This window comes from Devosia sp. 2618, from assembly GCF_040546815.1.
Taxonomy (GTDB): domain Bacteria; phylum Pseudomonadota; class Alphaproteobacteria; order Rhizobiales; family Devosiaceae; genus Devosia.
Window position 1 is genome coordinate 785,216 of the sequence record NZ_JBEPOO010000001.1, and the last position, 113,474, is coordinate 898,689.

Consider the following 113,474-nt stretch of genomic DNA (forward strand, 5'->3'; position numbering starts at 1 on the left):
GCGCCAGTGCTGCAAGGCCGCCAGCAATGAGTTTATTCCTCAAGGCCATCGTTGTTTCTCCTTCATTTGTTGGGCATTGAATGCCTATGAACGCAGAAAACAACATTCCGGATGAACTGAACCTGAATGGTCCTTTCAGGTTCGCATCACAGGCGCAGCAAGGCAACGAAACGCTTCAGGCTTTCGCTCAACTTCCTGCGATGCTTGGGCTTGAGTTCGCCCATCAGAGCTTCTTCCAACTGGGTCCAGTGATCGGCCAGTCCATTGCGGATGCGCACACCGCGTTCGGTTAGTGCAACGCCGGGCGCCAGTTCCGGTCCAACGGCTTGCCGCGTCACCAGTTCTCGACCGATCAACCGGACGAGGCGGGCATCGAGCGAAGCCTCGGTCATACCCAGTGCCGCGGCCAGTTCCAGCTCGGTTGTGCCCGAGCGGCCCAGCTCAAACAGGATGGCATCGTCCCCCGGCTCAAGACCACGTTCGACCAGCGGCAGCAGCAGCGCCTTGTGCGCAAGCTGACCGGCTTCGATGAGCCTATAGAGTGTCGAGCGGGATGAAGGTCTGGCCATAGGCGGGAAAATAGTCTGAACTCCTTGGCATAGTCGATTGGCCATCCCATCCTATCGTTAATCGTGGAACGACCAAGGCCGTTATTGTTCACCCAATGCAGATGAGTTATGCGTCCATTACGTTGCTAACGTGAACGGACCCCCATGACGCAGGACCTCGCGCGCATTCGTGCTTTCGTTCAAGTATTCGACTCCGGCGGCTTTTCGTCGGCGGCGCGCCAGCATGGTCGCTCCAAAGCGCTGCTCAGCAAATATGTGACCGACCTCGAGGATTATCTCGGCGTTCGGCTGATGAACCGTACAACGCGCAAGTTGAGCCTGACTGAAGCGGGCGAGGCCTATTATCGCGAAGCCAGCGCGTTGCTGCAGCAGCTCGATGATCTGGACGCGACGATCACCGACCAGACGGCTGAGCCGCGCGGCATGTTGCGGGTGTCGGCGCCGCGCAATTTTGGTGAGACCACGCTGGCGCCGGCGATTTACGACTATCTCAAGAAGTACCACAAGGTGACGCTCGATCTGCGGCTGGAGGATCGTTATGTCGATCTGGTCGATGAGGGGATCGATGTTGCGCTGCGCATCTCGACAATGGGCGACTCCTCGCTGATCGCGCGCAAGATTGCCGATATGCATGTGGTGGTCGGCGCAGCGCCGGAACTGCTCAAGCAGCATGGCACGCCAAAGCATCCAGAAGATCTGCGCCATCTGCCATGCATTATCGACGTCAATCTGCAGGGGCAGTCGAACTGGCGCTTTATCGAAGAGGGCAAAACCATTTCGGTGCCGGTCAACGGGCCTTTGCGTGTCAATTCGCCATTGGCGGCGCGCAAGGCCGCCGTGATGGGTCTCGGTTTTGTCGTATTGCCGTCCTATCTGGCCGACCCGGCAGTGGCGAGCGGGGAACTGGTTCCCGTACTGGCCGAATTCCTGCCAACCGGGCAGACGCTGCAGGCGGTTTATCCGCATCGGCGGCATCTGGCGGGCAAGGTGCGGGCGCTGATCGACCATCTGGTTGACTGGTTCCAGCACCATCCGATCAGCTAGGGGCGCGACGTGAATTTTGGGCTTTTTGGACGTCGGTTGATCGGCGCGGCAGCTGTCGTTCTGGCTTTGGCAGCGCCGGCAGTGGCACATCCGCATATTCTGATCGATGCCAAGGTCGACATTCTGTTCGACGGCAATGGCGCTGTGTCCGGACTGCGACATGCCTGGACCTTCGACAGCGCGTTTTCGGCCTGGATGATTCAGGGGCTCGATACCAATGGCGATGGGCGCACCAGCCCCGAAGAATTGCAGTCGCTGGCCGACGAGAACATGGACGGCCTGGCCGACTATGAGTTTTACACCTATGCCGGCGAGGGCGACGCGCTGATGCATTTCACCCCCGTGGGTGACCAGCGCATGGTGTTTGAAAACGGCAGGACGACGCTGACCTATACGGCCAATGCGGTGACACCGCTGCCGATTACGGGCGCGTTCGAACTGGCCGTCTATGACCCCGAATATTACGTCGCCATTGGCTTTACCGATGTGAGCGACGTGACGCTGGAAAATGCGCCAGACAGTTGCAGCGCCGAACTCGAACCACCAACGCCAATGGCGCCCGATGTCGAGGAGCGGCTGTATGCGCTGGGACCCGAGGTGCTTGAGCTGCCACCCGATCTGGCTGCGGCGATGCGCGGTACGCAGGGGCTGATCCGGGTAACCTGCGGCGATGTTCCAGTCGTGCCAGCGGCGACTGCCATCGAGGCGGTCAATCAGGTGGCCGAGGCGCGGCCTGCAACGCCATTTGGTGGTCCGCCGCCCGAGCGTGGTTTGAACTTGCCACGCACCGGCTTCTTCGGCTGGGTGCAGGATCAGCAGCGCGAATTCTATCGCGCGATGACTGTGTCGCTCGATGCGCTGCGCACCGACTGGACGGCGTTCTGGGTGTTGGGCGGGCTGAGCTTTCTCTATGGCGTGTTCCATGCCGCCGGGCCGGGACATGGCAAGGTGGTCATCTCCTCCTATGTGCTGGCCAATGAAACGCAGCTGCGGCGCGGCGTGACGCTGAGCGTGTTGTCGGCGATGCTGCAATCGGCGGTGGCGATCGTTTTTGTGTTGATCGCGGCTGGCCTGCTCGGCATGACCAGTCTGGCGATGAGCGACGCGGCCTATTGGATCGAGGTCACATCCTACGCACTGGTGGTGCTGCTTGGCCTGTGGCTTGTGGCGCGGAAAGTGTTCGGCTGGGGCCATAGCCATCAGCATGACGACATGGCGCACAAGGCACATGACCATCTGCATGGTCACGATCACCACCACGGGCACGAGCATCATCACGGCCATGATCATGCTCACGACGAGCATCACGACCACATCCACGTCGTGACGCCACAGGCAACGACCGGCAGCTTGCGCGAGCAGTTGAGCGTCGTGCTGGCCGTGGGGCTGCGGCCGTGTTCGGGCGCGCTCGTGGTGCTGGTGTTTGCACTGTCGCAGGGCGTATTGCTGGCTGGCATTGCGGCGGTGATCCTGATGGGGATTGGCACGGCGATCACTGTCGCCGTGTTGGCGACGATTGCGGTGACGGCCAAGGGGCTGGCGCAGCGGGTGGGTGGTGTCGACAACCCCGTGACGGCCAAAGTGGTGTGGTGGCTCGAACTTTTGGGCGCTGTGGCGGTACTGGCGTTCGGCGTGCTGTTCCTGATTGCCAGCCTTTGACCACAAAAATGAGCGCGACCCATCGCCGCCTTGCGATTGACGCGTGAGTGGTTATGGTGCGCGCAGCCTAGAATCCTTCCAAACCGGCGAATTATGTCCGACCATCTTCCTGCTGATCATCCTCCCGTCAATAAACCGAAGATCGGTGTGGTGCTGCTCAATCTGGGCACGCCGGACGCGACGGACTATTGGAGCGTGCGACGCTACCTCAAGGAATTCCTCAGCGACCCTCGCGTTATCGAGACGCCGAAGTGGTTGTGGTGGCCAATCCTCAATCTGGTGATCCTGACGTTCCGTCCGCAAAAGAGCGGGCATGCCTATGCGCAGATCTGGGACAAGCGCACCAATGAGAGCCCGCTGCGGGTGATCACCCGTGCTCAGGCCAATAGTCTGGCAGACCGGCTGAGTGGCGAGGATATCGTGGTCGACTACGCCATGCGCTACGGCAATCCATCGACCAAAAGCGTGCTCGAGAAAATGCAGGCTGCCGGCTGCCAGAAGATTTTGCTGGTGCCGCTTTATCCGCAGTATTCGGCGACGACGACCGCAACGGCAAATGACAAGGCGTTTGATGCGCTGCGCGATATGCGCTGGCAGCCCGCCGTGCGTACCGCGCCTGCCTATTTCGAGGACCCGAAATATATCGAGACGCTCGGCAATTCGATCCGCGATGGCGTGGCCAAGCTGGACTTCGACCCGGACCTGGTGATCACCAGCTATCACGGCATGCCGGTGGAGTATCTCGAGCGCGGCGACCCTTACCACTGCCAGTGCTTCAAGACGACACGGCTGGTGCGCGAGTATCTTGGCTGGGACAAGTCCAAGTTGATGGTGACGTTCCAGTCGCGCTTTGGGCCAACCAAATGGCTTGAGCCCTATACCGACGTGACTTTAGAGGCTTTGCCGGGCAAGGGCATAAAGAAGGTCGCGATCCTGGCGCCGGCGTTTTCGGCCGATTGCATCGAAACGCTCGAAGAAATCGACATGCAGGGTCGCGAGACCTTCATGGAGGCCGGGGGCGAAAAGTTCGCCTATATCCCGTGCCTCAATGACAGCCCGTCCGGCATGGACATGATCGAAGCCATGGTGCGCCGCGAACTGGGCGGCTGGCTCTAGCGGTCGTAGTTCCAGTTGCGATCGCGGCGGCCGAACAGGCCGTCGCCGATTGACTGCGGCGTGGTCACATCCATCTTGGCGGCCCAGCCGACGAGATAGCTGCCATTGACCCAGCCCTGGCCGGTGACGAAGCACCATTTGTCATCGCGCGTACAATAATCCAGCGAGACTTCCGTGCCGTCGGCCAAGCGCCCGATGGCCTTGTAGCTGCTGCCGGGGCCGGTGCGAACGGCTATCTCGCCGCCGGTGACGCGGGCCGTGGGCTGCGCGAAGGCTGGGGTGGCGACAAGCAGCGCCGCAACGGCGGCAAGTGTCAAAGCGCGCATCGATCTGGCTCCTTTGAAATCATCAGGAGAGAAATGCGCATTGCGATGTTCCGTTGCAAGGGAACCGCGCACGATGCTGCGACTGGACATGCCAAAGCGCCGCGCGGCCCGGGGGCGGCGCGGTGACACGGTAACGGGCGGCCTTTGGCTCTATCAGTTATACTAAGGGAGCCAAGGGCCGCCCGTCACGATCCGGTTTTGCGCAGGGTCCGGTTCAGGCGGTACCATTCTTGCAGGTCCGGCTGCCGAGTTTCCAACCCCACTGGAGAGGCGCCCCTCTCCCCCAGTCATCCCGCCCGGCTCTGCGTGAAGCCGGTGACTGGCGGGACGGGGCAATCATGGCATGGGCTTTGGCGCTGGGGATAAGTTTTTGTCTGGGCTCAGGCTTGTGGCCACCGGTTGGTCTCATAGGCATAGCGGCCTGCCTCGGTGAGGTGGGCATAACGCTCCTCAAAGGCGATGCAGGCGGTGCTGAGGCGCGCGACCAAGAGGACCAGATCGGCATTGGTCAGCGGCGCCTCGGGATCGACGAGGCCGATAAAGGGCAGGCCGGGCTCGCGGCGATAGAGCCGATTGGCGATCCGCAGCACCCGGTTGAGACAGAGGCGGCCTTCCAGCCCCAAAGTGCCCGAGGGTTTTGCAATGCGGGTCAGATAATTGAGCGCCGCAAGTTCGCGGCATAGCCGATTATAGGCGGTGATGGCGCGCGGGCTGAGATGAGGTCTTTCGGACATGGTTCGGCTCCGGTGTGAAACCGGCAAGGATAGCAAGGCGGGGCAGGCCGGGGATAAGCGGTGCGGATTAAGCCGGGTCGTCGTTCTGCGCTTCGGTAATCGCATCGCAGTGTCATTCCGGCCCCCGGCTCACTTTGCGCCGGGAGTGTTTAGATTTGGCGCTTTGTGCCCATTCCCACCACGTCATTCCCGCGACAGCGGGAACCTCTGTTGCTTTGAAAACGGGGGTCCCCGCTGTCGCGGGGATGACCCCGTGGAGTGTCGAGACGCTGTCACAAGCACCCAAAGTGAAATTTCCCCTTTGCGCCGGAGGGCAGGCTGCTGCCAGACCATGCGCGATAGGGCCTGCAATCTGGTGGCTGTGGATCGCCACGGACATGGCTTCCGGCCTTCGCCGGAATGACATCGTGGCCCGCGGCGCTACTGGCGGATGGTCAGGGTATTGGTGTCGCGGATGATCACCAGTTCAAAGGGGCGGCTCAACCGGTAGCGGCCATATTCCGGCTCAAACTCGGCAAATTTGAACCCCGCCTCAGCCATCTGACTGGCTTCGGCAAGGGTCAGTGGCAGTTCGCGCGTGTTGCGATTGGCGAGTTCGGTGGTGAAGGTGGGCATGATGGACTCTATAGGTTTTGTTCTTTCTTTGTTCTACCTTGTATCGGGTTGGGGAGTCGAGGGGGCGAGCACAAGGTGCGTCGGTGGTTAAATTGACGACTGGCGCAGGGCGTCGTCGCGAACTGGATGGCGTGGGGATGGTGTGCCGTGTGAGGCGATTGCGCGCGGAGGAAGCAGACGTCTAACATCTCGCTCTTAGCTATCATTCCGACGTTTGTGGCGTACGTCGCCAGACTAGTGAAGTATACCCAAAACGATTCGAGGGGTAATCCATGGCATTTAAGAAACCTGCGCACGAAGAGGCGGTTCCGGAGACGCCGGATCTGCTGTTTTTGCAATTGCCGAGAAGAAAAATACCTAACGTACTTCCGCATCAGCAGGAGATTATGCGTGCGTATGCCGCGGAGGCTCTCAATCGCCCCGATGTAGCTCTTCAATTGCCTACAGGTAGCGGAAAAACGTTGGTTGGTCTGCTTATCGGCGAGTGGCGACGTAGAAAATTTGGAGAACGGGTGGTCTACCTTTGCCCCACGGTGCAGCTTGTAAACCAGACGGTGGAACAGTCTGAGGAGAAGTATGGCATCAACGCAATTGGCTTTACGGGTAGCGTTAAAAATTATGACGTCCAGAAGAAAACTTCGTACCGGAACTCGGAGAAAATTGCTGTAACCACATACAGTTCGTTATTTAATACAAATCCATATTTTTCAGACGCTGACATAATAATAGTCGACGATGCGCACGCAGCAGAAAATTACATTGCTGGCATGTGGTCGATGAAAGTAGACTTCAAAGAGGCGGATCATAAGCCGCTTCAAGCTGCACTAGCTGGTATATTTCGGCCCCATATCAGTCGTATCAACTATTCTAGGTTGATTGGAAACTGGAAAGATAGCACGGACGCAAACTGGGTCGATAAGGTTCCAACGCCACTTCTGCATGAAATTCACGACCAGTTGTTTGAGATACTCGACGAGCACGCGGAACCCTCCGGGCTAAAGTACCAGTGGTCCGCAGTTCGTGACCATCTTTCATCTTGCCATATCTATCTCTCTTCGCGTGACATACTAATAAGGCCTCTAATACCGCCCACGTGGGACCACTTGCCGTTCGCGTCAGCTAAGCAACGACTCTTCATGTCCGCCACGCTTGGTGATGGCGGCGACCTCGAACGGCTAACCGGCCGCGATAAGATTCAACGTGTTGCCATTCCTAAGGGATGGGAGCAGCAAGGCGTGGGCCGCCGCTTCTTCATGTTTCCTGGGATGTCCCTTGATGCCAAGGAGACAGACGTGCTGCGGCTTGGACTGATGCAGGAGGCGGGTAGGTCGCTGGTGTTGACCCCTTCCCAACCCGCTTGCGACGCGATTTCAGAGCAAGTCCGTGTGCGGCTGCGTTATCCCGTTTTTTCAGCGGCCGACATAGAAGCCTCTAAGCAGCCGTTCATTGCCGCCCCCCGTGCCGTGGCAGCGATGGCAAGCCGCTATGATGGGATTGATTTTCCCAAGGATGAATGCCGTTTTCTGTGCGTTGACGGCCTACCAAAGGCAACAAACAGTCAGGAAAAATTTCTAATGGCCCGAATGGGTGCAAACGTTCTGTTCAACGAGAGGATTCAGACGCGAGTCATACAGGCAATTGGACGGTGCACGAGGTCACTCGAGGACTACTCCGCCGTCTTCATTACGGGCCAAGAGCTTGAGGACTACGTAGCCGATCCGAAACGTCGAAGATATTTCCATCCGGAATTACAAGCGGAGCTTTGGTTCGGCGTGGATCAGTCAACCGAACGATCGGCGGAAGACTTTCTCGAGAATTTTCGAACTTTCATCGAAAATTCCGATGATTGGGAACAGGTTAACAAACTGATTGTGTCGGAGCGGGCGAAGTTTAAGAGGGAACCCTTTCCTGCCATGGCGGAGCTCGGTGACGCAGTCGGGTCAGAAATAGCCTACCAAAAGAGCATGTGGTCAGGAGATTTTGAGGCCGCAATGGCGGCTGCCGAAACGGTTTTGGCGAAAATAGGTAACCCCGAACTCCGTGGCTATCGAGCCTTGTGGCATTATTTGGCAGGTAGCGCCGCTTGGCTCGCATCCAAAGAAGGAGCGCCAGGCACTGCGGATAAAGCGCGTCTACATTTCTCTGGAGCAAAGAAGGCGGCCAATGCCATTCCGTGGCTCATTAGCCTAGCGCGGTATCAGGCAGTTGCCCTCACATCCGAGGAAAGTGAGGAGGCTGAGCTTTCAGTCCAACTGGAGCGCGTTGAAGAGGTGTTAGAGAAATTTGGTGTGCTACATGACCGAGCTTTCGCTCGCCGCGAGAAGGAAATTCTGTCTGGTCTGGAAAAGCCAGAAACATTCGAGAATGCCCACAAGCTTCTAGGTGAGTTGCTCGGCTTTGGCGCTGGCAAGGTTGAAGTAGATGCGTCCCCTGACCCATGGTGGCTTTCGCCTAGTACTTGCTTCGTTTTCGAAGATCACGCGAATGCAGATCCCTCATCGGTGCTTGGAGCAAACAAGGCAAGGCAAGCCGCAAGCCATCCCAAGTGGATGGAGGCAAACGTCGAACCCTCCAAAGGCCTAGATATGTTGCCAGTTCTTGTCACACCGGTGAAGGCCGCTACTAAAGGAGCTATCCCGCATTTGGGGACGGTTTGGCTTTGGCCCCTAGACGAGTTTGTAGCGTGGGCCAAAAATGCTGTGTCCGTTGTTCGGGAACAACGACGTAACTTCGTGGAGTCTGGCGACCTAGTTTGGAGAGCGAACGCGGCAAAGGCTTTCGCGGAAAACACCATGGATGCAGCGGGACTATCCAAAATGCTGAAGCAACGCCCCGCCGATCAACTTCTATCTGAGAGTGACGAAGTCGTGGAGTAGACAGCTTTATCAAGTGCGTTGAACTTGAGAAGGACGCTACGACACTTCCCCACTTAACGTATCCAACTCCATTTCCCGCAACCGCTTGACTTCGTCGCGCAGCCTCGCTGCCTTTTCGAACTCCAGGTTCGTGGCGGCTTCGCGCATTTGGGCTTCCATGTCCTTGATAACCGCTGCGAGGTTGGCGCCGACCTGGGTCTGTTCTTTGCCGTCGCGGCCTTTGCCGATCGAGACGGTGACGTGGTCGCGTTCGTACACACTGTCCACGATGTCGTGGATGTTGGAGCGGACGGAGGCGGGGGTGATGCCGTGTTCGGTGTTGTAGGCGATCTGCTTTTCGCGGCGGCGGCTGGTTTCGGCCAGGGCGCGCTGCATGGAGCCCGTCTCCTTGTCGGCATAGAGCACGACCTTGCCGTCGACGTTACGCGCGGCGCGGCCGATGGTCTGGATCAGTGACGTTTCCGACCGCAGGAAGCCTTCCTTGTCGGCGTCGAGAATGGCCACGAGGCCGCATTCGGGAATGTCGAGGCCTTCGCGCAGCAGGTTGATGCCCACCAGTACGTCGAATGCCCCAAGACGCAGATCGCGGATGATTTCGATGCGCTCGATGGTGTCGACGTCCGAGTGCATGTAGCGCACGCGAATGCCCTGTTCGTGGAGATATTCGGTCAGGTCCTCGGCCATTTTCTTGGTGAGGACGGTGAGCAGGGTCCGGTAGCCCTTCTTGTTGGTCTGGCGGATTTCGTCGACCACATCATCGACCTGCGCCTTGGCGGGGCGGATTTCGACCGGGGGATCGATCAGCCCGGTGGGGCGAATGACCTGTTCGGCAAAGACGCCGCCGGTCTGGTCCATTTCCCAGGCGCCGGGCGTGGCCGACACATAGACCGATTGCGGGCGCATGGCGTTCCATTCCTCGAACCGCAGCGGGCGATTGTCCATGCAGGAGGGGAGGCGGAAGCCGTATTCGGCAAGGGTCGCCTTGCGGCGCAGGTCGCCACGATACATGGCGCCGAGCTGGCCGATGGTGACGTGGCTTTCGTCGACGAAAACCAGCGCGTTATCGGGCAGATATTCGAACAGGGTTGGCGGTGGCTCGCCGGGCTTGCGGCCGGAGAAGTAGCGCGAATAGTTCTCGATGCCGGCGCAGGAGCCGGTGGCTTCCATCATTTCGAGATCAAACAGCGTGCGCTGTTCCAGCCGCTGGGCTTCGAGGAACCGGGCGGCGCCGTTGAGCTCCTGCAGGCGGGCATTGAGCTCGGCGCGGATCAGCTTGATCGCCTGGTTCATCGTGGTGCGCGGCGTCACGTGGTGGGAATTGGCGAAAACGCGGATGAAGGTGAGATCGGCGGATTTCTTGCCGGTCAGCGGGTCGAACTCGGTGATGGATTCGATTTCGTTGCCGAACAGCGTCACGCGCCAGGCCGCCGCGTCATAGTGGGCGGGGAAGATTTCGACGGTATCGCCGCGCACCCGGAACGTGCCGCGCACGAAGCCGGTATCGCCGCGCTTGTATTGCAGGGCAACGAGCTTGGCGAGCAGCTCGCGCTGGTCGATCTTTTGGCCCTTCTGCACGTCGATGGTCATGGCCGTGTAGTCTTCGACCGAACCGATACCGTAGATGCAGGACACCGAGGCGACGATGATCACGTCATCGCGCTCCAGGATCGCGCGCGTCGCCGAGTGGCGCATGCGGTCGATCTGCTCGTTGATGGTGGATTCCTTCTCGATGTACGTATCGGTCCGCGGCACATAGGCCTCGGGCTGGTAGTAGTCGTAGTAGGAGACGAAATATTCCACCGCGTTGTCGGGGAAGAAGGTCTTGAACTCGCCATAGAGCTGGGCGGCGAGGGTTTTGTTGGGAGCCAGGATCAGCGCGGGGCGATTGGTGCGGGCGATGACCTGGGCGGCGGTGAAGGTCTTGCCCGAACCGGTTACGCCGAGCAGGACCTGGTCGCTTTCGCCATTGTTGACGCCTTCGACCAGCTCGGCAATGGCGGTGGGCTGGTCGCCGGCAGGCTGGTAGGGCGTGACCATGCGGAAAGGCTGGCCGGCGAGGCGCTTGAGGTTGGACTGGGCCTTGTGCGGCACCCAGGGGGAGGAGCCTTCCACCTCCTTGCGGCCATGCAGGATGATCTGTTCGAGCGCCTTGACGGTGGCGGTGATGCCGACGGTCTGGGCGTTTTCGAAGCTCTCGCCCTTGCGGGCCTTGTTCTTTTTGACCGACGCGTCGAGCGCTTCGCGCAGCTTGGCCTGCGCCTCCGGATCGGCGGCGGCATCGCGGGCGTTGAGCGCGGCGGCGGACGGCATGTGGCCGAAACCGGCCTGCGGGCTTTCGCCCATGCCGGAGAAATCGACGCGCTCGACGGAATTGGCCTTGGACTTGGGCGCCTTGGCACTCATGCCGGTGACGCTGTCGTGGCTGGACTTCGTGGTGCGGCGCTTTTCGAGGGCGGTCTTTTTCTTCTCAGCCTGCGCGGCGGCCTTGGCAGCGGCTTCTTCGGCGGCAGCAGCGTCGGCGGCGACCTTCTGGTCGGCACGGTCCAGCGCGCGCTTGTTGCGCATGCGCTCGGCGTAAAGCGGCTTGCTTGCAGCCATATCCTCGGCCTTCTCGATCTCGCCGAGGAAGTCGTCGATGGAGAACTCGGCTTTGCCGGGGCGTGCTGACTTATCGGCCATGAGAATACCAATGTGCTTGGAGAGGCGACTCAAATGGGGAACGAGCCGCGCTTATGCAATGTTCCGCAGAACTTAACCGTTATCGAACGGAGAGGGAACAGGCGCTGCTGACAGGCGGTGTCAGGAACCGGCGCGCGGGCCGGGCATCGAGGGCCACCTAGTGATGGCCCCCGGAATTCGGTTTTAGGCAAGCAGGGTGGCAGGCACGGTGCCGCCATTGGCAGCGAGCTTGGTCAGGACCTGCTTGTGCAGCCAGACATTCATGGTGGCGGAATCGGACTTGTCGCCGGTGTAGCCGAGTTCGTCGGCCAGCGTCTTGCGTGCGGTGATCGAGCTGTCGAGATCGAGCGCCTTGAGCAGATCGACGATGGAGTGCTTCCAGTCGAGCTTCTGGCCGGACTTGGCGACGGCAGCGTCGAGCACAGCAGCAACGTCGACGGACTTGGCAGAAGCGGCGGCGGCGGCATTGGCGGCGACGGCGTCGGCGATCACCTTGTTGGCGGCGGCGATGCCCGCATCAATGGCAGCTTGCTGAGCGACGTTGACCGTTGGGGCCGGAGCCGGTGCTGGCGTGGCCGTGGTTGCAGCTGGTGCGCCGAGAACCTTGTTCTTGATGTCGTCGAAGAAACCCATGATGTCACTCGCGAAAAAATTGCAGAGTGTTCTTCGTAATCCAGTTCGCGGGTGAATGCCAACTGCCCGAGCGGGCTGGCAGACTTTGCAAATCGTGCGCTATGCTGTGTTCGCTGCACGCATCTGCTGCGCAGCGAGGAAGAGGCGGCGGTGATGCCGCCTCTCGATTGGGATCAGAACTGGCCCGATATTTTCGCCGAAACCGTGTGGGTCGAAGCGCCGGCGCGGTAGTCGCCCTGATAGGCGAATTTGGCGTCGAGCGGACCGGTGAGGCTGGTGAGGGTCAGGGCAGCGCCCAGATGCAGCACATCGGGGCCGGGCGTGTCGGTGGCGGTCTGGAAGGACGTGCCGAGAAGCGCGAAATCGCGGGCATAGTCATCGCCGATGACGCGGCCATAGGCCAGATCGAGCGATGGGGTCAGCGAGTAGGCTTCGAGCGCGATGGGCGCTGCCGCGATTTCAAAGCCGATACCGACTTCGAGGCGACGATGGGTTGCCGAGACGACGTCGAGCACCAGCGCATTGTTGCCGGTTTCGACGACGCCGGAAAGGTTCTGGCTGACGGCGCGGGCGAAGGCGTAGGGCGACAGGGAGACGCTGTTGAGATCGACATGGGCGCCGCCGCGTAGATCGCCCCAGAGGGCGAAATCGGAGTGGTCGCCGACATTGCCCAAGCTGCCGCCCAGCACGGTGCCGGTGAGGCCCGGAGCGGTGTTGCGGGTGGTCTGGCCCCAGAAGCCGCTGCCGCCGATGACCAGATCGGCAAAGACCTGACTGTTGTCATAGGAGAGGTAGCCGCCGCCATGGAGGCCGAAATCGGACGCGCTATTGCCGGTGTCGGAACTGAAGCCGTGGCCGCTGGTGCCGAGGGTGATACCGGCGCGCCATTGCTTGTCGCTGTAGAGATCGAGACCTGCGACCACGCCGGTGGTCGTGTAGGTGCCTGCGAAATCTGGATTGCCGGAGGAGAGGCCGCCAAAGGCGCCGAATGGGGTGACCCAGAACGGGGTGCCGTCCTTCTCGGTGACGGCGCGGCGGCCGCTGACCTGATCGATGACGCGATCAAGGGTGGCGGACTGGGCCCAACCAGCCTGCGCGTAGATCGAGCCAGCTTCGGCTGACTGGGTGGCGACCATATTGGTGATGTTCAGCAGACCCCAGCCAAAGGTCGGGTCGATGCCCTTTTCCCCGATGTCGGTGGCGGTGTTGAGGACCAGTTGGGAGAGGTCCTGCATCCGGGCATTGGGATACATCTGGCGGGCGATGGCGAGCGCACCGGTGACGTGCGGGGCGGCCATCGAAGTGCCCTGTTCATGGAGGTAGGTCTTCCCCTTCCATGCAGAATAGATACCGTCCTCAGGTCGGTCGGTGGTGTCGCCACCTGGGGCTGCTACGCACCAAAGGGCCGCAACGCCGCAACCCTGCGCGTACCAGGCCTGATCGCCCGCGCGGTTTACAGACGTCACTGCCAGCCAGGCTGGTTGCAGTTCGGGAAAGTAGTAGGGCAGAGCGGCATTGATGCTTGGTTCGGTAAAGCCCTTGTCCAGGTCGTTTCCAGTAGCAAAGACAATTACCGAGTCAGAGCTTACCAGCCGACGGAATGCGCGGCTCTCGGGCGTATCATCGTCAGTCAGCCGCGGGCCTATATCCGTGTGGTCGCCATCTGCGCCCCACGATGCGTTGAAAATACGAACGCCGTTGTCGATCCCAAAGTTGAGAATGTCTTCGGTTGGAGCTGTTGGGTCGCCTGCGGTTCCAGTCAGAAACCGAATGGGAACAATCTTGGAGTCATAGGCGACACCCACCATGCCGATGCCGTCGCGTGCCGCTGCAATAATGCCGGCGACATGCGTGCCGTGGCCGTGGAGGTCTGTCATGCCAACGCCGAATCCGTCGAATGATATGCCGCTGTAACTATTGACCAGATCTGGATGCAGACCTGCGCCGATTTCGAGGCCGGTATCGGTTACGCCGACAAGGACGCCTTTGCCGGTGAAGCCTTTGTCCCACGCGGCTTTGACGCCAATCATTTCAAGGCCGTGCTGGCTTTCGTATTCCGCCTTGTAATCAGGGGCGACAGGTGGCGCGGCCAGAACCGGCGCGGCCAGCGTTAGCGTCAGCACGCTGCTTGCGACAGCGCGTTTGAAAGAAAGAGAACTCACCATTTATGCCCCCAGAACGGCGATGCGGTGGGTTTGCGTCGCCGAGTAGATGTTCAACCTTGCCTTGGCTGATAGCCGCGCCGTTTTTGCGTGTCGCGGTTAGAAACGTACCCGATTTTTTTCCTAGGCGACGTGGTCGGGCGGACACATATGCGGGTCGAGAAAGGCAAGGCACAGGGCGGTCCATTCGGCGTGGTCGTCGTGCAGTGTCTGGGTGGCGCGGACGACGCCGTCGCTGATCTGTAGCATGCCGGCAGCCTGGCCCTGGGCGATCAACTGGGTGACCTGGCTTTTGGACAGGCCAAAGCGGCGCGATATTTCGGCACGATTGGGCGGGGGCAGGTTTTCCATATCGGCAAGCAAGAGCGCCATCACCATGGCGCTGCCGCCTTCCTTGTTGCCGTAAAAGGCCATGAATTCGGGCTGAATGGTCATCGGCTGGACGCCGGCGCCAAATTCGCGGCCGGAACTGCGGAAGAAATGGACCAGCAGGTCAGGATCGTCGCGCAGACGCCGGACGCGGTCGGCGCCGGGCAGCAGCAGGTCGTTGGCGGCAGCGGCTGGCGTGATCCAGTAATCGGGGAAGGCGATCATGCGCGCGGTGGGAATGTAGAGCTTGCTGCGGCGGTCGGTGGGGTGGGGACGCCGTTCGGCAAAGCCGGTGAAAATGGCCAGAGCCAGCATGGTCTTGAGGGTGCGCGTGGTGACCTCGCCGCGACGGCAGACTTCAAACAGCGCGCTATAGGTGACGGCGCCGCCTTCGCCTTTGGCGACGCTTTCGGCCCAGAGGTAGAAGAAGAAATTGAGTGCCCGGTAGCGGTCTTCGTTGGCGGTCAGCTTGCCGATGCCGTGATTGGCTTCGCGATAGTCGGAGACGCCGCGCGTGTAGAGGTGGAGGGCTTGATCGAATTTGGGGTGGGCTTGAAGCGCGGCAGCCTGGATGCGCAGCAGGGCTTCGGTTCGGACGGGCGCCAGGGGGTAGGCTGGGGGCATACGCGCATCGCTCTGGAGGACCAAAATCAGCCATAAGCTATTTGGTGTGAGCGGCTTAGCGTCAAGTCAAATGTCGGCAGATTTTCCTAAAGTGAAACGGCGCCGCCCGGATGGAGCAGCGCCGTTCAAGGCAGAAAACGCGCTGAAAGCGTCGTTGAAATCAGTAGACCTGAATGGAAGACAGCGCGCCGCGCAGGTACTGGTCGAGCACTGGCTGGGGCGTGATGACGCGTTCGCAATAGCTCTGGAAGAAGCGGTCGCGGCAGACGGCAACATTGGCGCCGCCGCTCAGTTTGACCGAGGAGAAGGCGTTGTCGAGGCCGAGCAGGGCCAGATCCTTCACCACCACGCCGGCGCCGAAGCAGTATTCTTTGCCGGTGTAATTGGCGCCCTGGTAGAAGCAGACCTGACGCGGGCCAGGCGTGCGATAAACGGCGGTGTTGGGGCCAAGGCCGAAATCGATGGCGTGCTTTGCGGTCCAGCCGCGGCCGCCGGGGCCTTCAACATTGCACCAGATGGTCTGGCAGCGCAGCACCTTGATGGCGACATCGGCCTGGATGTGATTGCCGGTCGGCTGATATTCGCGGCCGGGGCCAGCGCGCAGGACGAGGGTCTTGGTGCTCCAGGCGTGCGTGCCTGCTTCGGCAGCCATGACAGGCGCTGAAAAGAGCAGGATGAATGCCACAAAACTGGCAACAAGTGCGGTCGAGAGGCGGCCGATTTGGCGCATTTATGGATTCCGGTACTGATTTGCTGCCGCACCATAGCTTGGCGGCGGGTTCGCTCCAAGTGCGCAAAAGCAAAGGGCGCAGCAAAAGCTGCGCCCTTTCATGATTAGCCGTCGCTGCTTCTAGCGGACGCGGACCGAGACGATGTAGTCGTCATAGTCGCCCAGCTGCGAGCTGGATGTGGTGTAGGTGCGGCAGCCGCGATAATTGCTCTGTGTGCAGACCTGAACTTCAAGACCCGAACGGTTCTCGATGGACGAGATACGGTCAGCCCAGTTGTTCAGATTGGCAACATTGTCGCCGGACTCAAGGCAGAAGCTTGGGCCACGGAAACCGCGCTGGTCGTAGAAGCACACTTCGGCGGCCACTGGCACTGGATCAATGATCGGTGGGCGTGGCGGACGTGGTGGCTGCGTTGGCCCTGGGCCTGGACGCGGTGGCTGAACCACGATCGGAGGCTGAACCGGCGGCCGCACGACTGGCGGCTGCACGATGATCGGGGGTTGAACCTGTGGCTGGCCGACGCCGAAGTTGAAAGTCGGGCCGCCGGGGCCGGTCGAGAAGCCGAAGGACAGGCCGGGCTGGGTTGGATTGACTGGCGTTGCGCCTGACTGGCCAGCGCTCAGATAGGTCGCCGAGACCCAGCCTGGGCGGCCGTTATTGGTGACATAGCACCACGAACCCTGGCACTGCTGCACATCAACACGGGTACCGGTGCGCGCTGTATCGATGACCGGGTAATTGGTGCCGGGGCCGGAACGCACATTGACGTTGGCCGTAACAACTCCTGGCGCTGCATAAGCGGCGGGCAGGAATACCACTGCGGCTGTGGCCGCGACGGCGATACCGGTAGCGAAATTCAGCAACATCTTACGGGTAGTACGCTTCATATGTGGCGCTCCTCATGCTCTCCGACCAGCCCCGTTGTGGGATGACGCTCTGGCGGTCGGTGAGTCTTGGCCCTTGTTGTCTCATGAACGGGAGGACACTGAAAAGAGTTCCCGAACGTGATATTTGTTGAGTGTCTACGGAGCCTTGTCCCAACTCGACGAACTGGGGCACCGCGACGTGTAGGGCGTATTTATCGGCGCCATTCTGAACGCTGGCTGAACGATCAGGGATCGATGCGGCGCTTCTGGCCGTCTTCGCCGATCGACACGTAAACAAAGCGCCCTTCGGTGACCTTGACGCGGTCGGCCAGCCGGTTGCGGCGGGCCCACGCTTCCATGGCGACGGTGATGGAGGTGTTACCGACGCGCTCGACGGTGCAATAGATGCACAGCACATCGCCGACCTTGACCGGAGCGATGAAGGTCATGGCTTCGACGGCAACCGTGACGGTGCGGCCCTGTACGCGCTCATGGGCGGCGATGGAGCCGGCAATATCCATCTGGCTGAGCACCCAGCCGCCGAAAATGTCGCCGGCCGGATTGGTATCGGCTGGCATGGCCAGGGTGCGGATGGTGAGGGCACCCTTGGGTTCGGTAGCGTCGCTATTCATGGGTCATGGTCCTTTTACCGGCCAGCGGCCAACAGCCTCTTCCCAGTGCTTGCGGCAGAGGGAAATGTAGACTGACTTTTCAATCGACACCTGTTCACCATCGGTCAGCACGCGGCCTTCGGCGCTTTGACGCACGACCATGGTGGCCTTGGCGCCACATTCGCAGATGGTGCGAATTTCCCGCAGCACATCGGCAATGGCAAGCAGTTGCTGCGAGCCGGGGAAGAGTTTGCCCTGAAAATCGGTGCGCAGGCCAAAGCACATGACCGGAATTTTGAGGCGGTCGCTGACGCGGGCGAGTTGCCAGACCTGTTCGGGGGTGAGGAACTGGGCCTCATCGACGAAGACGCAGTCGACCTTGCCGACTTCAAGCTCTTCGTGGATGGAGTGAAACAGGTCGTCCTCAGTGGAATAGAGCTGCGCGGGTTCGGAAATACCGATGCGCGAGGAGATGAGGCCGATGCCGTTTTCGACATAAAGCGAGGATGTGTAGAGCAGGGGCCGCATGCCGCGCTCGCGATAGTTATAGGCGGCCTGCAGCAGCAAGGTGGACTTGCCGGCATTCATGGCTGCGTAGGAGAAGTATAGCTTGGCCATGTCGGCGCCGATCTCGCGGGTTGCGGCAATGCGTGTGGTTAGGCAATAGACCCTGCGCGACGTGGCATGAAGCTATGGCGCGCAACGATCAACAGTTCATTGCGAGGGCGCAAGGTGGAAATCACGGTTCGTCCGGCTCGGCCGGAAGATGCTGAGGCGCTCAAGGCGCTGCTCGATCGGTCGTGGCGGGCGCATTGGGCGCCGCATGTGAGCGCGGCGAGTGTGGCGCGCTATGATGCCGAGCGGCCGGCAAACGGTTATGTCGATATGTATCTGGGCGCCTTCAAGGTCGCGGAGCGCGGCGGCGTGGTGGTGGGCATGTATCATCTTGATGTTGGCCACCTGCACGCCATTCATGTCGATAGCTGGGCGATCCGCACCGGGATCGGTGGCGTGTTGATGGACGCGGCAGAAGGTGAAGGTGCGCGGCTGCTGGATGTGCGGGCGTTCAATGTGCGGGCGCGGGACTTTTACCTGTCGCGGGGCTGGGTGGAAGTGGACGAGCATCCAGACACCGAAATGGGCACGCCGGTGCGGACTATCGTGATGGAGCGGCTGTAGCAGCGCCAAAAAAGAGGCCGCCCGGCGGGGGCGGCCAAATGCCGACAGGTTCGGCGGGAGAGAACCGGGGTTGGCGGCCGGGCTCTCCAATAGGCCGGGCGCAACGTGGGGACGCGGGGCGCGGCGATCCGAGCCGGGGTAGGCCGGGATGATCGCAACCTAATGGGCCTGCATGACGCGAGGATGACGGCGTTTTGTAATTCGTTCAGTTGCAGTTCAGGTTGGCTGTGGCAGAGTAATGCTGCTGAAAATGGAGTTCTTCTATGCGTAAATTTGCCCTGTTGCTTGGCGCCCTTTTTACGATGGCACAGCCGGCAATGGCTGCCTCTCCTGAGGGCACCTGGGAAATCGAGATGCAGGACTCGCGGTACAGCGTCGAGCTCTGCGGCGCGGACAAGACCGAGCTGTGCGGTACGCTGATCTGGCTTGGGCGCGGCGCCGACAATGACGAGAACATGCCATATCTCAACACCCTGCTGATCGATCACGCCAAGAAGGTGTCGGACAACCAGTGGAAGGGCGACCTGCACATTTTCGGTCAGTCGGCCGGCGGCACGATCACCATGGTCGGCGAGGACGAGATCAAGTTGCAGGGCTGTGTGGCCTTTATCATCTGCAAGACCTATCGGCTGTTCCGCTACGACTAATTGGTCGTTCGCGGCACGTGAATGCGCCGTCTCGCCCATAGCGGCGGGATGGCTTCGACCGCCAGCACCGCAAAGAAAATCAGGGCAGCCCCGGCATAGCCGATGGGCGGCAGACGCTCGCCCAGCAGCAGGGCGCCGCCAATGGCCGCGAACAGGCTTTCCGCCGACAGAATGATCGCGGCATTGGCGGGCGGCACATATTGCTGGCCGATGGCCTGGAAGGTGAAAGCCACGGCGGTCGACAGAATGCCGACATAGGCAATCTCGATCCAGCCGGCGCTGATGCCTTCCATGGTCGGGGTTTCAAAGGCGAAGGCCAGACCCGAGGCGACGACGCCAGCGAGCAGGAAGCTGACGGCGGACACAAAGATCGGCAGGCCGGTTTCGCGCGCCACTTTACCCAGTAGAATAACGTGCATGGCCCAGAAGGCGGCGCTGATGACCAGCATGCCGTCGCCGCTGTTGAAGCTGTGGAGGCCGCCTCCGTTCAGATAGTAAATGCCAACAAGAGCGAGCGGCACGCAGACCAGAATGATCGGGTGTGGGCGGGTGCGAAACAGCACGTAGCCGAGCAGGGGCACGAAGAACACGTAGAGGCCGGTGAGGAAGCCCGCATTGGTGGCGGTGGTCGAGGAGAGAGCGGCCTGCTGCAGGTAGGAGCCGATAAAGAACATCGCGCTCATGGCAAGGATCAGAAGCCAATTGCCCATGGTCAGCGGCGTGGCACGACGGCGGCGTTCCCAAAGCGCGATCGGCAGGACGAGAAGACCGCCGAGCAGGTAGCGCACACCCGCAAAGGTCAGCGGGTCCATGTTATCCATCGCGGTTTTCTGCGCGATGAACGCGAAGCCCCAAAGCATGGTGCAGATGAGAAGCAGCAGGGCGGCGACGGGGCGGGACATGGGGTGAGACTCGGGGGTGGTTGGAGCGCGGTGGGGCTTATTCTTCGGTGTGTCAGTCGACGCCCTCCCCCTTGCGGGGAGGGATCTAGGGTGGGGGACACGCGAGCATTGTGCTCTCGGAGAGATACCCCTTCCTGCTCGATCACGGAGTTAGCAAGCTAACTCCTATCTCGCTTCCTCGCCATTCGAGCGCAGCTCTCATGGCCTTCTCTCCTCAAATCGCTCCACTGGAGCGATTTGCCCTGCGGGACCGATCGAAGCCCGCAAGGGGGAGGGTGGCCGACTGAGGGATCAGCTCATTAGACATGTCTTCCACTTTCATCGCGGGAACTACTCCGCGGTAGGGAACTGTTCGCCTATTTCAATTCCGCATCCAATGCTGCGATCAGTTGCTGGATTTCTTGGGGGCTGGTGTAGTGGACGAAGGAGAGGCGGAGGACGCCGTGGGTGGGGGCAATGCCGACGGCTTCGAGGAGGCGGTAGGCGTAGAAGTGGCCGCCGCCGGCCATGATGCCGTGTTTGGCAAGGCGTGAGGCGACGACGGCGCCGGGTTCGTTGAGGGCCAGCGCGATGGTGGGCGCGCGGCTGGCGGGATCGTCGGGGCCGATGAGGCGGACGGAGTTTTTCTGGCGCAGATAGTCGAGCAGGGGAGTCGCCAGGGCGATTTCCTGGGCGCGCATGGCTGAGTGGGCGCGGCGGAAGGGATCGGCGCCTTCGACGCTATCGCCTGCGATGGCCGCGACGGTTTCGAGATAGTCGACAATGCCGGACGAGGCGGCGATCTGGGCGTGGTCGGGGCCGGCCGGGGTCAGGCGATAGCGTGGCTTACTGTCGTTGAAGAAGTGACCCTGATTGGGGAGGGCCATGGCCAGTTCGGGGCGCACGGCCATGACGCCTTGATGCGGGCCAAAGACCTTATAGGCCGAGAAGAAATAGATGTCGGCGCCAAGCGCTTCAAGATCAGGCAGGCCGTGTGGTGCGTAGCTGACGCCGTCGATGGCGGTGACTGCGCCAACAGCGTGGGCCTTGGCGGCGATCTGGGCGATGGGATTGATTTCGCCCGCGACATTGGAGCAATGCGGCGCGGCGACGAGCTTGACCTTGGCGTCGAGCAGACGGTCGAGATCGGCCAGCGACAGGCGGCCGGTCTGCGGATCGACTTTCCACTCGCGGATTTCGGCGCCCATTTTGGCCAGCCGCCGCCAATTACCGGAATTGGCTTCGTGATCCTGATTGGTGACGATGATGGCATCGCCGGGCTGCAAATACTCGCCGAAGGCTTTGGCCAGCACATAGGTATTGGCCGAGGCCGAGGGGCCGAAATGAATCCAGTCGGCGGTAACATTGAGCGCCTGCGCCATGCGGGTGAAGCTGAGGTCCATCGCCTCGCCAGCTTCGATTGATGTCGGGTAATAGCCATAGGGCTGCACTTTTGTGGCGCGGTAATAATGGTCGAGCTTGGCGAGCACCGCGCGCGACGTGTAGGAGCCGCCGGCATTTTCGAAGAAGGCCTGACCCTGCAGGGACGGTTCGGCAAAGGCGGGGAACTCGGCGCGGATGCGAGCCGGATCGAGGGGCAGGGCGGTCATGGTGCGTGTCCAGTCGGTGGGACCTCGATTGGTAGAGGATGGTTGGACAAAAGCAAACCCCGACCGGTTGAGGGGCGGGGTTCGCGCAGCGCCATCTCGGGGGCGGAGATGGTGCCGGGTAGCGTCGCCGGGTGAGGGTTTGCGGGGCGACGCTACGGAGACGGTTTAGCCGTTCGTTGCGGGCGCTGGTGGTGCGGGTGGAGCACCGGGGCCGCCCTGTGGGCCGTGGCCATGGCCACCGGGCTGACCCATATTGCCTGGGCCGCGATTGAGGCCGGGACCACCATTGCGATCTGGGCGCTGGGGAGCGAGGGCCATCTGCTGTTCGGCGGTCAGGCTATCAAAGAAGGCCTTGGCCGATGGCTGGATGGCTTCGAGAGCGTCCAGACGAGCGGCCTGCAGCTTGATGCTGTTGTCGAGGCGCTCGGAGAAGGCTGGTGGGGTTGGCGTCTGGCCTTCGACTGGCGCGGCGGGGCGCAGGGCGTCAGTCACCTTGGTGAAGTCGGTGGCGGCGGTGAGGGCGGCGGTCTTGAATGCGTCGAACAGCGGCTGCTGGGTGGCGGTCAGCTCGATGCGGTGGCTGAGGCGCACCAGGGCAATTTCCACGGCTTCGGAGCCGCGGTCGAAATTGAGGAAGTCGCCGCCGCCGCGTGGGCCGCCGTGACGTGGGCCCTGATTGTCAGGGCGGAAGGACTTTTGCTGTTCGGCCTGGACTGGCGCGGTTGGCGTCTGTGCAAACCCTGGGGCAACTGCGGACAGGCCGATAGTGGCTGTCATCAGGGCCACAATGGCGGTCGAGGTGATCGTCTTCATGGGTAGATCCTTTGCATGGGAGCCGGGTGATCCGGTATCGTCAACATAGGATGGGTCGCCTGTTCCTGACCTTGCGGTGGGATGAACACTTGGTCAGGTTGGTAATGAACGCCGACTGGTTATGGAGTCGGGTCCACCCTTTGGGCGATAAAAGCCAGCATTTGCTGGAGGGATTGCTGGCCTTCGGGCGTGTCGAGATTGAACTGATATTCGTGCGGCAGCGCAGGTTGGTGATCGGCGGCGAAGAAGAGGCTTTCGACCGGAACGTCGAGCGCTGTGAGGCGGTCGACGAGGGCGACGGCCTGCGGGGCGAGCGGGTCGCCATTGCCGCTGGTGACATAGGCGGGCGGAAAGCTGGCAGTGACGTAGCGGCCGACCGAGGCGAGCTCGAACTGGTCGTCGTCGAAGAAGTCGCTGACGCCGGAATAGGCCCAGAGTACCGCATTGATGAACCATGACATGTCGCCGCTGTCGCGAACCTGCTGCATGTCATAGGCGCCAGAAACCAGCAGGACGCCAGCCAGTTGGTCGGCGGTGATGGTTGGTTCGATGTCGACGGCGCGGGCATAGTCGGCGTCGGTGGTGAGATTGGCGACCTGGGCGGCAAGCTGGGCACCGGCGGAATCGCCGGCAAGAATGATGCGGCTGGGGTCGATACCGAGATCGGCGGCGTGGGTCTCGATGTGGCCCAGGGCGGCGTTCACCTGCCGGACGGGCGTTGGATAGGTGGTGCCGAAGCCGGTAGAATATTCCAGGCCGACGGTGGCGTAGCCATAGCCGGTCAGCACCTTGAGATAGTTGGAGACGCCTTCTTTGCTACCGGCGATCCAGGCGCCGCCATGGACCCAGACGATGACCGGGAGTGGGCCACTGGCATTGGGGGGCAGGTTGATGTCGAAGATTTCGGAGGTGCCGCCGCCATAGGGCAGGCTGGTGCGGCTGACGAGGCCGGGCGGGACGTGCTTTTCAAGCCGCGCTTCGGAGGCGGCGTCGCCCTGGGCGAAGACGTATTGGATCAGCGCCACCGCAGGCCATGGGCTGAAGCGAATGGCGAGGAACAACACAATGGCAAGCGCGGCGAGGATGCCGAGCGCCCAGTACACAAACCGTTTCATGCCGGCCCCCTAGCTGGCGCGATGCTAGCCGGGGAGCGGGCATGGGGCAACTGCGGCCTAGCTGGCGATGTACTCCTTGAGCACTTCGGCTTCGCGCTCGATCTCCTCGATCTTGTGCTTGACCACGTCGCCAATCGACACAATGCCGAGCAGGTGACCGTGATCGGCAACAGGCATATGGCGAATGCGCTGGCGAGTCATGCGCTCCATGACCTCATCGAGGTCGGTATTGCGAGTGCAGGTCACGACGCTGCGCGTCATGCAATCGCCGATGCGCAGGCTCAGGGCGCCGGCAGGATCTTTGCCGAGGCGACGCACGATGTCGCGTTCGGACAGGATGCCGATGATATCGCCACCGACATCGGTGATGACGACGGCACCAATATTGTGGCTGTTGAGCGCGGCGACGACGTCGCCCAGTGTGCCCGTTTCGGGCAGGGTGTGAACGACGACACCCTTGGTTTGCAGGATGGTCTCGACAAGCATGTTGATTTCCTCCTCACCACGAGTTTGGACCAGCATGCTGCTGGCGGCAATAAGTCGATGGTCTGAACGGCCAAAGAAAAAGGGCTGGCACAAGGCCAGCCCAGTTGGTCAGGAGAGCTTTGGAGGCTCAGCCCTCTGCGCGGTCGGTGGACCACTGCAGGCGGGCCGAACGGGAAGCCCGGGCTTGCACCGGGATATTGCCGCGCAAGGCAATGCGCGCGACTTCGAACAACATCGCAAGAACAAGAATGGTCAGCGGCAGCATGAACGCCACGATCTGGGCGTCGGGCTGGTGCGCAAGATTTGCGGCAGTTGCCGGTGTGACGCCGGCGATCAGGGCCGTGGCCACCCCGCCGACCAGAACGGCCGTTGAGGAGATGGCGTAAACCTTGAAACTTTTCCGCTTGGGGGACGTAGATTTGTGCATGGGATCGACGTCGTGCCTTGTCGTTGTGATGCGCTAAACTAAGCCTGATGAATGCGTTTCCAATTTGAGGCGAATTGGGTGGGTCGCGTACCATTTGAGGGCGGAACTGTGGCATGGTTAACACCCCGTTAATGCAGCCACCCAACGGGAGACGACCATGCGCGGGATTTTCGCAGTCGCATTAATGGTGATGGCTCTGGTCGTTCCGGCGCTGGCGCAAAGTGAATCGACGCCCTGGCATGCGACGGTAACCGGGCAGATCGAGGCGTTCCGCGCCAAGGATGGCGCGGCGGCGCTGGCACTGGCGGGGGAGGGGTTTCGGACCCGTTTCGAGGGCCAGCCGGAGGCGTTTTACGCGGTGATCGCGGCGTCGGGATATGCGGCAATCGTGGAGTCCCGCTCACACAGTTTTGGCGAATTCAGCAAGGCCGGTGACACGGCGGTGGTGCAGGTCGTCAAGTTCGTCGGGGCAAACCAGTCGCTCTATGAAGCGCTGTATGAACTTGCCGACGAGCCGGGCCAGGGCTGGCGCGTGCAGGGCGTGATGCTGCGTCGGGAGCCCGGCATCGGGATCTAGCGCCGATACCGGGATGTTTCCCAAGGTTGACTAGTCATAGGCGGGGCTGCTGATCTGGTAGCCGGTTGCTGATTTGCGACGGGTCGTGATGGCGCGAAGCAAGTGTGCGAGCGGGGTCAGCAGGCCGCCTTTTGGGGCGTGGTTTTGTTCGGCAGACGCCGGGGCGTCGGGCTGTTCCCAGTGTTGGTGATAGATGTCCTTGAACATGTAGCTTGCGGGTATCATTTGGAAAGTCCTTTTGAATCGGTTCAATATCCAGATGTGAGGTTTCTTGAATCGGTTCAAAAATGCGCCTTGACATGGACGGAGTCAAGGCAAATTTGAACCGATACAAGAACCGTGTTAGTTCAATGCCCAAGCAGGGAGCAGGCGGACGTGAACAACAAGGCCGAGACCAGCATCAAGCTCAAGGACGTGGCGAAGGCGGCGGGTGTATCGCAGGGCACCGCGTCCAACGTGTTCAGCAAGCCCGACGTGGTGCGCGAGGAAGTGCGCGAGCATGTGCTGGCGGTGGCCAAGGAGCTTGGCTATGCGGGGCCTAGCTTGACCGGGCGGCTGCTGCGGGCGGGCAAGATCAATGCCATTGGCGTCGCGACAGTAGAGCCGATGAAGTACTTCTTCGAAGACCCCTATGCGCGGGCGTTGATGGCGGGCATTTCCGACGCCTGCGACGCCAATGGGGCGGGGCTGTCGCTGGTATCGGCGGGCAACCCCGAAAAGCTGGCGTGGAATATTCAGAGCGCGCTGGTCGATGGCTTTGTGCTGCTGTGTGTCGATGGGGGCGACCGGCTGGTGGAGCTGACACGCGAACGGCAATTGCCGTTCATGGCGCTGTCGCTGGGCACCGACGATGGCAGCGTTCCGGCCATTGTGGTCGACAATATTGGTGGGGCGGCGTCGGCGGCGCGGCATCTGGTGGACCTGGGACACCGCAAGTTCGCCGTGCTCAGCACGGAGTATAGCGAGCGCCATTTTGGTCGGGTGACGGCAGCCGAGGCGGATGCATCGCTCTATACGACCTCCCATGATCGCATCACCGGCTATTGGCAGGTGCTTGAGGCGGCGGGGATCGCGCGCGACGAGATCACCGTGTTTGAGACGCGAAACAACGAGGAGAGCGTTGTGGCGTGCCTCGAGGATCTGTTCGCCAATGGCCCGCGCCCAACGGCCATTCTGGCCATGTCGGACCGGATTGCGCTGATCGCCATGGACTGGCTGAAGCGGCGTGGCATTGCGGTGCCAGGCGATGTGTCGATTGTCGGTTTCGACGGGGTGCCAGAAGCCGCCGAGTCGGTGCCGCCGCTGACGACGGTGTCGCAGCCGATTGCCGAATTGGGGCGTCGGGCGGTGTTGGCAATCCTTGACGGTGATGGCCCGGAAGGGCGGCAGATGCTGGATGTGCAATTGGTGGTGCGAGCCAGTACAGCCGCGCCGTCATAGGCCTTGCCCGACGCGTGGGGGCGCTCTATCACACCTGCGAATTAACAGGAGGCGGTGATGGGGTTCTTGTCTGAGGCTTTGGGGCGTGTGGCGCCGTCGGCGACGGTTGCGATTACCCAGAAGGCCCGCGTGATGGCGCAGGAGGGGCGCGATATCATTGCGCTGTCGGCCGGCGAGCCTGACTTCAATACCCCGGAAAATGTGCGCAACGCTGCCAAGGCCGCGATGGACGCGGGCAAAACCCGTTACACCAATGTCGATGGCATTGCCGAGCTCAAGGAAGCCGTGGCGGCCAAGTTCCGGCGCGACAACGGGCTCGATGTCACGGCTGCCGACTGCTTTGTGTCCTCGGGTGGCAAGCAAATCATTTTCAATGCGCTGATGGCGACGCTGAACCCCGGCGACGAAGTCGTGGTGCCGGTGCCCTATTGGGTGAGCTATCCCGAAATCGTGCGGCTGTGCGGCGCTGACCCGGTGTTTGCGGTGGCTGATGCTACGACGGGCTTCAAGCTGAGCCCCGAGGTTCTGGAAGCGGCGATCACGCCCAAGACCAAGTGGCTGCTGCTCAACACGCCATCCAACCCCACGGGCGCGGCCTATTCGGCTGAGGAACTGCGCGGGTTGGCCGACGTGTTGCTGCGCCATCCGCATGTGCACATCCTGACAGACGATATCTATGAAGTGCTGGTCTATGACGGCGGCACGTTTGCCACCATCGCGCAGGTCGAACCAAAGCTGCAGCCGCGCACGCTGACGATGAATGGCGTGTCCAAGTCGCACGCCATGACCGGCTGGCGCATCGGCTATTGCACGGGCCCGCGTCCGCTGCTGGCGGCGATGACCAAGCTGCAGGGGCAGTCGACGACCAATCCAAGCTCGATCTCGCAATGGGCTGCGGTGGAAGCGCTCAACGGGCCGCAGGAGTTTTTGGCCGAGTGGCGCGCGGTGTTCCAGCAGCGCCGCGATCTGGTGGTGGCCGGGCTCAATGCCAATACGGGACTCGATTGTCTGACGCCGGAGGGGGCGTTTTATGTGTTCCCGTCATGCCAGCGGCTACTGGGCAAGACCAGCGCGGGTGGCACCAAGCTGGTGACCGACGAGGATTTCGTGCTGGCGCTGCTGGAAGAGACCGGCGTGGCGCTGGTGCATGGCGCGGCGTTTGGGCTGCCGGGGCATTTTCGGTTGAGCTATGCGGCGAGCAATGCGGAACTGGAAGAGGCTGTGAAGCGGATCCAGGCGTTTTGTGCGGGGATTGTCTGAGGCTGGGTTTCTGCCATCGCGTATGCTGAGAGATACCCCCTTCCTGCTCGATCACGGACTTAGCAAGGGCTAAGTCCTATCTCGCTTCCCTCCCCGCAAGGGGGAGGGTGGGTATCGCGTTTGTGACGCGTCTGGGCCATTCGGCCATAGGCCTCATGGCCTCCAAATCTAAAATCACGCCACAGGCGTGATTTTGCCTGCGGCCTATTTGGAGCCCATCCAGCTCAAAAAGCCGGTATCCGATCCACCGGCGTCGGCGAACATTTGCAGGAGTTTGGTGGTGGACTGGTAGCTGTCGAGCGCGGTTTGGTAGAACTGGTTGCTCCAGCCGGCGGCTTGGCGTTCTTCGGTGCTCATGGACGAAAAGATCGACATGATGTTCTGGCTGAAGGCGGTGGGGTCGCTGGATTTGGCGGCGTTCTGGAAGCCGGCCAGCAGCGCCGCGCCGCTCTTGGTGCGGATGGCGGACTGGGCGGCGCTGACTTCAAGGGTCGAGAACTGATTGGTCTTGTCGAGCACGATGGACGAGAGCGTGCGGCTATCGAATTTTGACATGTCGATGAAGGTGCCGCTGGTGGTCGCCTTGTTGAAGGTCGCGGCTTTGCCAGCCTTGGTGGCCTCGGCATAGAGGCTGTCGAGGGTCTTGCGGGCGCTGGTGGCCACATCGGCAATGTCGACGGGCTGGGTGGTGTTGCCGGCCTCGGCCAGGGCCAGGTAGAGGGCGACCGGATCGTCCTTGCCCGCGTCGGGCAGTTTTTTGGCATCGGCCTGCAATTGCTTGAGGCCATCGGTGACCGCGGCGCGGCCGGCGATCCAGTCTGGTGCGGCCTTTTCTTCGGCGCCTAGGCTATCGAGATACTCGGCGGCAGCTTTGTAGAGGCCGGTAAAGTTGCCGGTGACCTTGGCGAGCGCGGCGGGACCGGCGAGAGCGGCCTCAAAGCGGCGCTGCATTTCGAGGCCGGCCGCCTTCTGATCGTCGCTGGTGAAGCTGGCATCGCTGGTCATGGCGTAGAGTTCGCGCGGATCAAGGCTGGAGAGATCAAGCGCCAGCTTGCCGCCTTGGAGCGGCGAGGTGCGGTCGGCGTCCTTGAGCAGGGCGACAAGCTTGGTGTGGGTGTCGGCGAGAACTGCGGCGAAGTCCTTGGCAGCGAGCGCGGCACGCGCTTCGTCGGAGAGGGTGACCGAGGTCGCGGACTTGGCGGTGTCGGATGTGTCGGTGGTGCTGGTCGACTTGGCCGTCGACGCGGCGGCAGGGGGCACGGTCTTGTAGTAGCTGCTGGTCACATAGCTGGTGTTGATGGCTACCATCGGGCGCTCCTGCGAAAGATCGTGGAGTGCCATGCAATCGGCGTGCCGGGAAAAAACACTGTTAAATCAATGTTAACTTAGTGGCCTGTTCGCGCAGGGCGGCAGAACTTGCCGGGATGGGGGAAGATTTGACCGCCAGAGAAAAAGAAAGGCCCCGCCCGAGGGGATGGGCAGGGCCTTATGGGGTCATCAGCCGAAGCATCTGACCTTGGAGGAGCAGCGCCACGAACGCTGCTTGTTTGGTCAAAACACTATGATTTGCCGGGGTGATTAGCACAATTGTTCAATGCGAAGTGCTGCCATGCAGATTCACAACTACCGGGAATGAAGGGGGCAAAAAAAGAGGCTCCAACCGAAGTTGGAGCCTGATGATAGGGCCGAAGCCAAATCGAAAGTAATGGCCCAGCGCAAGGGAGGAGGATATGCGCCGAACTGGTTGGACCCAGGCCGAGGGAGGAGGATACGACCTAAATCCGGTGTCGCAAGAAGCGGGTCCGAGGGAGGAGGATACGGAGCGGCTTCACCAGCGACAAAGCCAATATAGATTTTGACCTTTTGGTCAGCAATGCGGGTTGGCGAATGTCAGCTATGCAGTGAGCACAGCGACAAGTTGTCAAGCAATTGCCCACCAAACGAAAAGCCCCCCCTTTCGGTAGGGCTTCGTTTCGACCCGTATCGCGCCAGGCGATGCGTCTCAGGGCGCGCTTAGAATACCGCGAGGTATTTGAGCAGCGAGATGATGCCGATGACAATCACAACGATCTGGACGATCTGGCGAATGCGCGCTTCGATTGGCAGGCGCTGGACCAGCCAAAGGATAAGCACAATGACCAGAAACGTAATGAGAATGCTGATTAGAACCGAGGTGCCCACGTTAATCTCCAAGCCGCGCGTAGTGCGCCTTTGTAAACGCTGGTCTTTCTGGTTCGTTGCGTTGCTTTGAATTTTGTTTCTGCAGAGCAAAAAAAGGCCCTGTCCGAAGACAGGGCCTGATGACTGGGCCGAAGCCAAATCGAAAGTGGGGTAGAGAGCAAGGGAGGAGGATATGCGCTCTACCGTTGAACCTTGATCGAGGGAGGAGGATACGATCTCGGTTCGGTGTCGCGATACGGGGTCCGAGGGAGGAGGATTCGGAGCGCGTCTCAGCGACAACCCGAATATGTACTCTAGCGGCCAAGTCGACAATGGAGCGTTGGGTATGGGAGCTATGCAAATATGCCTAGGCCCGAAAACAAATGTGGCCCCGCTCGAGGGGAGAGCGGAGCCACAAGGATGCGGGAGCAAGCCCCCGCAAGGAGGGAACGCAGCAGAGCGCAAGGGAGGAGGAGAAGCGCCCGCTGTGCTGGGAGTGATATAGAGAATGGGCTTATGCTCAACAATCGGGCAGGCGGCATATTAGCTATGCACTTTCTGCATGCTTGTTTAGATTACGTAATAGAATCAATGATCTGCGTTTGTTGAGCTGCTTTGCACCCAGAGGGTTTTTTGGGCGCGCTGGATGATGTTTCAGCAAATCGCCCAAGAATCCCGGCCGAGTCAGAGCCAGCCGCGCCGCTTGAAGAACAGGTAGGGCAGGATGGCCGACAGCACCATGCCGCCCAGCGCCAGCGGATAGCCGTGCTGGAAGTGCAGTTCGGGCATAATGTCGAAGTTCATGCCGTAGATCGAGGCGACCAGAGTGGGCGGTAGGAACACAACCGCAGCCACCGAGAAGATCTTGATGATGGCGTTCTGTTCGAGATTGATCAGCCCCAGCGTGGCGTCGAGCAGAAAATTGACCTTGTTGGACAGGAAGCCCGCGTGATCGCTGAGGGCCGACGCGTCGCGCTGGATCATTTTGAAATCGGGACGTGAGGCGCGGATCGCCTTGGTGGTGCCGGGCAGCTTGGTCTGGTGGAAGGTGGTGATGCGCAGGATGGTGATCAGGCTTTCGCGCACCAGAGTCAGCGTATCGCCCTTGTTGCCGATCTTTTCGATGAGTGTCTCAAGGTTGCGGGCCTTGCGGGTGGCGCCTTTGACCTTGGAGCGGAACACTTCACGCGAAATGGTGTCGAGGCCTTCGCCTGCGGTTTCGAGTGCCTGCGCCAGCTGGTCGATGAAGGCTTCGAGAATTCCGGCCAGGATGTGTTCGCCGGTCAGGAGCGGGGAAGCGCTCGGGCGCGTGGCGGCCGACTCGAAATTGGCGAAGGTGGCCGATTCGTCGTAGCGAATCGTCACGAGCACCGCATCGCGCAGCACGAATGTGATCGGGGCCTTGCGGGGATCGTGCTCGCGCAGATTGCTGAGCACGGTTGCGGTCATGAACTCGGCGCCGTCTTCGTTGTAGAGGCGGGCAGATGGTTCGATGTCATGCATTTCGGCGCGGGTGGGCACCAGCACGCCAAAGCACTTCTCGACGAAGAGTTCTTCGTCGCGAGTGGGATTGAGCAGGTCATACCAGATGCCCTTATCGAGCCCGGTCAGGTCGGTGAGGCCGTCGGTGTCCTTGCGGACAAGGCGGTCGCTTGAAAGGGAATAGATGCGAAGCATTCTTCAGGTCCTTATGCGCGGGCAGCCAAGCCCAGCGCGACCTGATGTGTCACGCCGGCGTGCTGGCTGGGTAGTTGCTAGATCGACTTCGGGAGTCGGGGTTCACGGGTCGTGTCCTTGGCTGTGACGACAGGGCACAAATGCGCTCGCAAGGGGCAGGCGTCAAGGCTTGAAGAAGTTAATGAGCGTTTCGCGCAAGGTGGTGTCTTCAAGTGCGATGTCATCGATGCGCCAGGCATCACGCCAGCCGCCTTCGACAGGCACGATGCGCAGCAGGACGTGATCGGTGTAGTTGGCGCTTGGGCTGGTATCGAAGACGTAGACGATGGGAATACGAGCGGTGTCGCCGTCCATCTCGATAGCGCCGACCGTGCAGGTATCGGCTACATCCATCCAGGTTTGCCACGGGATGCCATTGCCGAGCGGCGGCTTGTCACCTGGATGGGCGGCTTCGTAGGCGGTGTTCTTGACCTCGGCATCGGCGATGGCGGCGCTCAGGTCCGGGGTCTGCAGCCCGGCGAGGGCTTCCATGTCGGATGCCTGAACGGCGAGGCAGAAGATTTCGCCGATCTGTTCGGGTTTTAGTCCGGTGACATCAGCCTGCGCGGGCAGGACCAAAGCAAGCGTGGCGGCGACGGCGAGAGGCAGCTTCATCGAGGTCTCCGAAACAGGTGTGGTCGAAGATTAGTCGATCGTCCCAAACTTGGCGATGGTGGCTTCGAGTTGCCCGATATGGTCGGTCTTGGCGTAGCGCGGCTGGGCGGCTGGCTCGTCGGCGTGTTCGTAGGACCAGGTCAGGTCGTGCGGGATATAGACCGCATAGCTACCCGCTGCGAGGGCGGGGACAATATCTGAGCGCAGGGAATTGCCGACCATGACCGTGCGGTCGGCGCCATCGGTGTGGCGCTCGTAAATGCGGCGATAGGTGGCTTCGTTCTTGTCGGAGACGATTTCGACGGCGGCGAAGTATTCGGCGAGGCCGGAGGCGGCGAGTTTGCGCTCCTGATCGAACACATCGCCCTTGGTGACCAGGATGAGGCGATAGTTGTCCTGCAACTGGGTCAAGGTCTGGTCGACATAGGGCAGGGTTTCGATGGGGTAGTTGAGCAGCTCCCGGCCAGCGGCGAGGATTTCGGCGATCACGGTGCCGGGGACGCGGTGATCGGTCACTTCAAGTGCGGTTTCGACCATGGAGAGGGTAAAGCCCTTCATGCCGAAGCCGTAGAAGGAGAGGTTTTTGGTGACGGCGGCGATCAGGCGGTCATTGAGGTCTGGCGCGTCGGTGTAGTCGCGCAGGAGATCGGCGAAGCGCTGTTCGGTGAGGCGGAAAAACTGCTCGTTTTGCCAGAGGGTATCGTCAGCGTCGAAGGCGATGGTGGTGATGGAAATCTTCGATCTCCCAGTCGACACCCTCCCCCTTGCGGGGAGGGATCAAGGGGTGGTTGGCCCCGATATGGTGGCTTCCGGCCCCCCACCCTAGTTTCGCTACGGCCTTCGGCCTAGCTACACTACCCTCCCCGCAAGGGGGAGGGTGGACGACTGAGAGGCCGGTTCAGTTGCTAGTGGGGGCTGGTGTCCCCAACCTAGTGGTTCGTCCTTCGACAAGCTCAGGAGGCTCGCCACGATGTTTCACCGGTATGGTGCACCACTCGGCTTCGCCTTGGCCAATACCTGGCTTAGAAACTCCACTCCCTCGCCTTGGCGACGAGGAAGTCGCGGAAAACGCCGACGCGTTTGGAGTTTTTGAGCGCGGGGGGATAAACGAAATAGGCTTCGTAGGCGGGCAGTTCGATCTCTGGGAGAACCTGAACGAGGCCGTCTTCTGTCTCGGTGACGTAGTCGGGCAGCATGGCGATGCCGGTGCCAGCGCGGCAGGCCTGCAGCATACCGTAGATCGAGTTCACCTTGAGCGCGGCGCGGCGCGGGGTGGAATCGGTGCGGCCCATGCGTTCGAGGAAGTTGATGTCGCCGAGATAGGACGGGACCGGCTCACCGAAGCTGACGATGCGGTGGTCGTCGAGCTGCTCGCCGCTGGAGGGCATGCCATGCTCGTCGATGTACTTATTGGACGCGTAGAAGTGGTTGTGGACCGTGAACAGCTTGCGCTGGATCATTTCGGACTGGTTCGGGCGATGCAAGCGGATGGCCACGTCGGCCTCGCGCATGGCCAGGTCGAGCTCGGCGTCGTTGAGGCGGATTTCGAGCTGGATCAGCGGATAAAGCTTGAGGAACTCATCTAGCCGCGAGGATAGCCAGGTGGAGCCGATGCCCACGGTGGTCGTAACGATCAGGGGGCCGGTGGGCACATCCTGACTTTCCGACATCTGGGTTTCAACCTGCTGCAGCTCCCAATGCATCCGGTGGGCGGTGCGGAACAGCTGCTCGCCGACTTCGGTGAGGACCAGGCCGCGCGCGTGGCGGATGAAGAGCTTGAGGCCGAGGTCATCCTCGAGCGCTGAAATCTGGCGGCTGACAGCCGACTGGCTCATGCCGAGCTTTTCGGCGGCATGGGTGAAACTGCCCGACTCGGCGGCGGTATGGAAAATCCGGAGCTTGTCCCAGTCGAGCATTTCTTTTGACGCTTTCTACTTGGCGATCAGCCGGGGTGCGGAACCTTGCCTGCCATAACGGCGGAGACATGGCAGAAGAGATATTTGCTGAAGTCAGATGTGAAGATCATGGTGATCTACTCCGCTGCTTCAGCAAGTTCATGTTCGGCAAGGAAGCGCTCGGCTTCGAGCGCGGCCATGCAGCCCATGCCAGCCGCAGTGATGGCCTGACGATAAACATCGTCGGTCACATCGCCCGCGGCGAAGACGCCGGGCACGTTTGTTTCGGTGGTGCCGGGCTTTACCTGCAGGTAGCCGCCTGGCTTCATGTCGAGCTTGCCCGAGAAGATGGACGTGGCTGGTGCGTGGCCAATGGCGATGAAAATGCCATCGATCGGCTGGTCATAGGTACGGTTGCTGACCAGATCGCGCAGCGTGACGCTGTTGACCGACGGCGGCATGACCGAGCCGTCGATGTGAGCGATCTCGGTATTCCAGCGCACTTCGATCTTGTGGTTCTTGAACAGGCGATCCTGCAGGATACGCTCGGCGCGGAACTCGTCGCGACGGTGAACCAGGATCACCTTGGACGCAAAATTGGTGAGGAACAGCGCTTCTTCGACAGCGGTATTGCCGCCGCCGACCACAAGCACTTCCTTGTTGCGATAGAAAAAACCATCGCAGGTGGCGCAGGCGGACACGCCAAAGCCCTGGAACTTCTGTTCGGATGGCAGGCCAAGCCACTTGGCCTGGGCACCGGTCGCGATGATGACGCTGTCGGCGGTGTAGATGTCGCCGCTATCGCCGGTGAGGACGAACGGGCGTTTCTCGAAATCGACATTGACGATGAGGTCGTTGACGATCTTGGTGCCGACATGCTCGGCCTGTGCCTTCATCTGATCCATGAGCCACGGGCCCTGAACCACGTCAGCAAAGCCGGGGTAGTTTTCGACATCGGTCGTGATGGTCAGCTGGCCACCGGGCTGCAGACCCTGGATCATCACGGGCTCAAGCATGGCGCGTGCTGCATAGATGGCAGCCGTGTAGCCAGCAGGACCTGAACCAATAATGATGACTTTCGCGTGCATCGCGACGCTCTCCGACAAAAATGCGGGTACTCCCCCCGGCCTCTAGTTAAAGGCCGAAGGAGCACTCTTTCAAGGTAAACCGACGTTCCGCACAGCACGTGCCTGTGGAACAGGCGGAAATGTCACACACCAGACTGGCAAATGCCCGTCCAGAGGGCGCTAGACATACCTGATCTTGACGATTTCGTAGCTGCGGGCACCACCGGGAGCGGAGACCTCGAACGAATCGCCCTCTTCCTTGCCAATCATGGCGCGGGCGATGGGCGAGGAAATCGAGATGCGGCCGCCCGAGGCATCAGCCTCTGGATCGCCGACGACCTGATAGGTCTTTTCTTCCTCGGTATCCTCGTCGAGATAGGTCACGGTCGCGCCGAACTTGACGGTCGAGCCGCTGAGCTTGGTGACATCGATGATGTCGGCCAGCGCCAGAATGGTCTCGAGTTCCTTGATGCGGCCTTCATTGAGGCTCTGCTGTTCCTTGGCGGCCGAGTATTCGGCGTTTTCGGAAAGGTCACCATGGGCGCGCGCTTCGGCGATCGCGTCGATGATCCGACGGCGCTCGGTGGCAGTGCGGTGCTCAAATTCGGCGGTCAGAGCCTTGTGGCCCCCAACCGTCATCGGGATCTTGTCCATTTTCGTCGCCTCCAATCGGCACGGCAGAGCGAGCCAGACGATTTGAAGGAATCAAATCGCTTGGCTCTATTTGTTGTCGCAAGACGTATCGCGATAAGCCGGTATCCGACTTTTCGCATCTTGCTTTGATAGCCTCGCCCCCAGCCAAAATCCGTTCGGCGTGCGCTTCACGATTAGTTTTAGGGGGAGATGAGGACAAATTGCCCGCCTGCCGCGTTTCGGTCAAGCGGGTGTTGTCATCAAGATGGTCATCTCCACACACGCATTCAAGATTTTAGCTTCACGTTCGAAAGGCCACGCATGCATTTCCAAAGCAAAATCTCCATTACGGCGACTGCACTTGCACTTGTGATGAGCGCACCAGCATTTGCGCAGACGATAGATTCAAGCGCGGGCAAACTGACGGCGACGGTTATCGCGGACGGATTGAGCCATCCATGGGCCCTAGGATTTTTACCCGATGGCCGGATGCTGGTGACCGAGCGTAGCGGGCAGTTGCGGGTGGTCCATGATGGAGTGGTTGGTGAGCCGATCGACGGCGTACCCAATGTCTACAATGAAGGGCAGGGCGGCCTGCTCGATGTGGCGCTGGCGCCAGATTTTGAAACCAGCGGGCAGATTTACCTGACATTCTCCGAACGGGCGGAAGACGCGGGGCAGCAGCGCGGGCAGGGCACGGCGGTGCTGTCGGCCAAGCTGGTGCTGGATGGCGATGGCGGGCGGCTGGAAGACCAGAAGGTCATCCTCCGCATGAACAAGTTCACGACGACCAACCGGCATTTCGGTTCGCGCGTGGTAGTGGGTACGGACGGCAATCTGTTCGTGACGTTGGGCGAACGGGGCGAGCAGGACCGGGCGCAGGATTTTGGCGACCTGGCTGGAGCGGTGGCGCGTATTGCGCCAGATGGCTCGGTGCCGGCGGATAATCCGCAGGTCGATGGCTGGGCGCCGGAGCTGTGGAGCAAGGGCCATCGCAATCCGCAGGGCGCCGCGGTGCGGGCAGATGGGCAGTTGTTTACGGTCGAGCATGGGGCACGCGGCGGCGATGAGCTGAACAATCCGCAGCCGGGCGCCAATTATGGCTGGCCGGTCATCACCTATGGCGTGGATTATTCTGGCGTGCCGATTGGTGTCGGCACGGAAAAGGCCGGGATGGAACAGCCGCTGTTTTACTGGGACCCATCGATCTCACCATCGGGGCTGGCGTTTTATGATGCGGATCTGATCCCGGAGTGGAAGGGCGATCTGCTAACCGGCGGGCTGAGCGGACAGGTGCTGGTGCATCTCGATATGGACGGCGACACGGTGGTGACCGAGGAGCGGTTATTTCAAGGTGAGCTTGGCCGAGTTCGCGATGTGCGGGTTGGGCCGGATGGAGCGGTCTATGTGTTGACCGATGACGGGAATGGTAAGTTGATCCGGGTGGCGCCGGAGGGGAAGTAGGGCATTTCAGCTCTCCCCTTGGGGAGAGGTGAACAGGGACAGTCACAATACTGTAATCTGCGCATGAACATTGGCGGCTCAAATGGAGGCGCCAATGACCAACCAAGAATTGCAGGCCGAACTCGACCGCATTCGTGCTGAAATTTCAGACTCCTTTGATGAGGAGCTGGAGCTTCAGTTCGCGGATGATCAGCTTGAAATGCTCGCCGGCGGAGAAGATCGCCCGGGCGGGCCGACGCTGGATCGGCGCATATATTTCCGCGAGTTGTTCCGGCTGCAGCACGAACTGGTGCGGCTGCAGGACTGGATTGCGCATAACAAGCTCAAGGTCGCGGTGATCTTTGAAGGGCGTGACTCGGCCGGCAAGGGCGGGGCGATCAAGCGCATTACGCAGCGGCTCAATCCGCGGGTGTGCCGCGTGGTGGCGCTACCGGCGCCAAATGACCGCGAAAAGACGCAGTGGTATTTCCAGCGTTATGTGCCCCATCTGCCGGCGGCGGGCGAAATGGTGCTGTTTGATCGCTCCTGGTACAACCGGGCCGGTGTGGAACGGGTGATGGGGTTCTGCACGCCCAATGAGCTGGAAGAGTTCTTCCGCTCGGTGCCGGACTTTGAAAAGATGCTGGTTCGGTCGGGTATCATCCTGATCAAGTTCTGGTTTTCGATCAGCAATGAAGAGCAGGAATTCCGCTTCAAGATGCGGATCGACGATCCGCTGAAGCAGTGGAAGCTTTCGCCGATGGACATGGAATCCCGCCGTCATTGGGAGGATTATACCAAGGCCAAGGAAGACATGTTGCAGCGCACCCATATCCCGGAATCGCCATGGTGGGTGGTGGATGCCGATGACAAAAAGCGCGCGCGGCTCAATACGATTGCGCATCTGCTGAGCGCGATCCCTTATGGCGACGTGCCCAAGCCGACGGTGGTGCTGCCCGATCGTATCCGACACCCGGATTATGCGCGTGGGCCGGTTCCGGCAGAGATGCATGTGAAGGCGGTGTATTAGGGGGGCTTGCCGCTCCCTTTGGGGGAGGTTGGCCGCAACGGTGGGTGAAGGGGCCTTGTTCACGCGCCTCACCCAGTAAAGGCCCCCTCACCCGACCCAAGAGGGTCGACCTCTCCCCCGAAGGGAGAGGTGAGAAGCTTTGCTCGCGACCTCGTGGTTCTCCCTTGGATAAGGCTTGCGTCATTGCAGGCTTGCCACCGTGGCTTGCGCGACCGAGAATGGTTGCGGAGCGAGCGGGAGGATTGTCGTGGCCGATACCAGCCATATCGTGGGCGGTGGACCCAAGAAGGTTCTCTATACACTGGCCACCATTGCCCGGATGGGCGTGGGCAAGGCTGGCAAGGCGCTGACGGCCAAGAATGCCTGCAAGGCCTGTGCTTATGGCATGGGCGGGCAGCGCGGCGGCATGACCAATGAACTCGATGAGTTTCCCTCGGTCTGCAACAAGAGTGTGCAGGCGCAATCGACCGATATCCAGCCGGCTATCCCAAAAGAAATTTTCGAGCACAGTTTTGCCGATCTGCAGGAACTGACCGGCCGCGAGATGGAGCATCTTGGGCGATTGGCGACGCCGCTATTCAAGCGGGCGGGGTCGGACAAGTTTGAGCCGGTCGACTGGGATTTTGCCATCAACCATGCCGCGCAAAAGCTGGCGCAGACCAATCCGCGCCGCAGCTTTTTTTATTCTTCGGGCCGGTCGTCGAACGAAGCAGGGTTTTTGTTCCAGCTGCTGGCGCGGGCCTATGGCACAAATAACGTCAACAACTGCTCTTACTATTGCCATCAGGCGACCAGCGAAGGGCTGGCGACGACCATTGGCACGGGCACGGCCAGTGTCGAGCTGGAGGATTTGACGGGCACCGATATGGTGTTTGTGATCGGCGCCAATCCATCGTCGAACCATCCGCGCTTTATTCACATGCTCAAGAATTGTCGCGAGCGGGGCGGCGAGGTGATCGTCATCAATCCGGCCAAGGAGCCGGGGCTGGTAAAGTTTGCCGTGCCGAAATCGCCGAGCTCCATGCTCAAGGGCGGCAGCGAGATCGCCTCGGACTATGTGCAGCCGCGCATTGGGTCGGACGTTGCGCTGATGAAGGGTATCGCCAAGGCGGTGCTTGAAATGGGCTATGAGGATCGGGCGTTCATCGTGGCCCATACCAGCGGTTTTGCGGCGTTCGAGGCTGATCTTGTGGCGCTGAGCTGGGACGATATCACCCACGCCTGCGGCATTGCGCGGGAGAACATCGAGCATATCGCGACGCGTTATGGGCAGGCCGAAAAGGTGGTTTTCGCCTGGGGCATGGGCATGACGCACCATATTCATGGCGTCGAAAATGTCGAAGCCATCGCCAATCTGGCGACGTTGCGCGGCATGGTGGGCAAGCGATATGCCGGACTATTGCCGCTGCGTGGACATTCGAACGTTCAGGGCATCGGCACGATCGGCGTCAAACCGGTTTTGGCCAAGGACGTGCTTGCCAAGATGGAAGCGGCGTTTGGCGTCAAATTTCCCGAGGAAAAGGGCTTTGACACCATGGCGTGCCTCAAGGCCGCCGAAGCGGGCGAGGTCGACAGTGCCGTCATCATGGGTGGCAATCTGTGGGGCGCGACGCCGGACCGGGCCTTTGCCAGCCGGGCGTTGGAAGCCATTGGTTTCAAACTGTTTTTGACGACGACGCTCAATATGGGCCACGTGCATGGCTTAGGCGATGGCGAGGTGCTGGTGTTGCCAGTCACGGCGCGCGACGAGGAGTGGGAGCCCACCACGCAGGAGTCGATGTTCAACTATGTGCGGCTCAGCGATGGTGGCATTTGCCGACTGGAAAGTGTGCGACCGGAGAGCTGGATTCTAGGTGAAATCGGGCAGCGGTTGTTGCCCAATTCCCCCATTCAATTCAAGGCGTTCAGTGCCCATGCCAAAGTGCGCGATGCGATTGCGGCCATCGTGCCGGGCATGGAGGAATTGGCCGATATCGACGTGGCCAAGCGCGAATTCCACATCAAGAGCCGGGTGATGCACACGCCTGAATTCGGCACTCCGGATGGCCGGGCGCATTTCGTGGTGACGCCGATTCCAACGCTGCAGCGCGAGCGGCTGACGTTGGCAACGATGCGCAGCGAGGGGCAGTTCAACACCATAATCTATGAGGAAAAGGACAGCTATCGCGGTGGCGCCGGGCGCCATGCGGTGTTCCTCAATGGCGACGACATGGCGGCGTTTGGCGTGGTCGAGGGGCAGCGGGTGACGGTTGCGTCCGACACCGGCAGCATGGCCGCAATTGCCACGGCGTTCGATCTGCCGCGTGGCAGCGCCATGGCATATTATCCTGAAGCCAATGTGCTGGTGGGCACCGAAGTGGACCCGCGCAGCAAGACGCCGGCCTTTAAATCTGTGCCAGTTTGGATAGAAGCATAGTAATCCGAGGGCTTTTTTTGTACTTATTATCTGTTCCGTAATGGTTTGATGTAGGTTTTATTACCTCATGGAATGGTTGTGGCAGTGATTGAATCCAAGCAAACAGATGTCCGATCTGCTCTGGAAAAAGGGTGGCTGTATGGACGGACGGGGCGCTCCGTCGAAGGCCTTAAACAAGCCATGCAATTGCTGCCGATTCTTGAAGCCGCCAAAGATGAATGGTTGCTCGCCGACTGCATGTTGCAAACTGGCTGGTTCAACTTGCAGCTTGGCCATCCCGATCGTGGAGTCGATTCGGCTTATAATGCCCGACACCTGTTCTTGCAGTGCGGCGCGCGGCCCAAGCATGCGTTTGCGTCGGCAGTGTATGGCTGGGTACTGGCCGAACTTGGTCTGGTCGATGAGGGGTTTGAAGCGAGCCAGTTGGCGGTGTCGCTGGCGGAAACCGTCGACGATGATTGCACGCTCTCCATTGCGCTTCATTCCAAAGCTGTCGCCTATGTGATGATCAAGCAGGAGACGCTGGCCTATCCGCTGTTGGAGCGCGCACTCGCGCTCGCGCTGGGCGCCAACTACATCTCCAACTGTGCGCTGTTCAACGTGACCATGGGCTACGCCATCGGCGCCAGAGGGGACGTGCTGCGCGATACGGGCGAAGTTGAGGCGAGCAAGGTCGCTTACGGGCAGTCGATCGAGTATTTCGACAAAGCCATTGTCTATGCCCGTCAGTGCGGCGATATCTGGAACTTGGGCACCGCGCTGACCAACAGGGCAGAAAACGAGGTACTGCTCGATCAGCCGCTCAAGGCGCTTGAAACGCTGGAAGAGGCGGATGACCTGCCGGGACCGCACGGCATTCGCCGCGACATTCATTATCTGTATACGCTGGGGCAGACTATGCTCTCGCTCAACCGGTTGGATGAAGCGCTGGCGGTGTGCGAGCGCGCGGTGGCGCTGGCGGAGAGCACCAGCCACATCGACCATCAGGTGAACACTCTACGCCGACTGGCCGAAGCGCATGAAGCACTGGGCCATTTCGAAGCGGCGATGAGCAACTACAAAAAGTATCACATCGCCTATCAGCACCAGATGGGTGTGCTGACGCAGCGGCGTGCGCAAATGACCGAGATGCGGCTTGAGAATGCACGGCTGCGCTCCATTGCCGAGCAGTTCGAGCGGCAGGCGACGCATGACGATCTGACAGGCCTGCCCAACCGACGGAGTCTGGAAGCGCATTTCCAGAAGCTTAAAGGGAGAGTGTTCGCGGTCGCGATCCTTGACCTCGACTTCTTCAAGCAGGTCAATGATCGTTATTCCCACGCTGTGGGAGATACGGTTTTGCGGATGACGGGAGAATTGCTTGGATCCCGTGGAAACGACGTGACGGCCTTCCGGATGGGCGGCGAGGAGTTCGCCCTGCTGTTTGATCACGGCGATAGCGAAGCAGCATTTGCGACCTGCGAGGCGATCCGGCAGCAGCTGGAGGGCAATTCCTGGGAGCAGGCGGCACGGGGCTTGCGGGTGACGGCAAGCATCGGGCTGGCGGTCGGCAAAAGCGCCGAGGACATCATGCCGGTCGCGGATGCGCGGCTATACAAGGCCAAATCATCTGGACGAAATCGCGTCGTTGCCGTGGACGTTGGCAGAATTCGATTTGCCTGAAACGAAAAATACACATCCCACCGCCGCGAGAAGAAACTTGGTCGTTTCTGACTGGCTGTATTTCTAAATAATTGTGCGCTATGTCCTGCCCGCGCACATCTTTGACTTGAGGGTATTCGGCATTTTCACGAGTGTGACTATTCGGTCAAAGATTTTACTGAAATTGTACGCATGACCGTTCGCGAGCGATTGCAGGCGGGATGGCAGTTGGGCCGTCTCGGGCAGGCCGAACAAGGCCTGGAGCAGGCCAAGGACATTCTGGTTCGGTTGCGGTTGGAGGGCGACGAGTGGGCACTCGCCGACTGCATGCTGCAGATTGCCTGGTTCAATTTGCAACTGGGTCACTCCGCGGTCGGGCTCGACATGGCTGAGGGCGCCAAGCAGCTTTTTCTGACCTGCGGTGATCGTCTGAACCACGCCAAGGCGACTTATATCCATGCGGCGCTGCTGCTCGATTTTGGCCTCGCTGACGAGGCCTATTCGGTCATCCAGATCGGTGTCTCACTGGCGGAGGCGACCAAGAACTCGACGACTATCGCCTGTGCCCTGAACGTGAAGGGTGCGGCCTTGTTGCTGTCGCGGCAGTTTGATCTGGGCGAGCAGGTTCTGCGTAAGGCACGGCTGCATGCGCAGGCGACCGGCGACGTGCTGATCATGGAGTATGTCGAGAACAATATCGGTCTGGCCTGTGTCCTGCGAGGGGACGCCTTGAAGGCGGAGGGGCCGAGCGATGAGGTGCTCAAGCTCTATCGCCAGGGCATCGCCGTGTTCCAGCAGGCTGCCGTGTGGGCGAGGGAGTGTGGTGACCACTGGAATCTCAGGGTTATCCTTGCCAATTGTGCCGAAGCGTCCATGCTGGTCGGAGATGTTGACGGCGCGTTCCAGTGTTTGAGCGAGTATGAGAACCTGCCGGGAACCGGCGGTCCGCGTAGCGAAATCCATTATCTCTATACGCGCGGCGAGGTGTTGCTGCATATCGGGCGGCTCGATGAGGCGCTTGGCCTGTGCGAGGCCGCTCTGGCGTTGGCCGAGAGTTCAGGGCTGCACGACCACAAGGTGAATACGCTGCGGCGGCTGTCGGAAGTGCATGAGCGGCTCGGCAATTTCGAGCAGGCCATTAGCTTTTTCAAACAGTTTCACGAGGCCTATGAACACCAGATGGGCGCCATGACCCAGCGCCGCGCTCAGATGAATGAAATGCGTTCAGAAAATCAGCGGCTCCGCAGCATTGCCGAGCAGTTCGAGCAATTGGCCACGCATGACGAGCTGACGGGGCTACCCAACCGACGCAGCATGGAAGCTGCATTTGGCCAGCTGGATGGGACAGATTTTTGCCTCGCGATCATGGACCTCGACTATTTCAAACGGGTCAATGACGACTTCTCGCATGGCGTGGGCGACGACGTGCTGCGCTATACGGGCGAACTGCTGGCGGCGCGGTCGCAGTGGCTGCAGGCGTTCCGGCTGGGCGGGGAGGAATTTGCGCTGCTGTTCGACCATTCCGATCTCGACCACGCGACCGAGTGCTGTGAGCGGATCAGGTCGGATCTTGAGAAATTGCCGTGGTCCGATCTGGCCAAGGGCCTGCATGTGACCACCAGTATCGGCTTGGCGGTAGGAGCAGGAGCGGAGCAGGTGATGCCGGCGGCGGATCGCCTGCTGTATCGCGCCAAGGCGCAGGGGCGGAACCGGGTGGTCAGTGATCGACCAGAGCGTCCGACCCGCACCGCCGGGATGTAGCGGCGCGGGTCGGTCGATTGATCTAGGGCGTGGTGGCGGGTGCGGCGGCCGGTTCGACCTTTGGACCCAGCAGCATGATGGTGGGCTTGGTTTCCAGCAGCTTTGCCGCGACGGCTTTGACGTCATCGACGGTGACGGCATTGATCAGATCAGTGCGCTCCGACAGATAATCGATGCCCAGGCCGCGCAATTGCAGGCCGACCAGCGTGCTGGCGATGGCGCTCGATGAGCTGAGCTCGTTGAGGGCATAGGAGCCGATGACGTATTTCTTGACGGAAGCCAGTTCGGCTTCGGTCGGGCCTTCGGCGGCCATCTTGGCGATGACATCTTCGATGACGCCCAGCGTTTCCTCGGCGCGGTCCGCGCGAGTGGCGGTGCCCAGCATCAGGCTGTTGGAGTGGCGCTGATTGATCAGCGAGGTGCTGATATTGTAGGTGAGGCCGCGCTTTTCGCGCACTTCGTCGGTCAGCCGCGAGAGCACGCTGCCGCCACCCAGAATTTCGTTCATCAGGTAGGCCGCGAAGAAGTCTGGCTCGCTGCGCGAAACGCCGGGATAGGCCATGTAGATATTGGTTTGGGGCAGAGCGTATTCGACATGCAGGTCCTGGCCGAGCAGGGGCGCCGTGTCTGGAACGGGCGTCAGGGTTGGCTTTTCGGGCAGGGCGCCGAACAGCTGGTCGAGCACGGCAGCGGCGGTTTCGGCATCGATGGCGCCGACTATGCCGACATGCAGGTTTTCGCGAGCAAAGACGGCGGTGTGGAAGGCGCGCAGATCGTCGGCGGTGATGCTGTTCAACGTTTCGACGGTGCCGTCGGTGGAGCGCGCATAGGGGTGGGTGCCAAAGAGGGCTTCATTCCACAAGCGCTGGGCCGTGGTGGCCGGGTTCTGGGCACTGGCGACGATGCCGGAGACCAGCTGGGCGCGCATGCGGTCGATGGGGTTCTGGTCAAAGCGGGGCTGTTCGATGGCCAGCTTGAGCAGCCCGAAAGCCTCCTCGCGCTGGTCGGCCAACATGCGCATCGAGCCATAGATGGTCTCGCGATCGGCACCGAAACCCATTTCGGCGCCAGCATCGTCGAGCTTGATCTGGAAGGCTTCGCTATCGAGATCGCCGGCGCCTTCATCGAACAGCGCGGTGATCAGATTGGCGAGGCCTTCCTTGCCGGCGGGGTCCTGCGCGCTGCCGCCTTCAAAGGCGAAGCGGATGGCAATGATTGGGACCGAATAGTCTTCGACCAGCCAGGCTTCGACGCCGGAGGGCGAAGTGACCTTCTGGAATTCGACTTCGGCATGGGCCGGCAAAACCACCAGCAGCATCAGCAGCGGCGTGGCCAGCAGAACGAGGTGGCGGCGGAGCGAGGGCATGAAGTTCATGGTGTTACTTGGCTCCATTTTCGCTGGGCAGCAGATAGCCGGTCACCGACAAAGCGGGGTTGAGATATTTGGCGGCGACGGCCTGCACCTGTTCGGGCGTGACGGCGCGGATCCGGTCGGGCCATTCGGTGATGTCGGCAATGGTGCTGCCATTAGCGAGGCGGCTGCCATAGATATTGGCCATGCTGGACTGACGGTCGCGGGCGAAAATCAGGCTGCGGACGAAGCGCATCTTGGCGCTTTCGAGTTCGGCAGTGGTGACGCCGTCCTTTATCAGCAGTTCAAGCTGGGCGCTCACTTCGGCTTCGACATCGGCCAGCGTGTGGTCGCCCTGGGGCAGGCCATAGAGCGTGAAACTGCTCGGATCATAGGCGCCGCCATCGTAGTTGGCGCCCGCAGCGGTGGCGATGCCATCCTTGACGACGATCTGCTGGTAGAAGCGGCTGCGCGTGCCGCCGCCGAGGATTTCGGCCAGCAAGTCGAGCGCTTCGGCTTCGCCGGGTTCGGCGGTGCGGTAGTTGGGAACAACCCAGCCGGTGGCAAAGCTCGGGATGCCGACGCGCGGGTCCTTGAGGGTGACCGTGCGGCTGGTGTTGTGCTCGGGTTCAGATGGACGGATGCGCGCTGGCAGGTCGGGGCCGCGCGGCACCTTGGCATAGGTGGTTTCGGCGAGGGCTCGAACGGTGTCGGCATCGACATCGCCGGCAATGACCAGCACGGCATTATTGGGTGCGTAATAGCGGTGGTAGAAATCGAGCGCGTCGGTACGGTTGAGCTGTTCGATCTCGTGCATCCAGCCAATGGTGGGGATGCGATAGGGGTGGTTCTGGTAGAGCGTGGCCGAGGTCTCCTCGGTGAGCAGCGCCTGTGGGCTGCCTTCGACGCGCATACGGCGCTCTTCGAGCACCACGTCGCGCTCGGCGCCGATGACCTCTTCGGAGAGCACGAGGCCGCGCATGCGATCAGCTTCAAAATCCATCATGGCGGGCAGGGCGTCGGGCGAGACGGTCTGGAAATAGGCGGTGACGTCATTGGTGGTGAAGGCATTTCCTTCGCCGCCGATTTCGGCAATGGCGCGCTCCATTTCACCGGCGGGGTGGCGCTCGGTGCCCTTGAACATCAGGTGTTCGAGGAAGTGGGCGATGCCGGATTTGCCGGGTGGCTCATCGGCGCTGCCGACCTTGTACCAGACCATGTGGGTGACGATCGGGGCACGGTGATCGGGGATCACCACGACTTCCAGACCGTTTTCCAGAGTGAAATTGGCGATGTCGGGGCCGGTTTCGGCATCCTGCGCCCATGCCCCGGTGGACATAAGGACGCTGAGGGACAGGGCCAGCGCGGTTCTCAAAATCATGGAGGGCTCCGGAAAAGACAGGCGGGGCAAAGGAATAACAGCACTTATATACGCTGCGTGCAGCAATCGGCGGTTAACGGGGCTGAATTGAGGCTGATGCCGCGACCCGTTGCCCCTTCTGTCGGCTTGCCCTACATAGACGGCCAATCCACGTAAGTCTTAAAGAGGTCAGCAAGCCTATGGCTCGCCAGTTCATCTACCACATGCACGGAATGTCCAAAGCCTATGCCGGCGGCAAGAAGGTGTTGGACAACATCCACCTGTCCTTCTACCCGGACGCCAAGATCGGCGTGCTGGGACCGAACGGCTCGGGTAAATCGACGCTGCTCAAGATCATGGCTGGCATCGACACCGAATTCCAGGGCGAAGCCTGGGTCGCGCAGGGCGCCAAGGTTGGCTATCTCAGCCAGGAGCCTGAGCTGGACCCAGCGCTGAACGTGCTCGGCAACGTCATGACCGGCGTCAAAGAGAAGAAGGCCGTCATCGATCGCTACAACGAACTGATGATGGAATATTCGGACGAGACCGCAGACGAAGCCAGCAAGCTGCAGGACCAGATCGACGCAGAGAACCTGTGGGATCTCGAATCGCAGGTCGAAGTGGCGATGGAAGCGCTCGGCTGCCCTCCGGGCGACGCCGATGTCACGACGCTGTCGGGTGGTGAACGCCGCCGCGTGGCGCTGTGCGCGCTGCTGCTGAGCAAGCCAGACCTTCTGCTGCTGGACGAACCGACCAACCATCTCGACGCCGAAACCACCGCATGGCTGGAACGCCATCTGCGTGAGTTCGAAGGCGCCGTGCTGATCATCACCCACGATCGCTACTTCCTCGACAACGTCACGGGCTGGATTCTCGAGCTCGACCGTGGTCGCGGCGTGCCATACGAAGGCAATTACTCGGCCTATCTCGGTGCCAAGGCCAAGCGCTTTGCCCAGGAAAAGTCCGAGGATCAGGCCCGCGCCAAGGTGCTGGAACGCGAACGCGAATGGATGGGTCAGTCCCCACAGGCGCGCCAGACCAAGTCCAAGGCCCGTCTCAAGGCCTATGACGAACTGGTCAAGCTCAACGACGCCCGTACCCAGTCCTCGACCGCCCAGATCATCATTCCGGCCGGCGAACGCCTCGGCAACAACGTCATCGACGTTGAAGGCCTTTCCAAGTCGTTCGGTGATCGTCTGCTGATCGATAACCTCAACTTCAAGCTGCCTCCGGGCGGTATCGTGGGCATTATCGGGCCAAACGGCGCCGGCAAGACCACGCTGTTCAAAATGCTGACCGGTCAGGAAACGCCCGATGCTGGTTCGGTGACGGTCGCGGAAAACGTGCATCTCGGTTACGTCGACCAGAGCCGCGATAGCCTCAACCCGAACAAGACCGTCTGGGAAGAAATCTCGGAAGGCGACGAAGTGCTGCTGCTGGGCAAGCGCGAAGTGAACTCGCGCGCCTATACGTCCTCGTTCAATTTCAAGGGCGGCGATCAGCAACAGAAGGTGGGCAATCTGTCGGGTGGTCAGCGCAACCGCGTGCACCTCGCCAAGATGCTCAAGAGCGGCGCAAACGTGCTGCTGCTTGACGAACCCACCAACGATCTGGACACCGAAACCCTCGCCGCTTTGGAGGAAGCGCTCGAGGAATTCGCCGGCTGCGCCGTGATCATCAGCCACGATCGCATGTTCCTCGATCGTCTGGCGACGCACATGCTGGCCTTTGAAGGCAACAGCCATGTCGAATGGTTCGAAGGCAACTTCGCCGACTACGAGGCCGACAAGATCCGTCGCCTCGGCGCCGATGCCGTCAATCCAAAGCGCGCGACCTACAAGCCGCTGACACGCTAATCTATCGAAGGCGCTCCACTCGTGGGGCGCCTTTGGCTTTTTTGAAATGCGCAGTGGCTGCGACGAGTTTTGCGTGATGGTGCAACTGTGACTGGTGCGAATTTTTCCATAGAAGTCGGTGGCGCGGTTCTGGCTGGCCGGAAGGTTGGCGAAGGGCTGCCGGTGGTGTTTCTGCATGCCGGCGTTTGCGACAAGCGGATGTGGGACAGCCAAATGGCTGTCGTGGCCGAAGAGGGCTGGCAGGCTATTGCCTATGACCGGCGCGGTTATGGGCAGACGCAGAGCGCCGACGAGGTTTTCAGCCATGTCGATGACCTCGAGACAGTGCTCAAGGCGCTCGATATTCATGCGGCGGTGTTTGTCGGCTGCTCGCTTGGCGGCGGGCTGGCGGTGGATTTTGCGCTGCGTCATCCGGGTCGGGTGATCGGGCTGGTGCTGATCGGCACGTCGGTGACCGGCGCGCCATGGACCGCGACGCAGGCCGAGGAGCAGATCGAGGCGGCCGAGGAAGACGCCTATGAGCGTGGCGACCTCGATATGCTCAACCGGGTGCAGGCGCATGAATGGCTCGATGGGCCACGCGCGCAAAGCGGTCGGGTTGGCGGCGCGGTGCGTGAGCTTTTTCTGGACATGAATTCCATCGCGCTCAACAAGCCCGAGCTGACGCAGGAAGAGCGTCCGCCCAATGCCTGGCAGCGCGTGTCGGAGATCGGCGCGCCGTCATTGCTGCTGGTTGGCGATGAGGATTTTACCACCCTGATCGAACGGCATGATCATCTATCGGAAGAAATGCCGAACGCTTTTGCGGCGGTACTTGAGGGCACGGCGCATATTCCGAGCATCGAGCGGCCTGATCTGGTCAATTCGATGCTGCTTGAATTTCTCGATGCCATTGAAGGTGGCGATGACGAGGATTTCGATGAAGAAGCAGCGGACTAGCCGAAACGGCTGACGACTGGGTGTCAGGCTCTGCCAGCTTGATTCAATAGGTTGAGATTTCGATTCAAGACATTGAGAAGCCGATTCAACGCACTTGCAGGTTGAATCGGCTTTTTGCCTTAGTCGTCTGTATTGGCGCGATAATTACGCGGCCAGAATACCGTCGAAATGCTTGTCGAGCTGATCAGATGGCAGGTTGGTCAAATCTTTGTTCAACTCGGCCACCACGGTCTTTTTGACACCGGCGGTGATCGCCTGACGCAAATCGCCGAGGGCGATTGGTGCGGCGGCAATAACGAGACGGTCGAATGCACCGTTTTGCTGCTTGCGGTCAAGCTCTGCGGCGACGCCTTTGATAAATTCTGCTTCGCGATATTCAACAGGATCAGTGCGTGGTTCGAAACCACCACGACCGTAGCCGCCCGGCGTGCGGTTGCTGCCCTGGCGGTCGCTGACAAGTTCCTGCGCCTGTAGCGGCTCTATCGACCAGTTGAGCCCTTCGACCAAAGTGAGCCCTTTGCCCGGTCCGGTATTTTCGAGGACCCGCGCTTGCGCGCCGTTGGCGATCAAAACCCAGGTGACGGTCTTTTTCATGTTGTGCTCCTAATGGTCATAGTGGCGAGCGCGCGAAGCGCTCCCAAGACGAACGCTTGCGAAGGCAAAAGGTTGGCGCGGACCCATCACCTTTACGAGCCGCTCTGATCACAAACTGTCATTGGCCGGATGGCGGTGGCGTTGCTATCAGAGGCGCAGGCACCCCAGACGGGTGCGGAGTTCACCTGATGTCCCTGCCAGAATCTGCGCCTGAAGCCATTGCACCAGTGGTTGATCCTGCTCCCGCCAACCTGGCGGCAGAGGAGACCCGCAAAGGCGTGATCGCGGCTTTGGTGGCTTATCTGCTGTGGGGCTTCCTGCCACTTCTGTTTCGCCAGCTTGAGGCGGCCGGTTCAGTGCTGATCGTCGCCGAGCGGACCGTATGGTCGCTGGTGCTGCTGGCGGTGGTGCTGTGGTTCACCGGTGGCTTTGGCGATGTGCGGAAGCTGTTTGCGGATCGCAAGCGGGCGCTGGGCACGCTGCTATCGGCAGTGCTGCTGGCGGCGAACTGGCTGCTTTATGTGTGGGCGGTGGAAACCGGGCAGGTGCTGGAGGCCAGCTTTGGCTATTTCATCAACCCGCTGGTCAACGTTCTGATGGGCATGGTGCTGCTCGGGGAACGGCAGAACTTCCTGCAGACCGTGTCGATCCTGATCGCGACGGTGGGTATCGCCATTCAGGCGGTGGGGCTCGGGAGCGTGCCGTTTATCGCGCTCGGGCTGGCGCTGACATTTGGGTTCTACGGCTATTTCCGCAAGACGGCGCAGCTCGGGCCGGCATCGGGGCTCTTTGCCGAGACGGCGATGATTGCGCCGATTGCCATGGGTTATGTGATCTATAGGCTCGTGACGACCGGGCCGGGAGTGCATGCCGATCCCTATCTTTTTGCGATGCTGATGCTGACGGGGCCGGCGACGGCTATTCCGCTGCTGCTGTTTGCCTATGGCGTGCGTCGCCTGCGACTGACGACGATCGGCATGTTCCAGTATATTGCGCCATCCATCCAGTTCCTGATGGCGATTTTCCTGTTTGGCGAACATCTCAATGGGTTGCGGCTGCTGAGCTTCGCCCTGATTTGGATATCGCTGATGGTGTTCAGCTATGACAGCTTCCGCCGGCGCAACCGAGTTGCGGCTGCCGCCTAAGCAGCGACAGGGCGCGTCGCGCGGATAAGCTCGGTCATCTTTTCGAGCGTGGCGGCGAAAGGATTGGCCTCGCGCCAGACCAGCGACAGACGCCGCCCGGCGCCGGGCGAAGTCAGCGGATGGATGGCGATGCGCGGGTCGGTCGCTTCCTTGCGTAGCGCGATCTGGGGCAGGAGCGTCACGCCCTGACCATTGGCGACGAATTCAACAATGGTCGAGAGCGATGTCGCGGCGAAAGTGCGGGTCGATGGATCGCTGTCGATGCGGCAGGCGGCGATGGTCTGGTCGCGGAAGCAGTGGCCTTCATCGAGCAGCAGGATGCGGTCGGGCGAGAGGCTGGCGAGCGAAACCGGCTCGGCGGTGGCTTCCAACCGGCTGGTGGCCAGAACGAACGGATCATCGAACAGTGGACGGCTGACGAGACGTGGGCCGTGGTCGGGCGCGTCGGTGCCAATCAGGGCCGCGTCGAGACCACCATCGGCCAGAGCGGCAATCAGCGCATCGGTGCGATTCTCGCTGACGGTGAACTCGATGCCCGGCAGGCCGGCGGTGAGGGCCGGGAAAATCTCGGGCAACAGATAGGGCGCGACGGTGGGAATGAGCCCGAAGCGCAGCGGGCGGTTGGGCTGGCCACCACTTCCCTGTGCAAAAGCTTCGAGCGCATCGGCAGTCTCAAGCACGAGACGAGCACGGGCAATGAACTCGCTGCCGAACGGGGTTGGGCGGGCGCCACCCTTGAGCCGGTCGAACAGCAGCGTGCCACATTCGTGCTCTATGGTCTGGATTTGCTGGCTGAGCGCGGGCTGGCTGATGTTGCAGGCGGCCGCTGCCCGACCGAAATGACCGGTCTCGGCGACGGCGAGCGCATAGCGCATCTGCTTGAGGGAAAGCTGCATGATAGGCGCAGCTTATCATATTCAGTGGATCAATCAATTTGCCTAATCGTCGTCGAGGGGTCACAACGGCCGTTCAAGTTTAGAATTATTCCAGGGGATCAGCAGCAATGATCGATAAGCCACGTTTGACCACCAGCGCGGGCGCGCCGGTTCCAGACAACCAGAACTCCGAGACTGCGGGCGCGCGCGGCCCAGTGCTGCTGCAGGACTATCAGCTGCTCGAAAAGCTGGCGCACCAGAATCGCGAGCGTATTCCAGAGCGCGTCGTGCACGCGAAGGGCTGGGGCGCATTCGGCACCCTGACCATCACCAACGACATTTCCAAGTACACCATCGCCAAGGTGTTCGGCGAAGTGGGCAAGAAGACGGACCTGCTGATCCGGTTTTCGACCGTGGCCGGCGAAATGGGCGCGGCCGACGCTGAGCGCGACGTGCGCGGCTTCTCCTTCAAGTTCTACACCGAAGAAGGCAACTGGGATCTGGTTGGCAACAACACGCCCGTGTTCTTCGTGCGTGACCCACTGAAGTTCCCGGACTTCATCCACACCCAGAAGCGCCATCCACGCACCAATCTGCGGTCGAAAACCGCAATGTGGGATTTCTGGAGCCAGAGCCCGGAATCGCTGCATCAGGTAACGACGCTGTTCTCGGATCGCGGCCTGCCGGTCGCGCCGATGTATATGAACGGCTATGGTAGCCACACCTATTCGTTCTGGAATGCCGAGGGCGAACGCTACTGGGTGAAGTTCCACTTCAAGACCCAGCAGGGCCACAAGCACTACACCAACGCGCAGGCTGAAAAGATCATCGGCGAAAGCCGCGAGACCTATCAGGAAGAGCTGTTCGGCGGCATCGAGCGCGGTCAGTTCCCGCGCTGGACCATGCAGGTTCAGATCATGCCTGAGGCTGACGCGGACAAGACGGCTTACAACCCGTTCGACCTGACCAAGGTCTGGCCGCATGCCGACTATCCGCCAATCGAGGTTGGTGTGGTTGAGCTGAACCGCAATGCCGACAACTATTTTGCGGAAATCGAGCAGGCTGCATTCTCGCCTTCCAACAAGGTGCCGGGCATTGGCTATTCGCCAGACAAGATGCTGCAGGCCCGCGTGTTCTCCTATGCCGATGCGCATCGCTATCGCCTCGGCACGCATTACGAGAGCATTCCGGTGAACCAGCCGAAGTCGCCGGTGCATCACTATCACCGCGATGGCCAGATGAACGTCTATGGTGGCATCAAGACCGGTCACCCGGACGCGTATTACGAGCCAAACAGCTTTGGTGGCCCGGTGGAAGACAAGTCGATCCAGGAGCCGCCGCTGCGGATCGTGGGCGATGCCGACCGGTACAATCACCGCGATGGCAATGACGACTACGGCCAGCCGCGCGCGCTGTGGAACCTGTTCGACGACGCGCACAAGGGTCGGCTCTATGACAATCTCGCCGCCGCCATGGATGGCGTGCCGGACGAGATCATCGAGCGTCAGCTCGCGCACTTCAACCTGATCCACCCTGACTATGCGCAGGGCATCCGCAATGCGCGGGCGGCTCTGGCCTCCAAGGTCAAGGACAGCATTTCCGATCAGGAAAGCGCCAGCGCCGCTGAGTAACTAGACGCGCGTTGGTTTTACCAACGCTGAATTTGAACGCCCGGCCAGCGCTTTTAACCAGCGCTGCGTCGGGCGTTCGACTGTCAGGTAGGTGGCGACCGAGATAGCGCAGATGGCGGCGATGCTGAGGACGGCGATGGCGATCTGCAGCGCGGGGGCGTTGGTTGTGATCGGGCGGGTGGCGAGATCGATGGCCTGAATGACGTAGGGGTGGATCAGATAGATCGAGTAGGAGGCGTTGCCGAGCAGGATCACCGGCGCCCAGAGGCCGCGATTGGGGATCGCGATGTTGAGGGCTCCGGCGACGATCAGGGCGGCAGGGATGCCGAACGTAAGTTCGCGGGGCAAGTTCAGGTTTTGGACGGCGGCGATGGTCACTAGAGTAATGCCGACCAGGGCGGGCCACGGACCCAGGCGTCTGATGTGTCCGGCTTGCCAGGCCAGATAGAGCACTATGCCAAAGCCGAATTCGAGGATGATGCCATTGGTCCAGACGACGAGTGGCACGATATCGGTTTGCGTTGTGTAGCCAATGGTCGCCAGGGCGGCGAGCAAGGCGAGAATGAGCAGGTAGCGCCACCGGCCGAAAAGCAGTGCCACTGCGAAGAGGCCGTAGAAGAAAACTTCATAGTTGAGCGTCCAGCCGAGGAAAAGGATGGGCTGGATGGCGCCGGTTTCTCGGGCGTAGGGGATGAAAAGCAGCGACTGCACGATATCGATTGGCGTGGCGGTGGTGGTCTTGAGCAGGCCTGGCGCGAGCAGGGCGGCAACGACCAGTGCAATCGTTAACACCCAATAGAGCGGCACGATGCGGGCGGCGCGGTCGACGAGGAACTGGCGCGGTGTGACATGGTTGGACGTCAGTGCGATGACGAAACCGCTGATGACAAAGAATAAATCGACGCCGAAGCCGCCGAACGGAAAAACGTCCGCCTGATATTGTTGCGAAAGGTGGTGCAAAACGACGAGCAGCGCCGCGATGAAGCGCAGAATCTGCAGCGAGTAAATCGGTGTCTGCATGACGGTCCCCCAACCGCATCCACAACGATTATGGGGGATGAGACGCCCGCGCAAGCAGGGCTAAGCGGCGCTGCGTAAAATTTGAATCAATTGTTCTGCCCCACCTTCAGCCAGCGCAAGAAACTGCCTGCGCATCTTCTCGCTCATGAAATGCGGCGTTTGGCCGGGAGTACGATCGAATGAGCGAACTTGATCAGGGCCAGCCGGCATTTTCCAGCTTCCGTGTGTTGAACGGCGAAGACGACCATTCGGGCCGCGAGCAGCTGTTCCGCAATATGGCGCAGCTGTTCAGCTACGTGTCCGACCGCTGCGATGATGAGCAGGTGGCCCAATATGACGAAGTGCTCTGCCAACTAGCGGAACTCGTCGAAGTGGAAGCGCGCATCCACGTCGCCAAGCTGCTGGCGCCGCTCGAACGCGCCCCGGGCACAGTGGTGGTCAAGCTCGCCAATGACGACATCGAAGTCGCCAAACCGCTGCTCGAGTTTTCCAATGTGCTGTCGGACGACGATCTGATCGACATTATCGGTCGCCAGAGCGAAGAGCATCGCGTTGCCATTGCCGGTCGCAACAGCGTGCCGGAGCGCGTGGGCGACGCCATCGTCGAGCACGGCGAGAAAATGTCGGTGGTTCGACTGGTGCGCAATTCCAATGCCGAATTCGGCAAGGCGACGCTGGAGCGCCTGGTGGAACGCGCCACCAAGGATGCCGATATTGCGTCCGATCTGCGTGGCCGTGCCGATATCGACTGGAAGTCGCTGCGTGGCGAGATCGACAGCGTGGCCAACCGTGTGCTCGAAACGCTGGGCGCGGTCGACAAGCCGCTTGATCCGGTCGCCGCGGGCAAGGTTCACGCGGTGGTCTATAACCGCCTGCGCAACCGGGCCGGGTTCTCGGCCAATGAATGGAAGCTGGCCTATAATCAGGTCAAGGCGCTGAGCGACCGCAAGCAGCTCGACGAACGGGCGCTGGCGCGATTTGCTCGCTTTGGCTATGGCCACCATGCGGCTGCGGGCCTGACCGTGATGCTGCAGGTTGGCCCCGAAGTGTTCGTGAAGTGGCTGGCGGCGCAGGACTATGTTGCGGTGACCGTGGCGCTCAACGCTGCTGACCTGACGCCGGACCTGTTCGAGGCGATCTTTGCAACCCTGCCATGGCGCGATCTGCCGACCGACGCGGAAAAGAAGATGGTGCTTAGCCGCTTTGAAGCGCTCGATCGGGAAGAGGCCGTCAATATCTTCCAGCTGTGGCGCGCACACTCGTTTCGCAAGCGTTCGGTCAATGTGGAACGCGATGCGATAGTCGCCTAGCGCGCAAACTACCCCTAGACCTCGTCCTCAATATAGATATAAAGACATCTTTATATCTCGTGAGGGGCGATGGCTGGTCTTGATCAATTGGTGGGTGTGCTGAAGGCGGCGGGTGAAGGCACCCGGTTGCGCCTTTTGGCATTGCTGGCCGATGGCGACCATTCGGTCAAGGACCTCACGGAAATCCTCAAGCAAAGCCAGCCGCGCGTGTCGCGGCATCTCAAGCTTTTGGCCGATGCCGGGCTGATCGAGCGCAATGCCGAAGGGGCCTGGGCCTATTACGGATTGTCGCAAGATGGCGACGGCGCGGCGCTGGCGCAATGGCTGATCGCGCGGGTCGACGATGGCGACATCGAACGTCGGCGCGATATCGAGCGCCAGCAGGCGGTGCGCTCCGGACAGCAGGCCTTGGCAACAGAATATTTCGCCAAGGTGGCCAGCAGCTGGGACCTTCTCAAGACGCTGCATGTGCCCGAAGAAGCGGTGGAGGCGGCAGTTGTTGCTGCGCTCAATGGGCGTCGGGTCGAGACGCTGATCGATCTTGGCACCGGCACGGGGCGGATGCTCGAAGTTCTGGCCGGGGCCTATAAGCGCGGCATTGGCATCGATTCCAGCCGCGAGATGCTGTCGGTGGCGCGGTCGCGGCTGGCGACGGCTGGCATCAACCACGCGCAGGTGCGGCTTGGCGATATTGGCGATGTCGATCTGGCGGCGGGGCCGGCAGACGCCATCGTCATCCACCAGGTGATGCATTATTTCGACGATCCCGGGCGCATGCTGGCGCAGGCGAGACGCCTGCTCAAGCCAGGCGGGGAGATGATCATCGTGGATTTTGCCCCGCACGATCTCGAATTTTTGCGCAGCGAGCATGCCCATAGGCGGCTTGGCCTGTCGCAATCCCAGATGAGCGGCTGGGCCGCCGCCGCCGACCTTGTGGTCGACACGGTGCGCGAGTTCCCCAGCGAGAATAGCGAACGCGGCCTGACGGTTTGCCTGTGGCGCCTCAGCGACAAGACTTGAACGGATACGACCATGCTTGATGACAATCTTCGCGCCAGCCGGCAGACGGCGGACAAGCGGCCCGACCTGCAGATTTCCTTTGAGTTTTTTCCGCCCAAGACCGACGTCATGGAAGAAAAGTTCTGGGACACGGTGCACAAGCTGGCGCCGCTGAAGCCACGCTTTGTGTCGGTGACCTATGGCGCCGGTGGGTCGACGCGCGAGCGCACACTGCGCATGGTCAGCCGTATCAAGGCCGACACCGGCGTGGATGCTGCAGCACATCTGACCTGTGTGGGCGCGACGCGGGATGAAGTGGACGCGGTGGTGCGTGGCTATCAGGAAGCGGGCATCAACCGCATCGTGGCGCTGCGTGGCGATGCGCCTGAGGGTGTGGGCAAGCCGTTCACGCCGCATCCAGGCGGGTACCAGAACGCCGCCGACCTCGTGGCGGGTATTCGTCGGATCGGCGATTTTGACATTTCGGTTGCCGCCTACCCGGAAAAGCACCCGCAGAGCCCGGACTGGGCTTTCGAGATCGATAATCTCAAGCGCAAGCTCGATGCAGGCGCCAATCGGGCGATCACGCAGATGTTTTTCACCAATGGTGATTACCTGCGTTACGTCGATCGGGCACGGGCGGCAGGCATTACCGCACCCATCGTGCCGGGCATTCAGCCGATCCATAACTTCAAGCAGATTTCGGGCTTTGCCGGGCGCACCGGGACCTCGATCCCGGCCTGGCTGGCAGAGCGGTTTGAAGGGCTGGAAGAAGAGCCGGAAACCCATGCTCTGGTGGCTTCTGCGGTCGCGGCGGAGCAGGTGACCGAGTTGCTTGATGAGGGCGTCGATGAATTCCACATCTACACCCACAATCGCTCGCCGCTAGCATTGGCGCTGGCCCGTATTTTGGGTCGTCGCCCTTCCTGACGCGGATGTATTTCCGGAGGGCGTTTGCGGACTGAAACAATGCTTGGCGGTAACTTCGCGTTACCTCAATTAACCTTGCGTTCACCATGATCTGGTGCCATGAGGTCGCCGCCTGCGGATTTGGAGCCTGAATATCGTTCAGGTTCAGTTCAGCCGGCAGGTGCCAATACTGGCGGGTGCGTCCATTTCATAAAATGGCCACGAAAATCCGGCTCTTTCGGCCCCGCGAGGGCGGACAAACGGGACGTAGTGTATGAAAATCGACCGCCGCATTACCAATGGCCTGGCCTGGGCCGGTGTTCTTCTCGTCGTTGGCGTGCCGACGGCTGATATGCTGATCTCGCACTTTTCGGACGACAAGGCCGCGACTGTGGCGCCGCAGGTTGGCGTGGTTGCGCCAGCGGTGGCTTCGCCTGAACCTGCTGCCGGTCGCCCTGTTGAAGTCGCCGCGACAACGCCTGCAGCGCCTATTGCTGCGCCGTCGGGCGATGCGGTGGATAGTTTCGTCAATTCCGGGCGCCCTTTGCCCAGCTATATTACCGGTGGCGGCACGCCGGCTGCACCTGTGGCGCCAAAGCCTGCGCCGGTTGCCGTTGCGCCCGCGCCCGTGGTTGCGCCAACGCCTGTCGCGCAACCGGCCGCACCGACCCAGACGGCCGCTACGCCGCCCGTACGCACGCCCATCGCGACGCCAGCGCCCGTGGTTACGCCGCAGCCGGCCGTGACCGATCCAATTGCCGTCGCGGCCATCCCGCCGCAACGCGTGGCGCCTGTGCCGATGCCGTTGTCGATGCGCCCGCGTCCCGTGGTGCAGCCGTCGCCTGTCGTCAGCGCGACGCTGCCGATCGTTATCCCGCCATCGGTCAACCAGAACCTGCCGCCCGTCGTGCGGCCGCCGGTGGCGGTGGTGCAGCCTGCCGACAACCTGACGTCTGCCGATCTGGACGACTGGGAATCCGGCCCGCTGTCGGAATTTCTGGCGCAGCGCCAGGCGCAGGGCAACAACGGCTATGTTCAGCCGCCCGCGACCAACGGCAATGGTTTTTTCCTTGATCAATGGCCACAGCAGGGCGGTCGCGACCGGCTGATTGGTCGCGAGGAACAGCCGCTGTTTGGCTACTAGCATCGCTGCCCCGCAGTCGGGGCGGTGGACCGCTCGGCATGCAGACGGTAAAGTGGCCACAATGATCGGGCACGGCTTGCGCGATTCCTGCAATCAGCGTGGCCAGAACCAATTAAGATGCCCAAGCGAGACCTGAACACCGACATGTGGAAGCGCCTGAGCGACCTCGTGGGTTCGTTTAGTCACCGCACCGGTCTGGCTGGATCGCTGGCGAATGCGCTTGATCCAGACACCTGGCTGCCCGGTGGGCGCGATGCTGCGTTCACGCTGGCGCTGATCGCGCTGGCAGCCAAGATGGCAGTGGCGGACGGGGTAGTGACTGCGTCCGAGGAGCGGGCGTTTCGCGCAACGGTGGAAATTGCCGCCGGCCATGAGGATCAGGTGATCCGCGTGTTCAATCTCGCCAAGCAGGATGTGGCCGGGTACGATGCCTATGCGCGCAAGGTGACGCGGTTTTTCCACGACAGCCCAGAAACACTCGAGCATGTGCTCGACAGCCTGTTCTATATCGCGACTGCCGATGGTCTGGTGCATGAGGCCGAGCTCGAATACCTCAAATCGGTGAGCGACATTTTCGGCTTCGACGATGTGCGGTTCGAGCAGTTGGCCAGCCAGCATGTGCGGCTGGAAGCCGGGGTTGATCCCTATGCCGTGCTGGGGCTGGCACCAAATGCCGACGCAACCGAAATCCGCCGGGTATATCGCTTGCTGGTTGCAGAGCACCATCCCGACCGTTTGATCGCCAAGGGCGTGCCGGAGCATATGATCGATGTCGCCACCGACCGCATGAAGTCGATCAACCTGGCCTATCAAGCGCTGACCAAGCCCCTGCAAATGCCGATGCTGACGTCGAGTTCAGTAGACGCGTGAGCGACCACGAGGCGCTGTCTACGGCGCCGACCGATTCAAGCGGAAAATGCTCATTCAAGGATGCCAAGCTTTGCACGACTGGTTCAATTTACTCCGGTAGCGACGCCTGACTTGTCGGCGCACATTTCTGGCGGTCAGATTGGCCCTGGTTCCGGAAGGACTGGGGCCCGACTATTTTTGAGCCGTGTGTTCGTCAATCCTGTAGGGAGAGGCCGCGAGGCTTCTGCGAAAAAGAGACGGGCCGAGTGTTTGGCTTTAGCGGACGGAGAGGTGGGCTACGGAGCCCAGAATGCCGGTTTTGCTGGGCAGTCGGTGAATTGATCACGTCATACCGTCACAGCAACTTTCCAACAGATGACGGGAAGTTAATGTAGTTATTTCCAAATTTGAGGATCATGCAATGTTGGTGCAATGTTGCGGGCGCTATTTTCATGTCGTCAACAACAGGAGACATTAAATGAAAAAGCTCATTTCCGCCGCAATTGCTTCTGCAATGCTTATCGCAGTGGCCGCTCCAGCCTTTGCTGCCCCAGCAAACAGCGCCGACAACTGCGTCTACAAGGATGCGTCGCTTTGCAAGACTGAGTCGATCTACTCGACTAGCGGCTAATTTTGCAGGGCTGCCATCCTCTGGGTGGCTGCAGTGCCTGATGATGGGCTCCTGGACTTTATGTCCGGGGGCCCTTCTGCTTATTTGCAGGTGGGAAGTCCGGCGCGCAAAAACAAGTATGCCGACGCCTTTGGCGGCTTGACGGGGAGGCTGGGGTCCAGCACAACTCGCGCGCCAGTTGACCGGGTGGCCGCTGGCAGTGGGGTAACCTGCTGCTGGAGGAAAGTCCGGGCTCCTTCGAAACACGGTGCCGGTTAACGGCCGGCGGGGGCGACCCCAGGGAAAGTGCCACAGAAAGTAAACCGCCGACCTTCGGGTCGGTAAGGGTGAAAGGGTGCGGTAAGAGCGCACCGGGCGACCAGCAATGGAAGCCGCACGGTAAACCCCACCGGGAGCAAGACCAAATAGGGATGACGCGGGACTTCGGTCCCAGCCTGTTTTTGAGGCCAGATCATCCGGGTTGGTTGCAAGAGCGTCCTGGTAACAGGCGCCATAGATGAATGGTCACCACGTCGCGGCAACGCGGCCCTACAGAACCCGGCTTATAGGTCAACTGGCGTTTACCTTTTGCGATTTTCCAGGGCTGGAGGCCGGTGGGCGGGGCAGGTGAGCCGTTAGCTCGCTTTTGATTAGACCTCATGGTGAGCTCGTCGAACCACGAGGTCGAGCGAGTTGAGGCTTGAGTGCCACGACCTCGTCCTTAGACAGGCTCAGGATGAGGTCTGCTCAAAGCTTAGGGTGAGGCCAGCTGAGGGCTGGCCCTCGTCCGCACTGCGTCTCAGGTCGAGAACTGGACCGATGCGCGGGTGCCGACGCCTTCGGAGCGGTAGGCTACGGTGGCGCCGAGGCCGTGGGCCATCGCTTTGACGATGCGGCTGCCAAGGCCCGTGCCCTGAGGTTTGCCGGTGCCATCCCAGCCGATGCCGTCGTCTTCGACGGAGAGTTCAACCAACTGACCTTCACCGCGCGCGATCATGATGCGCACATTGCCATGCGTCTGATCGGCGTAGGCGTATTTGATGGCGTTGGTGACCAGTTCGGTGACGATAACGCCGATGGAGGCGGCTTTCTCGGTCGGGATCGCGATGTTTTCGGCGCTGACCTCGATGTGGGAGACGTTGCCGCTGGCGCGCATCGTGGCCTCAAGCTCGGAAGCGAGGCTGTGGAGGTAGTCACTGATCTGCACCGAGCGGACGTCGTCGGTGGTGTAGAGGTGGCGGTGAACGCCGGCGATGGCCTGAATGCGGGCCTGCGTTTCCGCGAGGGCATTCTTGGCTTCGTCATTATCGAGCGCATTGGCCTGCAGCCCGACAAGGGCGGCAACCATGGCAAGGCTATTGGCGACGCGGTGGTTGACCTCCCCGAGCAACACTTCGGCGCGGTCGCGGGCTTCGCGCACGTCGAGCTCGGCCTGCGCCTTGGCGCGATTGAGGCGGATGACCGCAACGGCGTGGCCGACGGCGGTGCACAGTAGCTCCAGGAAGTCTTCGCTGACGGACTTCAGCACATAGTCGGCGGCGCCGGCCTTGAGGGCGGCGATGGCGACGGCGGTCTCTACTGTCGCGGTGACATAGACTACGGCCGGGCGGTCGGCCATGTCCTGCATTTGCGCCAGAACGTCGAGGCCGGTGCCGGTGGGCAGGTAGTGATCGAGCGCGACGACATCGATGCCGCCCTGTTTGATGCGGGCGAGACCGTCCTCACCATTGGCCGCCACGTCCACAATATAGCCGAGCCGTTCCAGGGCCTTCTGCACCAATCGGGCGAGGCCTGGATCGTCATCAACATAGAGGACATGTGGCGTCCGGTTCGGCATTTTCAGTCGGCTTCCGGTACTTGCATCACCGAGAAAAACAGGCCGAGCTGGCGGATTGCATTGGCGAATCCGTCATAATCGACTGGTTTGGTGATATAGACATTGGCGCCCAGATCATAGCAGCGCTGGATTTCCCGCTGGTCATCGGTGGTGGTCAGCACCACGACCGGGTAGCGCTTGGTGTGCTCGTTGCCTTTGACCTTTTCGAGAATATCGACGCCGGTCATGTCAGGCAGGTTGAGGTCGAGCAGCACCAGCATCTGGCGGCCCTTGTTGATGGCGCCAGAGCCATCGGGGCCCATCAGAAATTCAAGCGCGGTCGTGCCGTTGGTGAAGGGCACGATTTCGTTCGAGACACCCGCGCGGCGAATGTTCTTTTCGATGAGGCGGGCGTGGCCTTCATCGTCCTCGATCATGATGATCGTTACGGGTTTGCCGTCATTGCTCATGCGGTTTGGCTCCCAAGATAGTGGCGCAGATCGCGCGGAAGAATGATGGTGAATGTGGTGCCCACGCCAAGCTCGGAGCGCAGAGTGATGTCGCCGCCAAGGCTACGCACCATGGTGCGCACATGGGCAAGGCCGATGCCTTCACCTGGCTGGGTCTGAACGCCAGCACGGCGGAACAGTTCGAAGACGCGTTCGTGGTCGGCGGCAGCAATGCCGCGGCCATTGTCTTCGACCTCGATTTCGATGCGGTTGGCCGCGGCCTGCTTGCCGCGCAGGGTCACGTGCAGCGGACGGTCCGGCTGCTGATATTTGACTGCGTTGTCGAGCAGGTTGCCGAGGACCTGTTCGAGCGAAAGCTTGTCAGAGACAAAGCGCGGCACGTGGACGTCGACGGTGACCGAGCCGCCATTTTCGACGACCTGATGCTGCACGCTGGCGACGGTGTTGTTGGCAATGTCCTTGAGATCGAGTGTCTCTGGACGCAGCTGGCGGCGGCCTTCGCGCGAAATCTTGAGGATGGCGTTGATGAGGCTATCCATCTTGCGCGTGGCGGCGCGAATGAAGGTGATGGCCTCGGGCAGATCTTCGGTGGCGGCCAGCTTGGCTTCGGCGAATTTGGGATCGCCGTCATCCTGGCGGTCGGCCATATAGCCTTCGAGCTGGCCGACGCTGGTTTCGAGCTCGCTGGTAAAGCCCATGATATTGACCAGAGGCGCGCGCAAATCGTGCGTCACGATATAGGCAAAGCGCTGGATTTCTTCGTTGGCGCGACCGAGATCGGAGGTGCGTTCGCGCACGCGGGCTTCAAGACCGGCATTGGCTTCATCGACTTCGCGACGGGCGAGGGCTAGCTCACGCGTATAGATAATGACGGTCCAGGCCGAGCCTCCGACCACGGCGAAAATAACGAACGCGCCGACAATGGTGACCCAACGCAGGGCTTGGGTGGCGTTGCGCTGGTTCTGAATGCCCTCAATGATGCGCTCATCGGCATCGGTGATCAGGCTGTCAAATAGGGTGCGGGCTTCGTCCATTGCCTGCTTGCCGCGATCGGTACGAACAACTGCGACCGCGTCGGCCACCCGTCCCTCGCGGACCATATCTATGGTGGCGGCCAGTTCGCTTAGCTTGTTGGCCACGTCTTCCCGCAGAAGAGTGACTTCGTCCGCAGCCTCGGGGTATGGCACCAGAGCGGTCAATAGCTGCTCAATCATGGCCGGAATTTCCGGGGCGGAGCGCAGATAGGGCTCGAGGTAGGCTTCGTCCTGCGTCAGCAGAAAGCCACGTTGTCCGGTTTCGGCTTCCTGCAAGGCATGGCGCAAGTTGACGGTTGCAGCGCGAGCGATACGGGATTCAGTGGTCTGATCGAACCAGCTCTGGTTCTGCTCGACGAGCCAAATGGTCGTGCCGACGATGCCGGCAAGAGCGAGAAAGCCAACGAGCAGAAGCAGCGCGGTCGAGCGAACGAACGCATTACTAGAGATTGGCACGCAAATTCCCCCGTGATCACAGTCGTTCATGGCCCAAAGCGGGGGGCAGGGCAATATGAAAAGATACCCCAAAGCCGAATAGCCGCGACACAGTCACCCAGCTGTAAATGAATTGAGTCTGAGGGCGGCATAGGAAACAGAATCTTAAACGTCCAAGGTCAAAGTGGCGCGATGTGTACGAACCGGCGCCTGTGCCGGGAGTGGAGTAGTCGCCTCTATGGGCAAGCGTCCGATGCCCGAAATCAGTCAAAATGCTGGCCCTCATGTTCCTGTCCTGATCGACGAGGTGATTGCGGCTCTGTCCCCGCTTGAGGGCAAGCGCATCGTCGACGGCACGTTCGGTGCGGGCGGGTATTCGCGCAAACTGCTGGAAGCCGGTGCGATCGTGATCGGGATCGATCGCGACCCGAACGTCAAGCCGTTTGCCGATGCGCTGATGGCTGAGTTCGAGGGGCGATTCATCTTTGTGCCCGGCACTTTTTCCGAACTCGATACCCTTGCCGTCGAGCATGGCCCGATTGACGGCGTGGTGCTCGATATTGGCGTGAGCTCGATGCAGCTTGATCAGGCCGAGCGCGGCTTCTCGTTCATGCGCGATGGGCCGCTCGATATGCGGATGAGCGCGGATGGCGAAAGCGCTGCCGATCTGGTCAATACGCTGGATGTCGAGCCGCTGGCTAATCTGCTCTATGCCTTTGGCGAAGAACGCAAATCGCGCCGCATTGCCCAGTTCATCGTAGCAGCGCGCGATGTCGCGCCGATCAAGACGACGCTGGAACTGGCAAAGATTATCGAGAAGGCCATTGGTCGCAAACCGGGTGATGCGCATCCGGCGACGCGCTCGTTTCAGGCGCTGCGCATTGCCGTCAATGGTGAGTTCGACCAGCTGGTCGAGGCGCTGTTTGCGGCCGAGCGGCTGTTGGCCGAAAATGGCCGTCTGGCCGTCGTGACCTTCCATTCGCTGGAAGACCGCATCGTCAAACGCTTTTTTGATCCCGACAAGGGCGGTCCGGCCCAGTCCCGGCATCTGCCGCAGGTGATGACCGAAGAGCGGCGCTGGGTTGATGTAGCCAAGGCTATCAAGCCCGGCGAGGCCGAACTTGGGCGCAATCTACGGTCGCGCTCGTCGATCCTGCGGGCTGCCTCGCGCTCGGGTGCCGAGGCACGAGCTGTGCGGTTTGACGGGCTGGGCGTGCCGAAGGTGCGAGGCGCAGAATGATCCGCAATCTCAATATCTTCCTGATCTTTTGCAGCGTGATCATGCTGTCGGGTGTCTATGCGTTGAAGTTTTCCATCGAGAACACGGCCAGTGGACGCAGCGCCTTGATTGCCCAGATTGATGCCCAGGAAGGCGAGCTGTCGCTGCTCAAGGCTGACGAGGCCGTGCTGAGCCAGCCGGGCCATATCGACCCCATCGTGCGTCGCCACGAAATGGCCCTGGCCATTGCACCAGTGAAGCAGGAGCAATTCGGCGCGTTTGAAGACCTGCCGATGCGTCCCGCCAAGCCAAATTCTACCGCGATGGACTCACTTTTTGAATCGCTGGCCGCAGGTGTCGACCCGATCGATGCCATCCTCGAACTTGAGGGAATTGAATAATGGCTGTCACGCATGAGGACATTCGTCCCACGATTTCGCTCGACGGCGCCCGCAAGGCGCGCGGAAATCTGACGCAGGCGCGCATCCGCTGGATGGTACTGGCGCTGGTGCTCGGCTTTGGGCTGGTCGGTGCGCGACTGGTGCAGCTGGGCATGGTCGAGGTCGATTCCCGCATCGAAGGGCAGACGCGCGACGCCATCACCGCGACGCGCCCGCCGATCCTGGATCGCAATGGTCTTGAGATGGCCGTCGATATTCGGGTGCCATCGCTTTATGCCGAACCGCGCCGGATTATCGACGTCGAGGAAGCCGTCCAGAAGCTGCGGACCGTGCTGCCTAACCTCAGCGAAGACTGGCTGCGCAATCGGCTGAGTGGTGACAAGGGTTTCGTCTGGGTGCAGCGCGAGCTGTCGCCATCGATCCAGGAACGCATCATGCGGCTGGGCATCCCGGGCATCGATTTCATCACCGAATCCAAGCGCTTCTATCCGGGCATGAGCGAAGCCTCGCATATTCTTGGGTCGACCAATATCGACAATCAGGGCATTTCGGGCATCGAAAAGCACATGGACAACGAAGCCGTTGCCCTGCTGCAGGAGCTTGGCCTGGCGCGCGGCAATGCGCTGACGCCGGTTGAGCTATCTGTCGATATGCGCGTGCAGCATGTGATGCACGAGCAGGTGCTCGACGCCATGACGCGCTACAAGGCCATCGCGGCCGCCGGCGTGATGATGGACATCTATACCGGCGAGATCGTCGCGTTGGCCTCGGTGCCGGACTTCGATCCGAACGATCCCAAGACCGCGCTGGTCAAGGATACCTTCAACCGCATCACCGCTGGTATTTTCGAGCCGGGCTCGATCTTCAAGACAGTGACCATTGCCGGGGCGCTCGATAGCGGTTCGGTGCGGATTACGGATCGGTTCGATGCGCGCTTCGGTATCCGCTTTGGCCGCTTCACCATCAGCGATTTCCACGGCAAGAACCGTATTCTGAGCCTGCCGGAAGTCTACAAGTTCTCGTCCAATATCGGCACCATCCGCATCATGCAGGCCATGGGCAAGGAGAACTTCCGTTCGTTCCTGACCCGCGTCGGCTTTGATACGCGCGTCGATTTCGAACTGCCGGAAATGCGTCTTCCTACCGTGCCCAAGGATTTTTCCGAGGTCGGCGCGGCGACGGCGTCGTTCGGCCACGGTCTGTCGGTGTCGCCGCTGCATATGGTGACGGCCTATGCGTCCTTCGTGAATGGCGGCAACTATATCTCGCCGACACTCTATAAGCGTGACGTGGCCGAGGCCGAGCCGCTTTATCGCCGCGTGCTGCAGCCCGAAACCAGCGACGCCATCCGCTACCTGATGCGCCTCAATGCGCTTGAGGGTTCGGGGTCGCAGATGAACAAGGCGGCGCTTGGCTACCGCACCGGGGGCAAGACGGGCACCGCCGAAAAGGTGGTCGATGGCCGCTACTCGTCGAGCAAGGTGACCAACTTTTTCGCCTCGGCCTTCCCGTTGGATAATCCGCGCTATGCGATGGTGATCATGGTTGACGAGCCCAAGGCGGAAAACCCGCAGTCCGGCACGACAGCTGGCTGGAACGCCGGCGCGATTACCGGTCGCGTGGTGCAGCGCATTGCGCCAATGCTTGGCATTGCCCCCAATTTCTCCGAAATTCTCGACAAGAACCTCGTTCCGCGCGTACTCAGATAGATAGATCCAGAAGGATTCATCGACTTGTCCCTTAGCGTTACCCAACTGCTCGAAGGCTCAGGCGCCCGCCCCAAGAAGGGCCTGGGCGCCGTCTTTGGTCTCAATTCAGACAGCCGCCGGATCGAGCCTGGCGACGTGTTTTTCGCACTGCCGGGCCACAATGTGCATGGCAATCAGTTTGTGCCCGATGCGGTCAAACGCGGGGCGCTGGCCATCGTGACGGACATTGCGCCGGTGGGTGATCCGGGCGTACCGGTGATCGTGGTCAAGGATGTGCGCGCGTCCTACGCCCGCGCCGCATCGCGGGTGTTCGAGCCGCAGCCGGAAATTACGGTGGCGGTGACGGGTACCAATGGTAAGACGTCGGTCGCATCATTCGTGCGCCAGATCTGGGCGCATGCCGGGATAGCGGGTGCCAGTGTTGGCACGCTGGGTGTAGATACGGCGACGCGGCATATCGAGGGCAGCCTGACGACGCCGGACTCGCGGACGCTGCATCAGTCGATGCGGGCGCTTAAGGCGCAAGGAATCAACCACGTGGCGCTCGAAGCATCGAGCCATGGGTTGGATCAGCGCCGGCTGGACGGGATGCATTTCGAGGCGGTGGCTTTCACCAATCTCAGCCGCGACCACCTCGATTATCACAAGAGCATGGACGAATACCGCGACGCCAAGCTGCGGCTGTTCACCGATCTGTTGGTGGATGGGGGCGCGGCGGTGGTCAATGTCGATGATCCCGAACACGAGCCCTTTATGTTTGCGGCGCTGGCCGCGAGCGCGACGCTGCTAACGGTCGGGCGCGAGGGTGCCTATATCGAGATTCTGTCCATCGAGCCCGAAGGCTATGGCCAACGGGTCGAGGTGCGCCATATCGGCGAAAAGCTCAGCTTCCATCTGCCGCTGACCGGTGAGTTCCAGGTGTCCAATGCGCTGATCGCAGCGGGTTTGGCGATGTCGAGCGGCGTTGATCGCTCGGATGCTTTCCCGGCGCTATCGGAGCTGGTGGGCGCCAAGGGGCGGCTGGAGCTGGTTGCCGAGCATAGTGGCGCGGCGATTTTCGTCGACTATTCGCATACCCCTGATGCGCTGCGGACGGCGCTGGTTTCGCTGCGGCCCTATGCCAAGAACAAGCTGACGGTGGTTTTTGGTTGCGGCGGCGATCGTGACAAGGGCAAGCGCCCCCAAATGGGCGCAATCGCGAGCGAGCTTGCCGATGACGTTATCGTGACGGACGACAATCCGCGCACCGAGGACGCCAAGACCATTCGCGCTGAAATCATCGCGGCCACCAAGGGCGCGCGGGAGATTGGCGACCGCAAGGCGGCGATCACCGAGGCGGTCAAGGCACTGCAGCCGGGCGACGTTTTGCTGGTTGCAGGCAAGGGCCACGAAGATTACCAGATCGTCGGCACGACGAAGCACCATTTTTCCGACCACGAGGCCGTGGCGGAGGCGATCAAGGGATAAGATTTTGAGCGAATGGCTTACTCGAACTGACGCCTCTCCCTTCGGGCGAGGTGAAGACGGGCGCACCATCACGCTATGACCAAGTCTCTTTTTACAGTCGAAGCCATCCTTGCGGCCACCGGTGGGCGTTCGGATATCGATCCGGCCACCCCGATCAACTCGATCTCCATCGATTCCCGTGAACTGGGGCCTGATGCGCTGTTTGTGGCCATCAAGGGCGACCGGTTTGATGGGCATGACTTTGTCGATACGGCGCTGGGCAATGGCGCTGCGGCGGCGCTGGTTGCTCGGGGCGATGGGGAGCGACGTGTGGTCGTTGCCGATGCGCTGGAGGGGCTGGCAGCTATCGGTCGCGCTGCTCGTGCGCGCAGTCGGGCCATTATCGTTGGTGTGACGGGGAGCGTGGGCAAGACCACGACCAAGGAAGCCATTCGCGTGGTGTTTGAGGCGGCGGGGCAGACCCACGCTTCGATCAAGAGCTTCAACAATCACTGGGGCGTGCCGCTGATGCTGGCGCGGTTCCCCGAGGACGCGCAGTTCGGCGTGTTCGAAATGGGTATGAGCGCCCCGGACGAAATCCGCCCGCTGGCCAAGATTGTGCGGCCGCATATCGCCGTCATCACGACGATTGCCCCGGCGCACCTGGAGTCTTTCGGGTCGCTTGAGGGCATCGCCCGGGCCAAGGCCGAAATTTTCGAGGGGCTGGAGCCCGGTGGTGCCGTCGTCATCAATGCCGACCATCCGCAGTTGGGAGTGCTGCTCGACGCGGCCGAGGCGGCTGGTGTCGCGCGGGTGTTCACTTATGGCGAAGCCGCCGGGGTGGATTGGCGGATCGTGGAAATCGAGACCGCCGCCGACCGCAGCTTTGCGACCATTGAACATGATGGCGAGCGCCTTGCGCTGGTTTTGAACGTGCCGGGTCGGCACATGATCGCCAATGCAACGGCGGCGCTGGCTGTGTCTCATTTGGCTGGTGTCGAACCGGCCGTGGCTTTGCGGGCGCTGGCCGGGTTTGGCGCTCAGGCGGGCAGGGGGCAGCGCAGCGTGCTGGGGCCATCCGAAAAGCCGCTGCTGCTGATCGATGAAAGTTACAATGCCAATACCGCCTCGATGAACGCGGCACTGGATACTTTTGCGGCGCAGGCCGCGCCGGGCGGACGCAAGATCGTCATCCTCGGCGACATGCTCGAACTCGGCGCGCAGAGCGCCAACCTGCACGCCAGCCTCAAGGCAGCGGTCGATGGATCGGGCGCCGATCGGGTTTATCTGGTTGGCAAGGAAATGACCGCACTATCGGATGCACTCGGTGCCGACAGTGTGACGGCACACACGCACACGGCCCAAGAGATGGCGGAGATCGTGCTTAACGACCTTGCCTATGGCGACGCAGTTATGGTCAAAGGATCAAACGGCGTAGGGCTGACAAGCATCGTGGCCAAGATCCGGCAGCGGTTCGAGAGCAACTGAGCACACCCCAACAAGGACGCTTCCTTTCATGTTGTATTTTCTTGGCCAGCTGGGTGACTCTCTCTCGGCCTTCAACGTCTTCCGTTACATCACCTTTCGCACGGCCGGCGCTGTCATAACGGCGCTGTTTTTCGTGTTCCTGTTCGGGCCGGGCATGATCGCCATGCTGCGCCTCAAGCAGGGCAAAGGTCAGCCGATCCGTGAAGATGGTCCGGCGGGGCACCTTTTGACCAAGAAGGGTACGCCCACCATGGGCGGGCTGATGATCCTGTCGGGCGCGGTATTTTCGACGCTGCTGTGGGCAAATCTCAGCAATGGCTATGTCTGGGTGGTTCTGTTTGTCACCATCGGCTTCGGCGCCATCGGCTTTTACGATGACTATCTCAAGGTCAAGCGGATGAGCCACAAGGGTTTTGGCAGCAAGCAGCGGCTGTTGCTCGAAGCGCTGATCGGCGGCATTGCGGCCTTTGCCATTTCCCAGCTTGCGTCGGGTGCCTATGGCACGTCGATGCTGTTCCCCTTCGTCAAGGATCTGGCCTGGAATTTGGGTTATTTCTACATCCTGTTCGGCGGCTTCGTCGTGGTGGCAGCGGGCAATTCGGTGAACCTCACCGACGGCCTCGATGGTCTTGCCATCGTGCCGGTGATGGTTGCGGCAGCGTGTTTCGCGCTGATCGCCTATCTCGTTGGTAGCGTCAATTTCTCCGACTATCTGCTGCTGAACTATGTGCCCGGCACGGCTGAACTATCCGTCGTCTGCGGCGCGCTGATTGGCGCAGGTCTGGGCTTTTTGTGGTTCAATGCGCCACCGGCTCAGATTTTCATGGGCGATACCGGTTCGCTCGCTCTGGGCGGCGCATTGGGCACGATCGCTGTCGCGACCAAGCACGAGATCGTGCTGGCGATCATCGGTGGTCTGTTCGTGCTGGAGACGGTTTCGGTGATCGTGCAGGTTGCCTCGTTCAAATTGACGGGCAAGCGCGTGTTCCGCATGGCGCCGATCCACCATCACTTCGAACACCTCGGCTGGACTGAAAGCCAGGTGGTGATCCGGTTCTGGATTATCTCGTTTGTGCTGGCACTGATTGGGCTGAGCAGTCTGAAGCTGCGGTAAATCGGGCCTGCCACGCCCTCGTGGTTCGAGGGTCGCGGCGCTCCCGCCTCACCATGAGGGCTACTCTTGATGCGGTGATCTCGTAACCCTCATGGTGAGGTGCGCTTCTTTAGCGCCTCGAGCCACGAGGTGTGCCCGTGCCCGTTAGTTTTCGCAAAACGCAAATGACATTGGGAAATCGGTAACCAAACGGATGCTACAATTGCATCTAGTTTGTATCGAGTAGCCCGGCTTTCCCATGATGTTTTCCCGTGCCGAAAAGACGCCTTTGGCGGAGTGGTGGTGGTCGATTGACCGGGAACTGCTTGGCGCGCTGATCCTGTTGATGACATGCGGCATGGTGCTGAGCTTTGCTGCCAGCCCGCCGGTAGCCGAGCGTATCGGGCTGTCGCCGTGGTTCTTCATCATTCGCCACGCGATGTTCTGCATCGTGGCACTGCCGGTTCTGGTCATCACCTCGCTGCTCAATCACCGCCAGGCGCGGCTTGTCGCGCTGGTGACGCTCGTGGTCAGCATCGCGCTGCTATGGGCGACGCTGCGTTTTGGTACCGAGGTGAAGGGTGCGCGGCGCTGGATTTCTTTTGCCGGTCAGTCGGTGCAGCCATCGGAGTTCGTCAAGCCGGCCTTTGCTGTGCTGGGCGCCTGGCTGTTCTCTGAATCCATGATCCATCGCAATGTGCCGGGCAAAATCCTGGCTACGCTGATCATGGTTGGCGTCGTGGGCGGATTGCTGCTGCAGCCAGATATCGGGCAGACGGCGCTGATCGTTGCCACTTGGGCGGTGCTGCTGTTCCTGTCCGGTATTTCCTGGTTTATTATTTTCGGTATGGCCGGGGCGGCGGGTGCGCTGCTGTTTGGCGCCTATATGTTCTTCCCGCACGTGTCGCGTCGTATCGATACATTCCTCAACCCCGATGGCGGCGGCAACACCTACCAAATCGACCGCGCCCTGCAGTCGCTGATGGAAGGCGGCTGGTTTGGTCGCGGACCGGGCGAGTCGATGGCCAAAAAGCTCATCCCCGACGCCCATGCCGACTATGTGTTTTCCGCCGCTGCCGGTGAGTTCGGCATCCTGTTCTGCCTCGTGCTCGTTGCGCTGATCGCTTTCATCGTGATCCGGGCCATGATGGGGGCGCAGCGCCAGACCAGCCTGTTCTCGCGTCTTGCCGCATCGACTTTGGCCATTCAGTTTGCCATGCAGTCGGGCATCAACCTCGCCGTGAACCTCAACCTGATCCCGCCCAAGGGCATGACTCTGCCATTCGTTTCCTATGGTGGCACGTCGATGATCGCCATCGCGTTCGGCATGGGGCTGATGCTGGCCTTTACCCGGACCAAGCCCGAAGAGCGCATGGCGACCGGTATCCCAAGCTACAAGAGCGCTATTGCGCCACTGGTGCCTGCTGAATGAAGAAGTTTGTATTGATGGCTGGCGGCACGGGGGGGCATCTCTTCCCGGCCATGGCGCTGGCGCAAGAACTGGTGCGACGCGGCCATATCGTTGAACTGATGACCGACCATCGGGTCGAAAGCTATGGCGCCGATTTTCCGGCGAGCACGGTTCATATCGTCCCCTCGGCCACGCCCTCGATCCGCAACCCGATCAAGTTCGTCGCGGCGGGGTTCAAGATTGTGGGCGGTATTGCCGTTGCCTTCGGCAAGCTGCGCAAGTCCAAGCCTGATTGTGTGATCGGCTTTGGTGGTTATCCGACCTTTCCGCCGTTCGTCGCTGCGAATTTCCTCGGCATTCCTGGCATCCTGCATGAGCAGAATGCCGTGATGGGCCGTGCCAATCGGGCGCTTGGCCGGTTTGCCGATCTGCTGGCCATGAGCTTTCCGCAGACCAAGTTTGCCGAGACGCTCAGTCTTGAAAAGGTGCTGACCGGCAACCCTGTGCGCGACCGCGTCCGCGCCGTTGCTGACACGGCTTATCCGGACCTGACGGGCGAGGGGCCTATTCGCCTCGTGATTTTTGGCGGCAGCCAGGGCGCCAAGGCGATCTCGGATATTGTACCGGCCGCCATTGCCCTGATCCCCGACACCATTCGCCAGCGCCTGCAGATCGTGCAGCAGTGCCGGCAGGATGATCTGGACCGCGTGGCCGAGGTGTATCGCCAGGCCAAGGTCAATGTGGAGCTGGCTGCGTTTTTCACCGATCTGCCAGAGCGGATCGCCAAGGCGCATCTGGTGATCGGGCGCTCCGGCGCGTCGACCATTGCCGAGCTGACGGTGATCGGTCGCCCGGCCATTCTGGTGCCGCTGCCCGGCTCGATTGACGCCGATCAGAAAAACAACGCACTCGTGGTGGAAGCTGCCGGTGGCGGATGGGTGGCCGAGCAGGCCACGCTGTCGCCGCAATCGCTAGGCACTCGCCTCACACACCTGTTAACAGACCCCATAACCCTCACCCAAGCCGCCGCTGCCGCCCGTTCGCTGGGCCAGCCGCGTGCCGTCGAGAAGCTGGCGGACCTCGCCGAAATGCTCTCCGGCCGTAACATCGTCGAAGTGGATCATCGTTCATGAAAATGCCGCGCAACATGGGCCCCGTCCATTTCATCGGGATTGGCGGCATCGGAATGAGTGGCATCGCCGAAATCCTGCACAATCAGGGCTATACCGTGCAGGGCTCTGACGCCTCGGCCAATCCCAATGTGCAGCGCCTACGCGACATGGGGATCAAGGTTTCCATCGGCCAGAGCGGCGACAATCTCGGCGCGGCGGAAGTGGTCGTCGTGTCGTCGGCAATTAAGAGCGATAATCCCGAGCTGGTCGCCGCCCGCGCCAAGGCGCTGCCGATTGTGCGTCGCGCCGAAATGCTGGCCGAGATCATGCGGTTCAAGACCGCCATCGCCATTGGCGGCACGCATGGCAAGACGACGACGACTACACTGGTCGCGACGCTGCTCGATGCGGGTAATCTTGATCCGACCGTCATCAATGGCGGCATCATCAATGCCTATGGCACCAATGCGCGTCTCGGGGCGGGCGAGTGGATGGTGGTCGAGGCCGACGAAAGCGACGGCACGTTCATCAAGCTGCCGGCTGACGTGGCTGTTGTCACCAATATCGATCCGGAACATCTCGACCACTATGGCGACTTCGAGGGCGTGAAGAAGGCCTTCCACCAGTTCGTGGAAAACGTGCCGTTCTATGGCTTTGCCGTGATGTGCCTCGACCACCCAGAGGTGCAGGCGCTGGTTGGCGAGATCAAAGATCGCCGGGTCATCACCTATGGCCGCAATCCGCAAGCTGATGTGCGGCTGGTCGATCTCGAAACCATCGATGGTATCAGCCATTTTGCCGTCGAGATCCGCGACCGTATTCGCCAGACCCAGCTGCGCATCGACGGACTGCAACTTCCAATGCCGGGCGTGCACAATGCGCTCAATGCGACCGCGGCAATTGCCGTGGCCGATCAGCTGCATGTGCCAGCCGAAGCCATCCGCAAGGGCCTCAAGGGCTTTACCGGCGTCAAGCGCCGCTTCACCAAGACTGGTGTGGTGGGTGGCATCACCGTGATCGACGATTACGGGCATCACCCGGTCGAGATTTCGGCTGTGCTCAAGGCCGCGCGCTCGTCCACCAAGCGCGACGTGATCGCCGTGGTGCAGCCGCACCGATACTCTCGCCTCAAGGATCTGTTCGAAGAATTCGCCACCTGTTTCAACGATGCCGATACGGTCATCGTGGCGCCGGTCTATGCGGCGGGCGAGCAGCCGATCGCGGGCGTGACGCATGAAGAACTGGTCAACCGCATTCGGGCCGGCGGCCATCGCGACGCCCGTGTGCTCAATGCGCCGGAAGAGCTGGCCGAGCTGATCGCCAGCCGTGCCGCCGATGGCGACTATGTCGTGTGCCTCGGCGCCGGTAATATCACCCAGTGGGCTGCGGCGCTGCCAGCCGAGCTCGGGGCTCTGCTGGAGCAGGATCCGGTATGATCTTGGTGGGCCTGACCACGCATCTGCACACAATAACCGATGCTGCCCTCGGACTTGATCCGAGGGTCACTTCCAATTTGGCACTGGCTGTTAGTGGTCCTCGGATCAAGTCCGAGGACAGCGCCCGTGGTTCAAACATCATCGAGCTAAATACAACTCAAAGGACCGCTCCATGACCAAACACGTTGCAGTCCTGATGGGTGGCTGGTCCAATGAACGGCCGGTGTCGCTGAGTTCGGGCGCGGGCTGCGCTGCGGCTTTGCGCCGGGCCGGCTATCAGGTGACCGAAGTCGATGTCGGTCGCGATGTCGCCAATGTGCTGGTCGATCTCAAACCAGACGTGGCGTTCAACGCACTGCATGGGCCGTTCGGCGAGAGCGGCATGATCCAGGGCGTGCTGGAACTGCTGCAGATTCCATACACCCATTCGGGCGTGCTGGCTTCGGCGCTGGCCATGGACAAGCATCAGTCCAAGATCATGTTCAAGGCGGCCGGTATTCCAGTCACCGATCACGTCATCGTGTCTCGTGGCGAAGCGGCGCGCAGCCATGCCATGGCGACACCCTACGTCATCAAACCGATTGCCGATGGGTCCAGCTTTGGCGTGTTCATCGTCAAGGCCGAGACCAGCCATCCGCCGCAGGAAATCCTGCGCGAAGACTGGAATTCGGGCGAAGAAGTGATGGTCGAGCGCTATATTCCGGGGCGCGAACTGACCTGCGCCGTGATGGGCGATGTGGCTCTGGGCGTTACGGAAATCGTCACCGACGCGACCTTCTACAATTATGAAGCGAAATACGCCAAAGGCGGGTCAGTCCACGTCATTCCGGCGCAACTGAAACCGAAAATTTACGACAAAGTGCAAAAGCTAAGTCTGGCTGCACACGCAGCTCTCGGCTGCCGAGGCGTGACGCGAGCGGACTTCCGCTACAACGACGCTGCGGGCCCCGATGGGGAACTGGTCTGTCTTGAGATCAATACCCAGCCGGGGATGACCGAGACGTCACTGGTGCCCGAGCAAGCGCTGCATGCCGGACATTCCTACGAAGATTTAGTCGCCTGGATGGTGGAGGACGCGAGTTGCAACAGGTAAAAAGCGAGGCTTTTCTCGCTGGCGCAAGGATCGTCGATCCCCGCGCATTGCCTGTTCCTGTCCGCTCACGGCGGAAATTCGCCAACAATTTCGGTCGCGCCTGGGTGCTGCACCGCAAGGCTATGCTGCGTGGCGTCGCCATCGGCATGCTCGTTGTGGCGCTGGGCGGCGTCTATCAGGCGCGTGATCACATCGCGACCGGTGCAATGATCCTCGGTGAAGTGGCGCAAGGCCGCTTTGCCGATGCCGGCTTTGCCATCGGCAAGATTTCCATTACCGGCCAGACGCTCACGAGTGAGCAGGCCATTTTCGACGCGCTCGGCATCGAGCCGCACACCTCCACAGTCAGCTTTGACGTGGAGGCGGCCCGCCAGCGTATTGCCGATCTGCCAGCGATCAGCACGGTCAGCGTGCGCAAGGCCTATCCGGCCGACGTCATTGTCACCGTGACCGAAAAAATCCCCGTCGCCCGCTGGCGCGTGGATGGTATTACCTTTGTGATCGACGCTGCGGGCGAGCAGATCGGCGAGGATCGCGGCGCATATTCGGAGCTGCCGCTGGTTGTCGGCGACGGCGCCAATGACGACGCCATGGCGATGATCCGGGCGCTCGATCAATATCCCGCACTCAAGGAAGACCTCGTGGCGCTGTCGCGTATCGCTGACCGCCGCTGGGACATGATTTACGACACCGGCCTGCGTATCCAGCTGCCCGAGCTGGGTGTGGCCCGGGCGCTACGCAGCCTTAATACCTATCAGTCGCAGTATCAGCTGCTCGACCGCGATGTGACCGTCATTGATCTGCGCGTCGATAGTCTTGTGGCGGTGCGTCCGACCAAGACCGAAGCCGATCTGGCCAAAGACGAAGCGGCGCGTAAGGCGGCGCTGGCCAAGCAATTGCTGTCGACCCAACCATTCCCGCTGCCGGCCCGTACTCGACCGTCAGAAACCGTTATGCAGGCGACCACCCCGCAATGATGACCGACGCCATGACCTCCCGGCTTCGCCCCGTTCAGCCCGGCAAGACCACGCTGGTGGCGGTGCTCGATATCGGTTCGACCAAGATTTGCTGCGTCATCGCCCGCCTCACGCCGCGCGCCGAAGGCAAGGCGCTGCGCGGCCGTTCGCATCAGGCCGAAGTGATCGGCTTTGGCTATGGTCCATCGGTGGGCGTCAAGAGTGGCGTCGTCACCGATATCGAAAAGGCCGAACACGCGATCCGCTCCGTTGTCGGCATGGCCGAACGCGCTGCCGGGCTGACGCTGGAGTCGGTGATCGTCAATGTGACTGCCGGTCGTCTGGGTTCGGAGACTTTTTCGGCGGCGGTGTCGCTGGATGGGCAGGAAGTCGAAAAAGCCGACATTCATCGCGTGCTGCGCGCTGTCAACGACCGCTCGGTGAGGCCGGAACGCTCGATCATTCACGCATTGCCGATCGGTTACGCGATCGATGGCCAGAAGGGCATTCGTGACCCCAAGGGCATGGTGGGCGACAAGCTTGGCGTCGACGTTGCTGTGGTCAGCTCGGAAACGCTGGCCATGCGCAATCTCGAACTGGTACTGCATCGCTGCCACCTGCAGATCGAAGCGCTGATTGCGACGCCCTATGCGTCGGGTCTGGCGACGCTTGTTGATGACGAGGCCCAGCTTGGTGTCGCCTGCATTGATTTTGGCGGCGCGACGACGACCGTCTCGGTGTTCAATGACGGGCATCTGGTCTATGCCGATGCCATTGCCATTGGTGGCCATCACCTGACGCTTGATATCGCGCGCCAGCTTTCGGTCAGCGTCGCCGATGCCGAGCGGCTCAAGACATTTTATGGTTCGGTGCTGCCGGGCCAGGCCGACGAGCGCGATCTGATCGCGATCCAGCCAGTTGGCGCATCGCACGACGAGGCGCCGGGGCAGGTGGCCCGTTCGGTGTTGACCCGCATCATGCGGCCACGCATCGAAGAAATCCTCACCGCCATCCGCGATCGCATGCAGGCAACCGGCATGATGGACGTGTGCGGCCGCCGTTTCGTCTTGACGGGCGGCGCCAGCGAGATGACGGGCCTGCCCGAGGTCGCGCGCCGCACGCTGGCTCGCAACGTGCGCAATGGCCGTCCGATGGGTATTGCCGGCCTGCCGGAAATGGCCAAGGGCGCTGCGTTTGCGACTGTCGCCGGCATGCTGATTTATCCGCAGGTGTGCAGCCAGGAATATCAGGAACCTCGCGGCAGCCGCCGCCTGACCGGCACCGACGGCTATTTCGCCCGCGTCGGCAACTGGCTCCGCACCAGCTTCTAGCCGTTACGCTTCAGCTGAGCATAAAAAAGAGGGGCCTTTCGGCCCCTCAGTTGTTCAGGAACGTTGGAGTGGTTAGTAAGCGCCCCCGATGGTTGAATGGCCTTCGCCGCTGCAGCCCACTTCGCCGTAGCGAACGAACTTCTGTGGCCTTTTGCCGGTGTCGACTTCGCCGGTGTAGAGGTTGCCATGGGAGTCGGTGGCAACGTTGTGCAGCCAGTGGAAGTCACCGGTGCCCTGACCGAAGCGGCCGAAACGGCCAAGTTCGCCAAGGGTTTCTCGGTTGACGACGTAGATGGTCATGTTGGAATTGTCGCCGACATAGAGGCAGCTCTGGTTGTCGTCGTTGGAGAAGTTCACCGTCACGGCCGTGCCCGGAATGGTGGTGCGAGTTGCAACGCTGGCCTTCAGCTCACCGACATAGCCGCACTGGCCGACGCTGCCGTCCGCATTGGTGCAGACGCCGCCAACTTCAGCCTTGTTGAAGATCTGCACGCGGTTGTTGCCGCGGTCGCAGACATAAAGCAGGCCGTCGTCGGCGATCTTCACGCAGTGGACTGGATTGCGGAAGAATTTGGGATTGAGATCGCCACGCTCGAAGTCTTCGACGAACAGGCCGGAATTGTCGGCAAGGTCATCATCCACCGGGTTTTGGCCATAGGCGCCGAAGTGGCCGACATATTGACCGTCTTCGGCATTGACCACCACGACGCGGTTATTGCCGTAGCCGTCGGCGACGTAGAGCAGGTTGGTTTCGGGATCGACCGTCATATCGGCCGGACGCATCAGCTGCGGCGTGCCGTTGATGCCGCCATTGGTGTCATTGCTGGCTGGTGTCAGCTCGCCGGGCATGCCGATCTGCAGGACGAAGTCGCCATCCTTGGTGAACTTGAGGATGTGGCCATCGACACCATTGGTACTAGCCCAAGGCGTCGAGCCGTTACCGGTGCCGTTCGAGCCGATGTAGATGAAGCCGTTGTGGTCGATATAGAGGCCATGCTCGTTGGCTGGCCAATAACAGCCGTCTTCCTCGCGGCATTTGGCTTCCATCCATGCCGGATCGCCGGGGCCACCCCAGGCCCGCAGGAGCGTGCCTTCCTGGTCAAATTCCATCAGGGCTGGGCCGGGCTGGCAGCAATCGGTGGTTGGCCCGAACGGACGGGGATGGCCGAGGCCGCTGACGTCGGCGCCATCTGCGTTCTTGCCCACTGCATCGAGCAGGCCAGCCTCTTCATTGGACAGCGAGCGCGGCCGTTGCAGCAGCCAGATATGGTCGTCGCTATCGACGTAGACACCAGCGATCTGGCCGAAGGTCCAGTTATTGGGCAGAATTTTTGGCCAGGATGGGTCGGTGATAAATGACGGGAGAGCGGCTCCCTCCGCCACATTGACCGGCGCGGTGCGTTCAAGCAGGTTCTGCAGCGCTGTCTCCCCCAGAATGTCCGCTGCATTTGGCTCGGCAAACGCACTCGATGCAGTCGCCAGCATCAGCCCCACCGCCGCAAAAGCCCCCAAAAATCGTTTGTGCATAGTGTTACCTCCTGGGCATAGCGGAGGTCAGAAACAAGGGGGAGTCAATGTATGTTTGAATTAATAGTATGATACATTTATAGCATTAAGCAGTAATGTGTTGTATAAATTCTATCTTGCGCTGAATGTTGCTTAATTTGTATTTCCGATAACATCTGATGTTTTGAATATTTCTATGATGCTGTTAAACTGTCTCCGCCGCTTCCTCAATGACGCTTATATGACTGACTTCGTGAGTTTGACTGGACAGTGATGGCGCTGCCGCTCCGGCTGAATAGGCCACCCATATTGCCTGCCAGTGCTGCTTATAATATGACCTGCACAGTCAGTTATAAGTGGCTGTTGCTGTGCATTCCGTTCACTCCCTAGCGTCAGATGTGCCCCTAGATGGGCCTTACATTGCTCCGTCGGCTCAGATGCGCACTTTAGTGTGCGGTCGGGCAGGGCGGACGCAATGGCCATTGCATATGCATAGCGAGCACGAGATTTTTTGGGACGTGCAGGGGCTGGTGCGGGTCGTCGCCAATGACCGGGCCTATGTGGTGCCGCCGGGTGGGGCGCTGCTGGTGCCGGCCTATGTGGCCCATGAGTTGCATATCGAGAGCGACACGCGCCTGCGCTGCACGCTGCTGTCGGCGGCGGGGCCGACACGATGGGATCGAGTGCAGCCGGTTTCGATGCCCAAGGTTGTCGCCGAGATCGTGATGTTTCTCGATGCTGGTGATGTATCGGCGGACATGCGGCGGCGACTGGAAGACGTGGTTCTGGAACTGATTGCAGCAAGCCACGCCACGAGCATACCGCTGCCCTTGCCGCGCGATCAGCGCCTGTTGCGGGTGACGCAGATGGTGTGCGCCGTGCCGGGCGATTTGCGCTCGGTGGAAGCGTGGAGTGACGCTGCGGCGATGAGCCTGCGCAATTTCACGCGGCGCTTCCGCGAAGAAACGGGCATGAGCTTTGCCGGTTGGCAGGCGCTGGCGCGCATGCAACTGGCGACGGCTTTGCTGCGCGATGGACAATCGCTGGCGCAGGTGTCGCTGAGGGTGGGCTATCGCAATATTAGCGCTTTCAGTTCGGCGTTTCGGCGGGTGACCGGCGAAAGCCCGAGCAGTCATTGCCGCGGGCAGGATTGGCCCGATGGCGATGGCGTTTGGCCGCAATACTGCGTCGCGGCCGAGTAGACTTGAGCCAAATTCCATTGCTGGAGACTATCAATGTCCGGACTTAATCGCCGCATGTTCACTCTTGGTGCCGGCGCGGCTCTCGTGACGCTGCCGGCCGCGCGCGCCTGGGCGCAATCGCCTGTCGAGACGCGCAGCATCAGCAACTGGATCGGCGACTACGACATTCCGGCCAATCCGCAGCGTGTCATCGCCATTGACGAACGCATCGACCTCGAAACCGCGCTGGCGCTCAAGCTGCCGGTGATCGGCTATAGCCACGCGCCGATGAACCCATGGGTGGCCGTGGAAACCGATGCAGAATTTATCGGCGCGCCGCCCAATATTGAGCAGATCCTCGGGATGGAGCCTGACCTGATCCTGTGCAGCGACTGGGGCGACAGCGAAGGCTGGCCGCTGCAGCGATTGCGCTCGGTTGCGCCTGTTCTGCCGCTCGATGCGAGCATTGGCTGGCGGGCAAACCTTGAGAACATTTCGGGCTGGCTGGGCATGGAAGGTCGCGCCGATGCGGCCGTGGCCGATTTCGATGCCTATGTCGCCGGCATTCGCGCGCGGCACGAGAGCATTGCCAAGAGCAAGGTGATTGCGCTGCACTACCTGCCGGGTGAAGGCGAAATGAAGATCCGCGGGCAGGGCAGCAACCACGCTGACGTGCTCAAGGACCTTGGTGGGCACACGATTGATCCGTCCATCATCGAAGAGGGTAATGTCAGCATGGAGCTGCTGCCCTAAATGCTCGCGGACTTCGATGGCATTCTTTATGCCGAGCTGTTCGGCGAGGGTACTTATGAGGCAGTGCAGAAGCACCCAAGCTGGAACCGCATTGCAGCGGTGGCGGCCGGCAAGGTTCACGTCGCGCGCGGCAGTACCAATTTCGGCGGCATCTATTCAGCCAAGTTCCTGGCGGGAGAATGGGAAAAGCTGTTCGGGCTGATCGAAGGCTAAATCACGGACAAATCTGGCCGGCTCGCTATCGGACCGGCCAGAACAAAATCAGTTGCCGTCATAGGCTTTCTGCAAATCGGCGATGATGAGCTTTTTCATGCCCATCATGGCCTGCACTGCGCGCTGGGCGCCAACAGGGTCCTTGCCGAGTACGGTGTCGTAAATCTGCTTGGGTGTGACCTGCCAGGAGAGGCCGAACCGGTCTTCGCACCAGCCGCAGACGCTTTCCTTGCCGCCATTGGTACTCAACGCGTCCCAGAAATAGTCCACGTCCTTTTGGTCCTTGCACTCGATCATGAAGGACACGGTCTGGGTGAACTGCACATTGGGGTTGCCGCTGAGCAGCATGAAGCGGGATCCCTCAAGCTCGATGATCGCCGAAAAAGCGGGCTGGTCGGGCGCCTGGCGCACGACCTGGTGCACTTTGGCTGATTTGAAGGTCTCGGTATAAAACTTGATGGCCTCGTCGATGCGATCATCCAGCCAGAGGCATGGGGTGATTTGGGACATTCTCGATCTCCTCAAAACGCGACGAAATTTATTTTACAGCGAGTTTTTGACCCGTTCCAGCGTCGTTGGGCCCGGAACGTGGTTAATGCATGGTCAATTCGTAACGCCTGAGTGTCGCATTTTGCGTTCACGTTAACACCGGTGAGACAATTGTTAGGGGCCGGTTAACGTTTGAGGGGGTAAATCTTTACCAACCACGCCACTATGAGGCCATTCATGACCATCAACCTCACCATCCCTGACATTCAGGAACTGAAGCCACGCATTACCGTCTTCGGTTGCGGGGGTGCTGGCGGTAACGCCGTTAACAATATGATCGAATCCGGCCTCGACGGCGTGGACTTCGTTGTCGCCAACACGGACGCTCAGGCTCTGGCCCTGTCCAAGGCGCCGCGGATCATCCAGCTCGGCGTTGGTGTCACCGAAGGCCTCGGTGCCGGCTCCCATCCAGAAGTTGGTCGTGCTGCAGCCGAAGAAAGCTGGGATGAGATCAATGATCATCTCAACGGCTCGCACATGGTCTTCATCACCGCCGGCATGGGCGGTGGCACTGGTACGGGTGCTGCACCCGTCGTTGCTCGTGCGGCCCGCGAGCAGGGTATCCTGACCGTTGGTGTGGTCACCAAGCCATTCAATTTCGAAGGCAATCGCCGTGCGCGCCTTGCAGAAGACGGCATCGATGAACTGCATCGCCATGTCGATACGCTGATCGTTATCCCGAACCAGAACCTGTTCCGGGTTGCCAACGAAAAGACCACCTTTGCTGACGCCTTCTCGATGGCCGATCAGGTGCTGTTCTCCGGCGTCGCCTGCATCACCGATCTGATGGTCAAGGAAGGCCTGATCAACCTCGACTTCGCCGACGTGCGCGCCGTGATGCGCGGCATGGGCAAGGCGATGATGGGTACCGGCGAAGCATCGGGCGAAGATCGTGCTCGTCACGCTGCCGAGGCTGCGATTGCCAACCCACTGCTCGACGATGTGTCGATGCATGGCGCACGAGGCCTGCTGATCTCGATCACCGGTGGTCCAGACCTGACGCTTTACGAAGTCGACGAAGCGGCAAGCCGCATCCGTGAGGAAGTCGACGCCGACGCCAACATCATCCTTGGCGCGACCTATGATCCAAACCTGACCGGTACCATCCGCGTGTCCGTCGTTGCCACCGGCACCGATGCGACCATGGTGCAGGCTTTAGAGCCAGCCAAGCCGCATGCTTCGCGCACCCCGCTTGAAGTGCGTCGTCACGTGCCGGTCGAGCCGACCCGCACGCAGATCGAACGCGCTCCAGTCGCGACGCCAGCTGTTGCCACGCAGGCAATCGAGCATCAGGTTGAAGCCGCAGTTGCCGAAGCGTTCAGCTTCCAGGCATCTGCTCCGGCGCCAACGCAGCAGCATCACTATCATCAGGAAGATGATGGCGTGTTCGTCGAGCCCTACATTCCGGCCGCCGAGAGCATGCATGACGAAGACGAGCCAACCGCTGTCGATGATTCGCCAGTTCCAAGCGTCTATGTGCCGTCCAACGCTGCTCGCCCTGAAGGCCAGCGCCGTATGCCGCGCACCGAGGAGCTGCCAATTGTTGCGAGGCGGTCACAGGAGCCGCAGGAACGTCATGAGGCAGAGCCGCGCAATGCACGGGCTCTGTTCAAGAAACTGGCTTCAAATGTTGGTCTCAACCTGGGTGCGCAGCAGCCAACGGGCCGCGACGAAACCGCTTACTCGTCTGCTGACGATGCCGCTGCCCGCAGCGCAATAGAAGCAGGCCCAGCAAGGGGTTCGCGGGCAACGCCGACTGTTGAAGGTGCCCGTGGCAACCTCGATAATCACGGTCGCCAGCCAGCCGCCGCACCGCAAAAGGATAGCCTCGAAATCCCGGCCTTCCTGCGCAAGCACGGTTAAGCTCCGGCTTACGAAATCAAGATATGACACTCGGCGCGGCTTTCGCGCCGAGTTTTTTTTAGCTAGTACGGTGTCGGACGCCTGGGGCTTGGGGTCGGAGTTATTTCAAGTATGCAGAAACTGCCCACCCGCCAGCGCACTCTTGCTGCTGCGATAAGCTTCGCCGGATACGGCGTACACAGTGGCCAACCCGTTACCCTCACGATCAGCCCCGGTGCTCCCGATAGTGGTTTGACCATTTCGCGCGCGCGCGGCGATGGCACCAATACCGTGCCAGTGCCGGTGCATTTTTCGCGCGTCACCCGCACGACGCTGTGCACCACGCTCGATCTGGGCGACAGCTTCAGCGTTGCGACCATCGAGCATGTGACCTCGGCCCTTTCGGGCATGGGCGTCGACAATGCGCTCATTACCCTTGATGGCAGCGAATGCCCGATCCTTGATGGCAGTGCGCGGCCGTTCGCCGACGCCATTCTGTCGGTTGGTCTCGAAATTCAGCCGGCGCAGCGCAAGTTCCTCAAGGTCATGCGCGCCGTGACCGTGCGCAACAACGACGCCTTTGCGGCGCTTGAGCCCTACAATGGCCGCGCGCTCGATCTCGAGATCGATTTTGACAGCAAGGTCATCGGCCGCCAGCGCATGATTTTCGACTGGACGCCGCGCCGCTATTACGAAGACGTGTCGCGCGCCCGTACCTTTGGTTTCGTTCGCGATGCCAAGATTTTGCGCCAGGCCGGCTATGCGCTCGGCTCCAGCCTCGACAATTCCATCACCGTGCATGAGGACCGAATCCTTAATCCCGGTGGTTTGCGCTACGAAGACGAATTCGTCCGCCACAAGCTGCTCGATGCGATCGGCGATCTGTCGCTGGGTGGCCTGCCGATCTGGGGCCGTTTCCGTTCGTACAAGGGCGGTCACGCTCTTAATGCGCAAGTGCTGAGCGGTCTCTTTTCCAGTGAAGCCAATTATGAGATAGTCGGCGCCGAGGACCTGCCGCTTGAGTTCGAGGCTTTCGACGATCAGCCCGATCAAATGGTGGTCAATCATTACCTGCGGTCCGTGCGCTGATCCTGACGGAGCAGGGCACGGTCACAGTTTTGATCCATTTACTAACTAGGCCGCAGATCTACGGCTTATCGTGATAAGGACGGCAATTCGTGACATCTGAAGCTATTGGTGTTTCCACCAGCCGGGCTGCCCGGTTCCTGACGGTTGCCCTGTTCGCAGCGGTACTCGCTGGCTGCAGCATGTTCGGTCCGCCAAAGACCAAGGAAGTGCCGATCGTTCCGGCCGCCGCGCTTTATCAAAAAGCGCTCGACGACATGGATCGTCAGTATTACGCGACCGCGCTCAAGTCGCTTGAGCAGCTTGATCGTCAGCATCCGCGCGATGCGATGGTCGAAAAGTCCAAGCTGATGCAGGTCTATGCGAACTATCGCAGCGGCAAGCTGAACGAAGCCGTTCTGGCTGCCGACCGCTATATGGCGCTCTATCCAAACGGCAAGGACGCCGCCTACGTGCTGTACCTCAAGGGCAATGCCTATTTTGCCCAGATCAAGGACATCACGCGCGATCAGCAGCTGTCGAAGGACGCCATCGACACCTACAATCTGGTGATATCGAACTATCCACGTTCGGAATATGCCAAGGACGCCAAGGAAAAGCTGCTGGTTGCCTATGACCAGCTGGCTGGCAAGGAAATGTCGGTCGGCCGTTATTATCTCGGCCAGGGTCAGTACACCGCCGCCATCAACCGCTTCCGCACGGTTGTCGAGCAGTGGCAGACGTCGACCCATATCGAGGAAGCGCTGTTCCGCCTGACTGAGTCGTATCTGTCGCTGGGCCTGACCACCGAAGCATCGACCGCAGCAGCCGTGCTGGGCCACAACTATCCGTCCAGCTCCTGGTACAAGGAAGCATTTGCGCTGCTCGGCAAGCAGGGTCTGGCACCAACCGTCAACAGCGGTAGCTGGATGGCGGGTCTCCGCCGCTAAGCGCTGCCAAAGTAATTTGTTGCTAGTTTGTTCCGGGGCGCTAATATGCGCCCCGGTTCGTTTGTTTGGGCGGGTCTGCTGCGTCGCAGGTGTTATCCGACCAAAACTGTGGCGCCATTCTCGCGACAGCGGGGCGACTCCTTCCTGTGTTAAAGGGGAATCGCGCTTTCGCGGGAATGACGTGGTGATGTTAGACTGCAGAGTTAGATAAACCGTCAGTCGACGAAGTTGGGGAAGTCCCGCGCATGCTGAACGCGCTTTCGGTTCGCAATATCGTCCTCATCGACCAGCTCGATCTGGCTCTGGACGGCGGCATGACCGTGCTGACCGGTGAGACCGGCGCAGGCAAGTCTATCCTGCTCGATGCTCTCACACTTGCACTCGGCGGCCGAGGCGATGCCTCGCTGGTCCGCAGCGGGCAGGAGAGCGGGCAAGTGGTTGCCGTGCTGCAACTGGCCAAGGACCATCCAGCGCGCACCGCGCTGCGCGACAACGCCATTCCCGATGATGAAGACGTCATCCTGCGCCGCGTGCAGTTTGCCGACGGCCGCACCCGCGCTTTCATCAATGACCAGCCGGTCTCGGCGGCGCTGTTGCAAAGGGTTGGCGGGCAGATCGTTGAAATTCATGGCCAGCACGATGACCGTGCGCTGGTCGATGTGACGACGCATCGTGCGGCGCTCGATGCTTTTGGTGAGCTGGAGCGCGGCGTCGACAAGGTGCGTGATGCCTGGCAGGAGCTGAGCGACGCGCAGGAGGCTGTTGCGGCCCAGAAGGCTTTGGTCGCCGAAGCGCTTGCCGCGGAAGACTATGCGCGCCACACGGTGGACGAATTATCCAAGCTCAAGCCGATTGTCGGCGAAGAAGAAGAACTGGCTGAGCGTCGGCAGCATCTGCAGCAGGTCGAGCGCTCGGCATCGGACGTTACCGAAATCGACGACATGCTCAATGGCCCGTCGGCACCGGCGCCGGCGCTGGCCAGCCTGATGCGGCGGTTGATGCGCAAGATCGACGGCGGTTCGACGCTGTTTCAGCCCATCGTTGATACGATCGATTCTTCGCTCGTCGCGCTCGATCGGACCAGCGACGCGCTTGAGGAGCTGAAGCGCGAAATGGCCTATGATCCGGCCGAGCTTGAAAGCGTCGAGGAGCGGCTTTTTGCGCTGCGCGCTGCTGCTCGCAAGCACCAGACGAGCTGTGATGGGCTGGTAGAGGTGCTGACAAAATATAGTGGCGATCTCGATACGCTGCAGGGCGGCGAAACCAGGCTGGTTGCGCTGCAGGCCGCCGAAGCGCAGGCAATGGAGACCTATCGCAAGCTGGCCGAAACCCTTAGCGCTGGTCGCGCCAAAGCCGCTGCGGCACTGGGCAAGGCAGTCGGGGCGGAACTGCCCGATCTCAAGCTTGGGTCGGCCAAGTTCATCGTCGACCACCAGATCGACAAAAAGCGCATCGCCGTGTCGGGGTTCGATCTTATCCAGTTTCACGTCCAGACCAATCCTGGCACCGCGGCTGGTCCGCTGCTCAAGGTGGCCTCGGGTGGCGAGCTCAGCCGCTTCCTTCTGGCGCTCAAGGTGGTGCTGGCCGATCGCGGCTCGGCACCCGTGCTGATCTTTGACGAAATCGATACCGGCGTCGGTGGCGCTGTGGCCGACGCCATCGGTCGTCGCCTGGCGCGCTTGGCTGGCAAGGTGCAGGTGCTGGCCGTGACCCATGCTCCGCAGGTTGCAGCGCGAGCACAGCGCCATCTGTTGATCGAAAAGCAGGCGGTCAAGGAAGGTGCCTTCATGCGCACGCATGTCAAACCGCTCGATACTGCCGCGCGGCAGGAAGAAGTCGCGCGTATGCTGGCTGGTGCCAAGGTGACCGATGAGGCACGGGCTGCGGCGAGCAAGTTGCTGAGTGAAGTGGGGTAGGGAGAGTACCCCCACCTAACCTGCTCCTGAAAAGGGGGAGGAATACCCGCTGTGGGGCTTGGTAGATCGCGCAACGAATGCGATCTGTTCCTCCCCCTATCAGGGGGAGGCCAGGAGGGGGTATCCTCTAAAACCAAAACTCTTTCGGCCGAATATTATCCGAGACTTACAATGACCGATCTATCCAGCAAGCCCGTCGACGATCTGACCGAAGACGAAGCCAAGGTGGAGCTGGCGCGGCTGGCCGAAGCCATTGCCGCTGCTGACATCGCCTATCACCAGAATGACGCGCCGGAGTTGACCGACGCGGCCTATGACGCGCTCACCCGTCGCAACAGCGCGATCGAGGAGGCGTTTCCGGCCTTGGTGCGCGAGGATAGCCCGTCCAATTCCGTGGGCGCCCCGCCGGCCGAAGGCTTTGCCAAGGTTCGCCACGCCGTGCCGATGCTGAGCCTCGCCAAAGCCTATACCGATGAGGACGTGGTCGATTTTATCGAACGCGGTCGGCGTTTTTTCGAGCGCGATAAGGACCTCGATATCGCGTTCACGGCAGAGCCCAAGATCGACGGTCTCTCCGCCTCACTGCGCTACGAGAATGGAGTGTTCGTGCAGGGCGCAACGCGCGGCGACGGTACGGTGGGCGAGGACATCACCGCAAATCTGCGTACCATCAAGGACATTCCCGAAAAGCTGGCCGGTTCGGGCTGGCCGCAAAGCATCGAGATCCGCGGCGAGGTCTATATGACCTATGCGGAGTTCCAAGCGCTCAAGGCGCGCTCGGCGGCGGTTGGCGGGCAGGACTACGTCAATCCGCGCAACACCGCGGCTGGTTCGCTCCGCCAGAAGGATGCGTCGGTCACGGCCAGCCGAAACCTCCGGTTTTTTGCCTATGCCTGGGGCGCGACAACGGAAGATCCTGCGCCGACGCAATATGAAGCCGTGCAGAAGTTCGCCGAATGGGGCTTTCAGATCAGCCCACTGATGGTGCGGGCCAAGTCGGTCGATGAGCTGATTGCGCAGTACCGCAAGATCGAAGAACTGCGCTCCTCGCTCGGCTATGACATTGACGGCGTGGTCTACAAGGTCGATCAGCTTGAGCTGCAGCGGCGCTGGGGGTTTGTCACCGGCGAACCGCGCTGGGCCGTCGCGCACAAGTTCCCCGCTGAGCAGGCTACGACGGTCGTCAAAAAGATCGACATTCAGGTCGGCCGCACCGGCACGCTGGCGCCGGTGGCGCGGCTTGAGCCGGTGACGGTGGGGGGCGTGGTCGTCGAAAACGTCACGCTGCATAACGAGGACTATATCAAGGGCCTCGACAGCACCGGCCTGCCTATTCGCGAGGGGATCGACATCCGCATTGGCGACACCGTCGTCATCCAGCGGGCAGGGGACGTTATTCCCCAGATCGTGCGGGTAGTGCTCGAGAAGCGCCCGACCGATGCCGTGCCCTACGAGTTTCCGCATGAATGCCCGGTCTGCGGCTCGCCCGCGACGCGCGAGGTCAACGAGAAGACCGGCAAGGAAGACTCCCGCCGTCGCTGCACGGGCGAGCTGATATGTGCGGCTCAGGCAGTCGAAGGGCTGCGCCATTTCGTGTCGCGTGGGGCAATGGATATCGAAGGACTGGGCGCCGAGAATATCGACCTGCTTTTCAATGCCGGACTGGTCAAGACCGCCGCCGATATTTTCACGCTGAAGGATCGTCGTGCCGACGTCACGCGCGCCATGGCGGCGCGCCGCGAGGAACAGGCCAAGCTTCGCGAAGCTGCTTCGGGCAAGACACGCAAGAATGTGCGCAGCGTCGAAGACCGCAACTACGAAGGGCTCGACAAGCTTTTTGCCGCCATCGATGCCCGGCGCGAGCCTGAGCTGGATCGCTTCCTTTTCGCGCTTGGTATTCGCCATATTGGGGAAACGACGGCGGCCGTATTGGCCCGGACGTTCTCGACCATGGAAGAGCTGATGCGGGTCGGCAAGGAAACGGCCGCTGCCGAGGACCCGACCAGTGTATTCCCGTCGGTGGACGGCATTGGCGGCACGGTGATTGATGCGTTGGTCGATTTTTTCGGCAACGAGCGCAATGACGATGTGCTCGATGCGCTGCTGATCCAGGTTCACCCCAAGCCCTATATCGTCAGCGTTTCCGCCGACAGCGTGGTGGCTGGCAAGACCGTGGTGTTTACCGGCTCGCTCGAAAAAATGTCACGATCCGAAGCCAAGGCTATGGCCGAGTGGCTGGGGGCGAAGGTCGCGGGATCGGTATCGGCCAAGACCGACATTCTGATCGCGGGCCCGGGTGCCGGGTCAAAATTGAAATCGGCCGAAGCGCTCGGGGTGGAAGTGATCACCGAGGACGAGTGGTTCGAACGGGTCGGCAAATAGCATTGGGAGAGAACGCCATGAGGAAGCTTTTCGGATTGGCGTTCGCCATAGCCTTGCTGCCGGCCGTCGCGCAGGCAGGCGAGGCCAGCGATGCCGCTGTCGCCCACCTTTATGCCGGCACGGCGGCAGACGGCATCGCGGCGGCCACGACGGCTTGCGAAGCGGACGGCGAGGATGCCTGCTTCGGGCTGGGCCTGCTTACACTGGTGACGGCGTATGAAGGGCTGGCGCAGAACCTTTATCGCTATGGGGCCGTCCAACCCGGCAATTCGCCTGCCGCACTGCTGTTTGGTTTGGATTTTGGCGATGGCACGACACCGGCAAACCCCAAGCCGGAGCAGCTGACCTATCCCGTGCTGCGGCAGGTGCTGGACGATTTCGTGACCGATATCGATGGTGCGAGGACCCATTTTGAGAAGGCCGCCATCTCGGGCGACTACGTCATCACCGTCGATCCATTGCGGGTGAGCATTGATTTCAATGGCGATGGCAAGGTTGATCCCGGCGAAACGCTTGGCGCCCTGCTGGCTTCGCTTGGCGAACTTGGCGAGGGGCCTTTCCCGCTCGAACCTGCGCCTGGGCATAAGACCAAGATCAAACCGGGGGCAGCGAAGCCCGACACGACAATCGGCTTTGATAGTGCGGATGGCTATTGGTTTGCGGGTTACACTCAGATTGTCGCGGCGCCAATTGACCTTATGCTGGCACACGATTTTACTGCCTTCTACGACGCTTATCTGCATCGGGTTTTTCCAAAGTCAGGCCTGCCGCTGGGCGACTACACGACGGGCGGGATATTGTTTCTTGATGGGGATAGCGACGCCGGCATTGCCGATATGATCGCTGCCGTGCACACGCTGAAATTTCCCGTGACCGATGCGGAGCGACTGGCCGGCGTGCTCGACCGTCTCAAGCGGATTTCGGCGTTGTCGCGGTCGAACTGGGAGGCGATCGGCGCGGAGACCGACGACAATCGCGAACTGGTGCCATCGCCGAAGCAAACCTCGATCATTCCGGACATGCATGTCACCGACGAAACCGTCGCTGCCTGGATGGCAACGCTCGATACGCTGGATGAGGTGTTCGCCGGACAATTGCTGATCCCCCATTGGCGGTTCAACAAGGGATTTGATCTCAAGGCCTATTTCGAAACGGCGACCGAGACGGACCTGGTTCTGCTCATCACCGGTTCAGGTGCGCTGCCCTATCTCAAGGATGGCCCTGTTGCGAATGCCGAAAGCTTTGCCGAGGGCAATCGCGTATTTGGGGCCGACTGGCTCAACTACGCCTTCTGGTTCAACTGATTCTCTGTGGAGTTTTTCATGCGCGTCGTCACCATAGCCACCGGCCTGTTTCTGGCGTTCGCCAGCACCAGCTTTGCCCAGCCGTTTTCGGACCCCTATGACCTGCTGGAGGCGTTCTATCAGCCTTATTTCGATGGCGAGTTCCCGGCCGATGAGAGCGAGTTTCGCTCTTCCGACCTGCAGGCGCTCTATGATCGGGACGCCGAAATCACGCCAGAAGGCGAGATGGGCGCTCTGGGCTTCGACCCCTATGTCGATGGGCAGGACTATGAGCTGACCGACTTCGAGATCGGCGCGCCCGGGATCGCCGGCGACTATGCGTCGTCAACCGTGACGTTCAAGAATTTTGGCGAGCCACGCAGCCTGACGTTTGAAATGGTGCGTGAAGATGGTGGCTGGAAGATCGATGACGTCGTGTCCGAGAACCCGGACAATGAATACCGGTTGTCGGATATTTTCGGCGAAGCTGACGCAGAGTAAGGGGATACCCCCACCTGACCTCCCCCTGATAGGGGGAGGGATGGATCGAGTTCTTGGCTCTACTCCTGCACTAAACCGCAGACGTCGCGCCCTTCAGCCAGTCCTTGACCGAACCCGCCACCTTCGGGCCGATTTCGTCCCAGACGCTTTGGTGATAGGCGTCGAGCCAGGCTTTTTCACTGACGGTCAGCAGCGCGGTGTCGATCAGACGCTTGTCGATGGGGGCCAGGGTCAGCGTTTCAAACTGTAGGTAGCCGGGGAATTTGGCGCTTTCGACGACAGTGATCAGGTTTTCGATGCGGATGCCGTATTCGCCCGCCTTGTAGTAACCGGGCTCATTGGAGATGACGTTACCGACCTCGAAAGGGGCTGTGTAGCGCGAGGCGATGCCGACCGGGCCTTCGTGCACGCCCAGATAGGCGCCGACGCCGTGGCCGGTGCCATGGTTGTAGGTGACGCCGTCCTGCCAGAGGAACTGGCGCGCCAGAATGTCGATCTGCCCCCCGGTGGTGCCTTTGGGGAAGATAGCCGTGGAAATGGCGATCATGCCTTTGAGCACGCGGGTGTAGCGGTCGCGCTGCTCTGGCGTTGAGGAGCCAGTCGAGATTGTGCGCGTGATGTCGGTGGTGCCAGACAGATATTGCGCGCCGCTATCGACCAGCATGATGTCGCCGGAGTGCAGGGTGCGGTCGGTCTTTTCGGTGACGCGGTAGTGGACGATGGCGCCGTTGGCGCCCGCGCCAGAAATAGTATCGAAGCTGGCGTCGACACAGGTTTCCTCTTCGCGACGGAAGGCTTCGAGCGCCGTGACGATGGCGATTTCGGTGAGTTCGCCCTTTGGCGCTTCGGCATCGAACCAGGCGAGGAATTTGGCCAGCGCCACGCCATCGAGATGATGCGCCTCTCGCATGCCGGCCAGTTCGGCGGCGTTCTTGCGCGACTTGGGCAAGAGGACCGGATCGCGCTTTTCGATCAGCGTTGCGCCTGCATCTTTCAGGGATACAGCGACGGCTTCCGGGGCGGTTGCGGGGTCGATCCAGACGACCTTGGCGGCTTTGCCCAAGGCGACGAGCGCATCGGCGAGGTTGATGCTGGCATCGATCCTGGCGACGCCATCGAGTGCCTTGGTCAGCTCCTCGGTGATCTTGGCCGGCTCGAGATAGAGCGTCGGCGCGCCGGTGGCGGGCACAATGGCAAAGCCGAGGACGAAGGGCGTGTTGGGCACGTCGCGACCGCGCATATTGAGCAGCCAGCAGATGGATTCGGGCAGGGTGAGCACCGTCGCGTCGGCGTGGTCTGCGATGAGTGCGGCCTGAATTTCGGCGATCTTTTCGTTGGCCGTGCGCCCGGCGCGATTGTGGCCGAGGAATTCGATTGTCGAGACGGGTGCGCCCGGTCGGTCAGCCCAGACGCTGTCGACGAGATTGGGGCTGGCGACCAAGGAGGCGTGACCATCGAGCAGCTTTGCCGTGTCGCGGATTTCGCCGGGCGTGTGCAGCCATGGGTCGTAGGCCACGGTGCCGCCTTCGCGGATGAGCGACTTGGATTCGGCATTAAGGCCGCCGCGATCGGTTTCGATGACGGTGATCAGGTTGGTATCGGTCTGTGCGGGAGCCTGCAGCGTGTAGCGGCTATCGACGAACAGGCCGGCTTTGTCGGTGCCGATCAGCGCCAGCCCGGCCGAGCCGGTAAAGCCGGTGACATAGGCCAGCCGAGCTTCGCTTTCGGGCACCGATTCGCCGCGATGCGCGTCGGCGCGCGGAATGAGGAATCCATCGACACCAGCCTTGGCCATGGCACCGCGCAAGGCGGCCAGACGCGGCGCGACGTTCTTTTTGTCGGCCTTGTCCTCAAAGCTCTGGAACACGGTGGCGGGGAAATTTTGGGCGGTCATCGAAGCAATCCTGACGCTGAGGTGCGCTGTGGTCATGGCTGGCGTGCTGTGCCGGGCATAGCAAATCGCCGCTAACACCCTAACTTAGCTGCGTAATCAAGGAGAGCGAAAATGGCACAGGACAAGAATTTCATCGTACGGGCTTTTGACGCTCTGGTTGCCGGCCGCGAACGTGAAGCCAAGCGCTATGTCGAACGCTTCGAGCGCAGCTATGGCAAGGCCGATAGCAAATTAACGAAGCGGTAACGGGGCTTGCGAGTCTTGCAGGGCTGGGTTGACCAATCAGGCCTAACCAAACTTGTCAGGCAAGACTACATAGAGCGTGACGGGGGCAATAGACCGTCGTCAAACGTGCATGGAGAATGAAATGACTGAGAGCAAAAACGATTTCCGCAAGGCCCTGGGTTCCGTCATCGACGCCCGTGGTCGTGAATCGAGCCGCCAGGTCAGCTATCGCATGCAGCACCAGCTGATCGGCGCGTTTACAAAGCGCCCGTAAGGCCGCTGCAGTTTACTGCTGACGATCTGACGATCCCCGGAGCATGCTTCGGGGATTTTGCTTTTCTGGGGTGTTTAGAAGAACGCTCGGTGCGGCTATCACCTCGCCCCTCAGGGGAAGAGGTCGGCGCGCAGCGCCGGGTGAGGGGTGAAGTGGTTCTGCATCCACTCCCTTTGCAGCATGGCAGTGCCAAGCTGCCTTATATTTTTCACTGCGAGATCGCACCCCTCACCCTAGCTTCGCCAGGTCGCTACGCTCCCGGCTTCGCTGCCCTCTCCCCTGAGGGGCGAGGGGACGATGGGGTGAGACTCAGGTGATGGCTTAGCGCTTTTCGAGAACCAGGGTGGTCCAGTCTTTACGCTTGAGGTGATCGACCAGCGTCAGGCCCGCAGCCTGATAGGCACCGATGACGCCGTCGGCCTGGGTGTTGAGAATGCCTGACAGGATGATCGTGGCGCCGGGCTGGGCGATGTTGGCCATGCCGGGCGCGAGTTCGGTCAGTGGGCCGGCCAGAATATTGGCAACGAGCAGATCATAGGGGCCACGCGCGACGATATCGGGGTGGTCGAGGCCTGTGGCTTCTAGGGCGCCGATCTGGTCGGCAACGCCGTTCTGTTCGGCATTTTCAATCGTCGTGACGACAGCGATAGGGTCGATATCGGTGGCCAGCACCTTGCCGGGGATGCGCTTGGCGATGGCGATGGCCAGAACGCCGGTGCCGGTGCCGACGTCGATCATCGCCGTTGGCTGCTTGACCTTGAGCAATGCGTCTATCGCTTCGAGGCAACCTGTAGTGGTTTCGTGGTGGCCGGTGCCAAAGGCCTGCGCGGCGTCGATGCGCATCGGTGTCAGGCCTTCGGGGATAGGCGAATTTTCGTCGTGGCTGCCATAGACGTAGAAACCGCCGGCGATGACCGGTGCAAGGCCTTCCAGCGACTTGGCGACCCAGTTGATTTCGGGATCAATTGGCGCGACGGAGAAGTCGACGACGCCGCCAAGAGTTTGGCGCGCCAGTTCGGCAAATGCCTCAACGTCCGGCGGGCTTTCGCAGGTCGCTTCAAAGAACCATTCGCCGGTTTCTTCGTTCTCATGCGCCGAGGCGGTCAGCGCCAGATCGTCACGCTCCATGACGGCATCGACCAGGGCATAGGCCTGTTCCTTGGTGAGCGGGGCAGACAGCTGATCGACGGACATGGGCATACCTCAGGTTTGCCGCCTAGTTGCGCCAAGAGCTCCGCGCCGTCAATCTGACTTATCCTCGCAGCAGGGAGGCATTGGGGAAATCAGTGGTCGGCAATCAGCGCAGCCCCTGCGCCTTTTTCCATTTGCGTAGGCGCGCCAATGCATTGGAATAGGGCGATGAGGTGTTGAACTGGATCATGCGGCCCATGGTGTACTTTTCGTACCAGGGCGCGCCGTAGAGTTCGACGTCATCATGGCTTTCGATGAGGGCCACGATGCCGGCCTTGGCGTCGGCGAAACGTTGCAGCAGTTCTGGCAGGGTCAGGTCGGCGTAATCGGCGTAGAACTTTTGCGCCAGTTGGCCGAGCTGGTTCCATTTGAAGCCCGTTTCGGGGAAATCGACAACCAGCCCATCACGCTGGCGGGCGTGCCACTTCAGCACCAACTCGTTCCAGCCGATGAGATAGGCGACAAGGTCGCGCACGCTCATTTGCGTGTTTTGCATATGCCCATCGAGGGTCTGTTCGCTCGCGCGATCCTCGGGAATACTGGCCAGCTCCTTGGCCAGCTTGGCATAGGTGGTGTCGATGGCCGTGAGTAGTTCGGCCTTGTTCTGCGGCACAGCCATGGAGCGATCAGGCCTTCTTGATGAAGCTTTCGAGAACCTTTTTGCGGCCGGCTTTTTCGAAGTCTATGGTCAGTTTGTTGCCTTCGATATCGGTAATGGCGCCGTAGCCGAATTTGAGGTGGAAGACGCGTTCGCCCATGCCGAAGGCGGATTTGTCGTTGCCGAGGTCCACCGAGCGCGCCACCAGGTCGCCGTCGATGGTCAGCGGGCCGCCACCCTTGCGGCTGGCCTGCTGGGCGCGGGCGCGCTGCCAGCCGGGCGTTTCGTAAACGCTCTCGAATGGGTCGGCTTTGTTGAAGCGACTGGTGGCGCCGCCGCCATAGCCGTAACCGCCATAGGATGAGCCAGTGTCCTTGACCTCGACGGCATCGGCGGGGAGTTCATCGAGAAACCGCGATGGAATGGCTGACTGCCAGAGGCCGTGGATGCGGCGGTTCTGCGCGGCGGAAATGCGAACGCGCTTGCGGCCACGGGTGATGCCGACATAGGCGAGGCGGCGCTCTTCTTCGAGGCCGGCGCGGCCGCTTTCATCCATCGAACGCTGGCTGGGGAAAGTGCCTTCTTCCCAACCGGGCAGGAAGACGGTGTTGAACTCCAGTCCCTTGGCGCCGTGCAGGGTCATGATGGTGACAGCATCAGCTGCATCGGCGCTATCGCGGTCCATGACGAGCGAGATGTGTTCGAGGAAGCCGCCGAGGGTGTCGAAATCCCCCATGGCGCGGCTGAGTTCCTTGAGGTTTTCCTTGCGACCTTCCGATTCCACCGATTTGTCGGCGCTGAGCATGTCGGTATAGCCGCTCTCTTCGAGGATCTGCTCGACGAGTTCGAATGGCTTCATTGAGGCGGAGCGGAACGCCCAGTCTTCGAACTGGCCGACAAGGCTGCCCAAAGTCGTGCGCTGCTTGGGCTTGAGTTCTTCGGTTTCAAGCAGCAGGCGTGTCGCGGCCAGCAGGGGCATGTTCTGGTCCCGCGCCGTTTCCATCAGCATTTTGACCGTGGCGTCGCCAATGCCGCGCTTGGGCACATTGATAATGCGCTCGAAAGCCAGGTCGTCAGCAGGCTGGGCCACGAGGCGGAGATAGGCCAGAGCGTCGCGGATTTCCTTGCGCTCGTAAAAGCGCGGGCCACCGATGACGCGGTAGTTAAGGCCGAGGGTGATGAACCGCTCTTCGAATTCGCGCATTTGGAACGAGGCGCGGACCAGGATTGCCATTGAGTTGAGGCTGTCGCCGTCGCGCTGATATTGCTCGATCTCGTCGCCGACGGTGCGCGCTTCTTCTTCGCTGTCCCATAGCTGGGTGACAGAGACCAGTTCGCCCGTTTCGCCGACATCGGTCTGCAGCGTCTTGCCGAGGCGGCTTTCGTTGAAGGCGATGATGTTGGAGGCGGCCTTGAGGATGTTGGAAGTCGAGCGGTAATTGCGCTCGAGCTTGATCACCTTTGCGCCCGGAAAGTCCTTTTCGAAGCGCAGGATGTTGTCGACCTCGGCGCCGCGCCAGCCATAGATCGACTGATCGTCGTCACCCACGACGCAGATATTGGCTTCGCTGGCGGGCTTGCCCTGCGCTAGCAGGCGCAGCCACAGATATTGAGCGACGTTGCTGTCCTGATACTCGTCCACCAGCATGTATTTGAACTTGCGGTGGAATTCGGCCAGCACGTCCGGGTTTTCCTTGAACAGCCGGATGCATTCGAGCAGCAGGTCGCCGAAATCGGCGGCGTTCAGCGATTTGAGGCGAGCCTGATAGTCTGCGTAAAGCTTGGAGCCGCGACCATTGGCATAGCTGCCGCTATCGGCGGGCGACACGTCCTTGGGCAGCAGGCCCTTGTTCTTCCAGCCGTCCATCATGTTGGCGAAGAGCTTGGCGGGCCAACGCTTCTCGTCGATATTGTCGGCCGCGAGCAATTGCTTGATCAGGCGGATCTGATCGTCGGTATCGAGGATGGTGAAAGAGCTGGTCAGCCCCACCAGCTCGGCGTGTTGACGCAGGATGCGAGCGCCGATCGAGTGGAAAGTGCCCATCCACGGCATTGCCTCAAGGCGCGGCACCAGCTTTTCGATACGCTCCTTCATTTCCCGCGCGGCCTTGTTGGTAAAGGTCACCGACAGGATCTGGGAGGGCCAGGCGCGGTTGGTATTGATAATGTGGGCAATGCGGGTGGTCAGCACACGCGTCTTGCCTGTGCCGGCGCCCGCGAGCACCAGCAGCGGGCCATCGATGCTGACGACCGCATCGCGCTGTTCTTCATTGAGGCCGCTCAGATAGTCAGGCGTCTGGTTGCGCTTGAACTGGCCGGTAATGGCGCCCGCAGTCGGGCGGTCGAGTGGGTGGGGTTCACCGGACATAAAAGGCCTTTCCATCGCGGCATCCGGGGCAGGGACGCTCTGCGCGGGCATTGACGAATCTTATTTTGTTCTCATCGGCAATATAGGCATTGGGCCGCGCGGTGTATAGAACGCCGCGCTGTCACCGATCCGTCATATCTGCGTCATGGGACTGTTGTGCGGCAGCCCTACGGAAATGCACGATTTCCCACGGGGCTTCCTTCATGAACACGACAAAACTTCTGACCGCGCTGACCGCCGCGCTGCTGGCCACAACTGTTTCGGCCAATGCCGCAGAACACTTCAACCGCATTGCCAGCTTTCCTGTCGCGCTGAACAGCCCCGAGGCTGAGGCCACCTCTTCGGAAATCATCACCGCGACCGAAGACGGAATGACCCTGATTTATTCGGACAGCCCGGCTGGCGGCATCGGCTTTGTCGACATCACCGACGCCAAGGCACCGGCGCCCAAGGGTTTCCTGTCGCTCGATGGCGAGCCGACCTCGGTCACCGTGATCGGCGACAAGGCCTATGTCGGCGTCAACACCTCCGAGAACTTTACCAATCCTTCGGGCAAGCTGTCTGTGGTCGATATTGCGACGCAGAAGGTCGAAGACGAATACGATCTGGGCGGCCAGCCTGACTCGGTGGCGCACAATGCTGCTGGGACGCTGGTGGCTATCGCGATCGAAAACGAGCGCGACGAAGAACTCGGCGACGGCGGCATTCCACAGCTGCCCGCCGGTTTTGTTGTGATCTTTGACGTTGCCGCCAAGTCGCTCAAGACGGTTGAACTGACCGGTCTCGCATCGGTTGGTGCCGAGGACCCGGAACCGGAATTCGTCGATTTCAACGAGAATGACGAGATCGCCGTCACGCTGCAGGAAAACAACTACATCGCCATCATCGATGGCAAGAGCGGTACGGTCACGGGTGGTTTTGATGCCGGCACGGTGTCGCTGGCCGATGTCGACACCAAGAAGGACGGCGCGCTGCGTTTCACCGGCAAGCAGGCCGACGTGCCGCGCGAGCCAGACGCCATCAAGTGGCTCGATGCCAACCGCCTCGTCATCGCCAATGAAGGCGACTGGAAGGGTGGCACGCGCGGCTTCACGATCTTCAATCGTGACGGCACCGTGTTGTTCGACTCGGGCAATGCGCTTGACTACAACGCGGCGCAGCTCGGTCACTATCCCGACCACCGTAACAAGAAGGGCGTCGAGCCAGAAGGTCTGGAAGTCGCGAGCTTTGGCGGCCAGCAGTACATTTTCGTGGCCGAAGAGCGTTCGTCGTTGATCGCGGTCTACAAGGATACCGGCGCTGAGCCAGAATTCGTGCAGTCGCTGCCTTCGGGCATTTCGCCTGAAGGTCTGGTTGCCATTCCAGCACGCAATCTGTTGGCAACGGCCAATGAAGTCGACCTGCGCGCCGATGGCGGCGTGGGCAGCCACGTGATGCTCTATGAACTGGCTGAAGGCCCAGCCAACTATCCGCAGCTGATTTCCGACCTTGATGCCGATGGCCGTCCGATTGGCTGGGCCGCGATTTCGGGTGCCGTGGCCGATGCTGAAAAGCCGGGTATTCTCTATGCGGTCAGCGACAGCGTGCTGTCGGCGGAGCCTGCCATTTACACGATCGATGCGACCAGCCAGCCGGCCCGTATCACAGCCAAGACCATCATCACCCGCGGTGGAGATGCGGCCCAGAAACTGGACCTCGAAGGCATTACATTGGACGGCAAGGGCGGCTTCTGGCTCGCCTCGGAAGGCGATAGCGCCAAGCTGACGCCACATGCGCTCTACAATGTCGATGCTGACGGCAAGATCATTGCCGAAGTCGCGCTTCCTGACGAGTTGACCGCAAACGCCGTGCGCTTCGGTGCTGAAGGCGTGACCCGCATCGGCGAGGGCGACGACACGACGTTGTGGGTCGCCATCCAGCGCGAATGGAAGGACGATCCCAAGGGCCAGGTGAAGCTTTTGAGCTACAAGCCTGCCACCAAGGAATGGGGCGCCGTTGCCTATCCGCTCGAAACCCCGGCTGAAGGCGCCTGGGTTGGGCTGTCGGAAATCACCGCGCATGGCGACTACATCTATATCGTCGAGCGTGACAACCAGATCGGCGACAAGGCCAAGCTCAAGGCGCTCTATCGCGTGCCTGTGGCCGACCTCGTGGCCGCCAAGTTGGGCACGGAATTGCCGGTTGTCTCCAAGGAACTGGTGCGTGACTTCATCCCCGACCTCAAGGCCAGCAACGGCTATATCGTCGACAAGGTCGAGAGCTTTGCCATTGATGCGGCCGGCAATGGCTTCGTGATCACCGACAATGACGGCACCTCGGACAGCTCTGGCGAGACGCTGTTTTGGACCATCGGCGCGCTTTAGGCGCTGCCAACACCAACAATGCGCGGCCGGTCCTTCGGGGCCGGCCGTATGCTTTTGATGTCACTGCTGGAACTGTCGTGTATTCAAGGCAATAGCGGACTTGCGCGACACACGTGCATGCCTACACTCTGCCGCGCAAAATTGGATAGACCAGTGCAGTGCTGAACCGCATTTACATCGTCGTTGGACTGCTCGCCATCGTGGTGCTCGCGGGCGCGTTTATCGTGCCCTATTTCATCCAGTGGAGCGATTATCGCGGCCGGATGGAAGAGCTGGCAACGAGCGTTTTGGGTACGCCGGTGACGGTGCGCGGCGATATCGAGTTTACCCTGCTGCCCCAGCCGCGCCTGCATTTCAACGATGTGTTGGTGGGTTCGCCTGAGGAGCCCGCGGCGACGGTCGATAGCGTCGAAGCTGAATTTTCGCTGATGGACTTCCTGCGCGACAATTACACTGTGACCAGGCTGATCCTGCAGGGGCCGGTCATCGACTTCACCATCGACGATAGCGGCTTTTTCGGCAGCGGCGTCAGCGTTGACGGTGCAAATGGCGCGGTCGGGCTCGGGCAGGCGACCATCGTTGATGCCACCGTGCGCTTGATGGATCATCGATCAGGCGAGAACTTCGTGGCCGAAAAAGTCAGCGGCGAATTGCGGTTGTCGAGCTTTAGCGGCCCGTTTTCATTCCAGGGCACAGGCTCCTATCGCGACACGCCCTATAGCCTGCGCTTTAATTCCGGTGTGGCGGGCAGCAACGGCGCTTCGCGGACGTCGGTTTTCCTGCAGCCGCAATCGGGCGCGTTCTCATTCTCGCTCGATGGCGCGCTGACGCCGGGCATGGCGCCCAAATTCGAAGGCGATATGGTCTATCGGCAAAAGCCGGTCGTGACCGATGTGGCCACCGACATTCGCGGCGATATGGTGGTCGAGAGCAAGGTCACCGGTTCGACCGACCGGATCGTTCTGACCGGCTATACCCTGCGCCCGGACGAGAACCGCGCCAGCACGCGCCTGACGGGAGCGGCCAGTATCCAGCTTGGCCATGATCGCAGTTTTGATGCGGTGGTGTCCGGCGGCGTGTTTTCCCTGCCGCCGCGCGACGTCAATGAAGATACGTCCACCCAGCCCTATGAAATCATACGCCTGCTGACCGAATTGCCCCCCCCGATCATTCCGCCGATGGCGGGCCGGGTTGGCGTCGATCTGGCTGAAATCGGCCTGCGCGGCGTGGCGCTGCGCAATGTGCGGATGGACGCCAATTTTGACGGCAAAGACTGGCAGGTGCAGCAGTTCATCGGGCAATTGCCGGGCGACACGGAAGTGCGCGCCAGCGGCGAAGTCAGCCGCCAGGACAATCGCCCGGCGTTTCATGGTCAGGTTTCGATCTCCAGCAACCGGCTGGATGGTTTGGCCCAGATATGGCGCAAACCGGGCGAGGATTCGCCGCTGTTTAATGTGCCCGGTTCGCTGAGTGGTCGCGTCATGCTGGCGGGCGATGCGTTCGGGCTGGTCAATGGCGTGCTGACGCTGAACCAGAAGCCGCATGGGCTCGAAATTCGTCTGGGCTTTGGTGATGAGAAACGGCTTGACGTGGTCGGGCATTTTGATGCGCTGAGCACCGGTGATAGCGCGGTCCTCGCGGCGCTGATCCCCGATGTTGCGGGCGAGAACGCCTTTGCCCTGAGCTTTCCCGAGGGCAGTTTTTCCTTCACTGCCAATAGCGCGACTGTCTACGGGCTGGATGGAACGGGTCTGGTCGCCGAAGGGCAATGGATGGCTAGCGGCGTGCGTCTGTCGCGTCTCGGCGCGACGGAATGGGGCGGCGTTGGCGTCAATGCGTCGGGCAAGGTTTCGGGCTCGCTGAGCGATCCAACTCTTTCGGGCATGGGCACGGTCAGCATCGCATTGGGCACCGCACCGGCCTTGCAGCGGTTCTACAATCTCTATGGCACGCCGACCGCCTGGCGCGATTATCTGGCGCGGTCGGCTCCGGCTAGCATCCACTTCGATATCGGCGATCGCAATAGCGAGGGCGGCCAGCTTGTGACGCTGGATGGCGATCTGGGCACGGCGGCGCTCAACCTGCGGGCGGAACTGAGCTCGGGCCTGTTTGGTATCACCACCGCGCCACTGCGGATTACCGGGGCGCTGGAATCGAGTGATGTCGATGCGCTGAGCGAGCAGATCGGTTTTGGTGAGACGCCGATATTTGATGGCGATGGCTCGATGCTGGTGAGCTTTGGCCTTGAGGGCACGGCGACCAACAGTCTGGCGTCCAATCTGACCGCCAGCCTTGGCGAGGAAAGCATCAGCTTTTCCGGCAATCTGCTGACCGGGCCGAACAGCGAAATCCAGGGCGATGGCACGCTCGATGTTGCGCTGGGCGATGCGGGTGGTTTGGGGACGATCATTGGCGCCCGAGGGCTCAGCCTGCCCATGGCCAAGGGCACCGGCAAGCTGCATTTTGAGGGTGAGCGTCTGGCACGCCTGACCGAGATCGTCGGCAAATCGGGCGACACTGCTTTTACCGGCGAAGTATCGCTGTCGCGCACCGGCACGACGGCCGCTGTGGCGGGCACGATCGCCGTGGATTCAGTATCGGTTGAGGGGCTTGCTGCGACGTTGTTTGGTCCCGCCGCGCTGGTCGGCCAGACCTCTGCCTGGCCGCAAGGCCCGATCTCGCTCGGCGACACCACGCGGCGTACGCGCGGCACGGTTTCGGTGACGGCCGGCAGCGTCACAGCCGCTGGTGTCGAACGTTTGGGCAAGACAAGTTTTGAGCTCAACTGGGATGAGACCAGAATCCGGCTGGCGCGGTTTGAAGCCGCTGTCGGTCAGGGCAAGCTGGGGCTTGATGTGGCCGTGTGCTGCAGTGGTCCGCTCTCTGACAAGACGATCAGCGGGCGCATGACGCTGGACGCTGTGCCCGTCGCGACAATCGCGCCGCCTTCGGTGGCTGGGGGCCTTGATGGCGTTCTGGGTGGCGGTGCGCGGTTTGAAGGCAGCGGCGCGAGCCTTGCCGAGGTTTTTGCCGCGATGACGGGCGAGGGCAATTTCACCCTGGCTAATCTGACGGCGCAGCGCCTGTCGCCGACGGTGTTCCCGACGGTGGCGGGGCTCGACGATGTATTGAACACGGCCGCCCAAGACCTGAGCAGCATCATGAGCGTTGCGCTCGGGCAGGGGGCGTTCACCGCGCCGACGACAGCGGGGGCGTTCACCATTGCCGGTGGCGTGTTGCGGCTGGCCAATGTGATGATCGACGGAAATGGTGCGGCGCTGTCGGGTGGCCTCAACATTGCGCTTTCGACGCTGGGCCTTAATGGCAGCTTCGTCATGGCGCCAAAGAATGTCGACGATGCCAGCGGTCTGATTGGTGGCGACAATTCGCGGATTATCGCCGGCGTCACCGGCACCGTGACGAGCCCGGTTGTGACAGTCGATCTCGATGAGATGGTTGCGGCAGTGTTGTTGCGGGCCAATGAACTCGAACTCGACCGGCTTGAAGCCTTGCGTGCTGAGGACGCCGAGCGGCAGCGGGCAGCGGCGGAAGAGCGGAACCGGTTGATCGATGAGCAGCGCCGTCGCGCGGCTGAGGAAGCCGCTCGTGTGGCCGCGCAAGAGGCGGCTCGTCTTGCAGCGGAGCAGGAGGCGCAGCGGGTCGAGCAGGAGAGGCAGTTGCAGCTTCAGCTCCAACAGCAGCAACAGGCGCCAGTAGCACCGCCGACGGCCCCAGCACCCGTTCAGCCGCTGCCATCAGGAGCGCTCGATCTGGGACTGCCGCCGGCGCCACCGCCGGGCAATACGATGATTTTTACTCAACCGCAGTTTTAGTCGGCGCATCCAACCGGGTCTGATACCAGCGCAGCACGGCAAGCCGTGCGGCCGACGACAGATTTGTCGTGGCGCGGTTCTGGTCAATGTCGCGGATAAGGCCGGCCATGGTCAGGCCGTTGGCGGTCGCCATGGCTTCAAGCGCCTGCCAGAATTCCGGCTCAAGCGCGATGGATGTGCGGTGGCCTGCGATGGACAGGGAGCGCTTGTCCATCAGCGTTATGTCAGGGCTTCTTGCGGAAGGCGTCGAGGCTGACGACCTTTTCGCCTGGCTTCTCGTCTTCGGTTTCGGTGCTGGCCGCGACGGTTTCAACCGTCTCGTCCGCTTCGGCCTCAACAGCTGCTGCGCCGGGGGCGGTGGCTGGATCGAACTGCAAGCCAAACTGCACCGATGGATCAAAGAACCCTTTGACCGCCGAGAAGGGGATCACAAGTGTTTCGGGGATGCCATCGAAGGACAGGCCGACTTCAAAGCCGGTTTCGTTGACCTTGAGGTCCCAATACTGGTTTTGAATGACGATCGTCATTTCCTTGTCGTACTGGCCAAGCAGTTTCTCGCTCAGGCGCACGCCAGGGGCGCGGGTCACGAAGGAAATAAAGAAGTGGTGTTCGCCCGGCAGCCCGGTCTTGGCAACTTCGCCGAGCACCTTGCGGACGACGCCGCGCAGGGCTTCCTGGGCGAGAATGTCGTATCGCATGTGATCTTCGGCCATCGGTAACCTTCCAGTCTGGGGCATCGAATCCCTAACGGCCCATATCAGCCTCACGTTCCGTGAGATTTCAAGGCCAAAGGCACGTGAAGACGATGTTTCGAGTTAGGTACAGGCTTCTGTTGCCAGGTGCCTGCGAACCCCGCCTGTCACCCGGCTAGGGGTGGAGGACTTAATTTCCCAATGCTAGCGCTGCTTACGCGGCGAGAGCGACTGGAGCCTTATTGTTGTCATTTGCAACTATAAGTTTCGGACCGATAACGGTGGTACCTCACCGAGCAAAAGCACACCCTTTACGCCCTCGTCGATCCTGTTTCGCCCCCATTGGCTGCCCGTAAAAGCGGGAAGATGGTGGAGGCGCCGGGTACTGCCCCCGGGTCCGAAAGGTTTATTACGATGACAATTTATCGCCATAGCTCTTGCGAGCACGTCATATATAGAACGGTCGGCCCGAAATGCAAATGGGGTGGGGGTAAAATGAGGGTGGATAGACCAGCGTCGCCTCAAGCTTTTTTCCGTCTTGGTTCCCTCATTGGAGTGTTGCTCGCGGTTGCGCCAAGCGCTTTTGCAGACGAGACAATGCTTAGGCCAGACGGCAGCGAGCTCAGCTATCGCCTTGATATTCCAGAAGGGACCGGGAAGGTTCCGCTTGCGGTGATCGCGCAGGGATCAGGTTGTGTTGGAGCACGCAGTAGTGTTGCTGTCCGGACGGTGACGTCCGCTTTTGCACCCATGGCAACGCTGACGGTGGAGCAGTATGGGGTTCTGCCCGGCGACGATGGCTCTGTGGCATGCTCGGCCGATTTTGCGTCCCACGCTCTGATGAGCCAGCGTGTTGCTGACTATGAGCAGGTTATCAACGGTCTGGGTGAAGCGGCCTGGTGGAGCGGCGAACTCGTGCTGTTCGGCGGTTCCGAAGGTGGACTGGTCATGGCACGACTGGCGCCTAGAGTGGAGGCGGATGCAGCCATCCTGCTTTCTACCGCGCCCGGCGTGTCGTTTGATCAGATCGTTCTTTCAAATGTTCCGCCCGAAGGACACGAGACCGTGCGTGGCCTTTTCGAGCGCGCACGCAACGCGCCCGATAGCGACGAAAAGTTCAGTGGCTACACGTTCCGGTTCTGGGCCGACGCTATAGCGGTTACGGCGGTGGACGAGATGCTGTCCTCCTCCACCCAGTTTTTGGCCATTCACGGCGGCAAGGACCCGGTTCCTGTCGACTATTCCCGCGTCGCTGCAGACCGTTATTCGGATGCTGGCCGGTGCGAGCTCACCTATTGGGAGTTCCCCAATTACGGGCACGGGATGGAGGATGCGGCGGGCACGTCGCATATGGCAGCTGTTGCAGCGGCTGCGGTCGGCTGGGCATCGGCGCGACTAGCGGCACCGGGTTGCTGAAACCAGCTCAGCCGTTCCAGCGCATCTTCATATAGGCGTCGCCTGCCTCCAGTTCGGACAGCATCTGCTCGAGGTGCTTGCGTTTGGTTTCGTCGCGTTTGGCCTTGTTGATCCACAGCAGGTAGTCGTTGCGCTGATAGGGTGGGCGTGCGTCGTATCTGTCGCGCAGGCCACGGGCCTCCAGCGCCTCGCGCACGAAGTCGGGCATGTCTTCGCGCTTGCGGAGGGGACGGAGGACGGGGCTCATTTGAAGACGGCCATGGCCTCGATTTCGATCAGCACATCGGGATTGGCAAAGGCGGCGACGCTGAGAACCTTGACCGTCGGTGGATTGGTCCGGTCGCCCCAGAGCCGCGCCCAGGCGCCGAATGCCGGGCGCAGGTCTTGCCCGGCGGCGATGTAGACCGAGGTGCTCACCAGATCGCCGATATCTGCACCGGCTGCTTCCAGCACTTTGACGAGATTTTCCAGCGCCTTTTCGGCCTGCTTGGCAATGTCGGTCTTGTCCGCCACCTGACCATCGGGGCCGACGCCATTCTGGCCGCCGATCAACAGGGTGCGGCAGCCGGCGGGCAGGATGATGCCCTGCGAAAAGACCGGGCTTTTGTGCATTCCTTCGGGATTGATATACTCAATCGACATGATAGCTCCTCCTGTGTCGAGACATCGGTAGTCGATACTGGTGCCAGTGGTTGTCAGCAGCGCTTACGGTATTCACCTACCGGCGTCCCGTCACATTCTACATCGGCAGCGCAGGTTTGCAGAGTGTAAGGTGGATCACCAGCGATGAGTGACACCATGACCGACACAAGCTCTGCAAAAATGATCGACGCCGCCGAACGCTTTCTGGGCAAGGGGGAGGCGGCACTGACCGAACTGGAACGCGATGTGCTCGACCGCGCCATCAACAAGCGCTCGCTGTCGGCGGACCCCAGCGAACTGTTCGACGAGAAATCGACCTTCGGGCAGCGACTGGCCGATGGCGTGGCCACGTTTGGTGGCTCGTGGACATTCCTTATCTGTTTCGGCGTCGTACTGTTGGCCTGGGTCGGCACCAATCTGTTGATGATGCGCGAGGCGCCGGACCCTTATCCGTTCATCTTCCTCAACTTGCTGCTGTCGATGCTGGCGGCGGTGCAGGCGCCAGTCATCATGATGAGCCAGAACCGGCAGGCGGCCAAGGATCGGCTGGTGACCAGCCATGACTATGAGTGCAATCTCAAGGCCGAGATCGAAATCATGGCGTTGCACGACAAGGTCGACCAGATGCGCAATGACGATCTGAAGTTCCTTGTCGCCAAGCAACAGGAGCAGATCGATCTGCTGACACGTCTGGTGAAAAGTCAGGTCGCGGTTGCGGCGGTCGCGCCCGAATCGAATTAGGGTGGCGCCATGCAGCCCTACCTAAAACTCCTCTCCGACATTCTCGAAAACGGCGCCGACAAGGCCGACCGCACCGGCACCGGCACGCGCTCGCTGTTTGGCTACCAGATGCGGTTCAATCTGGCAGAGGGTTTCCCGCTGCTGACGACCAAGAAGCTGCACCTCAAATCCATCGTTTATGAACTGCTGTGGTTCATTCGCGGCGAGACCAATGTGCGCTGGTTGCAGGAGCATGGCGTCAAGATCTGGGACGAGTGGGCTGACGAAAATGGCGACCTCGGCCCGGTTTACGGCTCGCAGTGGCGCAGTTGGCCGGCGCCGGATGGGCGCAAGATCGACCAGATCGCCAATGTGATTGAATCCATCCGCACCAAGCCGGATTCGCGTCGCCATATCGTTTCAGCCTGGAACCCGGCTGAAGTCGATGAAATGGCGCTGCCGCCGTGCCACTGCCTGTTCCAGTTCTATGTGGCGAACCGCAAGCTGAGCTGCCAGCTCTATCAGCGCTCTGCCGACACCTTCCTCGGCGTGCCGTTCAATATCGCGTCCTACGCGCTGCTGACCCATATGGTCGCGCAGGTGACCGGGCTCGAAGTGGGTGATTTCGTCCATACGTTCGGCGATGTGCACCTCTATTCGAACCATTTCGAGCAAGCGAAGCTGCAGCTGACGCGCGAGCCACGGCCGCTGCCGACTCTCAAGATCAATCCCAACGTCACGGCGCTGGAAGACTTCGTGTTCGAGGACTTCGAATTCGTCGGCTACGACCCGCATCCCCATATCAAGGCCGCTGTTTCGGTATGAGCCGAACGCTGTCCGCACTCGCGCCGCTGGTTGCCGAGGTATCGGACACCTACGCGTTGCGCAACGATATTGCGCGGGACGATGACTGGTATCTGCTCAAGCTCCAGGAGGAGTTGGGCGAACTCAGCGCTGAATATCTCAAGCTCACCGGACGAGGGCGCCTCAAAGGCGCTGCGCCGGGCGAAATCCGTCAGGCTCTGGAAGACGAGGCGGCGGACGTGCTGGCCATGCTGCTACTGTTTGCGCGCAACAACGACATCGATCTCGATGCGGCGCTGGAGCGCAAATGGTTCCAGTATCTGGGCCGAACGGGCTGATATTCGCCAGCGAGCGCATGTGCTAGAAGACGCACAACCAATTTGGAGGACGGAATGAGGTTTGCACTGGTAGCCGGAATGCTGCTGGCCAGCGGGTCGGCCTTTGCCAATGACACGTCGGCCGTGCTGACGACGGGCGGGCTGGAATTCATCACCAATCAGGACATCGTCATGGCCAGCGAAGAGCTGTTCATTTCGACCGAAGAAATCCGCGTGGTCTATGAATTCCGCAATGACGGCAAAGAGGACCAGAACATTCTGGTGGCCTTCCCGATGCCAGACATCGTGCCGGACTTCTATTCCCCGGTGTCGTTCCCGACCGGTCCGGACGACAATCTGTTTGAGTTCAAGACCACCTTCAATGGCGTCCCGGTCGACGCGACGCTGCATGAATATGCCTTTTCGCATGGCGTAGATCGGTCCGACGTCATCAGGGAACTGGGCCTGCCCATCGTGCCGATCAACGAGGCTGCGACGAATGTTGCCGATAGCCTCGACGACGCAACCATTGCGCGCCTGCTGCATCTGGGTCTGCTGTCGCCAGACGAGTATGACGTCGGCAATGGCATGGAAAAGCACTACTACCCATCCTGGACTTACAAGGCGACATACACTTGGGAAGGCAATTTCCCGGCTGGCGAAACGGTCAAGGTCGAGCATCGCTATAAGCCAAGCGTTGGTGGCACTGTCGGCGTGAGCTTTTTGGGCGAACCCTTCGAGGGTTACGATCCGGCCGCCGAGTACCGGACCAAATATTGCACCGACGAAGCCTTCATCAAGACGGTTCGCGGCACGCTGACCAATCCCGAAGAGCCTTGGTCGGCGCCGTTTTACGAGAGCTGGATTTCCTACATTCTCACCACCGGCGGCAACTGGGGCGGCAATGGCATCGAGAAGTTCCGCCTCGTTGTCGACAAGGGCAGCACCGACAATCTGGTGTCGTTCTGCGGCGATGACGTCAAGAAAATCGGGCCGACCACGTTCGAAATGGTCAAGACCGATTTCTGGCCGGAGGACGAGCTCAACATCCTGATCCTCGACCGCCAGCCGGCCTACCAGTAGCGAGCCCCGACACAGTGGATTTGAGAATATGAAGGATGGCCTGACCATCCGCCCTGCAACTGCGGCCGATGCAGGCCTGATCATCGGCTTCATCGTGGCGCTGGCGGAGTATGAAAAGCTCAGCCACGAGGCCAAGGCGACCGAGGCGGATATTGTGCGCGACCTGTTTTCGGCCAATCCCAAGGTGTTTTGCGAGATTGCCGAATGGCAGGGCAAGCCGGTCGGCTTTGCGCTCTGGTTTTACACCTATTCGACCTTCCAGGGGCGGCACGGCATCTGGCTGGAAGACCTTTATGTCGATCCGTCCCTGCGCGGGCAGGGGATCGGCAAGCAGTTGCTGGTCGATCTGGCGCGGCGTTGCGTTGCCGAGGACCTCGGCCGGTTCGAGTGGTGGGTGCTCGACTGGAACGAGCCGTCGATCAACTTCTACAAATCGCAGGGCGGCGTCATGCAAGACGAATGGACCAAAGTTCGCGTCGATGGCGATGCGCTGGCGAAGCTGGGGGCAGTATGACCATCAAGATCGCCATGATTGCCGCCGTCGCCGACAATGGGGTGATCGGCGACGCGCAAACCATTCCGTGGCGTATTCCATCGGACTTCGCCTGGTTCAAGCGCACGACGCTCGGCAAGCCGATCGTGATGGGCCGAAAGCAGTTTGAAACGGTCGGAAAACCGCTGCCCGGACGCACCAATATCGTCATCACACGCCAGCCCGATTACCAGCCCGAGGGCGTTTTGGTGGTCCATAGCGTCGAAGACGCGCTCGGTCAGGCGCTAAAAATCGCAGAAAATGATGGCGTTGACGAAATCATGATCATCGGCGGCGGCGAGCTTTACGCGCAACTGATGGACCGCGCCGACAGGCTCTATGTTAGCCATGTAGATCTGAGCCCTAAGGGAAATGTCCGCTTTCCGGCGATCGATGAACAGCAATGGACTGTGGTCGATCTGCCCGAGGTGACACCCTCGCCCAAGGATGAAGCGGGCTACCGCGTCAAAGTGTACGCACGTCGTAAAGACTCCGCGCATTGATCGCAGCGGCCGCTTGCCTATATATGTCGACAACGAAAACGTAATTATTCGAAAGGGACGCAATGCCGTGGGAGAATAACGGAGGCGGGGGTGGCCGCAGCAATAATGGCGGCCCCTGGGGTCAAGCCCCAGGCGGTGGTGGCGGCGGCGGTGGTCCGCGTCGTCCAGGTGGCGGTAACACGCCCAACCTCGAAGATATTCTCAATCGTGGCCGCGACCAGTTCAAGGGCGGTGTTCCCGGCGGACGCTGGGCGATTATCGGTGGCGTTCTCGCCCTGATCGCATTCTGGGGCGTCAATTCGGTTTACACGATCAATCCTCAGGAAGTCGGCGTCGAACTGCGCTTCGGTGCACCAAAGCCAGAACTCTCAGGCCCAGGCCTGCACTTCCTGCTGTGGCCAATCGATACC

Annotated in this window: 104 protein-coding genes and 2 other RNA genes (2 of these 106 running past the window's edge); 59 read left to right on the plus strand and 47 right to left on the minus strand. The window is 61.0% G+C overall.

The window, feature by feature from the left end; translation table 11 throughout:
• A protein-coding gene (locus ABIE28_RS03950; RefSeq protein ID WP_354060329.1) for an SH3 domain-containing protein crosses the window boundary here: on the minus strand, positions 1–49 show its beginning. 488 nt of this gene lie to the left of the window's left edge; the window shows 49 of its 537 coding nt (coding positions 1–49); the start codon lies at positions 47–49; its stop codon lies beyond the left edge, outside the window.
• 97 nt (positions 50–146) lie between these two features.
• Positions 147–569 carry a winged helix DNA-binding protein gene (locus tag ABIE28_RS03955; RefSeq protein WP_354060331.1) on the minus strand — a complete coding sequence of 141 codons (423 nt, stop codon included), beginning with the start codon at positions 567–569 and terminating at the stop codon, positions 147–149.
• Between the two features lie 144 nt (positions 570–713).
• On the opposite strand from ABIE28_RS03955, the gene ABIE28_RS03960 reads away from it, so the two are divergent.
• The 3 genes from ABIE28_RS03960 (at position 714) to hemH (ending at position 4,388) form a co-directional block, all read left to right on the plus strand.
• Positions 714–1,613 (plus strand): LysR family transcriptional regulator, encoded by a 900-nt coding sequence (locus ABIE28_RS03960; protein ID WP_354060333.1) that lies wholly within the window; start codon positions 714–716, stop codon positions 1,611–1,613.
• Between the two features lie 9 nt (positions 1,614–1,622).
• On the plus strand, positions 1,623–3,272 hold the full coding sequence (locus ABIE28_RS03965; RefSeq protein WP_354060335.1) for a HoxN/HupN/NixA family nickel/cobalt transporter: 1,650 nt from the start codon (positions 1,623–1,625) through the stop codon (positions 3,270–3,272).
• Between the two features lie 93 nt (positions 3,273–3,365).
• Positions 3,366–4,388, plus strand: coding sequence for a ferrochelatase (gene hemH, locus ABIE28_RS03970; RefSeq protein WP_354060337.1), 1,023 nt, complete (start codon positions 3,366–3,368; stop codon positions 4,386–4,388).
• Here the strand turns inward: hemH and ABIE28_RS03975 are convergent.
• The 3 genes from ABIE28_RS03975 to ABIE28_RS03985 all read right to left on the minus strand — a co-directional run bounded on the left by ABIE28_RS03975 (position 4,385) and on the right by ABIE28_RS03985 (position 6,063).
• Positions 4,385–4,714 carry an SH3 domain-containing protein gene (locus tag ABIE28_RS03975; protein ID WP_354060339.1) on the minus strand — a complete coding sequence of 110 codons (330 nt, stop codon included), beginning with the start codon at positions 4,712–4,714 and terminating at the stop codon, positions 4,385–4,387. The two genes, hemH and ABIE28_RS03975, sit on opposite strands and share 4 nt — an antisense overlap.
• Positions 4,715–5,094: 380 nt before the next feature.
• Positions 5,095–5,448: a hypothetical protein gene (locus ABIE28_RS03980; RefSeq protein ID WP_354060341.1), complete on the minus strand. Its 354-nt coding sequence runs from the start codon at positions 5,446–5,448 to the stop codon at positions 5,095–5,097.
• A 420-nt stretch (positions 5,449–5,868) separates the two neighbouring features.
• Complete coding sequence (locus ABIE28_RS03985; protein ID WP_354060343.1) at positions 5,869–6,063, minus strand: hypothetical protein; 195 nt, start codon at positions 6,061–6,063, stop codon at positions 5,869–5,871.
• A 272-nt stretch (positions 6,064–6,335) separates the two neighbouring features.
• On the opposite strand from ABIE28_RS03985, the gene ABIE28_RS03990 reads away from it, so the two are divergent.
• Complete coding sequence (locus tag ABIE28_RS03990) at positions 6,336–8,939, plus strand: DEAD/DEAH box helicase (protein WP_354060345.1); 2,604 nt, start codon at positions 6,336–6,338, stop codon at positions 8,937–8,939.
• Positions 8,940–8,975: 36 nt separating this feature from the next.
• Here ABIE28_RS03990 and uvrB read toward each other — a convergent pair whose 3' ends face one another.
• The 8 genes from uvrB to ABIE28_RS04030 form a co-directional block, all read right to left on the minus strand.
• Positions 8,976–11,342 (minus strand): excinuclease ABC subunit UvrB, encoded by a 2,367-nt coding sequence (uvrB, locus tag ABIE28_RS03995; protein WP_502913425.1) that lies wholly within the window; start codon positions 11,340–11,342, stop codon positions 8,976–8,978.
• Positions 11,343–11,801: 459 nt separating this feature from the next.
• Positions 11,802–12,251 (minus strand): DUF3597 domain-containing protein, encoded by a 450-nt coding sequence (locus tag ABIE28_RS04000; RefSeq protein WP_354060347.1) that lies wholly within the window; start codon positions 12,249–12,251, stop codon positions 11,802–11,804.
• A 173-nt stretch (positions 12,252–12,424) separates the two neighbouring features.
• Positions 12,425–14,416 carry a S8 family peptidase gene (locus ABIE28_RS04005; RefSeq protein WP_354060349.1) on the minus strand — a complete coding sequence of 664 codons (1,992 nt, stop codon included), beginning with the start codon at positions 14,414–14,416 and terminating at the stop codon, positions 12,425–12,427.
• 120 nt (positions 14,417–14,536) lie between these two features.
• The gene (locus ABIE28_RS04010) at positions 14,537–15,406 is read right to left on the minus strand and encodes a hypothetical protein (protein WP_354060351.1); all 870 of its coding nucleotides are present in this window, start codon (positions 15,404–15,406) and stop codon (positions 14,537–14,539) included.
• Between the two features lie 160 nt (positions 15,407–15,566).
• On the minus strand, positions 15,567–16,136 hold the full coding sequence (locus ABIE28_RS04015) for a peptidase inhibitor family I36 protein (protein ID WP_354060353.1): 570 nt from the start codon (positions 16,134–16,136) through the stop codon (positions 15,567–15,569).
• Positions 16,137–16,256: 120 nt separating this feature from the next.
• Positions 16,257–17,024, minus strand: a complete 768-nt coding sequence (locus ABIE28_RS04020; RefSeq protein ID WP_354060355.1) for an SH3 domain-containing protein — start codon at positions 17,022–17,024, stop codon at positions 16,257–16,259.
• A gap of 224 nt (positions 17,025–17,248) precedes the next feature.
• A complete protein-coding gene (locus ABIE28_RS04025; protein WP_354060357.1) occupies positions 17,249–17,635 on the minus strand; it encodes an acyl-CoA thioesterase in 387 nt (128 codons plus the stop codon).
• Positions 17,636–17,638: 3 nt separating this feature from the next.
• A complete protein-coding gene (locus ABIE28_RS04030) occupies positions 17,639–18,232 on the minus strand; it encodes a thymidine kinase (RefSeq protein WP_354060359.1) in 594 nt (197 codons plus the stop codon).
• A gap of 66 nt (positions 18,233–18,298) precedes the next feature.
• On the opposite strand from ABIE28_RS04030, the gene ABIE28_RS04035 reads away from it, so the two are divergent.
• Together ABIE28_RS04035 and ABIE28_RS04040 are read left to right on the plus strand one after the other, a co-directional pair.
• On the plus strand, positions 18,299–18,793 hold the full coding sequence (locus ABIE28_RS04035) for a GNAT family N-acetyltransferase (protein WP_354060361.1): 495 nt from the start codon (positions 18,299–18,301) through the stop codon (positions 18,791–18,793).
• A 263-nt stretch (positions 18,794–19,056) separates the two neighbouring features.
• The gene (locus ABIE28_RS04040; RefSeq protein WP_354060363.1) at positions 19,057–19,440 is read left to right on the plus strand and encodes a DUF2147 domain-containing protein; all 384 of its coding nucleotides are present in this window, start codon (positions 19,057–19,059) and stop codon (positions 19,438–19,440) included.
• Here ABIE28_RS04040 and ABIE28_RS04045 read toward each other — a convergent pair.
• The 6 genes from ABIE28_RS04045 to ABIE28_RS04070 all read right to left on the minus strand — a co-directional run bounded on the left by ABIE28_RS04045 (position 19,437) and on the right by ABIE28_RS04070 (position 24,772).
• Positions 19,437–20,342 (minus strand): DMT family transporter, encoded by a 906-nt coding sequence (locus tag ABIE28_RS04045; protein ID WP_354060365.1) that lies wholly within the window; start codon positions 20,340–20,342, stop codon positions 19,437–19,439. The two genes, ABIE28_RS04040 and ABIE28_RS04045, sit on opposite strands and share 4 nt — an antisense overlap.
• A 356-nt stretch (positions 20,343–20,698) precedes the next feature.
• Positions 20,699–21,931 carry an aminotransferase class V-fold PLP-dependent enzyme gene (locus tag ABIE28_RS04050; RefSeq protein WP_354060367.1) on the minus strand — a complete coding sequence of 411 codons (1,233 nt, stop codon included), beginning with the start codon at positions 21,929–21,931 and terminating at the stop codon, positions 20,699–20,701.
• 165 nt (positions 21,932–22,096) lie between these two features.
• Positions 22,097–22,744, minus strand: a complete 648-nt coding sequence (locus tag ABIE28_RS04055) for a Spy/CpxP family protein refolding chaperone (protein WP_354060369.1) — start codon at positions 22,742–22,744, stop codon at positions 22,097–22,099.
• A gap of 119 nt (positions 22,745–22,863) precedes the next feature.
• Entirely contained in the window at positions 22,864–23,859 is a 996-nt protein-coding gene (locus ABIE28_RS04060) for an alpha/beta hydrolase (RefSeq protein ID WP_354060370.1), read from the minus strand.
• Between the two features lie 57 nt (positions 23,860–23,916).
• Positions 23,917–24,345, minus strand: a complete 429-nt coding sequence (locus tag ABIE28_RS04065) for a CBS domain-containing protein (RefSeq protein WP_354060372.1) — start codon at positions 24,343–24,345, stop codon at positions 23,917–23,919.
• A 127-nt stretch (positions 24,346–24,472) separates the two neighbouring features.
• Complete coding sequence (locus tag ABIE28_RS04070) at positions 24,473–24,772, minus strand: hypothetical protein (protein WP_354060374.1); 300 nt, start codon at positions 24,770–24,772, stop codon at positions 24,473–24,475.
• Positions 24,773–24,929: 157 nt separating this feature from the next.
• Here ABIE28_RS04070 and ABIE28_RS04075 point away from each other — a divergent pair, with 157 nt between their 5' ends.
• Positions 24,930–25,349, plus strand: coding sequence for a DUF4864 domain-containing protein (locus tag ABIE28_RS04075; RefSeq protein ID WP_354060376.1), 420 nt, complete (start codon positions 24,930–24,932; stop codon positions 25,347–25,349).
• A 30-nt stretch (positions 25,350–25,379) separates the two neighbouring features.
• Here the strand turns inward: ABIE28_RS04075 and ABIE28_RS04080 are convergent, their stop codons facing one another.
• Positions 25,380–25,574, minus strand: a complete 195-nt coding sequence (locus ABIE28_RS04080; protein WP_354060378.1) for a hypothetical protein — start codon at positions 25,572–25,574, stop codon at positions 25,380–25,382.
• Between the two features lie 150 nt (positions 25,575–25,724).
• Here ABIE28_RS04080 and ABIE28_RS04085 point away from each other — a divergent pair, with 150 nt between their 5' ends.
• The gene (locus ABIE28_RS04085; RefSeq protein WP_354060380.1) at positions 25,725–26,789 is read left to right on the plus strand and encodes a LacI family DNA-binding transcriptional regulator; all 1,065 of its coding nucleotides are present in this window, start codon (positions 25,725–25,727) and stop codon (positions 26,787–26,789) included.
• A gap of 57 nt (positions 26,790–26,846) precedes the next feature.
• Positions 26,847–28,049 carry a pyridoxal phosphate-dependent aminotransferase gene (locus ABIE28_RS04090; protein ID WP_354060381.1) on the plus strand — a complete coding sequence of 401 codons (1,203 nt, stop codon included), beginning with the start codon at positions 26,847–26,849 and terminating at the stop codon, positions 28,047–28,049.
• Positions 28,050–28,253: 204 nt separating this feature from the next.
• Here the strand turns inward: ABIE28_RS04090 and ABIE28_RS04095 are convergent, their stop codons facing one another.
• From ABIE28_RS04095 to greA, 8 genes are all read right to left on the minus strand, one after another.
• Positions 28,254–29,357, minus strand: coding sequence for a hypothetical protein (locus ABIE28_RS04095; protein ID WP_354060383.1), 1,104 nt, complete (start codon positions 29,355–29,357; stop codon positions 28,254–28,256).
• 705 nt (positions 29,358–30,062) lie between these two features.
• A complete protein-coding gene (locus ABIE28_RS04100) occupies positions 30,063–30,230 on the minus strand; it encodes a Thivi_2564 family membrane protein (RefSeq protein ID WP_354060384.1) in 168 nt (55 codons plus the stop codon).
• A gap of 663 nt (positions 30,231–30,893) precedes the next feature.
• On the minus strand, positions 30,894–31,886 hold the full coding sequence (locus tag ABIE28_RS04105) for a magnesium transporter CorA family protein (RefSeq protein ID WP_354060386.1): 993 nt from the start codon (positions 31,884–31,886) through the stop codon (positions 30,894–30,896).
• 162 nt (positions 31,887–32,048) lie between these two features.
• Positions 32,049–32,540, minus strand: a complete 492-nt coding sequence (locus tag ABIE28_RS04110; protein ID WP_354060388.1) for a hypothetical protein — start codon at positions 32,538–32,540, stop codon at positions 32,049–32,051.
• Positions 32,541–32,570: 30 nt separating this feature from the next.
• Positions 32,571–33,296: an HAD family hydrolase gene (locus tag ABIE28_RS04115; RefSeq protein WP_354060390.1), complete on the minus strand. Its 726-nt coding sequence runs from the start codon at positions 33,294–33,296 to the stop codon at positions 32,571–32,573.
• A gap of 266 nt (positions 33,297–33,562) precedes the next feature.
• Positions 33,563–34,456, minus strand: coding sequence for a LysR family transcriptional regulator (locus ABIE28_RS04120; RefSeq protein ID WP_354060392.1), 894 nt, complete (start codon positions 34,454–34,456; stop codon positions 33,563–33,565).
• Between the two features lie 116 nt (positions 34,457–34,572).
• Complete coding sequence (gene trxB / locus ABIE28_RS04125) at positions 34,573–35,523, minus strand: thioredoxin-disulfide reductase (RefSeq protein ID WP_354060394.1); 951 nt, start codon at positions 35,521–35,523, stop codon at positions 34,573–34,575.
• Between the two features lie 159 nt (positions 35,524–35,682).
• Positions 35,683–36,156 (minus strand): transcription elongation factor GreA, encoded by a 474-nt coding sequence (gene greA / locus ABIE28_RS04130; RefSeq protein WP_354060395.1) that lies wholly within the window; start codon positions 36,154–36,156, stop codon positions 35,683–35,685.
• A 351-nt stretch (positions 36,157–36,507) separates the two neighbouring features.
• Between greA and ABIE28_RS04135 the strand changes: the two genes are divergently transcribed.
• The 5 genes from ABIE28_RS04135 to ABIE28_RS04155 all read left to right on the plus strand — a co-directional run bounded on the left by ABIE28_RS04135 (position 36,508) and on the right by ABIE28_RS04155 (position 44,426).
• A complete protein-coding gene (locus ABIE28_RS04135) occupies positions 36,508–37,599 on the plus strand; it encodes a PQQ-dependent sugar dehydrogenase (RefSeq protein ID WP_354060397.1) in 1,092 nt (363 codons plus the stop codon).
• Between the two features lie 94 nt (positions 37,600–37,693).
• Positions 37,694–38,608 carry a polyphosphate kinase 2 gene (gene ppk2, locus ABIE28_RS04140; RefSeq protein WP_354060399.1) on the plus strand — a complete coding sequence of 305 codons (915 nt, stop codon included), beginning with the start codon at positions 37,694–37,696 and terminating at the stop codon, positions 38,606–38,608.
• Between the two features lie 247 nt (positions 38,609–38,855).
• Positions 38,856–41,024, plus strand: coding sequence for an FdhF/YdeP family oxidoreductase (locus ABIE28_RS04145; protein ID WP_354060401.1), 2,169 nt, complete (start codon positions 38,856–38,858; stop codon positions 41,022–41,024).
• 78 nt (positions 41,025–41,102) lie between these two features.
• Positions 41,103–42,686 (plus strand): tetratricopeptide repeat-containing diguanylate cyclase, encoded by a 1,584-nt coding sequence (locus ABIE28_RS04150; RefSeq protein WP_354060403.1) that lies wholly within the window; start codon positions 41,103–41,105, stop codon positions 42,684–42,686.
• A gap of 171 nt (positions 42,687–42,857) precedes the next feature.
• Positions 42,858–44,426 carry a tetratricopeptide repeat-containing diguanylate cyclase gene (locus ABIE28_RS04155; RefSeq protein WP_354060404.1) on the plus strand — a complete coding sequence of 523 codons (1,569 nt, stop codon included), beginning with the start codon at positions 42,858–42,860 and terminating at the stop codon, positions 44,424–44,426.
• A gap of 22 nt (positions 44,427–44,448) precedes the next feature.
• Here ABIE28_RS04155 and ABIE28_RS04160 read toward each other — a convergent pair whose 3' ends face one another.
• Both ABIE28_RS04160 and ABIE28_RS04165 read right to left on the minus strand, forming a co-directional pair.
• Complete coding sequence (locus tag ABIE28_RS04160) at positions 44,449–45,801, minus strand: M16 family metallopeptidase (RefSeq protein WP_354060406.1); 1,353 nt, start codon at positions 45,799–45,801, stop codon at positions 44,449–44,451.
• A gap of 4 nt (positions 45,802–45,805) precedes the next feature.
• Positions 45,806–47,158 (minus strand): M16 family metallopeptidase, encoded by a 1,353-nt coding sequence (locus ABIE28_RS04165; protein ID WP_502913358.1) that lies wholly within the window; start codon positions 47,156–47,158, stop codon positions 45,806–45,808.
• A gap of 179 nt (positions 47,159–47,337) precedes the next feature.
• On the opposite strand from ABIE28_RS04165, the gene ettA reads away from it, so the two are divergent.
• On the plus strand, positions 47,338–48,993 hold the full coding sequence (gene ettA, locus ABIE28_RS04170; RefSeq protein ID WP_354060408.1) for an energy-dependent translational throttle protein EttA: 1,656 nt from the start codon (positions 47,338–47,340) through the stop codon (positions 48,991–48,993).
• 87 nt (positions 48,994–49,080) lie between these two features.
• Positions 49,081–49,932: an alpha/beta fold hydrolase gene (locus ABIE28_RS04175; RefSeq protein WP_354060410.1), complete on the plus strand. Its 852-nt coding sequence runs from the start codon at positions 49,081–49,083 to the stop codon at positions 49,930–49,932.
• 144 nt (positions 49,933–50,076) lie between these two features.
• Here ABIE28_RS04175 and ABIE28_RS04180 read toward each other — a convergent pair whose 3' ends face one another.
• Positions 50,077–50,526, minus strand: a complete 450-nt coding sequence (locus ABIE28_RS04180) for a host attachment protein (RefSeq protein ID WP_354060412.1) — start codon at positions 50,524–50,526, stop codon at positions 50,077–50,079.
• A 188-nt stretch (positions 50,527–50,714) separates the two neighbouring features.
• Here ABIE28_RS04180 and rarD point away from each other — a divergent pair, with 188 nt between their 5' ends.
• Positions 50,715–51,671 carry an EamA family transporter RarD gene (rarD, locus tag ABIE28_RS04185; RefSeq protein WP_354060414.1) on the plus strand — a complete coding sequence of 319 codons (957 nt, stop codon included), beginning with the start codon at positions 50,715–50,717 and terminating at the stop codon, positions 51,669–51,671.
• Here rarD and ABIE28_RS04190 read toward each other — a convergent pair.
• Positions 51,668–52,567, minus strand: coding sequence for a hydrogen peroxide-inducible genes activator (locus tag ABIE28_RS04190; RefSeq protein WP_354060416.1), 900 nt, complete (start codon positions 52,565–52,567; stop codon positions 51,668–51,670). The genes rarD and ABIE28_RS04190 overlap by 4 nt on opposite strands.
• A gap of 107 nt (positions 52,568–52,674) precedes the next feature.
• Here ABIE28_RS04190 and ABIE28_RS04195 point away from each other — a divergent pair, with 107 nt between their 5' ends.
• On the plus strand, positions 52,675–54,177 hold the full coding sequence (locus tag ABIE28_RS04195; protein ID WP_354060418.1) for a catalase: 1,503 nt from the start codon (positions 52,675–52,677) through the stop codon (positions 54,175–54,177).
• On the opposite strand, the gene ABIE28_RS04200 is transcribed toward ABIE28_RS04195, so the two are convergent.
• Positions 54,178–55,197, minus strand: a complete 1,020-nt coding sequence (locus ABIE28_RS04200; RefSeq protein ID WP_354060419.1) for an acyltransferase family protein — start codon at positions 55,195–55,197, stop codon at positions 54,178–54,180. It lies immediately after the preceding gene.
• 179 nt (positions 55,198–55,376) lie between these two features.
• Between ABIE28_RS04200 and ABIE28_RS04205 the strand changes: the two genes are divergently transcribed.
• From ABIE28_RS04205 to rnpB, 7 genes are all read left to right on the plus strand, one after another.
• Entirely contained in the window at positions 55,377–56,507 is a 1,131-nt protein-coding gene (locus ABIE28_RS04205) for a DUF2336 domain-containing protein (RefSeq protein ID WP_354060421.1), read from the plus strand.
• 69 nt (positions 56,508–56,576) lie between these two features.
• Positions 56,577–57,527, plus strand: a complete 951-nt coding sequence (locus ABIE28_RS04210) for an ArsR/SmtB family transcription factor (protein ID WP_354060423.1) — start codon at positions 56,577–56,579, stop codon at positions 57,525–57,527.
• Between the two features lie 12 nt (positions 57,528–57,539).
• Positions 57,540–58,436, plus strand: a complete 897-nt coding sequence (gene metF, locus ABIE28_RS04215; RefSeq protein WP_354060425.1) for a methylenetetrahydrofolate reductase [NAD(P)H] — start codon at positions 57,540–57,542, stop codon at positions 58,434–58,436.
• A 253-nt stretch (positions 58,437–58,689) separates the two neighbouring features.
• The gene (locus tag ABIE28_RS04220) at positions 58,690–59,559 is read left to right on the plus strand and encodes a hypothetical protein (protein WP_354060427.1); all 870 of its coding nucleotides are present in this window, start codon (positions 58,690–58,692) and stop codon (positions 59,557–59,559) included.
• Between the two features lie 117 nt (positions 59,560–59,676).
• Complete coding sequence (locus ABIE28_RS04225; protein WP_354060429.1) at positions 59,677–60,429, plus strand: TerB family tellurite resistance protein; 753 nt, start codon at positions 59,677–59,679, stop codon at positions 60,427–60,429.
• A gap of 457 nt (positions 60,430–60,886) precedes the next feature.
• Positions 60,887–61,039 (plus strand): hypothetical protein, encoded by a 153-nt coding sequence (locus ABIE28_RS04230; RefSeq protein WP_354060431.1) that lies wholly within the window; start codon positions 60,887–60,889, stop codon positions 61,037–61,039.
• A gap of 174 nt (positions 61,040–61,213) precedes the next feature.
• Positions 61,214–61,600: RNase P RNA component class A (gene rnpB, locus ABIE28_RS04235), an RNA gene on the plus strand.
• 217 nt (positions 61,601–61,817) lie between these two features.
• On the opposite strand, the gene ABIE28_RS04240 is transcribed toward rnpB, so the two are convergent.
• From ABIE28_RS04240 to ABIE28_RS04250, 3 genes are read right to left on the minus strand one after another with little or no spacing between them, the layout of a single operon-like run.
• Complete coding sequence (locus ABIE28_RS04240) at positions 61,818–62,855, minus strand: sensor histidine kinase (protein WP_354060433.1); 1,038 nt, start codon at positions 62,853–62,855, stop codon at positions 61,818–61,820.
• A gap of 2 nt (positions 62,856–62,857) precedes the next feature.
• A complete protein-coding gene (locus tag ABIE28_RS04245) occupies positions 62,858–63,304 on the minus strand; it encodes a response regulator (protein ID WP_354060435.1) in 447 nt (148 codons plus the stop codon).
• Positions 63,301–64,794, minus strand: coding sequence for a sensor histidine kinase (locus ABIE28_RS04250; RefSeq protein ID WP_354060437.1), 1,494 nt, complete (start codon positions 64,792–64,794; stop codon positions 63,301–63,303). The genes ABIE28_RS04245 and ABIE28_RS04250 overlap by 4 nt, the downstream gene beginning before the upstream one ends.
• Positions 64,795–65,011: 217 nt before the next feature.
• On the opposite strand from ABIE28_RS04250, the gene rsmH reads away from it, so the two are divergent.
• From rsmH to ftsA, 12 genes are all read left to right on the plus strand, one after another.
• Positions 65,012–66,013 (plus strand): 16S rRNA (cytosine(1402)-N(4))-methyltransferase RsmH, encoded by a 1,002-nt coding sequence (gene rsmH / locus ABIE28_RS04255; RefSeq protein ID WP_354060439.1) that lies wholly within the window; start codon positions 65,012–65,014, stop codon positions 66,011–66,013.
• Complete coding sequence (gene ftsL / locus ABIE28_RS04260) at positions 66,010–66,393, plus strand: cell division protein FtsL (protein ID WP_354060441.1); 384 nt, start codon at positions 66,010–66,012, stop codon at positions 66,391–66,393. Before rsmH ends, ftsL begins: the two co-directional genes overlap by 4 nt.
• Positions 66,393–68,102: a peptidoglycan D,D-transpeptidase FtsI family protein gene (locus tag ABIE28_RS04265; protein WP_354060442.1), complete on the plus strand. Its 1,710-nt coding sequence runs from the start codon at positions 66,393–66,395 to the stop codon at positions 68,100–68,102. The genes ftsL and ABIE28_RS04265 overlap by 1 nt, the downstream gene beginning before the upstream one ends.
• 24 nt (positions 68,103–68,126) lie before the next feature.
• Positions 68,127–69,569, plus strand: coding sequence for a UDP-N-acetylmuramoyl-L-alanyl-D-glutamate--2,6-diaminopimelate ligase (locus ABIE28_RS04270; protein ID WP_354060444.1), 1,443 nt, complete (start codon positions 68,127–68,129; stop codon positions 69,567–69,569).
• A 75-nt stretch (positions 69,570–69,644) separates the two neighbouring features.
• On the plus strand, positions 69,645–71,036 hold the full coding sequence (locus ABIE28_RS04275) for a UDP-N-acetylmuramoyl-tripeptide--D-alanyl-D-alanine ligase (RefSeq protein ID WP_354060446.1): 1,392 nt from the start codon (positions 69,645–69,647) through the stop codon (positions 71,034–71,036).
• A 28-nt stretch (positions 71,037–71,064) separates the two neighbouring features.
• Positions 71,065–72,150: a phospho-N-acetylmuramoyl-pentapeptide-transferase gene (gene mraY / locus ABIE28_RS04280; protein ID WP_354060448.1), complete on the plus strand. Its 1,086-nt coding sequence runs from the start codon at positions 71,065–71,067 to the stop codon at positions 72,148–72,150.
• 241 nt (positions 72,151–72,391) lie between these two features.
• Positions 72,392–73,561 (plus strand): FtsW/RodA/SpoVE family cell cycle protein, encoded by a 1,170-nt coding sequence (locus ABIE28_RS04285; protein WP_354066398.1) that lies wholly within the window; start codon positions 72,392–72,394, stop codon positions 73,559–73,561.
• Positions 73,558–74,673, plus strand: coding sequence for an undecaprenyldiphospho-muramoylpentapeptide beta-N-acetylglucosaminyltransferase (murG, locus tag ABIE28_RS04290; RefSeq protein WP_354060450.1), 1,116 nt, complete (start codon positions 73,558–73,560; stop codon positions 74,671–74,673). Before ABIE28_RS04285 ends, murG begins: the two co-directional genes overlap by 4 nt.
• Positions 74,670–76,088, plus strand: a complete 1,419-nt coding sequence (gene murC, locus ABIE28_RS04295) for a UDP-N-acetylmuramate--L-alanine ligase (protein WP_354060452.1) — start codon at positions 74,670–74,672, stop codon at positions 76,086–76,088. The genes murG and murC overlap by 4 nt, the downstream gene beginning before the upstream one ends.
• 172 nt (positions 76,089–76,260) lie before the next feature.
• Entirely contained in the window at positions 76,261–77,181 is a 921-nt protein-coding gene (locus tag ABIE28_RS04300; protein ID WP_354060454.1) for a D-alanine--D-alanine ligase, read from the plus strand.
• Entirely contained in the window at positions 77,169–78,158 is a 990-nt protein-coding gene (locus tag ABIE28_RS04305) for a cell division protein FtsQ/DivIB (protein ID WP_354060456.1), read from the plus strand. The genes ABIE28_RS04300 and ABIE28_RS04305 overlap by 13 nt, the downstream gene beginning before the upstream one ends.
• 11 nt (positions 78,159–78,169) lie before the next feature.
• Positions 78,170–79,468, plus strand: coding sequence for a cell division protein FtsA (gene ftsA, locus ABIE28_RS04310; RefSeq protein ID WP_354060458.1), 1,299 nt, complete (start codon positions 78,170–78,172; stop codon positions 79,466–79,468).
• A gap of 72 nt (positions 79,469–79,540) precedes the next feature.
• Here the strand turns inward: ftsA and ABIE28_RS04315 are convergent, their stop codons facing one another.
• Complete coding sequence (locus ABIE28_RS04315; RefSeq protein WP_354060460.1) at positions 79,541–80,995, minus strand: NHL repeat-containing protein; 1,455 nt, start codon at positions 80,993–80,995, stop codon at positions 79,541–79,543.
• A 461-nt stretch (positions 80,996–81,456) separates the two neighbouring features.
• On the opposite strand from ABIE28_RS04315, the gene ABIE28_RS04320 reads away from it, so the two are divergent.
• Genes ABIE28_RS04320 through ABIE28_RS04330 form a run of 3 tightly spaced genes read left to right on the plus strand, consistent with a single transcriptional unit; the run spans position 81,457 to position 83,121 of the window.
• Entirely contained in the window at positions 81,457–82,176 is a 720-nt protein-coding gene (locus ABIE28_RS04320) for a helix-turn-helix transcriptional regulator (RefSeq protein WP_354060462.1), read from the plus strand.
• A gap of 33 nt (positions 82,177–82,209) precedes the next feature.
• Positions 82,210–82,908 (plus strand): ABC transporter substrate-binding protein, encoded by a 699-nt coding sequence (locus ABIE28_RS04325; protein ID WP_354060464.1) that lies wholly within the window; start codon positions 82,210–82,212, stop codon positions 82,906–82,908.
• Entirely contained in the window at positions 82,909–83,121 is a 213-nt protein-coding gene (locus tag ABIE28_RS04330) for a TroA family protein (protein ID WP_354060466.1), read from the plus strand.
• Between the two features lie 48 nt (positions 83,122–83,169).
• Here ABIE28_RS04330 and ABIE28_RS04335 read toward each other — a convergent pair whose 3' ends face one another.
• Entirely contained in the window at positions 83,170–83,631 is a 462-nt protein-coding gene (locus ABIE28_RS04335; RefSeq protein ID WP_354060468.1) for a VOC family protein, read from the minus strand.
• Between the two features lie 216 nt (positions 83,632–83,847).
• Between ABIE28_RS04335 and ftsZ the strand changes: the two genes are divergently transcribed.
• The 7 genes from ftsZ to ABIE28_RS04370 all read left to right on the plus strand — a co-directional run bounded on the left by ftsZ (position 83,848) and on the right by ABIE28_RS04370 (position 93,609).
• Positions 83,848–85,533, plus strand: a complete 1,686-nt coding sequence (gene ftsZ / locus ABIE28_RS04340; RefSeq protein ID WP_354060470.1) for a cell division protein FtsZ — start codon at positions 83,848–83,850, stop codon at positions 85,531–85,533.
• 111 nt (positions 85,534–85,644) lie between these two features.
• Positions 85,645–86,601 carry a UDP-3-O-acyl-N-acetylglucosamine deacetylase gene (gene lpxC, locus ABIE28_RS04345; protein ID WP_354060472.1) on the plus strand — a complete coding sequence of 319 codons (957 nt, stop codon included), beginning with the start codon at positions 85,645–85,647 and terminating at the stop codon, positions 86,599–86,601.
• 89 nt (positions 86,602–86,690) lie between these two features.
• Positions 86,691–87,527 (plus strand): outer membrane protein assembly factor BamD, encoded by an 837-nt coding sequence (locus ABIE28_RS04350; protein WP_354060474.1) that lies wholly within the window; start codon positions 86,691–86,693, stop codon positions 87,525–87,527.
• 245 nt (positions 87,528–87,772) lie between these two features.
• On the plus strand, positions 87,773–89,443 hold the full coding sequence (gene recN / locus ABIE28_RS04355; RefSeq protein ID WP_354060476.1) for a DNA repair protein RecN: 1,671 nt from the start codon (positions 87,773–87,775) through the stop codon (positions 89,441–89,443).
• A 171-nt stretch (positions 89,444–89,614) separates the two neighbouring features.
• A complete protein-coding gene (ligA, locus tag ABIE28_RS04360) occupies positions 89,615–91,825 on the plus strand; it encodes an NAD-dependent DNA ligase LigA (protein ID WP_354060478.1) in 2,211 nt (736 codons plus the stop codon).
• 17 nt (positions 91,826–91,842) lie between these two features.
• A complete protein-coding gene (locus ABIE28_RS04365) occupies positions 91,843–93,129 on the plus strand; it encodes a hypothetical protein (RefSeq protein WP_354060480.1) in 1,287 nt (428 codons plus the stop codon).
• A gap of 18 nt (positions 93,130–93,147) precedes the next feature.
• Positions 93,148–93,609 (plus strand): DUF3828 domain-containing protein, encoded by a 462-nt coding sequence (locus ABIE28_RS04370; RefSeq protein ID WP_354060482.1) that lies wholly within the window; start codon positions 93,148–93,150, stop codon positions 93,607–93,609.
• Between the two features lie 70 nt (positions 93,610–93,679).
• On the opposite strand, the gene ABIE28_RS04375 is transcribed toward ABIE28_RS04370, so the two are convergent.
• Positions 93,680–95,503: an aminopeptidase P family protein gene (locus tag ABIE28_RS04375; protein WP_354060484.1), complete on the minus strand. Its 1,824-nt coding sequence runs from the start codon at positions 95,501–95,503 to the stop codon at positions 93,680–93,682.
• Positions 95,504–95,614: 111 nt separating this feature from the next.
• Here ABIE28_RS04375 and ABIE28_RS04380 point away from each other — a divergent pair, with 111 nt between their 5' ends.
• Positions 95,615–95,749, plus strand: coding sequence for a hypothetical protein (locus tag ABIE28_RS04380; RefSeq protein ID WP_354060486.1), 135 nt, complete (start codon positions 95,615–95,617; stop codon positions 95,747–95,749).
• Positions 95,750–95,870: 121 nt separating this feature from the next.
• Positions 95,871–96,002: a hypothetical protein gene (locus ABIE28_RS04385; RefSeq protein WP_263574796.1), complete on the plus strand. Its 132-nt coding sequence runs from the start codon at positions 95,871–95,873 to the stop codon at positions 96,000–96,002.
• Between the two features lie 321 nt (positions 96,003–96,323).
• On the opposite strand, the gene ABIE28_RS04390 is transcribed toward ABIE28_RS04385, so the two are convergent.
• From ABIE28_RS04390 to ABIE28_RS04400, 3 genes are all read right to left on the minus strand, one after another.
• On the minus strand, positions 96,324–97,196 hold the full coding sequence (locus ABIE28_RS04390; protein WP_354060488.1) for a 50S ribosomal protein L11 methyltransferase: 873 nt from the start codon (positions 97,194–97,196) through the stop codon (positions 96,324–96,326).
• A gap of 103 nt (positions 97,197–97,299) precedes the next feature.
• The gene (locus ABIE28_RS04395) at positions 97,300–97,812 is read right to left on the minus strand and encodes a ClbS/DfsB family four-helix bundle protein (protein ID WP_354060490.1); all 513 of its coding nucleotides are present in this window, start codon (positions 97,810–97,812) and stop codon (positions 97,300–97,302) included.
• 7 nt (positions 97,813–97,819) lie between these two features.
• Positions 97,820–100,159 (minus strand): ATP-dependent helicase, encoded by a 2,340-nt coding sequence (locus tag ABIE28_RS04400; RefSeq protein WP_354060492.1) that lies wholly within the window; start codon positions 100,157–100,159, stop codon positions 97,820–97,822.
• A 203-nt stretch (positions 100,160–100,362) separates the two neighbouring features.
• On the opposite strand from ABIE28_RS04400, the gene ABIE28_RS04405 reads away from it, so the two are divergent.
• The gene (locus ABIE28_RS04405; protein WP_354060494.1) at positions 100,363–102,522 is read left to right on the plus strand and encodes an esterase-like activity of phytase family protein; all 2,160 of its coding nucleotides are present in this window, start codon (positions 100,363–100,365) and stop codon (positions 102,520–102,522) included.
• Positions 102,523–102,680: 158 nt separating this feature from the next.
• Positions 102,681–106,355 (plus strand): AsmA family protein, encoded by a 3,675-nt coding sequence (locus ABIE28_RS04410; protein WP_354060495.1) that lies wholly within the window; start codon positions 102,681–102,683, stop codon positions 106,353–106,355.
• Here the strand turns inward: ABIE28_RS04410 and ABIE28_RS04415 are convergent.
• The 3 genes from ABIE28_RS04415 to ssrA all read right to left on the minus strand — a co-directional run bounded on the left by ABIE28_RS04415 (position 106,336) and on the right by ssrA (position 107,531).
• Entirely contained in the window at positions 106,336–106,569 is a 234-nt protein-coding gene (locus ABIE28_RS04415; RefSeq protein WP_354060497.1) for a ribbon-helix-helix domain-containing protein, read from the minus strand. The genes ABIE28_RS04410 and ABIE28_RS04415 overlap by 20 nt on opposite strands.
• Positions 106,570–106,579: 10 nt before the next feature.
• Positions 106,580–107,068 (minus strand): SspB family protein, encoded by a 489-nt coding sequence (locus tag ABIE28_RS04420; protein ID WP_354060499.1) that lies wholly within the window; start codon positions 107,066–107,068, stop codon positions 106,580–106,582.
• Positions 107,069–107,173: 105 nt separating this feature from the next.
• Positions 107,174–107,531: a transfer-messenger RNA gene (ssrA, locus tag ABIE28_RS04425) on the minus strand.
• A 113-nt stretch (positions 107,532–107,644) separates the two neighbouring features.
• Between ssrA and ABIE28_RS04430 the strand changes: the two genes are divergently transcribed.
• Positions 107,645–108,463, plus strand: coding sequence for an alpha/beta hydrolase family protein (locus ABIE28_RS04430; protein ID WP_354060501.1), 819 nt, complete (start codon positions 107,645–107,647; stop codon positions 108,461–108,463).
• 7 nt (positions 108,464–108,470) lie between these two features.
• Here ABIE28_RS04430 and ABIE28_RS04435 read toward each other — a convergent pair whose 3' ends face one another.
• Entirely contained in the window at positions 108,471–108,710 is a 240-nt protein-coding gene (locus ABIE28_RS04435; protein ID WP_354060503.1) for a YdeI/OmpD-associated family protein, read from the minus strand.
• Positions 108,707–109,105 (minus strand): RidA family protein, encoded by a 399-nt coding sequence (locus tag ABIE28_RS04440; RefSeq protein WP_354060505.1) that lies wholly within the window; start codon positions 109,103–109,105, stop codon positions 108,707–108,709. Before ABIE28_RS04440 ends, ABIE28_RS04435 begins: the two co-directional genes overlap by 4 nt.
• Positions 109,106–109,261: 156 nt before the next feature.
• On the opposite strand from ABIE28_RS04440, the gene ABIE28_RS04445 reads away from it, so the two are divergent.
• The 7 genes from ABIE28_RS04445 to hflK form a co-directional block, all read left to right on the plus strand.
• Positions 109,262–109,846: a DUF1003 domain-containing protein gene (locus tag ABIE28_RS04445; RefSeq protein WP_354060507.1), complete on the plus strand. Its 585-nt coding sequence runs from the start codon at positions 109,262–109,264 to the stop codon at positions 109,844–109,846.
• Between the two features lie 9 nt (positions 109,847–109,855).
• Positions 109,856–110,650 (plus strand): thymidylate synthase, encoded by a 795-nt coding sequence (locus ABIE28_RS04450; protein WP_354060509.1) that lies wholly within the window; start codon positions 109,856–109,858, stop codon positions 110,648–110,650.
• Entirely contained in the window at positions 110,647–110,967 is a 321-nt protein-coding gene (locus ABIE28_RS04455; RefSeq protein WP_354060510.1) for a nucleoside triphosphate pyrophosphohydrolase family protein, read from the plus strand. The genes ABIE28_RS04450 and ABIE28_RS04455 overlap by 4 nt, the downstream gene beginning before the upstream one ends.
• A 54-nt stretch (positions 110,968–111,021) precedes the next feature.
• The gene (locus ABIE28_RS04460; RefSeq protein ID WP_354060512.1) at positions 111,022–112,029 is read left to right on the plus strand and encodes a DUF4424 family protein; all 1,008 of its coding nucleotides are present in this window, start codon (positions 111,022–111,024) and stop codon (positions 112,027–112,029) included.
• 28 nt (positions 112,030–112,057) lie between these two features.
• Positions 112,058–112,543 carry a GNAT family N-acetyltransferase gene (locus tag ABIE28_RS04465; protein ID WP_354060514.1) on the plus strand — a complete coding sequence of 162 codons (486 nt, stop codon included), beginning with the start codon at positions 112,058–112,060 and terminating at the stop codon, positions 112,541–112,543.
• Entirely contained in the window at positions 112,540–113,064 is a 525-nt protein-coding gene (locus ABIE28_RS04470) for a dihydrofolate reductase (RefSeq protein ID WP_354060516.1), read from the plus strand. The genes ABIE28_RS04465 and ABIE28_RS04470 overlap by 4 nt, the downstream gene beginning before the upstream one ends.
• Positions 113,065–113,126: 62 nt before the next feature.
• On the plus strand, positions 113,127–113,474 hold the beginning of the coding sequence (hflK, locus tag ABIE28_RS04475) for an FtsH protease activity modulator HflK (protein WP_354060518.1). It continues 762 nt past the right edge of the window; only the first 348 of its 1,110 coding nucleotides appear in the window; its start codon is at positions 113,127–113,129; its stop codon lies off the right edge, out of view.

What these genes read in the sequence shown, in the direction of transcription:
- ABIE28_RS03955 (WP_354060331.1), bottom strand. Translation starts at nt 569, where the DNA reads ATGGCCAGACCTTCATCCCGCTCGACACTCTATAGGCTCATCGAAGCC.
- ABIE28_RS03960 (WP_354060333.1), top strand. Translation starts at nt 714, where the DNA reads ATGACGCAGGACCTCGCGCGCATTCGTGCTTTCGTTCAAGTATTCGAC.
- hemH (WP_354060337.1), top strand. Translation starts at nt 3,366, where the DNA reads ATGTCCGACCATCTTCCTGCTGATCATCCTCCCGTCAATAAACCGAAG.
- ABIE28_RS03975 (WP_354060339.1), bottom strand. Translation starts at nt 4,714, where the DNA reads ATGCGCGCTTTGACACTTGCCGCCGTTGCGGCGCTGCTTGTCGCCACC.
- ABIE28_RS03980 (WP_354060341.1), bottom strand. Translation starts at nt 5,448, where the DNA reads ATGTCCGAAAGACCTCATCTCAGCCCGCGCGCCATCACCGCCTATAAT.
- ABIE28_RS03985 (WP_354060343.1), bottom strand. Translation starts at nt 6,063, where the DNA reads ATGCCCACCTTCACCACCGAACTCGCCAATCGCAACACGCGCGAACTG.
- ABIE28_RS03990 (WP_354060345.1), top strand. Translation starts at nt 6,336, where the DNA reads ATGGCATTTAAGAAACCTGCGCACGAAGAGGCGGTTCCGGAGACGCCG.
- uvrB (WP_502913425.1), bottom strand. Translation starts at nt 11,342, where the DNA reads ATGAGTGCCAAGGCGCCCAAGTCCAAGGCCAATTCCGTCGAGCGCGTC.
- ABIE28_RS04000 (WP_354060347.1), bottom strand. Translation starts at nt 12,251, where the DNA reads ATGGGTTTCTTCGACGACATCAAGAACAAGGTTCTCGGCGCACCAGCT.
- ABIE28_RS04005 (WP_354060349.1), bottom strand. Translation starts at nt 14,416, where the DNA reads ATGGTGAGTTCTCTTTCTTTCAAACGCGCTGTCGCAAGCAGCGTGCTG.
- ABIE28_RS04010 (WP_354060351.1), bottom strand. Translation starts at nt 15,406, where the DNA reads ATGCCCCCAGCCTACCCCCTGGCGCCCGTCCGAACCGAAGCCCTGCTG.
- ABIE28_RS04015 (WP_354060353.1), bottom strand. Translation starts at nt 16,136, where the DNA reads ATGCGCCAAATCGGCCGCCTCTCGACCGCACTTGTTGCCAGTTTTGTG.
- ABIE28_RS04020 (WP_354060355.1), bottom strand. Translation starts at nt 17,024, where the DNA reads ATGAAGCGTACTACCCGTAAGATGTTGCTGAATTTCGCTACCGGTATC.
- ABIE28_RS04025 (WP_354060357.1), bottom strand. Translation starts at nt 17,635, where the DNA reads ATGAATAGCGACGCTACCGAACCCAAGGGTGCCCTCACCATCCGCACC.
- ABIE28_RS04030 (WP_354060359.1), bottom strand. Translation starts at nt 18,232, where the DNA reads ATGGCCAAGCTATACTTCTCCTACGCAGCCATGAATGCCGGCAAGTCC.
- ABIE28_RS04035 (WP_354060361.1), top strand. Translation starts at nt 18,299, where the DNA reads ATGAAGCTATGGCGCGCAACGATCAACAGTTCATTGCGAGGGCGCAAG.
- ABIE28_RS04040 (WP_354060363.1), top strand. Translation starts at nt 19,057, where the DNA reads ATGCGTAAATTTGCCCTGTTGCTTGGCGCCCTTTTTACGATGGCACAG.
- ABIE28_RS04045 (WP_354060365.1), bottom strand. Translation starts at nt 20,342, where the DNA reads ATGTCCCGCCCCGTCGCCGCCCTGCTGCTTCTCATCTGCACCATGCTT.
- ABIE28_RS04050 (WP_354060367.1), bottom strand. Translation starts at nt 21,931, where the DNA reads ATGACCGCCCTGCCCCTCGATCCGGCTCGCATCCGCGCCGAGTTCCCC.
- ABIE28_RS04055 (WP_354060369.1), bottom strand. Translation starts at nt 22,744, where the DNA reads ATGAAGACGATCACCTCGACCGCCATTGTGGCCCTGATGACAGCCACT.
- ABIE28_RS04060 (WP_354060370.1), bottom strand. Translation starts at nt 23,859, where the DNA reads ATGAAACGGTTTGTGTACTGGGCGCTCGGCATCCTCGCCGCGCTTGCC.
- ABIE28_RS04065 (WP_354060372.1), bottom strand. Translation starts at nt 24,345, where the DNA reads ATGCTTGTCGAGACCATCCTGCAAACCAAGGGTGTCGTCGTTCACACC.
- ABIE28_RS04070 (WP_354060374.1), bottom strand. Translation starts at nt 24,772, where the DNA reads ATGCACAAATCTACGTCCCCCAAGCGGAAAAGTTTCAAGGTTTACGCC.
- ABIE28_RS04075 (WP_354060376.1), top strand. Translation starts at nt 24,930, where the DNA reads ATGCGCGGGATTTTCGCAGTCGCATTAATGGTGATGGCTCTGGTCGTT.
- ABIE28_RS04080 (WP_354060378.1), bottom strand. Translation starts at nt 25,574, where the DNA reads ATGATACCCGCAAGCTACATGTTCAAGGACATCTATCACCAACACTGG.
- ABIE28_RS04090 (WP_354060381.1), top strand. Translation starts at nt 26,847, where the DNA reads ATGGGGTTCTTGTCTGAGGCTTTGGGGCGTGTGGCGCCGTCGGCGACG.
- ABIE28_RS04095 (WP_354060383.1), bottom strand. Translation starts at nt 29,357, where the DNA reads ATGGTAGCCATCAACACCAGCTATGTGACCAGCAGCTACTACAAGACC.
- ABIE28_RS04105 (WP_354060386.1), bottom strand. Translation starts at nt 31,886, where the DNA reads ATGCTTCGCATCTATTCCCTTTCAAGCGACCGCCTTGTCCGCAAGGAC.
- ABIE28_RS04110 (WP_354060388.1), bottom strand. Translation starts at nt 32,540, where the DNA reads ATGAAGCTGCCTCTCGCCGTCGCCGCCACGCTTGCTTTGGTCCTGCCC.
- ABIE28_RS04120 (WP_354060392.1), bottom strand. Translation starts at nt 34,456, where the DNA reads ATGCTCGACTGGGACAAGCTCCGGATTTTCCATACCGCCGCCGAGTCG.
- trxB (WP_354060394.1), bottom strand. Translation starts at nt 35,523, where the DNA reads ATGCACGCGAAAGTCATCATTATTGGTTCAGGTCCTGCTGGCTACACG.
- greA (WP_354060395.1), bottom strand. Translation starts at nt 36,156, where the DNA reads ATGGACAAGATCCCGATGACGGTTGGGGGCCACAAGGCTCTGACCGCC.
- ABIE28_RS04135 (WP_354060397.1), top strand. Translation starts at nt 36,508, where the DNA reads ATGAGCGCACCAGCATTTGCGCAGACGATAGATTCAAGCGCGGGCAAA.
- ppk2 (WP_354060399.1), top strand. Translation starts at nt 37,694, where the DNA reads ATGACCAACCAAGAATTGCAGGCCGAACTCGACCGCATTCGTGCTGAA.
- ABIE28_RS04155 (WP_354060404.1), top strand. Translation starts at nt 42,858, where the DNA reads ATGACCGTTCGCGAGCGATTGCAGGCGGGATGGCAGTTGGGCCGTCTC.
- ABIE28_RS04160 (WP_354060406.1), bottom strand. Translation starts at nt 45,801, where the DNA reads ATGAACTTCATGCCCTCGCTCCGCCGCCACCTCGTTCTGCTGGCCACG.
- ABIE28_RS04165 (WP_502913358.1), bottom strand. Translation starts at nt 47,158, where the DNA reads ATGATTTTGAGAACCGCGCTGGCCCTGTCCCTCAGCGTCCTTATGTCC.
- ettA (WP_354060408.1), top strand. Translation starts at nt 47,338, where the DNA reads ATGGCTCGCCAGTTCATCTACCACATGCACGGAATGTCCAAAGCCTAT.
- ABIE28_RS04180 (WP_354060412.1), bottom strand. Translation starts at nt 50,526, where the DNA reads ATGAAAAAGACCGTCACCTGGGTTTTGATCGCCAACGGCGCGCAAGCG.
- rarD (WP_354060414.1), top strand. Translation starts at nt 50,715, where the DNA reads ATGTCCCTGCCAGAATCTGCGCCTGAAGCCATTGCACCAGTGGTTGAT.
- ABIE28_RS04190 (WP_354060416.1), bottom strand. Translation starts at nt 52,567, where the DNA reads ATGCAGCTTTCCCTCAAGCAGATGCGCTATGCGCTCGCCGTCGCCGAG.
- ABIE28_RS04195 (WP_354060418.1), top strand. Translation starts at nt 52,675, where the DNA reads ATGATCGATAAGCCACGTTTGACCACCAGCGCGGGCGCGCCGGTTCCA.
- ABIE28_RS04200 (WP_354060419.1), bottom strand. Translation starts at nt 55,197, where the DNA reads ATGCAGACACCGATTTACTCGCTGCAGATTCTGCGCTTCATCGCGGCG.
- ABIE28_RS04205 (WP_354060421.1), top strand. Translation starts at nt 55,377, where the DNA reads ATGAGCGAACTTGATCAGGGCCAGCCGGCATTTTCCAGCTTCCGTGTG.
- ABIE28_RS04210 (WP_354060423.1), top strand. Translation starts at nt 56,577, where the DNA reads ATGGCTGGTCTTGATCAATTGGTGGGTGTGCTGAAGGCGGCGGGTGAA.
- metF (WP_354060425.1), top strand. Translation starts at nt 57,540, where the DNA reads ATGCTTGATGACAATCTTCGCGCCAGCCGGCAGACGGCGGACAAGCGG.
- ABIE28_RS04220 (WP_354060427.1), top strand. Translation starts at nt 58,690, where the DNA reads ATGAAAATCGACCGCCGCATTACCAATGGCCTGGCCTGGGCCGGTGTT.
- ABIE28_RS04225 (WP_354060429.1), top strand. Translation starts at nt 59,677, where the DNA reads ATGCCCAAGCGAGACCTGAACACCGACATGTGGAAGCGCCTGAGCGAC.
- ABIE28_RS04230 (WP_354060431.1), top strand. Translation starts at nt 60,887, where the DNA reads ATGAAAAAGCTCATTTCCGCCGCAATTGCTTCTGCAATGCTTATCGCA.
- ABIE28_RS04240 (WP_354060433.1), bottom strand. Translation starts at nt 62,855, where the DNA reads ATGCCGAACCGGACGCCACATGTCCTCTATGTTGATGACGATCCAGGC.
- ABIE28_RS04245 (WP_354060435.1), bottom strand. Translation starts at nt 63,304, where the DNA reads ATGAGCAATGACGGCAAACCCGTAACGATCATCATGATCGAGGACGAT.
- rsmH (WP_354060439.1), top strand. Translation starts at nt 65,012, where the DNA reads ATGGGCAAGCGTCCGATGCCCGAAATCAGTCAAAATGCTGGCCCTCAT.
- ftsL (WP_354060441.1), top strand. Translation starts at nt 66,010, where the DNA reads ATGATCCGCAATCTCAATATCTTCCTGATCTTTTGCAGCGTGATCATG.
- ABIE28_RS04265 (WP_354060442.1), top strand. Translation starts at nt 66,393, where the DNA reads ATGGCTGTCACGCATGAGGACATTCGTCCCACGATTTCGCTCGACGGC.
- ABIE28_RS04275 (WP_354060446.1), top strand. Translation starts at nt 69,645, where the DNA reads ATGACCAAGTCTCTTTTTACAGTCGAAGCCATCCTTGCGGCCACCGGT.
- mraY (WP_354060448.1), top strand. Translation starts at nt 71,065, where the DNA reads ATGTTGTATTTTCTTGGCCAGCTGGGTGACTCTCTCTCGGCCTTCAAC.
- ABIE28_RS04285 (WP_354066398.1), top strand. Translation starts at nt 72,392, where the DNA reads ATGTTTTCCCGTGCCGAAAAGACGCCTTTGGCGGAGTGGTGGTGGTCG.
- murG (WP_354060450.1), top strand. Translation starts at nt 73,558, where the DNA reads ATGAAGAAGTTTGTATTGATGGCTGGCGGCACGGGGGGGCATCTCTTC.
- murC (WP_354060452.1), top strand. Translation starts at nt 74,670, where the DNA reads ATGAAAATGCCGCGCAACATGGGCCCCGTCCATTTCATCGGGATTGGC.
- ABIE28_RS04300 (WP_354060454.1), top strand. Translation starts at nt 76,261, where the DNA reads ATGACCAAACACGTTGCAGTCCTGATGGGTGGCTGGTCCAATGAACGG.
- ftsA (WP_354060458.1), top strand. Translation starts at nt 78,170, where the DNA reads ATGACCTCCCGGCTTCGCCCCGTTCAGCCCGGCAAGACCACGCTGGTG.
- ABIE28_RS04315 (WP_354060460.1), bottom strand. Translation starts at nt 80,995, where the DNA reads ATGCACAAACGATTTTTGGGGGCTTTTGCGGCGGTGGGGCTGATGCTG.
- ABIE28_RS04325 (WP_354060464.1), top strand. Translation starts at nt 82,210, where the DNA reads ATGTCCGGACTTAATCGCCGCATGTTCACTCTTGGTGCCGGCGCGGCT.
- ABIE28_RS04330 (WP_354060466.1), top strand. Translation starts at nt 82,909, where the DNA reads ATGCTCGCGGACTTCGATGGCATTCTTTATGCCGAGCTGTTCGGCGAG.
- ABIE28_RS04335 (WP_354060468.1), bottom strand. Translation starts at nt 83,631, where the DNA reads ATGTCCCAAATCACCCCATGCCTCTGGCTGGATGATCGCATCGACGAG.
- ftsZ (WP_354060470.1), top strand. Translation starts at nt 83,848, where the DNA reads ATGACCATCAACCTCACCATCCCTGACATTCAGGAACTGAAGCCACGC.
- lpxC (WP_354060472.1), top strand. Translation starts at nt 85,645, where the DNA reads ATGCAGAAACTGCCCACCCGCCAGCGCACTCTTGCTGCTGCGATAAGC.
- recN (WP_354060476.1), top strand. Translation starts at nt 87,773, where the DNA reads ATGCTGAACGCGCTTTCGGTTCGCAATATCGTCCTCATCGACCAGCTC.
- ligA (WP_354060478.1), top strand. Translation starts at nt 89,615, where the DNA reads ATGACCGATCTATCCAGCAAGCCCGTCGACGATCTGACCGAAGACGAA.
- ABIE28_RS04365 (WP_354060480.1), top strand. Translation starts at nt 91,843, where the DNA reads ATGAGGAAGCTTTTCGGATTGGCGTTCGCCATAGCCTTGCTGCCGGCC.
- ABIE28_RS04370 (WP_354060482.1), top strand. Translation starts at nt 93,148, where the DNA reads ATGCGCGTCGTCACCATAGCCACCGGCCTGTTTCTGGCGTTCGCCAGC.
- ABIE28_RS04375 (WP_354060484.1), bottom strand. Translation starts at nt 95,503, where the DNA reads ATGACCGCCCAAAATTTCCCCGCCACCGTGTTCCAGAGCTTTGAGGAC.
- ABIE28_RS04380 (WP_354060486.1), top strand. Translation starts at nt 95,615, where the DNA reads ATGGCACAGGACAAGAATTTCATCGTACGGGCTTTTGACGCTCTGGTT.
- ABIE28_RS04385 (WP_263574796.1), top strand. Translation starts at nt 95,871, where the DNA reads ATGACTGAGAGCAAAAACGATTTCCGCAAGGCCCTGGGTTCCGTCATC.
- ABIE28_RS04390 (WP_354060488.1), bottom strand. Translation starts at nt 97,196, where the DNA reads ATGTCCGTCGATCAGCTGTCTGCCCCGCTCACCAAGGAACAGGCCTAT.
- ABIE28_RS04395 (WP_354060490.1), bottom strand. Translation starts at nt 97,812, where the DNA reads ATGGCTGTGCCGCAGAACAAGGCCGAACTACTCACGGCCATCGACACC.
- ABIE28_RS04400 (WP_354060492.1), bottom strand. Translation starts at nt 100,159, where the DNA reads ATGTCCGGTGAACCCCACCCACTCGACCGCCCGACTGCGGGCGCCATT.
- ABIE28_RS04405 (WP_354060494.1), top strand. Translation starts at nt 100,363, where the DNA reads ATGAACACGACAAAACTTCTGACCGCGCTGACCGCCGCGCTGCTGGCC.
- ABIE28_RS04415 (WP_354060497.1), bottom strand. Translation starts at nt 106,569, where the DNA reads ATGGACAAGCGCTCCCTGTCCATCGCAGGCCACCGCACATCCATCGCG.
- ABIE28_RS04420 (WP_354060499.1), bottom strand. Translation starts at nt 107,068, where the DNA reads ATGGCCGAAGATCACATGCGATACGACATTCTCGCCCAGGAAGCCCTG.
- ABIE28_RS04430 (WP_354060501.1), top strand. Translation starts at nt 107,645, where the DNA reads ATGCTTAGGCCAGACGGCAGCGAGCTCAGCTATCGCCTTGATATTCCA.
- ABIE28_RS04435 (WP_354060503.1), bottom strand. Translation starts at nt 108,710, where the DNA reads ATGAGCCCCGTCCTCCGTCCCCTCCGCAAGCGCGAAGACATGCCCGAC.
- ABIE28_RS04440 (WP_354060505.1), bottom strand. Translation starts at nt 109,105, where the DNA reads ATGTCGATTGAGTATATCAATCCCGAAGGAATGCACAAAAGCCCGGTC.
- ABIE28_RS04445 (WP_354060507.1), top strand. Translation starts at nt 109,262, where the DNA reads ATGACCGACACAAGCTCTGCAAAAATGATCGACGCCGCCGAACGCTTT.
- ABIE28_RS04450 (WP_354060509.1), top strand. Translation starts at nt 109,856, where the DNA reads ATGCAGCCCTACCTAAAACTCCTCTCCGACATTCTCGAAAACGGCGCC.
- ABIE28_RS04455 (WP_354060510.1), top strand. Translation starts at nt 110,647, where the DNA reads ATGAGCCGAACGCTGTCCGCACTCGCGCCGCTGGTTGCCGAGGTATCG.
- ABIE28_RS04460 (WP_354060512.1), top strand. Translation starts at nt 111,022, where the DNA reads ATGAGGTTTGCACTGGTAGCCGGAATGCTGCTGGCCAGCGGGTCGGCC.
- ABIE28_RS04465 (WP_354060514.1), top strand. Translation starts at nt 112,058, where the DNA reads ATGAAGGATGGCCTGACCATCCGCCCTGCAACTGCGGCCGATGCAGGC.
- ABIE28_RS04470 (WP_354060516.1), top strand. Translation starts at nt 112,540, where the DNA reads ATGACCATCAAGATCGCCATGATTGCCGCCGTCGCCGACAATGGGGTG.